This is a genomic window from Cellulosilyticum ruminicola JCM 14822, assembly GCF_001311925.1.
Taxonomy (GTDB): Bacteria; Bacillota; Clostridia; order Lachnospirales; family Cellulosilyticaceae; genus Cellulosilyticum; species Cellulosilyticum ruminicola.
Window position 1 is genome coordinate 1 of the sequence record NZ_BBCG01000005.1, and the last position, 114,358, is coordinate 114,358.

The 114,358-nt window shown below is 32.0% G+C and carries 82 protein-coding genes and 7 pseudogenes; 7 read left to right on the forward strand and 82 right to left on the reverse strand.

Features of this window, described 5'->3' with window-relative positions:
- From JCM14822_RS02745 to JCM14822_RS02815, 15 genes and pseudogenes are all read right to left on the reverse strand, one after another.
- Positions 1-227, reverse strand: a pseudogene (locus JCM14822_RS02745) (S41 family peptidase); the annotation flags it as partial.
- Positions 228-317: 90 nt separating this feature from the next.
- On the reverse strand, positions 318-1,481 hold the full coding sequence (locus JCM14822_RS02750) for a S41 family peptidase (RefSeq protein WP_054739433.1): 1,164 nt from the start codon (positions 1,479-1,481) through the stop codon (positions 318-320).
- Positions 1,482-1,597: 116 nt separating this feature from the next.
- Positions 1,598-2,767, reverse strand: a complete 1,170-nt coding sequence (locus JCM14822_RS02755) for a murein hydrolase activator EnvC family protein (protein ID WP_054739435.1) — start codon at positions 2,765-2,767, stop codon at positions 1,598-1,600.
- 13 nt (positions 2,768-2,780) lie between these two features.
- The gene (gene ftsX, locus JCM14822_RS02760) at positions 2,781-3,674 is read right to left on the reverse strand and encodes a permease-like cell division protein FtsX (RefSeq protein WP_054739437.1); all 894 of its coding nucleotides are present in this window, start codon (positions 3,672-3,674) and stop codon (positions 2,781-2,783) included.
- Complete coding sequence (gene ftsE, locus JCM14822_RS02765; protein WP_054739439.1) at positions 3,643-4,350, reverse strand: cell division ATP-binding protein FtsE; 708 nt, start codon at positions 4,348-4,350, stop codon at positions 3,643-3,645. The genes ftsX and ftsE overlap by 32 nt, the downstream gene beginning before the upstream one ends.
- A 24-nt stretch (positions 4,351-4,374) precedes the next feature.
- Positions 4,375-5,475 carry a PucR family transcriptional regulator gene (locus JCM14822_RS02770; protein ID WP_054739441.1) on the reverse strand — a complete coding sequence of 367 codons (1,101 nt, stop codon included), beginning with the start codon at positions 5,473-5,475 and terminating at the stop codon, positions 4,375-4,377.
- Positions 5,476-5,743: 268 nt separating this feature from the next.
- The gene (locus JCM14822_RS02775) at positions 5,744-6,862 is read right to left on the reverse strand and encodes an ABC transporter ATP-binding protein (protein WP_054739443.1); all 1,119 of its coding nucleotides are present in this window, start codon (positions 6,860-6,862) and stop codon (positions 5,744-5,746) included.
- Between the two features lie 294 nt (positions 6,863-7,156).
- Positions 7,157-7,903, reverse strand: a complete 747-nt coding sequence (locus JCM14822_RS02780) for a WecB/TagA/CpsF family glycosyltransferase (protein WP_054739445.1) — start codon at positions 7,901-7,903, stop codon at positions 7,157-7,159.
- A 227-nt stretch (positions 7,904-8,130) separates the two neighbouring features.
- Positions 8,131-9,237, reverse strand: a complete 1,107-nt coding sequence (csaB, locus tag JCM14822_RS02785) for a polysaccharide pyruvyl transferase CsaB (RefSeq protein ID WP_054739447.1) — start codon at positions 9,235-9,237, stop codon at positions 8,131-8,133.
- Complete coding sequence (locus JCM14822_RS02790) at positions 9,216-11,156, reverse strand: DUF5693 family protein (RefSeq protein WP_054739449.1); 1,941 nt, start codon at positions 11,154-11,156, stop codon at positions 9,216-9,218. Before JCM14822_RS02790 ends, csaB begins: the two co-directional genes overlap by 22 nt.
- Before the next feature lie 26 nt (positions 11,157-11,182).
- Positions 11,183-11,698 (reverse strand): hypothetical protein, encoded by a 516-nt coding sequence (locus tag JCM14822_RS02795; RefSeq protein WP_054739450.1) that lies wholly within the window; start codon positions 11,696-11,698, stop codon positions 11,183-11,185.
- Positions 11,699-11,759: 61 nt separating this feature from the next.
- Positions 11,760-12,143, reverse strand: coding sequence for a hypothetical protein (locus JCM14822_RS02800; protein WP_172674753.1), 384 nt, complete (start codon positions 12,141-12,143; stop codon positions 11,760-11,762).
- Entirely contained in the window at positions 12,140-13,828 is a 1,689-nt protein-coding gene (locus JCM14822_RS02805; protein ID WP_306307282.1) for a phosphodiester glycosidase family protein, read from the reverse strand. The genes JCM14822_RS02800 and JCM14822_RS02805 overlap by 4 nt, the downstream gene beginning before the upstream one ends.
- Complete coding sequence (locus tag JCM14822_RS02810; RefSeq protein ID WP_054739453.1) at positions 13,807-14,592, reverse strand: hypothetical protein; 786 nt, start codon at positions 14,590-14,592, stop codon at positions 13,807-13,809. The genes JCM14822_RS02805 and JCM14822_RS02810 overlap by 22 nt, the downstream gene beginning before the upstream one ends.
- Positions 14,593-14,605: 13 nt before the next feature.
- Positions 14,606-15,886 carry an LCP family protein gene (locus JCM14822_RS02815; protein WP_054739455.1) on the reverse strand — a complete coding sequence of 427 codons (1,281 nt, stop codon included), beginning with the start codon at positions 15,884-15,886 and terminating at the stop codon, positions 14,606-14,608.
- Between the two features lie 373 nt (positions 15,887-16,259).
- Between JCM14822_RS02815 and JCM14822_RS02820 the strand changes: the two genes are divergently transcribed.
- The 3 genes from JCM14822_RS02820 to JCM14822_RS22410 are packed head-to-tail and all read left to right on the forward strand — an operon-like array spanning position 16,260 to position 17,868.
- Entirely contained in the window at positions 16,260-17,120 is an 861-nt protein-coding gene (locus JCM14822_RS02820; RefSeq protein ID WP_242861379.1) for a deoxyribonuclease IV, read from the forward strand.
- A 5-nt stretch (positions 17,121-17,125) separates the two neighbouring features.
- Positions 17,126-17,386: an SDR family NAD(P)-dependent oxidoreductase gene (locus JCM14822_RS22405; RefSeq protein WP_278287163.1), complete on the forward strand. Its 261-nt coding sequence runs from the start codon at positions 17,126-17,128 to the stop codon at positions 17,384-17,386.
- 17 nt (positions 17,387-17,403) lie between these two features.
- Positions 17,404-17,868 (forward strand): SDR family oxidoreductase, encoded by a 465-nt coding sequence (locus JCM14822_RS22410; protein ID WP_278287165.1) that lies wholly within the window; start codon positions 17,404-17,406, stop codon positions 17,866-17,868.
- 172 nt (positions 17,869-18,040) lie between these two features.
- On the opposite strand, the gene JCM14822_RS02830 is transcribed toward JCM14822_RS22410, so the two are convergent.
- The 39 genes and pseudogenes from JCM14822_RS02830 to rpsJ all read right to left on the reverse strand — a co-directional run bounded on the left by JCM14822_RS02830 (position 18,041) and on the right by rpsJ (position 40,239).
- Entirely contained in the window at positions 18,041-19,411 is a 1,371-nt protein-coding gene (locus JCM14822_RS02830) for an LCP family protein (protein ID WP_054739459.1), read from the reverse strand.
- Between the two features lie 230 nt (positions 19,412-19,641).
- Entirely contained in the window at positions 19,642-20,034 is a 393-nt protein-coding gene (gene rpsI / locus JCM14822_RS02835) for a 30S ribosomal protein S9 (protein WP_054739461.1), read from the reverse strand.
- A gap of 24 nt (positions 20,035-20,058) precedes the next feature.
- Positions 20,059-20,490 (reverse strand): 50S ribosomal protein L13, encoded by a 432-nt coding sequence (gene rplM, locus JCM14822_RS02840; RefSeq protein ID WP_054739463.1) that lies wholly within the window; start codon positions 20,488-20,490, stop codon positions 20,059-20,061.
- 160 nt (positions 20,491-20,650) lie between these two features.
- Complete coding sequence (gene truA / locus JCM14822_RS02845) at positions 20,651-21,388, reverse strand: tRNA pseudouridine(38-40) synthase TruA (protein ID WP_054739465.1); 738 nt, start codon at positions 21,386-21,388, stop codon at positions 20,651-20,653.
- Positions 21,389-21,761: 373 nt separating this feature from the next.
- On the reverse strand, positions 21,762-22,553 hold the full coding sequence (locus tag JCM14822_RS02850) for an energy-coupling factor transporter transmembrane component T family protein (protein WP_054739467.1): 792 nt from the start codon (positions 22,551-22,553) through the stop codon (positions 21,762-21,764).
- Positions 22,553-23,412, reverse strand: a pseudogene (locus JCM14822_RS02855) (energy-coupling factor transporter ATPase). Before JCM14822_RS02855 ends, JCM14822_RS02850 begins: the two are co-directional and overlap by 1 nt.
- The gene (locus JCM14822_RS02860) at positions 23,397-24,275 is read right to left on the reverse strand and encodes an energy-coupling factor transporter ATPase (RefSeq protein WP_054739469.1); all 879 of its coding nucleotides are present in this window, start codon (positions 24,273-24,275) and stop codon (positions 23,397-23,399) included. Before JCM14822_RS02860 ends, JCM14822_RS02855 begins: the two are co-directional and overlap by 16 nt.
- A gap of 169 nt (positions 24,276-24,444) precedes the next feature.
- Entirely contained in the window at positions 24,445-24,972 is a 528-nt protein-coding gene (locus JCM14822_RS02865) for a bL17 family ribosomal protein (RefSeq protein WP_054739470.1), read from the reverse strand.
- 25 nt (positions 24,973-24,997) lie between these two features.
- The gene (locus JCM14822_RS02870) at positions 24,998-25,957 is read right to left on the reverse strand and encodes a DNA-directed RNA polymerase subunit alpha (protein WP_054739472.1); all 960 of its coding nucleotides are present in this window, start codon (positions 25,955-25,957) and stop codon (positions 24,998-25,000) included.
- A 51-nt stretch (positions 25,958-26,008) separates the two neighbouring features.
- A complete protein-coding gene (rpsD, locus tag JCM14822_RS02875) occupies positions 26,009-26,635 on the reverse strand; it encodes a 30S ribosomal protein S4 (RefSeq protein ID WP_054739475.1) in 627 nt (208 codons plus the stop codon).
- Positions 26,636-26,648: 13 nt separating this feature from the next.
- Positions 26,649-27,056 carry a 30S ribosomal protein S11 gene (gene rpsK / locus JCM14822_RS02880; RefSeq protein ID WP_054739476.1) on the reverse strand — a complete coding sequence of 136 codons (408 nt, stop codon included), beginning with the start codon at positions 27,054-27,056 and terminating at the stop codon, positions 26,649-26,651.
- Positions 27,057-27,079: 23 nt separating this feature from the next.
- Positions 27,080-27,448 (reverse strand): 30S ribosomal protein S13, encoded by a 369-nt coding sequence (rpsM, locus tag JCM14822_RS02885; RefSeq protein WP_054739479.1) that lies wholly within the window; start codon positions 27,446-27,448, stop codon positions 27,080-27,082.
- A 158-nt stretch (positions 27,449-27,606) separates the two neighbouring features.
- The gene (gene rpmJ, locus JCM14822_RS02890) at positions 27,607-27,720 is read right to left on the reverse strand and encodes a 50S ribosomal protein L36 (RefSeq protein WP_010167328.1); all 114 of its coding nucleotides are present in this window, start codon (positions 27,718-27,720) and stop codon (positions 27,607-27,609) included.
- A gap of 27 nt (positions 27,721-27,747) precedes the next feature.
- Positions 27,748-27,966 carry a translation initiation factor IF-1 gene (infA, locus tag JCM14822_RS02895; RefSeq protein WP_054739480.1) on the reverse strand — a complete coding sequence of 73 codons (219 nt, stop codon included), beginning with the start codon at positions 27,964-27,966 and terminating at the stop codon, positions 27,748-27,750.
- Between the two features lie 15 nt (positions 27,967-27,981).
- Complete coding sequence (locus JCM14822_RS02900) at positions 27,982-28,260, reverse strand: KOW domain-containing RNA-binding protein (RefSeq protein WP_054739482.1); 279 nt, start codon at positions 28,258-28,260, stop codon at positions 27,982-27,984.
- 11 nt (positions 28,261-28,271) lie between these two features.
- Positions 28,272-29,024 (reverse strand): type I methionyl aminopeptidase, encoded by a 753-nt coding sequence (map, locus tag JCM14822_RS02905; protein WP_054739483.1) that lies wholly within the window; start codon positions 29,022-29,024, stop codon positions 28,272-28,274.
- A gap of 2 nt (positions 29,025-29,026) precedes the next feature.
- Positions 29,027-29,674 carry an adenylate kinase gene (locus JCM14822_RS02910; protein WP_054739486.1) on the reverse strand — a complete coding sequence of 216 codons (648 nt, stop codon included), beginning with the start codon at positions 29,672-29,674 and terminating at the stop codon, positions 29,027-29,029.
- A gap of 21 nt (positions 29,675-29,695) precedes the next feature.
- Positions 29,696-30,946: a preprotein translocase subunit SecY gene (gene secY, locus JCM14822_RS02915; protein WP_054739488.1), complete on the reverse strand. Its 1,251-nt coding sequence runs from the start codon at positions 30,944-30,946 to the stop codon at positions 29,696-29,698.
- Positions 30,947-31,390 (reverse strand): 50S ribosomal protein L15, encoded by a 444-nt coding sequence (rplO, locus tag JCM14822_RS02920; RefSeq protein ID WP_054739490.1) that lies wholly within the window; start codon positions 31,388-31,390, stop codon positions 30,947-30,949.
- 35 nt (positions 31,391-31,425) lie between these two features.
- The gene (gene rpmD, locus JCM14822_RS02925) at positions 31,426-31,611 is read right to left on the reverse strand and encodes a 50S ribosomal protein L30 (protein WP_054739492.1); all 186 of its coding nucleotides are present in this window, start codon (positions 31,609-31,611) and stop codon (positions 31,426-31,428) included.
- Between the two features lie 15 nt (positions 31,612-31,626).
- A complete protein-coding gene (gene rpsE, locus JCM14822_RS02930; RefSeq protein WP_054739494.1) occupies positions 31,627-32,139 on the reverse strand; it encodes a 30S ribosomal protein S5 in 513 nt (170 codons plus the stop codon).
- Between the two features lie 20 nt (positions 32,140-32,159).
- Positions 32,160-32,528, reverse strand: a complete 369-nt coding sequence (gene rplR, locus JCM14822_RS02935) for a 50S ribosomal protein L18 (protein ID WP_054739496.1) — start codon at positions 32,526-32,528, stop codon at positions 32,160-32,162.
- Positions 32,529-32,550: 22 nt separating this feature from the next.
- The gene (rplF, locus tag JCM14822_RS02940) at positions 32,551-33,090 is read right to left on the reverse strand and encodes a 50S ribosomal protein L6 (protein ID WP_054739498.1); all 540 of its coding nucleotides are present in this window, start codon (positions 33,088-33,090) and stop codon (positions 32,551-32,553) included.
- A 30-nt stretch (positions 33,091-33,120) separates the two neighbouring features.
- Positions 33,121-33,522, reverse strand: a complete 402-nt coding sequence (gene rpsH / locus JCM14822_RS02945) for a 30S ribosomal protein S8 (protein ID WP_054739500.1) — start codon at positions 33,520-33,522, stop codon at positions 33,121-33,123.
- A gap of 23 nt (positions 33,523-33,545) precedes the next feature.
- Positions 33,546-33,731, reverse strand: coding sequence for a type Z 30S ribosomal protein S14 (locus JCM14822_RS02950; protein ID WP_054739502.1), 186 nt, complete (start codon positions 33,729-33,731; stop codon positions 33,546-33,548).
- 14 nt (positions 33,732-33,745) lie between these two features.
- Complete coding sequence (rplE, locus tag JCM14822_RS02955) at positions 33,746-34,285, reverse strand: 50S ribosomal protein L5 (RefSeq protein ID WP_054739503.1); 540 nt, start codon at positions 34,283-34,285, stop codon at positions 33,746-33,748.
- A 23-nt stretch (positions 34,286-34,308) separates the two neighbouring features.
- Positions 34,309-34,620, reverse strand: coding sequence for a 50S ribosomal protein L24 (gene rplX / locus JCM14822_RS02960; protein WP_054739505.1), 312 nt, complete (start codon positions 34,618-34,620; stop codon positions 34,309-34,311).
- Between the two features lie 13 nt (positions 34,621-34,633).
- Entirely contained in the window at positions 34,634-35,002 is a 369-nt protein-coding gene (rplN, locus tag JCM14822_RS02965) for a 50S ribosomal protein L14 (RefSeq protein WP_054739507.1), read from the reverse strand.
- A gap of 31 nt (positions 35,003-35,033) precedes the next feature.
- Positions 35,034-35,291: a 30S ribosomal protein S17 gene (rpsQ, locus tag JCM14822_RS02970; protein WP_054739508.1), complete on the reverse strand. Its 258-nt coding sequence runs from the start codon at positions 35,289-35,291 to the stop codon at positions 35,034-35,036.
- An 18-nt stretch (positions 35,292-35,309) separates the two neighbouring features.
- Positions 35,310-35,513: a 50S ribosomal protein L29 gene (rpmC, locus tag JCM14822_RS02975; RefSeq protein WP_054739511.1), complete on the reverse strand. Its 204-nt coding sequence runs from the start codon at positions 35,511-35,513 to the stop codon at positions 35,310-35,312.
- On the reverse strand, positions 35,503-35,943 hold the full coding sequence (gene rplP, locus JCM14822_RS02980; protein ID WP_054739513.1) for a 50S ribosomal protein L16: 441 nt from the start codon (positions 35,941-35,943) through the stop codon (positions 35,503-35,505). Before rplP ends, rpmC begins: the two co-directional genes overlap by 11 nt.
- Positions 35,943-36,602, reverse strand: a complete 660-nt coding sequence (rpsC, locus tag JCM14822_RS02985; RefSeq protein ID WP_054739515.1) for a 30S ribosomal protein S3 — start codon at positions 36,600-36,602, stop codon at positions 35,943-35,945. The genes rplP and rpsC overlap by 1 nt, the downstream gene beginning before the upstream one ends.
- Before the next feature lie 11 nt (positions 36,603-36,613).
- Positions 36,614-37,000: a 50S ribosomal protein L22 gene (rplV, locus tag JCM14822_RS02990; RefSeq protein WP_054739517.1), complete on the reverse strand. Its 387-nt coding sequence runs from the start codon at positions 36,998-37,000 to the stop codon at positions 36,614-36,616.
- 30 nt (positions 37,001-37,030) lie between these two features.
- Positions 37,031-37,315 carry a 30S ribosomal protein S19 gene (gene rpsS / locus JCM14822_RS02995; protein ID WP_054739519.1) on the reverse strand — a complete coding sequence of 95 codons (285 nt, stop codon included), beginning with the start codon at positions 37,313-37,315 and terminating at the stop codon, positions 37,031-37,033.
- Positions 37,316-37,345: 30 nt separating this feature from the next.
- Positions 37,346-38,176 (reverse strand): 50S ribosomal protein L2, encoded by an 831-nt coding sequence (gene rplB / locus JCM14822_RS03000; protein WP_054739521.1) that lies wholly within the window; start codon positions 38,174-38,176, stop codon positions 37,346-37,348.
- Between the two features lie 81 nt (positions 38,177-38,257).
- On the reverse strand, positions 38,258-38,557 hold the full coding sequence (rplW, locus tag JCM14822_RS03005) for a 50S ribosomal protein L23 (protein ID WP_054739522.1): 300 nt from the start codon (positions 38,555-38,557) through the stop codon (positions 38,258-38,260).
- Positions 38,557-39,177, reverse strand: a complete 621-nt coding sequence (gene rplD / locus JCM14822_RS03010) for a 50S ribosomal protein L4 (RefSeq protein WP_054739524.1) — start codon at positions 39,175-39,177, stop codon at positions 38,557-38,559. The genes rplW and rplD overlap by 1 nt, the downstream gene beginning before the upstream one ends.
- A 26-nt stretch (positions 39,178-39,203) precedes the next feature.
- The gene (rplC, locus tag JCM14822_RS03015) at positions 39,204-39,833 is read right to left on the reverse strand and encodes a 50S ribosomal protein L3 (RefSeq protein WP_054739526.1); all 630 of its coding nucleotides are present in this window, start codon (positions 39,831-39,833) and stop codon (positions 39,204-39,206) included.
- 97 nt (positions 39,834-39,930) lie between these two features.
- Positions 39,931-40,239: a 30S ribosomal protein S10 gene (rpsJ, locus tag JCM14822_RS03020; protein WP_054739529.1), complete on the reverse strand. Its 309-nt coding sequence runs from the start codon at positions 40,237-40,239 to the stop codon at positions 39,931-39,933.
- A gap of 798 nt (positions 40,240-41,037) precedes the next feature.
- Between rpsJ and tnpA the strand changes: the two genes are divergently transcribed.
- A complete protein-coding gene (tnpA, locus tag JCM14822_RS19905) occupies positions 41,038-41,403 on the forward strand; it encodes an IS66 family insertion sequence element accessory protein TnpA (protein ID WP_054739531.1) in 366 nt (121 codons plus the stop codon).
- A gap of 17 nt (positions 41,404-41,420) precedes the next feature.
- Positions 41,421-42,863 (forward strand): IS66 family transposase, encoded by a 1,443-nt coding sequence (gene tnpC, locus JCM14822_RS03030; protein ID WP_242861380.1) that lies wholly within the window; start codon positions 41,421-41,423, stop codon positions 42,861-42,863.
- A 68-nt stretch (positions 42,864-42,931) separates the two neighbouring features.
- Here the strand turns inward: tnpC and JCM14822_RS03035 are convergent, their stop codons facing one another.
- The 28 genes and pseudogenes from JCM14822_RS03035 to JCM14822_RS03165 all read right to left on the reverse strand — a co-directional run bounded on the left by JCM14822_RS03035 (position 42,932) and on the right by JCM14822_RS03165 (position 113,457).
- Positions 42,932-43,633, reverse strand: coding sequence for an ABC transporter ATP-binding protein (locus JCM14822_RS03035; RefSeq protein ID WP_054739535.1), 702 nt, complete (start codon positions 43,631-43,633; stop codon positions 42,932-42,934).
- Positions 43,634-43,676: 43 nt separating this feature from the next.
- Positions 43,677-46,103 (reverse strand): ABC transporter permease, encoded by a 2,427-nt coding sequence (locus JCM14822_RS03040; protein ID WP_172674754.1) that lies wholly within the window; start codon positions 46,101-46,103, stop codon positions 43,677-43,679.
- Positions 46,104-46,178: 75 nt separating this feature from the next.
- On the reverse strand, positions 46,179-47,354 hold the full coding sequence (locus JCM14822_RS03045) for an HlyD family secretion protein (RefSeq protein WP_054739540.1): 1,176 nt from the start codon (positions 47,352-47,354) through the stop codon (positions 46,179-46,181).
- 62 nt (positions 47,355-47,416) lie between these two features.
- Positions 47,417-48,688, reverse strand: a complete 1,272-nt coding sequence (locus JCM14822_RS03050; protein WP_054739542.1) for a beta-ketoacyl synthase N-terminal-like domain-containing protein — start codon at positions 48,686-48,688, stop codon at positions 47,417-47,419.
- 32 nt (positions 48,689-48,720) lie between these two features.
- A complete protein-coding gene (locus JCM14822_RS03055; protein ID WP_054739544.1) occupies positions 48,721-48,960 on the reverse strand; it encodes a phosphopantetheine-binding protein in 240 nt (79 codons plus the stop codon).
- Positions 48,961-49,103: 143 nt separating this feature from the next.
- Positions 49,104-50,753: a condensation domain-containing protein gene (locus JCM14822_RS03060; protein WP_054739546.1), complete on the reverse strand. Its 1,650-nt coding sequence runs from the start codon at positions 50,751-50,753 to the stop codon at positions 49,104-49,106.
- Between the two features lie 6 nt (positions 50,754-50,759).
- Positions 50,760-50,825, reverse strand: a pseudogene (locus tag JCM14822_RS24765) (hypothetical protein); the annotation flags it as partial.
- An 8-nt stretch (positions 50,826-50,833) separates the two neighbouring features.
- On the reverse strand, positions 50,834-52,786 hold the full coding sequence (locus JCM14822_RS03065) for an amino acid adenylation domain-containing protein (RefSeq protein WP_054739548.1): 1,953 nt from the start codon (positions 52,784-52,786) through the stop codon (positions 50,834-50,836).
- Positions 52,787-52,842: 56 nt separating this feature from the next.
- Entirely contained in the window at positions 52,843-54,177 is a 1,335-nt protein-coding gene (locus tag JCM14822_RS03070; protein ID WP_054739550.1) for a glycoside hydrolase family 1 protein, read from the reverse strand.
- 35 nt (positions 54,178-54,212) lie between these two features.
- Positions 54,213-54,671, reverse strand: coding sequence for a YbhB/YbcL family Raf kinase inhibitor-like protein (locus JCM14822_RS03075; RefSeq protein ID WP_054739552.1), 459 nt, complete (start codon positions 54,669-54,671; stop codon positions 54,213-54,215).
- A gap of 14 nt (positions 54,672-54,685) precedes the next feature.
- On the reverse strand, positions 54,686-56,434 hold the full coding sequence (locus JCM14822_RS18960) for a polyketide synthase (RefSeq protein WP_083461233.1): 1,749 nt from the start codon (positions 56,432-56,434) through the stop codon (positions 54,686-54,688).
- A 63-nt stretch (positions 56,435-56,497) separates the two neighbouring features.
- Positions 56,498-57,265, reverse strand: coding sequence for an enoyl-CoA hydratase/isomerase (locus tag JCM14822_RS03085; RefSeq protein WP_054739554.1), 768 nt, complete (start codon positions 57,263-57,265; stop codon positions 56,498-56,500).
- Between the two features lies 1 nt (position 57,266).
- Positions 57,267-58,517, reverse strand: a complete 1,251-nt coding sequence (locus JCM14822_RS03090) for a hydroxymethylglutaryl-CoA synthase family protein (protein WP_054739556.1) — start codon at positions 58,515-58,517, stop codon at positions 57,267-57,269.
- Positions 58,518-58,546: 29 nt separating this feature from the next.
- Positions 58,547-69,589 (reverse strand): SDR family NAD(P)-dependent oxidoreductase, encoded by an 11,043-nt coding sequence (locus JCM14822_RS19910; RefSeq protein WP_054739557.1) that lies wholly within the window; start codon positions 69,587-69,589, stop codon positions 58,547-58,549.
- Between the two features lie 34 nt (positions 69,590-69,623).
- Complete coding sequence (locus JCM14822_RS03100; RefSeq protein WP_172674755.1) at positions 69,624-70,250, reverse strand: SDR family oxidoreductase; 627 nt, start codon at positions 70,248-70,250, stop codon at positions 69,624-69,626.
- The gene (locus JCM14822_RS03105; RefSeq protein WP_083461235.1) at positions 70,247-71,830 is read right to left on the reverse strand and encodes a polyketide synthase dehydratase domain-containing protein; all 1,584 of its coding nucleotides are present in this window, start codon (positions 71,828-71,830) and stop codon (positions 70,247-70,249) included. The genes JCM14822_RS03100 and JCM14822_RS03105 overlap by 4 nt, the downstream gene beginning before the upstream one ends.
- Positions 71,773-75,189, reverse strand: a complete 3,417-nt coding sequence (locus JCM14822_RS03110; protein WP_054739561.1) for a beta-ketoacyl synthase N-terminal-like domain-containing protein — start codon at positions 75,187-75,189, stop codon at positions 71,773-71,775. Before JCM14822_RS03110 ends, JCM14822_RS03105 begins: the two co-directional genes overlap by 58 nt.
- A gap of 113 nt (positions 75,190-75,302) precedes the next feature.
- Entirely contained in the window at positions 75,303-76,439 is a 1,137-nt protein-coding gene (locus JCM14822_RS24770; protein WP_408606174.1) for a polyketide synthase dehydratase domain-containing protein, read from the reverse strand.
- 11 nt (positions 76,440-76,450) lie between these two features.
- Positions 76,451-83,647: pseudogene (locus JCM14822_RS03120) on the reverse strand (beta-ketoacyl synthase N-terminal-like domain-containing protein); the annotation flags it as partial.
- A gap of 8 nt (positions 83,648-83,655) precedes the next feature.
- Complete coding sequence (locus tag JCM14822_RS03125; RefSeq protein WP_083461236.1) at positions 83,656-95,064, reverse strand: SDR family NAD(P)-dependent oxidoreductase; 11,409 nt, start codon at positions 95,062-95,064, stop codon at positions 83,656-83,658.
- Positions 95,046-99,395, reverse strand: a complete 4,350-nt coding sequence (locus JCM14822_RS03130; protein WP_054739568.1) for a type I polyketide synthase — start codon at positions 99,393-99,395, stop codon at positions 95,046-95,048. Before JCM14822_RS03130 ends, JCM14822_RS03125 begins: the two co-directional genes overlap by 19 nt.
- Positions 99,359-101,935 carry an SDR family NAD(P)-dependent oxidoreductase gene (locus JCM14822_RS03135; RefSeq protein WP_054739570.1) on the reverse strand — a complete coding sequence of 859 codons (2,577 nt, stop codon included), beginning with the start codon at positions 101,933-101,935 and terminating at the stop codon, positions 99,359-99,361. Before JCM14822_RS03135 ends, JCM14822_RS03130 begins: the two co-directional genes overlap by 37 nt.
- Positions 101,936-101,965: 30 nt before the next feature.
- Entirely contained in the window at positions 101,966-103,537 is a 1,572-nt protein-coding gene (locus JCM14822_RS03140) for a beta-ketoacyl synthase N-terminal-like domain-containing protein (RefSeq protein WP_207643250.1), read from the reverse strand.
- Positions 103,538-103,653: 116 nt separating this feature from the next.
- Positions 103,654-105,366: a type I polyketide synthase gene (locus JCM14822_RS03145; RefSeq protein ID WP_306307283.1), complete on the reverse strand. Its 1,713-nt coding sequence runs from the start codon at positions 105,364-105,366 to the stop codon at positions 103,654-103,656.
- Complete coding sequence (locus JCM14822_RS24775) at positions 105,363-105,773, reverse strand: acyl carrier protein (RefSeq protein WP_408606175.1); 411 nt, start codon at positions 105,771-105,773, stop codon at positions 105,363-105,365. The genes JCM14822_RS03145 and JCM14822_RS24775 overlap by 4 nt, the downstream gene beginning before the upstream one ends.
- Positions 105,774-105,784: 11 nt before the next feature.
- Positions 105,785-110,257: pseudogene (locus tag JCM14822_RS03155) on the reverse strand (beta-ketoacyl reductase); the annotation flags it as partial.
- Positions 110,258-110,300: 43 nt separating this feature from the next.
- Positions 110,301-112,613 (reverse strand): ACP S-malonyltransferase, encoded by a 2,313-nt coding sequence (fabD, locus tag JCM14822_RS03160; RefSeq protein WP_054739581.1) that lies wholly within the window; start codon positions 112,611-112,613, stop codon positions 110,301-110,303.
- 82 nt (positions 112,614-112,695) lie between these two features.
- Positions 112,696-113,457, reverse strand: coding sequence for a metallophosphoesterase family protein (locus JCM14822_RS03165; protein ID WP_054739583.1), 762 nt, complete (start codon positions 113,455-113,457; stop codon positions 112,696-112,698).
- Between the two features lie 206 nt (positions 113,458-113,663).
- On the opposite strand from JCM14822_RS03165, the pseudogene JCM14822_RS24780 reads away from it, so the two are divergent.
- Both JCM14822_RS24780 and JCM14822_RS24785 read left to right on the forward strand, forming a co-directional pair.
- Positions 113,664-113,897 (forward strand): annotated as a pseudogene (locus JCM14822_RS24780) (transposase zinc-binding domain-containing protein); the annotation flags it as partial.
- A gap of 116 nt (positions 113,898-114,013) precedes the next feature.
- A pseudogene (locus tag JCM14822_RS24785) lies at positions 114,014-114,103 on the forward strand (transposase); the annotation flags it as partial.
- Positions 114,104-114,358: the final 255 nt, after the last annotated feature.

Sequence of the window (114,358 nt, forward strand, 5' to 3'; positions counted from 1 at the left end):
TCATATACCCTATCCCCTACACCGTTTACAAATCCTTTATAAATTCCTTCGCGAAGTTTTTCAGTATTTACATCCCCTACGTAATAGTTATTAATAACTGATTCTATAGCTAGTAGTTTTTTATCTACATAATAGTATTTATCCACAAATGCTGTAGTTGTTACAAATACTAATATTAAGAACATTAAACTTATAGCCTTTCTTCGAAAACACCTTATCTTTTTCATCTATAAGATCTCCTTCTTCTGAAGTATACTAATGTTATTTTGTGTTATTTATATTTTATTATCCTTATTGACACTATTTCTTTCCATAAATTAAAATTTCTCTAAAAGCTTCATTGCTTCTTGAAGCTGTGTATCACATTCATAACTCATTTTTCCTTTACTCATTAACTGAATAATAGCTTCTTTAGTTTGTGCGACTTCTTTATCTGCTGTAATGTCGCCTTCTTTAACTTCTTTATCTTCTTTAGTACAGAGAATACCTGTAGCTAAACGAAGACCACTGCCATCATCTAAGGCGAATAACTTACTTACATATCCTGAACCCGCTGAATGACTACCAACTAAAGGAATATTGCCTTTAACTGCTATTGGTAGTGCTTCTATAATGCCCATTGTTCTATTATTAATTAATATAACAACTTTATTATCCACTTTGCCATCAGTTGTATAATAATCTTTCATTTTTCCTTCTTTATCTTTTATTTTAAAAGCTAAGGTTTTATCCATGAAAATATCACACAACTTAAATGTTTCTTCTAAATTGTTACTATATAAATCTCTAATGTCTAATATAACTTTATTCTGACCAGATTTCTTAAACTGATCTAATGCCGCCTTAACCTGATTACTTGTACCTGATGTAATATTTTTTAATTTAATGTAACCTATCTCACCTATCTGATCTGATTTTAAACTGGGCTTTTCAATAAGTGCTTTAGTAAGTTTAATCTTTCTTTCACTACTAGTAGCATCTTTACGGATGATATAGGTATTGCTACTGCCTTCTTCTGCATTGCTTAATATTTTAGCTAAAGCTGCTTCATTAGAATAAATAACCTTAACATTATCTACTTTAACAATTTGCTCACCTATTTTTATGCCTGCCTTATCTGCTGGCGAATTGGCCACTACATCTGTAATAACAAGATGATTGCCATCAAGTCCCCAAGTATATGCGAGCCCAGTGCTAATAGCTTTTCCTTCTTCATAGGCTAAATTTGCCTTATATTCTATTTCATCTAAATAGTAACTTGTAGGATTTTCTAGGCCTTCTACATATCCTGTATATATCCCATCATTTAATTTTTGCTGATTAAGTTCCCCTATATAAAGCTTGTTAATTTGACGACTTAAAAATTTAAGCTTAGAAAAAGTAGCACCTTCACTACCTTGTATTAGACTACAACCAGCTAGTATTGTTACAATACCCATTATGACGACTATTTTCTTGCCTTTTATTTTTTTATGTCTCACTTGCTCTCGCTCCTTTTTATCTAAAGTATTCATCTTGCAAAAAATCCTTAAAACTATTGTCCTAAGGATTTTTGTTTTTATTATCAATTATATGCTACATAGTATTATTTCATCCATTATTTGCTTAAATATTCCCAAGGCGATGTATGTGATCCATTGACACGTACTTCAAAGTGACAGTGGTTACCCGTTGAGTAACCTGTACTTCCAATCTTAGCTACTGTTTGTCCTTTAGTAACTGTTTGTCCTGTACTCACCGTTAAAGATGAATTATGACCATATAAAGTCACAAGGCCACCGCCATGATTAATCATAACTGTATTACCATATCCATTTACCCAACCTGCCACAATGACAACTCCATCAGCTGCAGCTACAACATTTTCACCATATCCTGCTGGAATATCAATACCTGTATGGAATTCATTTTTTCCTGAAATGGGACTTGTTCTAGGATTATATTCTGAACTTATATTGTAGTAACCTGGCACTGGCCAAGCAAATGTCCCACCACTATATTTATGAGCGCTACTATAATTGCCACTACCACTGTTACTGCTGCTATTTACTCTTTCACTTTCAGCTACAAGACGATTAATCTCTGCTTGAAGTGCATCTGATTCTTCTTGCATTTGTTCTATTTTAGATTTAATCTTACTTTGCTCTTTTTTAAGATTTGCTAGTGAATCATGTTTTTTATTTCGAGCTTTTTCTAATTCAGTTTTCTTGGCAACTTGTGTGTTTTTAATATCTTCTAAATCTGCCTTTTCAGTTTCTATAATTTGTTTTGCTGACTCTATATCAGCAATAGTGGCTTTATAATCATCAAGTGTCTGATTATCCTTATCTGAAATACGTTTAATATATTCTATTTTATTAATTGCATCCCAGAAGTTATTTGATGAAAAGATTACTTGTATATAACCACTTCTTTTATTTTTATACATTTGCACCATACGTTCTTTAGTATCTTCGTATTGTGCATCCTTTTTGGCATTCATATCATCTAGTTCAACTTGTTTTGTTTCAATAGCCTTTTTCTTTGTTGAAATCTGATTATTTAGCTCATAAATCTTATCTTGTATATCTACCATTTGTAAGTCTACTTTTTTAATAGCCGCTTGCATGGCTTCTATTTTTTCATTATTGGCTGCCAAATCCTGCTTGCTACTTTCTATATTTTGCTTTTTGTCATTTAACTGGTTCTTCTTATTTGTAATAGAAGAACCATATACAGGGGTAAGTAGTAATAGAAAGGCAAGTACAATACTTATCTTTTTCTTCATCTTCATCCCCCATTTATACTTGAAGGTGCTTACGAATCGCAAAAGCACTTCCTACAAGCCCAATAGATATACCAAGTCCAAGACAAATTGGGATCATACCATTTATAATTATTGTTGTTGAAACTAAACTGATGCCTTCTAAACTATTCATAAGTTGAATGGCAATCTTCTTATTTATGAAATCATATGAAAATGCAATAGCTGTAATAGCTATAAGTGCACTAACAAGCCCTATGGTTGTCCCTTCAATTAAAAAAGGAAGACGTATAAACCAGTCTGTTGCACCAATATATTTCATAATATTGATTTCCTTACGTCTTACATAAACTGTTAATTTAATTGTATTAGACATGAGTAGTAAACCTACTATAATTAAACAAATAATAATACCTATACAAATATAATCAATTGTTTTATTAAGATTAATAAACATTTGTGTTTCTTGTTTCAAGTACTGTGCTTCAATACCTTTTAATTGCTTGAGCGCAGCTACTACCGCTTCTTGCTGCTCAATATCATAAACAGTAATTTCAAAGGATGCTGGAAGTGGATTATCTTCTTTAAAGTCTTCAAAGATTGACACATCATCACTTTCTTCACTAAATGACTTCAGTGCTTCTTCTTTTGAAACATACTTCACTTCTTTTACACTGCTAATTCCTTCTATTTGCTTTTTAATCTGTTGAATCTGACCTTCATTTATGTCCTCATCAACGTAACATGTAATACCAAATTTATTTTCCACTTGTTTAAGTAGTGAATCAATATTCATGCCTATGGCATATGACATTCCTAGTATTAAAAGACACAAAACAATGGTACCTGCCGAAGCAAGTGCCATCGTTTTATTTTTCCATAGGCCTATGATACCCTCTTTAAATAAATATCTGAGAGTATTCCAACTCATCGTCATAGCCCCCTTCATATACATCTTTACTAATTTGACCGTCAGAGATTTCAATAACACGCTTTTTGAGAGCATTAACGATTTCTCTTTCATGAGTTGCCATAATAATTGTGACACCTCGTTTATTAATATCCTGTAAGCAATTCATAATTTCCCATGAAGTTGCTGGATCTAAATTACCTGTTGGTTCATCAGCAATGAGAATAGGGTTATTATTGACAATGGCACGTGCAAGTGCTGTTCTTTGTTGTTCTCCTCCTGACAACTCATTTGGATAGCATCTTGCTTTTCTAGCTAGCCCTACAAGCCCTAATACTATTGGTACATTTTTACGAATTTCTCTAGATGATGCACCTACGATTTGCATTGCAAAAGCTACGTTTTCATAAACAGTTTTATTTGGAAGTAATCTAAAGTCCTGGAATACTATACCTAAATCTCTTCTAAGATAAGGTACCTGTTTGCGTTTAAGTTTAGTAATTTCTTTGTTATTAATAATAATCTTCCCATGCTCTGGCTCAATTTCTTTAAGTAATAACTTTAAGAAAGTAGATTTCCCTGAGCCACTATTTCCTGTTATGAATACAAATTCCCCTTTTTCAATGGATAAACTTACATCTTTAAGTCCCACTGCCCCATTAGAATAAACTTTTGATACGTTTTGTAAATGAATCATTTTTTAATCACCGGTTTCTTTTTTCTATAATCTATTTTGACTTTGCTTTTCCATATAGTCCATGTATTGGCTTACCATGATTGTAATTTTAAACACAATAGCGTCATCAAATTCACGTAAATCTAAACCAGTTGTTTTTAATAATTTATCAAGTCTATACACAAGTGTATTTCTATGAATATAGAGTTGTCTAGATGTTTCTGATACATTTAAACTATTTTCAAAGAACTTATTAACTGTCATAAGTGTTTCTTCATCAAAGCTATCTACACGTTTGTCTTTAAGTACTTCTTTAATAAATAACTTACAAAGTGAAAGTGGTAATTGATAAATAATTCTACCAATACCTAATTTAGAATAATGTGAAATATGTCCTTCACAGTTGAAAATCTTACCAACTTCAAGAGCCATATTTGCTTCTTTATATGAGTTAGATACATCTTTAAGGTCATTTACAACAGCACCAACTGCTACATATACTTTGCTCATTGCTTCTGCACTTAATGTATCATAAATCATTTTTGCATAGCCTTCGATTTCAGCTGGGTCATCTGAATTAACTTCCTTAACTAAAATCATATTTTTTTCATCTACAGCTGTAACGAAATCTTTAGTTTTGTCTGGGAAAATATTTCTTAAAATATCTGACGTACTACTATCTTTTTTCTCGTTACACTCGATAAGATATACAACACGTTGTACATTATTTTTAATATGTAACTTTTTAGCTCTTGTATAAATATCTACTAAAAGAAGATTATCTAATAATAAATTTTTAATAAAGTTATCTCTATCAAAACGTTCTTTATATGCTACAAGTAAGCTTTTTACTTGAAATGCTACGATTTTACCTAATTTATAAGCTTCATCATCTGCACCTGTTACTGAAAGAACATACTCTACAAGATATTCATCATAAATTTTAAAGTAATGTGACCCTTGCATTTCTTGACTATCTGCTTGTGAATTAATGAAGGCTTCAACTTGGGGTACATATTCACCTGCCACTCGGTCACTGTCTGTTGTTACTACAATTTTTGCTTCTGCATCTAAAATGCAGTATTCTCTTCTTGTAATGGCTTTGATGCCATCGATTGTATTTTGTAAAATTTGATTAGATATCATATGTGTATCAGCTCCCAAATATTAAATAATTTGTATTCGCAGTATCTTTAATACTATTTTATCCTATTTATATGTAAAAAAAAAGTGGCTACTAAAAAAAAGTGTGTAGTACATGCTAGGAAAAACTAAGAAAATATCACAGAATATCATAATTTCTCATATCACAATGTTTTATATTAGTTAAACATTTCTTAAATAAAGTTATACACAAAAAAGCTGCTATATTAACAAGCTTAGTCGTTAATATAGCAGCTTTGATATGTATTAACTAGTTTGTAATTGTTTTTTGTGTTTCTAAGTCAAATACGTGAATTTTTCTCATATCGAATGCAAGTTGAACTGTATCATCTGGACCAGCTTGGCATGATGTATCAAAACGACCTGTGATGTTATTTCCTTCACAAATCATGTAGAAGTTTTTCTCTGCTCCAAGCATTTCTACTACTTCTACTGTAGCTGTACCAAGTGTGAAGTGTTCTTTTTCTTCTTCGAATAATGTTGATGGTTCGCAGATATGTTCTGGACGAATACCCATCATTACTTCTTTACCAATATAACCACCAGCAACAAGTTTTTGTGCTTTTTCTTTTAATAATGGAATTTCGATTTTACCGAATGAAAGAACTACATCGTCACCTTTTTTAATTGCTTTAGCTTCAATCATGTTCATTTGTGGTGAACCAATGAATCCAGCAACGAATAAGTTTTGTGGTTTAGAGTAAAGATTTGATGGTGAGTCAACTTGTTGAATAACACCATCTTTAAGTACTACGATTCTTGTACCAAGTGTCATAGCTTCTACTTGGTCATGAGTTACATAGATGAATGTTGTGTTTAATCTATGATGTAATTTAGAGATTTCTGTTCTCATTTGTACACGAAGTTTAGCATCAAGGTTTGATAAAGGTTCATCCATAAGGAATACTTTTGGTTCACGAACGATAGCACGTCCCATAGCAACACGTTGACGTTGACCACCAGAAAGAGCTTTTGGTTTACGATCTAAGCATTGATCAATATCAAGGATTTTAGCTGCTTCACGTACACGTTTATCAATTTCTTCTTTTGGTGTTTTACGAAGTTTTAAACCGAATGCCATGTTATCATACACTGTCATATGAGGGTATAACGCATAGTTTTGGAATACCATTGCGATGTCACGATCTTTTGGAGCTACTTCATTACAAAGTTTATCACCGATCCATAATTCTCCTGATGAAATTTCTTCAAGACCAGCAATCATACGTAATGTAGTTGATTTACCACATCCTGATGGTCCTACGAAAATGATAAATTCTTTATCTTCGATATCTAAGTTAAAGTTTTTAACTGCTACGAATCCATTTGAATATCTTTTTTCAATATTTTTTAATTTTAAACCTGCCATGAGATATTTCCCCCTTAGTTTAGATAAATTCATATGTCTTTGGACTTACTTTACTATACTATATTTTTCCTTATATACGCTATTGACTATTTTTATAAAATCAATTTTGCCATTTTGTTTAATAGTCATAAACATATAAAATTTATTAACTAATTCAATATAAATCGCCCACAATGCAATAAAAATCAACTTATCATGTTATATAGTTTTTGTAGCATTTACATAAAGCAAGTACTTTCCTGTATTATGTTTACTATCAATTCACAAAAAACTAGTATTTTTACCTGTATTTTTTTACTTTTTACGGTCACCTTTGTACAACAATACCTCAATTAGGAATTGTGGAAGCACTAACATTCTTACAAAACGTGATGGCTGCTTCATTAATCTATAGAACCATTCAAGTCCTAACTTTTGATAAATGAGTGGTGCACGTTTCACAATACCAGCCATACCATCTAAACTTCCACCTACACCAATTGCTACTCTTACATTAGGAAGTAAGTGTTGATGCTCTTCAATCCATGTCTCTTGTTTAGGTGCGCCCAAAGCTACAAGTAAAATATTTGCACCTGATTCATTGATATCTTTAATAATTGCTGGTTCATCTTCTAGCTTAAAGTATCCATCTCTTGTTCCTACAATTTGAATGCCTGGGTAAGTTTCTCTCATTTTTTCTGCTGCCTGCTCTGCTACACCTGGTTTACTTCCAAAGAAATAATATTTATAACCTTCTTTAACAGCTTGTTTCATTGTATTTTGTACTAAATCATAACCTGGTACACGTTCTGGGAGCTTATCTCCTTTTTGAAGTCTAGAACCAATAACGACTCCTATACCATCTGGTACAACGAGATCTGCTTTTTTAATAACTTCCATAAATTTAGGATTGTTTCTAGCTAGCATAACGATTTCTGGATTTGGTGTATAAACTTTGTGCATTTTATCTGATTTAACAAATCCATCTACAATATCAACAGCTTCTTTCATTGTGACATTAGAAATAGGTACTTCTAATATTTTGATTATTTTAGTATTCATTATATCCTCCTGTAATTGGGGTACTTTTCGTATCTCCCCTTTAGTCTTATTTTCTTGTCTTTAAAAATTATATATGTTTATGCTTATAAATCTACTTATAAGCTACATACTCACATAAAGGTGTCACAAGCCCCTTGTAACACCTTTATCAAACTATTTCTATCTATTATACAATATCAATCCTATAAAAGTATTTGTTTACTCTTTCATCTTACGTCTCAACGTAATTACTTAAGTAATTCTTTTACCTTGTTGAGTGGTAAGTAAATTTTATCTTTTTTAGCTTCAAATACTTTAATGAGCTCTTCTTTTTGCTGAGCTTTATTATCTATAAGTTTTTCTAATTTTTCTCTAAACATTGCTGCTGTTACTTTATCTGAATCTATGCAATAATCAGCTTGTTCTATTTCTTTCATGAAACCTGTTACTTTAGGGTCGTATGATAAAGCCATCATTGGTACCTTTTCTGCTGCTGCCATAATTAAACTATGTAGGCGCATACCAATAATCATATCAAAGCTTGCTGTGTAGTCTAATACTTCTTCTATTGAAAGCATTTTGTCTACTACTTCTATATCACTAGCTTTACCTAAACCGCTTTGTACAAGTTTATCTTGAAGCTTCTTAGATATTTCTCTATCTTGATTATAATGCATTGGAATAAAGTAAAGTTTATAACCTTTTGCAATGAGTTCACCAAGGCCTTCTTTCATTGATTCAAGCAGGTTCTCATCATGTACTTCATTTTGCCATGGCCTGAGATAGATTCCTACTGCTGGCTTCTGAACTGCTCCCTTAGTTTCTTTTACTTCTCTGCCTAAGTTAATTCCAATAACAGGGTCAATAGAAACTTCTACAGGTTTCTTAATACCTATTTCTTGTAATAATGCTTTTGAGCCTGGTTCTCTTACATAGATGCCATCTACTTTATTAATAATCATCTTCATAAGTGTTTTGCTAAAGCTCTTATTAACTGGACCTATTCCTTGAGAATAAAATACAACTTTTTTCTTGTAGAACTGTGCAATCTTTACGATTGCTAAGTAATATGGAATTGTTTTGCTACTTGTTACATCTTGTAATAAACTTCCTCCCCCACTAATGAGAATGTCACTTTGTTTAATTACTTTTGCTACTGTTTTAATATCCCAACGATTAACACTTTCTACACCATAAGTTATCTTTGTTTTTTCTGGATTGTTAGAAAGTACTACGATTTTTGTATTTGGTATCTCTTTTTTTAAGAGAGACAGAATTGAAAAAAGTACTGCTTCATCACCAATATTATCAAATCCATAATAACCTGATAAAACTATTTGCTTTGTAGTTGCCATTTTCTAATCACCTTACCTATATATTTAATTACCCAGATTGCAATTAACCCAATAAGAAGTCCAAAGATAATACCATATGCACTTCTAGTCATTGAAATTAAAAGTGGTGTATGAATATGTGCATAAGTATTAACTAATGAAATTGGCCCTACTGCTGCAAATATTACAAATGGTAAATATGCTTCTTTATAACCATAATATAGTAAGCACATTAAAATTGGATAACCGATTAAGAATTCTTTTGTACGTGGACGTACACCTAAAATGTTAGTTAAAATTTGTCTAAACTGAAGTTCTAATGTTGAAGCACTACCTGAATTACCTGTTCTTGTTGTATAAATGAGTAATGCTGCCCCAATGATTCCAATTACAATTAAAGCACCATAGCTAATTTTTCTATTTAAAATTCCCACATAGAAGTTATAGTCAAATTTATGCTTTCTATACACTAAAACTACGATTACTGCTGCAATAGGAATAATATGTGAGAGTTTTACTCCTGCAAATAAGTTAATGCCTAGTGCAAAACCTGTACGTGATAATGCACCTACAATGGCAAATACACCACCGTATGAAATTGCACAAATTTTTAAAAAAGCTATAATTGTTCCTTTCATATTGCGAGGCTTTTCTCTAAGTCCCATAAGAATCCCGTAAGTAGGAAATACTATAGCCCCAAATAACGCCATTAAACGATATGCATTTAATGGTGATACTTTTAATAATCCTACGTACCCTAGTGTTCCTAACACACCTAAAATATAACCTAGTTTTGTAGCTCCTAATTCACTTAATAAGAATACAAATACTACCATAGAAGCAAGGCCTACTAAAATAGCTACAAAAATTGGGATTTGTGGAAAGTTAAAATCAGTTGTTGTCTCGCTAAGTGTATAGCCATCTTTTGTAGCAATCTCTTCAAATCTTGTAATTGCTTCTAATAAATAAGCTTTATCTTCTTCTGGATTTGATGTATTTGGCATCTTAAATAAGAATGTACGATTGTTTCGTTCATTAAGTGCTAATTGATAACGATCCATAAGTTCTGTCATTGTAAATGTTTTAACTTGTGCATCACCTAATGTGTGAAGACGTGTTACTTTATAATTTATACCACTTTCGCTTGCATGTTTTGCAAGTGTTTCAAAACCTTTTTGTTTATTTGATGTAAATTCAATGAAACCAAGTTGATGATTTCTAATAAGCTCTGCCATTACTTCAGTGTCTGCACCTGGAATTGTAACATCTGCGAAGTAAATTGTTCCTATATTATCAATAGCATCAATTTCTTCTGCTAAATTCACAAGTGACTCTTCTGATGGTTCTTCCCAGCTTTTAATCTGTGGCGCAATCATATAGCCTAAGCTTGCTGCTAAGTTTAAATCAGCTGTATTAAACCCAACCCCAACTGCCCCTAAACTGCTCATTACATCCGTTACATCAATGAAATAAACTGGTTCATTTGTTTCTTCTGATGTACCTACAAGTGTTTCTACTTCTAAATTTTTAAGGCAATAGTTGCTGTAAATGCTTTCTGCAATACCTTCATTTGAAGTTACTACATATGTGCGTTCTGGTATTAAATTTTCTACATTTGGATAATAGAATTTAAGAATATAACCATCTACGATAGTCACTTCACCTTGAGCCTTAAAGTTATAATAATCATCATTAGGACCACTTACAGTATTTTCACGAACAAATAATGTGGTTGCACCTAACTGCTTAAATTCTTTAAGAATATTTTCTATAGGTACATCTGTTTGTTTTGCTAAACTTAATACATCATTATATCTAATTGCAATTTGTATACTCTTGTCTGCTCTTTCTGTTTGAATTCTTTCAAATCCAACCCAGCCACTTGCTACTAATGATATGGCTAAGATGACATAGAGTAACACTTTGATTTGTTTTTTCATTTTTTCCTCCACTGGCTATTAGCCTACTATATTATTGTATAGCCACCTCTCACCATGACTGTAAGTTTCGTATCTGCAAGCAAACCTCTTCCATCTTCTCTCGGGATAATTAATAAGTGGTTTTTAGGAATCTCCATGCCACTGCTTAAGTCTTCTCCACTTGTAATATCTTGAAGTCCTCCTGCTGCTACTGCTACTGCTTGCGCTTTTCCTGAACGCATAATCATTTCTGTACTTTGTTTTCCATAGATGACTTGCCCTGGTTGAACTACAACTACCTCAAATACATTATTATTAGGAGTTTCTGCATTCTTTAACCCACTAATCTCCTCCATTATATTCTCAATAAGTGCTTGTTGTGTAGCAACTTGTTTAGCAAGACTACTGCTATCCATATTGCCACTTATCTCTGTGATTTTTTGATCCACATAACTTTTTGTAACAAGTGGATCACTTGATGAACCAAGGCCATTATCAGCCGCATAAAGTGTTATTGCTGTAATACTTATTACAGCTAATACTACTTTTACTTTTTTATTCATTAGTATACCTCCTTATTGTTTGGAATATTTATTAAACCTGTACATAATGACAAAATCTCCATTAAACTAAAAAGTTTTCAAAAGTATAATATACCTTATCGTCCACCATTTTTATTTTCAAGAACGAAGCATCTTTTACTTGATCAGTATTGGTATTTAACCCACTTGTTTTTATGTATCTAATACCATCTTCTATTCTTACTTCATTACCTTGTGTTCCTGTTGTAATCACTAATATGTTTTTCCCTGTTTTTTCTCTTGCTTCTTTTAAATGCTTATGGAGGGCTTTACCTTCCTCTGCATCACTAAATTGTGTTAATGGATTTTTACTCATTACTAAAACAATATTTTTAGCACTTGTACTTTCTATTGCTTTTTTAATATTAATCCATGCTGAAGTCTGCGTCGCTCTTAAGCCACCATTGTCTGTACCTGCCATAATCACACGGTATTTGCATAATCTGTTATTTCATAAGTATTTTTATAACTTATGCTTTTTGTGTTTAATGGCAAACTCATATTATTTTTAGCTGCCATAACCACTAAGCTCGTTTGATTTGATAGCTGATTACCTATTTTCTGCACTGCCTCTTTATTAAGTGACATACTACTTACTTTTGTGCTACCAACTACATTAATCATATATTGGCCATCTTTGGGACCTTGTAATGTTTTTTTGTACCATGGATCAAATCTGAAATCATCTCTTGTATTAAGCCCCGATTTACCTCTAAATCCTCTTGTTATAGAAACATGGTCTAGATAGATAGCCGTAGTTTTCTTTTCATTAACTGAATTTGCATAGGTATAGAACTTTGTAACCTTTGCCGGCAGTACCATTTCTTCTGGAAGGGTTGCACTAACATACTTCCAACCATTGAAATCAATACTGTCTGTGAGTTTTAAATAAAATTTCTTATTATTGCTATCTACAACCTCTATTTTAGCTACATCCCCTTGCTTTTTACCATAGAGCCACATATTTACGCTCATAGCATCGCCTGGAATGGCTATTGGTGTATTAAATAAAGTATAAGCCACTTGCTTATCTTGTGATTTTTCAAAGGTATAAGTCATTTTAACTGACTTATTTCCATGATATTTATATTTCTCATCATTGCAGATGATAACATTTCCTTTAACTGTAGACGTATCGCCACCCCAACTTGCTTTATTAGTTTCAAAGGATTCAATAGCATTTGTTATATTTCCTACAATAACGCCTAGGTTAGCCTTAACCCCTTTATACTCTGCTCTTAATAGCGCTGTGGTCTTGCCTTTAGTAACTACTGTATTATTAGTAGCACCTACAGTATTATTACTACTTGTCCATTTAATGGCTCCTTCACTAAGTGGCATACTATATCCATCAGTATCTATACCATAGACTTTTACTATCTTTGTGCTATTTTCGCTTACTTGTAAATTAGAAGGTTCAACGCGAATACCTACTGGAGTAGACACTTGTATTTCATAGCCTACATCAATCCCCTCATAACTTGCTACAATAAGTGCTTTACCGATACTTGTTGGTATAAATTTACTTCCTTCAAAATTACCTGTTACCCCTGATACTGAGTAAGTCACTTTACTTTTATCTATTGAAACAGGGTTCTCATTTTCATCTACTGCTCTTAGATTTAAGCTCATACTTTCCCCTAGGAAAGTTCGATTAAATGCAGTACTTAAATACAATTTATAAGCAGGTCCTGGCTGCGAGGTTGTAAAGACACCTACACCATTAATAACTTTTCTTTGGTTGCCATCTGAAGGATAATTTTGTACTGTAACTTTAGTTTCACCCTCATTACGTGCTACCATTGTTGTTGAGCCTCCGCCATCAAAATACATAGCATCTTTTACATTGTAACTCTTCAGAAAGCTTACTAAATCCTTATGGGTCATTCCTTTATATTCACCACGTCCATCGATAGTTATTAACAGAACTTCTTTGGAATTTTTAACTGTTGCGATAACTGTTCTTGGATCTTTAGAGTTCGGTGTAATCTTATGGGCAGTTCCTGTATACTCAGCCCCATCTTTGATGATTAAACCACCACCACCAATGCCCATTTGAATATCACTGACAGCTTGGGTTATTTGATTATTTAAATATAAAACTGCTGTAATTCTACAGGTGTTCCTTCTTTTAACTTATTATAATAATTACTTGCATCTTGTTCCCCTATTAGGATAACATAGCCATCTTTAGGAATATCTACACTTTCATTAGACTTAGAACGGTATGTTACTATATCATCTTCTACCACAATTGTATATGTATTAGGTATCTTACTAATAATGCTGCTTGTATTGGCATAATATGTACGATCTACTACTACAGGTCTGTAGAGCTTAGAAGGAATATTGTTATACCCCCCCATGGCTCCTACAAATGTTCCTGCTGCATTTAATTTTAGAGAAACTCCATAATAGTCCATATCTATACTATTGTTAGTATCTATTATAAAGGTTCCCATATATTTATTAGGTCCTAACGAGGAATAATTACTATTATAGGCGTGCTTAAGTTCTCCCTCCGAAATCACTGGGCCAAAGCTTGGTGTATTACTTGTTGAAATATCAAAGAAATCTGAGTTAACCCCAGCTACTGCACCTGTGTTATTCAACATTTGCAAAACTGTTTGTCTAGATGTGCCATTAGCGGCTTCAATAGGTCCTAGCTTCACATTAGGTTCTTTTAAGTTAATCCTTAATACATTAATGTTTCGCCATCCAATTTCACTTAAAATCTTTTCATGTGTAAGTGTTGCACCTTTTGTAATTGTCTGCGTTGTAGTCTCTTGATGTAATATAGCTCCATAAGTTACATTAGCAATTATAAGAACTGAAGATAATACTACTAATCTGAGCTTAAACTTAGCAAGCCTCATTATTTATTCCTCCCTACTGAATATCATTCCCCAATACTATTTGTATATCATAATCAAGTGTTGTGTCTTCTTCTAGCTTCGCATTTGGATAATATGCCTTAAACTGCTTAGCCTTTTCCAAATCACCTGCATAAATAACTGTTGTTTCTAATATATCTGGCGTGTAATTACCAATATTCGAAACTGTATATCCAGCATTTTCTAATTTTTCCTTTTCACTAGCCGCCAGTCCTGATGTAGCTGTAGAATTTAAAACTTCTATACTTACACTTTGGTCAATTACAGGTGCTGCTTCTTCCCCTGCTGGTATTTCATCATGGAATACTTCATTTCTAAATGCTGGTAAGGCACTATCATCAATTATATAGTACCATTTCCCATTAGTATACTCAGAGTCACCTGGCACAATATAGAAAGCAATGTTTTCACGATTAAAGTTTTTAAAGTATTTTAAGTATCCTGTCATCTGCGTTAAACTCATATCAGTTGTTACTGTATCAAAAACAACTGAAGCAATTTGAGGAAGTTTTATAAATGTAGAAGGGCTAAGAAGTTTATCTGCTAATGCATCTAAGAAAACTTGTTGCGTTTTAATACGCCCCACATCACCTTCTGCATATCCTTTACGGAAACGTACAAGTCCTTCTGCATCTTTACCATATAAGGTTTGTATGCCTGGCTCTAAGTGAATATGAAGGTCTTGATAATTATCATCATAATGAAGTCCGCTTCCATCACTAAGTGCTGGAACTTCTACTTCTACACCGCCAATAGCATCTACAAGTTCTCTAAAAGCATCTGTTGTTACAATGACATAATTATCAATATTAATGTCTAAGATATCTTCCATCTCTTCGATAGTAAAATCTCTAATGTACTCAATACCTGAATAACTAGACATCTCATTAATTTTAGTTGTGTATGCATATTTTCCTGTGTATTCTCGGAGCTTATCCCTTTGTGCTTCATCCCAATTAACCATAGTATCCCTTGGAATAGAAACAATTTTAACCTTATTCGTTACACTATTAAAGTTCATCACCATAATAACATCTGTACGATATCCATCCTTATCTACACCAAATACTGCTACATTTTTATTGATTGGATCAAGTGGTTTGTTAAATCCCCATTCTTTAGCACCATTATCTACTCTAATGCGATTATATAATACTGCACCAACAGCTATTACAGCTGCACATACAAGCAGTGTAATCATAATGGCTCTTATAAATAGTTTCCTCAGCTTTTTTTTCTGGGCCTTTTTTAACTTACTACTATTGCTCTTTTTCATAATACGAGTCTCCTATATTACATTAATATTTAGTTGTTCTATTTCTTAATTTATACTCACAGACTTTAACTTATGATTAGCATTCGCATTTGTGTTTATATTAATTCTTGTTTTATTCCTCTCTACTTTTATGATTATATTTTTTGACATTTACTCGTGTGATACCTACTATATTGTAGTAAAATCTATCTTATCTGTCCATGATAATACACCAAATTTATGGAAAAATAGGGTTTTTTCTTGCTATCATACTTGTATTTTTGAGTAAAATACTATATGTTTAGTATATACTATTTAATAGTCATTATTACCTTGTAAATAACATCGCAAAATGTCTTATAATATCAAGGAAAAATTAACAAAAAGGAAAGTTATGAATATGTTAAAAATCGGTTCTCATGTTTCTATTAGTGGTGGTCTTATTGCCGCTGCTAAAGAAGCTTACTCTTATGGTGCAAATACCTTTATGATTTATACAGGTGCACCACAAAATACAAAGCGTTCACCTATTGAAAACTTAAAGATTAAAGAAGGTCAAGCTTTTATGGATGTCTACGGCTTATCTGACATCGTAGTACACGCACCTTATATTATTAATTTAGCCTCTCACAAGGAAGAAACTTACACTATCGCCAAAGAATTCCTAGTACTTGAAATCGAACGTACTGCTGCTATCGGTGCTAAATATCTCGTACTCCACCCAGGTTCTTTCACAGATAAAACATATGAATATGGTGTACAACGTATCGCAAATGCACTTAATGAAATTCTCTCGCCAGATACACCTGTCACTATTTGTCTCGAAACCATGGCTGGCAAAGGCAACGAGATTGGCCGCAGCTTCGAAGAAATTCAGGATATCATGAGCCGTGTCACATTAAAAGACAAATTAGGCGTTTGCTTTGATACTTGTCATGTTCATGATAGTGGCTATGATATCGTCAATGACTTCGATGGAGTCCTTAAACAATTTGATGAAATCATTGGCCTTGATAAACTCAAAGTTTTCCACATTAATGGTTCTCTTAATGTACGTGGCGCAAAGAAAGACCGCCATGCAAACTTAGGTGCTGATGAAACTAATCCAAAAGGTGCTGATCAAATCGGAAAAGAAGCCATCTATCGCATTGTGCATCATCCAATTGCAGAAGGTAAGCCACTGATTTTAGAAACACCATGGCTTGATCAGAAAACGAATTTATATAAAGAAGAAATTGCTTACTTAAGGGGGTAATCAAATTGAATTTTACAAATGATATTGTACTTGTAACAGGTTCTTCAAGAGGTATAGGCAAAGCAATTGCCTATGCCTTTGCTAAAGCTGGTGCCAAAGTAATCTTAAACGGTGCCACTAGTGAAGAGCGTTTACTTGCTACTTATAATGAATTTATTAATAAAGGTCTTACCGCTACTTACTTTCATGGTGATGTTTCTTCTTATGAAACAACGACTAAACTTTTTGAACATATTCAAATGACCTTCGGCGCAAAGCATCCATAGTTATCAACAATGCAGGCATTAGTTATACCGGGTTATTCACAGATACTACACCTGATATGTGGAATAAAATTCTGTCTATTAACCTAAACTCAGCTTATAACTGCATTCAACATGCAATTCCAACAATGCTTCACAATCATCAAGGTACGATTATTAACATTTCTTCTATTTGGGGAAATGTAGGTGCCTCTTGTGAAGTAGCTTACTCTACAAGCAAAAGTGCCCTTAATGGCCTTACACGTTCATTAGCCAAAGAACTTGGTCCATCAAACATCCGTGTTAATGCTGTTGCTTGTGGTTGGGTAGATACAGACATGACTAAAGAATATACAGAAGAAGATAAAGCAGCCTTCATAGAAGATATTCCACTTTGCCGTACAGCACAGCCAGAAGATATCGCTAAAACATGTCTTTACCTTGCTTCTCCACTTTCAAGTTATATGACTGGACAAATCCTCACACTAGATGGTGGTCTTCTATAAATTGTAGGACTAATTTTGACGATACGCTTTAGTAACTTACTCCTCTTTATAATCCTTAATTAAAAATAGGCGATATAGTGAATTTACTTGTTATTTCACCATATCGCCTATTTTATTAATAATTAGCTCAATATAAAACTATTTATGCAAACATTATTTATAATAATCTACATTACTGAACTGAATCTAATCCTAATATAATTTGAATATCAGAATCTATATCTATTTTTTGTGTAATTACTGTCCCTTTTGGTAAATACTCTAAGAATTGTTTTGCTTTATTCTCATCTTTTGCATAAACTACTGTTCCCGCAAACACTTCTTTTTTATAGTTATCAATCTTAGGTACTGTATAGCCTAGTTTCTCTAACTTATCCTTCATTCCCCCTGCAAGACCATTTTTACCTGAAGCATTATAAACTTCTACAATTACTGTTCTATCTACTACATTTTCACTGCTTGCTCCATCATTTACCCAATCATCCGTTCCTATACTTCCAGCAACGGCTGTATCATGGAACACTTCTTGAATCTTTTCATCTAAAGTATCATAGTCAATAAAGAAGTAAGATACACCATTCTCCATTCTTCCTTCACCACCAACAGTGTCAAAAGTTATATTCTCTGTACTAAAATCACTTATATAAGATAAATATTGAGGTATCTCAGTAAGTTTTATGTCTGTACTTACATTAGAAAATACTGCTGAAATAATACTGTATAACTTAGGAATAACAGTTGGTGCTAAAATTTTATCTGCAAAAGCCCCTAAAAATTGTTGTTGTACCTTTATTCTATCTGTATCCCCATTAGTATAACTATTACCATAATTATCTTTACGGAAACGAATAAGACCTTCCGCTTGTGAACCATCTAATAACTGCATACCTGGATCTAAATGTATGTGTAAATCTTGTTCATAATCATCATAATGTAGGCCACTTCCTCTAAACTCAGGCACATCTATCTCAATGCCCCCTACTGCATCTACAATATCCCTAAAAGACTGTAACCCAACCAATACATAATTATCAATCTTAATTCCTAAAATGTTTTCGATTTCATTAATTGTAAAATCTCTTACATTATCAACACCACCATAAGCAGACATCTCATTAAGTTTAGAAACTGAACGTGTATACCCTTTTAAATCTAAAAGCCTCTCCTTTTGACTTTCTGACCAATTTACCTTTGTATCACGAGGAATTGAAAGAACCTTTATCTTTTTAGTTTCACTATTAAGATTAACTACAAACATAATATCTGTTCTTGTACCATCTTCATCTACACCAAATACAACAACATTTTTATTTATCTCTTTACGTTTTTCTTCTTTTGATTCTTCCTTTTTTTCTTCATTTATAGAAACTTCATCAGAAACTGATGCTACACTCTGACCATCATATAAAAAGCCATAATATACTCCTGCAAATCCCCCCACTAATATTGCACCTGATAATAGCGTAATACCTACTGACTTTAAGAATAGACTAAGTAATGTCTTCTCTTTCTTTTCCCTAAACCCTTTGTTATTTTGCACCATTATAGTCCTCCTAGCTTTTGTTTAAGTCTCTTGTCTTATTTTATTCTAATTTATTCAAATACAACTTACAATATTATCTCACTACAAACTCTAGATATATCCAAGAATTTTACAAGTTATACATTTTTTCTATAAAATTTTATTTAAATCTTATATTAAGTGAGCACAAAAAAGCCAATCCAAAAGGATTGGCTTTTGAAATACAGTTGTATTCGAACTGCAAGACACAATTAACGTTTTGAGAATTGTGGTGCACGACGAGCTGCTTTGAGACCGTATTTTTTTCTTTCTTTCATTCTTGGGTCCCTTGTTAAGAAACCTGCTTTTTTAAGAGCTGGACGGTATTCTCCATCAGCTTGAAGTAAAGCACGGCTGATTCCGTGACGGATAGCTCCAGCTTGTCCAGTTGTTCCACCACCGTATACATTTACAAGTACATCAAATTTAGAAGCTGTATTTGTAAGTTCTAATGGTTGACGAGTGATAACTTTTAAAGTTTCTAAACCGAAGTATTCTTCGATATCTCTTTTGTTGATTGTAATTTTACCTGTTCCTGGTACAAGGTATACTCTAGCTACTGAGCTTTTACGTCTACCTGTTCCGTAATATCTAACTGTTGCCATTTAAAACTTCCTCCTCTCGGTTAATTAGAATTTTAATTCTACTGGTTTTTGTGCTTCATGATTATGTTCTGTTCCAGCATAAACACGAAGTTTTGTAAGCATTTGTCTTCCTAAAGAATTTTTTGGAAGCATACCTTTTACAGCGTTCATGATAACTCTTTCTGGATGTGTATCAAGCATTTCACGAGCTGTTATTTCTTTTAATCCACCAGCGTAACCTGTATGTCTTCTATATAATTTTTGATCTAATTTTTTACCTGTGAATACAACTTTCTCAGCGTTAATTACGATAACGTGATCTCCACAATCCACGTGTGGTGTGTAAGTTGGTTTATTTTTTCCTCTTAATATTGCTGCGATTTGGCTTGCTAATCTACCTACTGTTTGTCCTTCAGCGTCGATAACATACCATTGTCTTTCAACATTTTGAGCGTTTGCCATGTATGTTGTTCTCATTGAAATTTACCTCCTTTGGATCTTATAAAACATAGTTAATATTCTTCTATTATCATATAAAATCCGGGGCTAATGGATTTTATAAGTGGCCTTATTAACACAACTTATATTATATTATCATCAGATATCACTGTCAAGCTTTTTCCTGTGGATTATTTTACTATTCGTAAATTATTTTTAACATTGTGAGTCCTTGTGGTGGTGCTGTAGGACCTGCTAAATTTCTATCCTTACTTTCTATAATCCTAGTAATATCTTGGACTAAAAGCTTTCCTTCGTTTACTTTTAACAATGTACCTATGATAATACGTACCATATTATATAAAAACCCATTACCACAAATATCCACAGATATTAAGTCATCCTGTTGATAAATTTGAATATCGTAAATTGTTCTGACAGTATCTTTCACATCAGTTTTTGCAGCACAAAAACATTTAAAGTCATGTGTACCCACCATTTTTTCTGCTGCTGCTTTCATTTTTTCTAAATCCACCTCATATGGATAGGCTAATGCATACTTATATGAAAACGGATCTCTTTGTTTACTATTCATAATTTGATAACGATACGTTTTTCTCTTGGCTCCAAAACGTGGATGAAAATCACCACTTACCTTCTCTACAGATTGCACAGCAATATCCATAGGTAATTTACTATTAATTGCTTTTGCCAATCTTTCTACTGGTACCTTTGTATCTGAATCAAAAATACAACATTGCCCCTTTGCATGTACTCCTGTATCAGTTCTACCCGCACCTAAAATATATACTTTATGTTGTACAATTTTTTCCACAGCTTCTTCTAATGTCTCCACAATTGTTGTCCCATTAGGCTGTCTTGCAAAACCATTATAATTTGTTCCATCATATGCAATAATGAGTTTATATCTAGCCATTATTTACATCCTCCTGCCCAGCTTCTTATCTTATTTTACTTATGAAACTTCATCTAAAATATTTTATTTATAACTTTTATCTATAAGGCTTAAAATACATATCATATAAAATACATTATCAAATATTGCTTTTCTCCATTTTAAAGTTTCTATTCTTATTATGACCTTATTCTTCACTTGATTTTCACCTATGTAGTCAATATTTAAATTATATATACATCTATTACACTCTGCAACAATTCACTCATACTTATTTTTATTCATTCATACAAAAATAAGGGATATATATAGTTTATTTCTACATATATCCCTTATTTCCCCATTTCTTAAAACCTATATCATATCTATATCTATTATTATATATAGTTTCTTCTTATAAGAGTATACAAACTATTATGAACACTGTTGCTATTACAAAAGCATAACCATCTTTTTTCTTATAACAAAGTTTATTCATTCTTGTTCTTCCATTTCCACCCCTATAGCATCTAGCTTCCATAGCCATAGCTAACTCTTCTGCTCTTCTAAATGCTGAGATAAAGAGTGGTACCATAATTGGAATCATAGCTTTTGCTCTTTGAATAATGTTCCCTGATTCAAAGTCAGCCCCTCTTGCCATTTGTGCTTTCATAATCTTATCAGTTTCCTCTAATAAGATAGGAATGAAACGAAGTGAAATACTCATCATCATGGCAATTTCATGTGCTGGTACACCTATTTTGGTAAATGGGTTTAATAAACTTTCAATCCCATCAGTCAATTCAATTGGTGATGTTGTAAGTGTTAATAATGATGACCCCACAATAAGGAGGATTAATCTAATTCCCATTTTTGCTGCAATCATAAGCCCTTCATCTGTTATTGAAATAAATCCAATTGCAAATAAAGTATTTCCTGTACGTGTAAAGAACATATTTAATGCTACTGTAAATAATAAAATAAACATAATACTCTTAAGACCTCTTAAGATAAACTTAAGTGGTACTTTGCTTAACTTTACTGCACCAAAGAAAGAAAGTGCTACAAAGGTATAGCCGATAAATGAGTTAACAAAGAATAGACCAAATATATATATAAATGTAATTAAAATCTTTGTTCTAGGATCTAGCTCATGTACACTTGAAGAAGTTGGGTAATATTGTCCAATTGTAATATTTCTAATCACTATTCCTTACCTCCACTTCTTAAATATGCTGTAATTTGAGCTGCTGCTTCTTCTACTGTTAATACATCCGTATCAATATCCATACCTTTTGCTTTAAGTTCATTCATAATATATCTAATCTGTGGCATAGCAAGCCTATTTTCTCAAGTTCTATACCATGAGCAAATACCTCTCTCGGTGTCCCTTCATATGCCTTCTTACCTTTATATAATACAAGTAAACGATCTACGTATCTTGCTACATCTTCCATACTATGTGAAATAAGAACAATTGTAAGCCCAAGTTCTTCATGCATCTTCTTAAGCTGGACAAATAACTCATTACGTCCTTTAGGATCAAGTCCAGCCGTTGGTTCATCTAAAATAAGAATATTAGGATTCATTGCTAAAACACCTGCAATAGCTACACGGCGTTTTTGCCCACCTGAAAGTTCAAATGGTGATTTTGCATAATAGCTTTCATCCAATCCTACTGCTTTACAGCCATATTCTACACGTGCTTTAATTTCTTCTTCAGATAATCCTAAATTTTTAGGGCCAAAAGCAACATCTTCATAAACTGTCATTTCGAAAAGCTGATATTCTGGATATTGAAATACTAATCCTACTTGTTGACGTACTTCCTTTTTATTTACACCATTACCATGAATATCTCTTCCATTAATAATAACATTCCCACTTGTAGGTTTTAAAAGACCATTAAACATTTGAATTAATGTACTTTTCCCTGAACCTGTATGCCCTATAATTCCAATGAATTCACCTTTTGCAACGTCAATATTAATATCATCTAATGCCTTTTTTTCAAACGGCATTCCTTCATTATATATGTGTGTTAAATGTTCTATCTTGATTGCCATATTGCCTCTGCCACCTCTTCTACAGTTAATAAATCAGACTCAAAGTTAAATCCTTCTTGATTTAATAAATACATCAGATAAGTTGTATCTGGTACATCTAAACCAATTCTTTTAAGAAGCTCCACTTCTTTAAATACCTCTTTAGGTGTTCCTTGCAATAATACCTCACCTTTCTCAATGACTACAATACGATCAGCAAGTATTGCTTCTTGCATATAATGTGTAATATGAATAATTGTAATACCATACTCTTTGTTGAGTTTTTGCATAGTTTCCATTACTTGTCTACGTCCAATAGGATCAAGCATAGCAGTTGATTCATCAAATACAATACATTTAGGTTTCATCGCAATAACACCTGCGATAGCTATTCTTTGTTTTTGTCCACCTGATAATTGATTTGGAGATAATCTCTTATACTCAGACATCCCTACTGTTTCTAGAGCTTCATCCACGCGTTTTCTAATCTCCGCTGGTTCTACTCCTAAATTCTCAGGTCCAAAAGCAACATCCTCTTCAATAATAGTAGCAACTATTTGGTTATCTGGATTTTGAAATACCATTCCAATTTCTTTACGCACATCCCATACATTCTCTTCTTTTGTTGCATCAATGCCTCTTACAAAAAGGGTTCCTTCCTTAGGTGTTAAAATTGCATTTAAATGTTTTGCAAAAGTCGATTTACCCGAACCATTATGTCCTAATATAACTACAAACTCACCTTCTTCAATAGATAAATTAATATGATTAAGTGCTTTTATAGTATCTTTTTTTTCTCCGTTTTCATCATAATTATAATACTCAAATACAATATTTTTAGCTTCTATTAAATTATTGTTTTTAAGACTATCTTTCTTTTCCACAGGTTTCACCTCTTTAGTTTATATATATATCTAAACATTTTATAGATTTATCCTAACTCTAAACTAGAGTTTATATTACTTTATATAATTATAAAATACTTAAATTTATACATAAATTAATTTATATATTAAGAAAAGGGATTAAGAACAAATCCTTAATCCCTAGATATTATACTAATTCGATAATAACTTCTTCTGCACCGTCACCTTTACGTGGTCCGATTTTGATGATTCTTGTGTAACCACCATTACGGTCTGTGTATTTTGGTGCGATTTCGCTAAATAATTTGTCACACATGTCAACTTTTTTAGCTTGTCTTCTTTTGCCTGCTTGAACTTCTGTTACAGGATATAATACCTTTAACATTTGTCTTCTTGCATGTAAACGAGTAGCACTATCTTTTTTGATAGTTTTTTCTACTTCATCATATACAGTTACTTTTTTACCATCTACAACTTCTTTAATGCGTTTACCGTTAGCGTCTACTTTAGGTTGTCTAGTTTTAATTGTAACTTCTTCAAAATTGTTTTGTTCGCGAACTGCCATAGCAATTAAGCCTTCTGCGATTTTACGAATCTCTTTAGCTTTAGGTGTAGTTGTTTTAATCTTACCGTGGTATAAGAGATTTGTAACTTGGTTACGAAGTAACGCTTTACGACCTGCAGCGTCACGTCCGAGCTTTCTTTGTCCAGCCATGCCCTAACCTCCTTAGTTGTTGTTCTTAATCTTCACTTGGTTTAAGTGCAAAACCAAGCTCTTCGAGTTTTTGGAATACCTCTTCTAATGATTTACGTCCAAGGTTACGAACTTTCATCATTTCCTCTTCAGTTTTATTAGTTAAGTCTTCAACTGTATTAATTCCCGCACGTTTTAAGCAGTTGAATGATCTAACAGAGAGGTCTAACTCTTCTATTGTCATTTCTAAAGTTTTTTCTTTAGAATCATCTTCTTTTGTTACCATGATTTCTGTAGTACGTGCATTTTCAGATAAATCAATGAATAAGTTTAAATGTTCACTTAAAACTTTTGCAGCTAAAGATACAGCTTCATCTGGTTTAAGTGTTCCATTTGTCCAAACCTCTAATGTAAGTTTATCATAATCTGTTTGTTGACCAACACGTGTATCTTCAACGATGAAGTTAACACGTTCTACTGGTGTATAGTTAGCATCAACAGGGATAACTCCAATTGGAAGGTCTGTTTTCTTAAGTTTGTCAACACCTTCATATCCACGACCAGTTGTTACTGTCATTTCAATGCAAAGGCTTGAATTAGCTCCACCGCTTAATGTAGCAATATGATGTTCTGGATTAAGGATTTCAATTTCTGGACCACATTTAATGTCAGCTCCAGTAACTGCACCTTCACCAGTTTTTTCGATATAGATTACTTTTTTCTCCATATTTTGGCTTGAATCTTTGATTGCAAGGCCTTTTAAATTAAGCATAATTTCAATAACGTCTTCTTTAACGCCTGGAATTGAGCTAAACTCATGAAGAACTCCATCAATTTTGATGCTACTGATAGCAGAACCAGGAAGAGAAGATGAAAGGATACGACGTAAGCTATTGCCAAGTGTAATCCCATATCCTCTTTCTAAAGGTTCAACTACAAAGCACCCATATTTACCATCGGCAGATAATTCTTTAATCTCAATTTGTGGTTTTTCAAATTCCAACACCGGATAAACCCTCCTTTGGTTTTAAAATAAAATATTGAGGGTGACGAACTATTACTTAGAGTAAAGCTCAACGATAAGTGTTTCTTCTACATCTGTATCGATTTGTTCTCTAGTTGGAAGAGCTTTAACTGTACCTCTAAGGTTTTCGATATCCCCTTCTAACCATTCTGGAACAATACGAGATCCTGTTACTTCTGCAGTAAGTTTGAAGCGGTTGAATGATTTAGCATCTTCTTTAACTTCAATTACATCGCCAACTTTAACTTGATAAGATGGGATGTTAACTCTTTTACCGTTTACTGTAATAAGATTGTGTCTTACAACTTGTCTTGCCTCTGTTCTTGAACGACCAAGACCAAGACGGAATACTACGTTATCTAAACGAAGTTCAAGGAGACGAAGTAAGTTTTCACCTGTGATTCCTTGTTTACGATCTGCTTCCTCGAAGTATGTTCTGAATTTACCTTCAAGAACACCATAGATTCTTTTTGCTTTTTGTTTTTCTCTTAATTGTGTGCCGTAGCCAGAAAGTTTTGTTTTGTTTTGACCGTGTTGCCCTGGAGCATATGGTCTTTTTTCTACTGAACATGCAGCAGAATAGCATCTTTCACCTTTAAGGAATAATTTTTTTCCTTCACGACGACATTGTTTACATTTAGAACCAATATATCTAGCCATTTTTACCCTCCTATTAGACTCTTCTACGTTTTGGTGGACGGCATCCGTTGTGTGGAACTGGAGTAACGTCTTTAATTAATGTTACTTCAAGTCCAGCTGCTTGAAGCGCACGAATAGCTGCTTCTCTACCAGATCCTGGTCCTTTTACCATAACTTCTACTGCTTTTAAACCGTGTTCCATAGCTGCTTTAGCTGCAGTTTCTGCTGCCATTTGAGCTGCGTATGGTGTAGATTTTCTTGAACCTCTGAATCCAAGTCCACCTGCACTTGCCCATGAAAGAGCATTTCCGTTTGTATCTGTTAATGTTACCATTGTATTATTGAAAGTTGATTGGATGTGAGCAACACCACGTTCAACGTTTTTTCTGTCACGGCGTTTACGTGTAACAACTTTTTTTCCGCCTTTTTTTGCAACTGCCATTGTGTCTTAACCTCCTTTATTTACTATTTTTTCTTGTTAGCTACAGTCTTTTTAGGACCTTTACGTGTACGAGCATTTGTTTTAGTTTTTTGTCCTCTTACTGGAAGACCACGTCTATGACGGATTCCTCTATAACAACCGATTTCCATTAATCTCTTAATGTTTAAAGCGATTTCTCTACGAAGATCACCTTCTACTAAAGTTGTTTTGTCAATAAGTTCACGAATTTTAGCTACTTGTTCTTCAGTTAAGTCCACAACGCGTGTATCGAAATCAATACCAGCTTCTGTTAAAATTTGACGAGAAGTTGGACGGCCAATACCATAGATATAAGTAAGACCGATTTCAACACGTTTATTTCTTGGTAAGTCTACACCTGCAATACGTGCCATACGTGTTTCGCACCTCCTATAGGTTTTAAAATTAAATATATATATAACAGCATAAATGACTCTATGCCGCAGCCGCTTCTAGCTTAAATCACCACACAACATTATATACCATAAACCATCATAAAGCAATGATTGTTTACTGTATATGACTGGGATTATTAGCCTTGTTTTTGTTTGTGTTTTGGATTTTCACAGATAACGCAAACACGACCTTTTCTTTTAATTACTTTACATTTTTCGCAAATCTTTTTTACTGATGGGCGTACTTTCATTTTCTGTTCTCCTTTCTTTTATACCATTTATTTAGAACGCCAGATAATGCGTCCCTTGGTTAAATCATATGGAGAAAGTTCAATTGTTACCTTATCACCCGGTAATACGCGGATGAAGTTCATACGAAGTTTACCTGAGATATGACCAAGAACAATATGTCCACCTTCAATCTCAACTTTAAACATTGCATTTGGTAACTTTTCTATCACTGTTCCCTCTACTTCAATAACATCACTTTTAGCCAAGTTACAAACCTCCTCTTACACAGAAGATTGCCCTAGATACTCTTCAAGAGCTCGCCTAACATCACTGTTTGTAATGCGATTTTCTTCTATGATTTTTTGTTTAATCCATTCAACAGTTGTTAGTGTACGTTGAATATGCTTTTTCTTCTTTAATTTAGGACTATCTACTTTGCGCAGAGCGCCATCAACTAAGTAAACATATTCTTCTTCAATACTTACAATTATGAATGGTCTCCCTTGATCACGCCCGCACTTTGAGAAAACAATCTGCCCTAGTGAATACTCGTTATTCATTTAATCACCTCTTACTTACGTAACGTAAGTATTTCTGGAATATCATCTGTAATAACCACCGTGTTCTCATAGTGAGCCGATGCCATTCCATCTCGTGTTACGAACGTCCAATCATCATCTAGTACTCTTACCTGCCATGTTCCCATGTTAATCATAGGTTCAATTGCTAGCACCATACCTTTTTGGAGTTTGGGTCCTCTTCCAGGTGTTTTGTAGTTTGGAACTTGTGGTTCTTCATGCAATTCTTTTCCTATCCCATGCCCAACAAGGTCTCGTACTACACCATAACCAAAGCTTTCAGCATACTTCTGAATGGCTTCTGATATCTGGCTTAAATGATTCCCAGGTTTGGCATATTTTAAACCTTCGAAGAAAGATTGCTCTGTTACTTCTATAAGTTTTAACTTATCGGCAGATACTTCGCCAACAGGATAGGTCCTTGCAGCATCTGAGTGATATCCCTTATAGTATACCCCAAGGTCAACACTTACTATGTCTCCTTGCTGTAGCTTTCTCTTACCAGGAATCCCATGAACAACTTCATCATTAATCGAGATACAAGCTGATCCTGGATAACCATGATAATTTAAAAAGGAAGGATATGCATTTTTACTTCTAATGAATTTCTCAGCAATCTGATCTAATTCTTTAGTAGTGATGCCCTCTCTTAGATGAGATTCTACTAATTCATGGGCTTCTATTAGAATTTGTGCTGCCTCTCTCATCAAGCTAATTTCATCAGCTGACTTAATATGAATTGGCATTCTTACTTCACTCCTAATGCTTGTTTTACCCTGTCACGTACTTCTTCAACTGCGCCTACACCATCGATGTCAAGTACTTTGCCTTGTTCTTTATAGTAAGCTATTAAAGGTTCTGTTTGATCATGGTAAACATTTAATCTTTTCATAACAGTTTCTGCTTTATCGTCTTCTCTCTGAATTAGGTCTGCCCCACAAAGATCACACTTACCAGCAACTGCTTCTGGTTTATTTATTTTATGGTAAGAAGCGCCGCAACTAGGGCAAACTGTTCTACCAGCCATACGATCAACGATCATTTCGTCTGGTACATCTACATTGACAACATAGTCAATTGGTATATTTAACTCTTTAAGCATTACATCTAATGCCTCAGCTTGAGGAATAGTTCTTGGGAAACCGTCGAAGATCATCCCATTTTTACAATCATCTTGTGTAATTCTACTTTTAACAAGCTCAATAACAAGAGAATCTGGTACCAATTTTCCTTCATCCATGTATGCTTTCGCTTTTTGTCCTAGCTCAGTATTATTAGAGATATGTTCTCTAAAAATATTTCCTGTAGAGATACATGGAATATCATATAGTTTTGTTAGCATTTCTGCTTGTGTACCTTTACCTGCGCCAGGTGCACCTAATAATATTAATCTCATAGCGGCAACCCCCGTTTTATTTTATAAAAATCCTTTATAATGTCTCATTAACATTTGTGACTCTATTTGTTTAAGTGTTTCAAGTACAACACCTACTACGATGAGAAGTGAAGTTCCTGAGAACGCAACTTGAACTCCAAAGACATATTGGAAAAGTAATGGCGCTAATGCTAACACTGCTAAGAAGATAGCTCCTAAAAGTGTAATACGATTCGCTACGTCTGTTAAGTAATCTGAAGTTGGTTTACCTGGTCTAATACCAGGAATAAAGCCACCGCCTTTTTTCATATTTGACGCAATTTCCATAGGATTGAAGGCAATTGTTGAATAGAAGAAGGCAAATGCAAAGATGAGTACAATATAAATTACTGTACCAACTGGTCTAGTCCAGTTGAGCCATAATAATATTTTTGCCCAAATACCTGTCGCTTGAGCTCCAACTAAATTTGTTACAATTTGTGGAAAATTCATAATAGACATTGCAAAGATAATAGGCATTACACCTGCTAAATTTACTTTAATAGGTATATGTTGTGATTGACCACCGTATACCTTACGCCCTGCTGTTCGCTTAGCATATTGTACCGCTACACGTCTCTCACCTTGAGCCATAAATACTGCAAACCCAATTAAAAGTACAAATATTATTAATACAATCGTTGGGATAAGATAACCGTTTGTTTCATACAAGCCTTTTAAATTAGTAGGTAATGAGTAAATAATACTGATAAAGATGTATAATGATATACCATTTCCAACACCTTTAGCTGTAATTTGCTCACCAATCCACATTACAAGCATTGAACCTGCAATGAATGAAAGCATTACAAGTAAAAATGTTGACATTGAATTATTTACTAACACGCCACTTCTAGAAGCCATAAATGTAGTTGCCCAAGATTGAAGTATTGCTAAACCTAATGTTACATATCGTGTATATTGGTTTATTTTCTTTCTACCTTGTTCCCCTTCTTTTGCTAATTCTTCTAGCTTAGTAATTGCAATTTGAAGAAGCTGCATGATAATACTAGCGGTGATATATGGTCCTACTCCTAAAGCAAATATCGCTAATTCTTTATGAGCACCACCTGTGATCATGTTCATAAAATCTGATGCAGTACTGGTGCTCGCTACGATAGCATCACGGTTTACACCAGGAGCTGTTATAGCTACACCAATTCTGATAAAAAGAAACATCCAAAGTGTGAATAAAATTTTCTTACGTAGTTCTGGCACCCTCCAAGCATTCTTAAGAGTTTTGAATAGATCCACCTACATCACCTCTTCTGTTTTTCCACCCACTGCTTCAATTTTTTCTTTCGCACTAGCACTGAAAGCGTTAGCTTGAACTGTTAATTTTTTAGTGATTTCACCTTTACCAAGGATTTTAACACCATCTCTTGGATTTTTGATGATACCAGCTTGAATCATAGATTCAACTGTAACAACAGCACCATCTTCGAAACGGTTTAATAAATCTACGTTGATACCAACGATTTCTACGCTGTTACGGTTTGTAAATCCACGTTTAGGAAGTCTTCTGTATAATGGCATTTGTCCACCTTCGAAACCAGGTCTAACTCCACCACCACTTCTAGCTTTTTGCCCTTTGTGTCCTTTACCAGCTTGTTTACCGTTACCTGAACCATGTCCTCTACCTACACGGAAAGATGATCTTTTTGAACCTTCGTTTGGTCTTAATGTACTTAAGTTCATGTCTTTGGCACCTCCTTCTTTAAATATCTTATCTATTACTCGTTGATTTCTTCAACTTTTACTAAGTGACTAACTTGTTTAACCATTCCACGGATAGCTGCATTATCTTCGTGAATATTTGAGCTGTTTGTTTTTCTTAATCCGAGCGCTTCTACAGTTTTTTTGTGTTTTGGAATCGCCCCGATTGTAGATCTAACTAATGTTACTTTGATCTTAGCCATTGACTCTTCCTCCTATTAACCTAAAAGCTCTTCTACTGATTTTCCACGTAATCTAGCTACTTCTGAAGGTGTTTTTAATCCTGCAAGACCTTCGATTGTAGCATGAACAACGTTTTTCTTGTTGTTTGATCCTAAAGATTTAGTTCTGATGTTACGGATACCTGCAAGTTCAAGTACAGCACGAGCTGGACCACCTGCGATAACTCCAGTACCTTCTTTAGCTGGTTTAAGAAGTACTCTAGCACTTCCGAATTCACCCATCCACTCGTGGTGAATACTATCTACATCGTTTCTTTCAATGAAGATAAGGTTTTTCTTAGCATCGTCGATAGCTTTTTGGATAGCGTTTGGAATTTCCATAGCTTTACCTAAACCTACACCAACATGACCGTTTCCGTCACCAACTACTACTAAAGCAGAGAAACGGAAAGTACGACCACCTTTAACTACTTTTGTTACACGTTTGATTGTAACAACTTTTTCTTGAAGATCCATTGTGCTTGGATCAATGCTTAATCTTTTAGCCATTTTCTTATTTCCCTCCTTTACTAGAATTGTAACCCAGCTTCACGAGCTGCGTCAGCTAATGCTTTTACTCTACCATGATATAAGAAACCACCACGGTCGAATACTACATTTTCAATTCCTTTAGCTGCTGCTTTTTTAGCGATTGCTGTACCAACAGCTTCTGCTGCTGCAACGTTAGATGTTGCTTCTAAAGCAGATGCGATTTCTTTTTCAACTGTTGAAGCTGCAACTAAAGTTGTTCCTGTCATATCATCTATAATTTGAGCATAGATGTGTTTTTCACTTCTGAATACAGCAAGTCTTGGTCTTTGAGCAGTACCTTGAATCTTGTTACGCATTCTGTTGTGTTTTTTAACACGAATCTTGCTACGAGATTGTTTTCTGATCATCCGGATGTCACTCCTTTACTTATTATTTTTTACCTGTTTTACCTTCTTTACGACGGATAACTTCATCAATATATTTAATACCTTTACCTTTGTATGGTTCTGGTCTACGTTTATCTCTAATTTCTGCTGCGAATTGACCTACAGCTGCTTTATCGATACCTGCTACTGTAATTTTGTTTCCATCTACTGCTGTTGAAAGACCTTCTGGATCTTCCATTTCAACTGGGTGAGAGTACCCTAAAGAAAGAACTAATTTTTTACCTTGTTTTTGTGCTCTGTAACCAACACCATTGATTTCTAACACTTTTGTGAAACCATTAGTAACACCTTCGATCATGTTAGCAATAAGTGTTCTTGTTAAACCATGAAGAGATCTATTTCTTTTTAAATCGTTTGGTCTTGTTACCACAACTTGATTTTCTTCTAAAGCAATATTCATTGCTGTATCAAATGTTTGAGTAAGAGTTCCTTTTGGACCTTTTACAACAACTTCATTAGCAGCGCTAATTGTCACTGTAACACCTGCTGGAACCGCGATTGGTTGTTTACCAATACGTGACATAAATGGCACCTCCTTAACTTATTTTGCTTATTACCAGATAAATGCGATTACTTCGCCACCAACACCTAATCTTCTAGCTTCTTTGTCAGTGATTACACCTTTGTTTGTAGAGATAATCGCTGTACCAAGACCACCAAGAACTTTTGGTAAGTTGTCTGTGTCTGCGTATACACGAAGACCTGGTTTAGAAATCTTTTTAATACCTGAAATTACTTTTTCATTTTTGTCTTTACCATATTTTAAAGTCATACGAATAGTAGATTTAACACCATCTTCTTTTACTTCGTATCCTTTGATATAACCCTCATTTACAAGGATTTCAGAAATCGCTTTTTTCATTTTTGAAGCAGGAACCTCAACTACATCATGTTTCGCAATGTTCGCGTTTCTGATTCTTGTTAACATATCTGCAATAGGATCGCTCATTGTCATAATATTTGCCTCCTTTCCTTCTCTTACCAGCTAGCTTTTTTAACGCCAGGGATTTGACCTTTGTATGCTAATTCTCTGAAACAAATACGGCAGATACCGAATTTTCTAATGTATGCATGTGGACGTCCACAGATACGGCATCTTGTATAAGCTTGAGTTGAAAATTTAGCTGGTCTTTGTTGCTTAACTTTCATAGATTTCTTTGCCATTCTATTTACCCTCCTTATTTTTGAAAAGGCATACCGAATTGTGTTAACAGTTCACGAGCTTCTTCATCTGTGTGAGCTGTTGTTACAATAATTACGTCCATACCACGAACTTTATCAATTTTATCATACTCAATTTCTGGGAAAATAAGTTGTTCTTTGATACCTAAAGCGTAGTTACCACGACCATCGAAAGCTGTAGCGCTAACACCACGGAAGTCACGTACACGTGGAAGAGCTAAGTTTACTAAACGATCTAAGAACTCGTACATTTTTTCACCACGAAGTGTTACTTTACATCCGATTGGCATTCCTTCACGAAGTTTGAATGCAGCAACAGAGTTTTTAGCTTTAGTAATAACTGGTTTTTGACCAGAAATCATTTGCATATCGCCAACAGCATTTTCTAATACTTTAGCGTTATCTCTAGCTTCACCAACACCCATGTTGATTACGATTTTTTCAATTTTTGGTACTTGCATTTGGTTTTTGTAACCAAATTTAGTTGTCATAGCACCCATGATTTCATTTTTGTATGTTTCTCTTAATCTACTCATCGTCATTGTCCTCCTTCCGCTAATTATTCAATAACGATACGTTCTTTGTTTACGATAGCAACACGAACTTTTTTACCGTCTTTAATTTCTGCACCTAAACGTGCTGGTTTACCATTGTGCACGTACATTACATTTGACATGTGAATAGGTGCTTCTTTTTCGATTAAACCACCTTGGTTTACAGCGTTAGCTTTTTGATGTTTTGTAATCATGTTACAACCTTCAACAACTACGCGGCCGTTTTTACGATCGATGAAAGTGATGTTACCTTCTTTACCTTTGTCTTTACCAGCGATGATTACTACTCTATCGCCTTTTCTAAGTTTAGTTTTCACTATTCACACCTCCTTATAGTACTTCTGGAGCAAGTGATAAGATTTTTGTATATTTTTTCTCTCTTAACTCTCTTGCTACTGGTCCAAAGATACGTGTACCTCTTGGATTTTTATCTTCTTTAATGATTACTGCTGCATTTTCATCGAATTTGATGTAAGAACCATCTTGACGTCTAACACCTTTTTTAGTACGAACGATAACAGCTTTAACTACGTCACCTTTTTTAACAACGCCGCCTGGTGTTGCGTCTTTAACTGTAGCTACGATAACATCACCAATGTTACCATATCTTCTTGTTGAGCCACCAAGAACACGGATACAAAGAATTTCTTTAGCTCCTGTGTTATCAGCTACTCTTAATCTACTCTCTTGTTGTATCATGAGAAGTGACCTCCTTTCAAGATTTCTATTATTATTTCGCTCTTTCTACTATTTCAACAAGTCTAAAACGTTTTGATTTAGATAAAGGCCTTGTTTCCATAACTTTAACTCTATCACCAATTTGGCACTCATTATTTTCATCATGAGCGTGTAATTTGTAAGTTCTTTTTACGATTTTTCCGTAAAGAGGATGCTTAACATTGTTTACTACCGCTACAGTAATAGTTTTGTCCATTTTATTGCTAACTACATTACCAATTAATGTTTTACGTAAATTTCTTTCTGACACGAGCTTGCCTCCTCTCTATTACACAGTTGCTTTTTGTGTAATAATAGTTTGAATACGTGCGATATTCTTTCTTACTTCTTTGATTCTTGCTGTATTATCTAATTGATTGGTAGCGTTTTGGAATCTTAAGTTAAAAAGTTCTTTTTTCGCATTTACCAATTCAACGTGTAATTCTTCAGCTGATTTAGTTCTTATATCTTCTAAGAATGCTCTACTCTTCACTACCATCACCTGCCATTTCTTGTTCAGCACGAGAAACGATTTTGCATTTCATTGGTAATTTGTGAACTGCAAGTCTTAAAGCTTCTCTAGCTGTTTCTTCTGCTACACCTGCTAACTCAAACATAACTCTGCCTGGTTTAACAACTGCTACCCAATATTCTAATGAACCTTTACCAGAACCCATTCGTGTTTCAGCTGGTTTAGCTGTTACTGGTTTGTCTGGGAAGATTTTGATCCATACTTTACCACCACGTTTAATGTAACGTGTCATAGCAATACGAGCTGCTTCGATTTGTCTTGATGTAATCCAAGCTGGCTCCATTGCAACAATACCGTATTCACCATAAGTGATTTTGTTACCACGGGTAGCTTTACCTGTCATACGCCCACGGAATTGTTTACGACGTTTTACTCTTTTAGGCATTAACATTAGTTATCGCTCCCTTCCTTTTTAGCTTTAGTTGGAAGTACTTCTCCTTTGTAGATCCATACTTTAACACCGATTTTACCGTATGTTGTATCTGCTTCAGCAAATCCATACTCAATATCAGCTCTTAATGTTTGAAGTGGAATGTTACCTTCTGAATAAGATTCAGTACGAGCCATTTCAGCACCGCCTAAACGACCTGAACATGCAACTTTAATACCTTTTCCACCAGCTTTGAAAGATTTACCCATTGCTTGTTTCATAGCACGACGGAAAGAAACACGGTTTTCTAATTGAAGTGCAATGTTTTCTGCTACTAATTGAGCACAAGCTTCTGGTCTTTTAACTTCTACAATGTTGATTGCAACTTTATTAGCTGTTAATTTTTCTACTTCTTTACGAAGTGCATCGATAGATGCTCCACCTTTACCGATTACGATACCTGGTTTAGATGTGTGAACGTGTACTTTAACGCGTTTTGACATTCTTTCGATTTCTACTTTATCGATACCAGCGGCATATAATTTTTTCTTGATGAATTTTCTGATTTTATCATCTTCTACAAGGTTGTTAGCAAAGTCTTTTTTATCAGCATACCATTTAGCATCCCATTCTTTGATAACACCAACTCTTAATCCATGTGGATTTACCTTTTGGCCCATGAGTACCCTCCTTATCTCGCATTTAATACCACTGTAATGTGGCTAGTTTGTTTTTGAATTTGATATGCACGACCTTGAGCACGAGGACGAATTCTCTTCATTGTTGGTCCTTTTGTTGAGAATGCTTCTTCAACATATAATGTTGACACGTCCATACCCATGTTGTGTTCAGCATTTGCGATTGCTGATTTTAATACTTTCTCAATTACACGTGCGCCCCATCTTGGTGTGTATGCTAAAATAGCTAATGCTGTATTAACATCTTTACCTTTGATTTGATCTAACACGATGTTTGCTTTTGTACTTGATAAACGTACGAATGTTACTCTAGCTTTTGGTCTTGAGTCTTTTTGAGCGTTTCTCTCTTTTTTAATCTGACTTCTATGTCCTTTTGCCATGATTAAAGACCTCCTTCCGTTAATTACTTATTAGCGAACTCTTGATTTTTTCTCTGCATCTTTACCATGTCCACGGTATGTTCTTGTTAATGCAAATTCACCTAATTTGTGTCCTACCATATCTTCTGTTACAAATACTGGTACATGTTTTCTACCATCATGTACAGCGATAGTGTGACCTACCATTGAAGGGAAGATTGTTGAACGACGTGACCATGTTTTAATTACTTTCTTTTCATTTGCTGCATTCATAGCATCAACTTTTTTAAGTAAGTGAGCGTCAGCAAATGGTCCTTTTTTGATGGAACGAGCCATTATGATGCCTCCTTTCACGCAACCACGTTACTATTTGTTACGTGGACGTACAATATATTTATTAGAATGTTTATTTTTCTTTCTTGTTTTGTATCCAAGAGCTGGTTTACCCCATGGTGTACATGGATTTGGTCTACCGATTGGTGATCTACCTTCACCACCACCGTGTGGGTGATCGTTAGGGTTCATTACAGAACCACGAACTGTAGGACGGATACCCATGTGACGTTTACGTCCAGCTTTACCAATGTTGATAAGTTCGTGATCAATGTTACCAACTTGACCGATTGTAGCACGGCAGTTGATTGGTAATAATCTCATTTCACCTGATGGCAATTTAACTGTTGCGTATTTGCCTTCTTTAGCCATTAATTGAGCTGACATACCAGCAGAACGAACAAGTTGTCCACCTTTACCAGGTTTCATTTCAATGTTGTGAATTGTAGCACCAACTGGCATATCTTTCATTTCAAGACAGTTACCAACTTTGATTTCTGCTGTTTCTCCACTCATAAGTTTTTCACCAACTTTTAATCCAAGTGGTGCGATGATATAACGTTTTTCACCATCTGCATATGCTAATAAAGCAATGTTAGCTGATCTGTTTGGATCATATTCGATACCTACAACTGTTGCTGGAACACCATCTTTATTACGTTTGAAGTCGATGATTCTGTATTTGATTGTTGCGCCGCCGCCACGGTGACGAACTGTGATTTTCCCTTGATTGTTTCTACCTGAATTTTTCTTTAAAGTTACGATTAAAGATTTCTCAGGAGTTGTTTTTGTGATTTCTTCAAATGTAGAAGAAGTCATATGTCTTCTTGAAGGGGTATATGGTCTATATTTTCTGATACCCATCGTATTCACTCCTTTCAATCGATTAATAACACGATTCTTTTGTTATACACTTAGCCGTGTGTTTCATCTTTTACTATTTAACTACATTCCTTGGAAAAAGTCAATATCTTTGCTTTCTTGGTTAAGTTTAACAATTGCTTTTTTGAAAGCGTTTGTTTTACCAACTGTTCTTCCACGACGTTTTGTTTTTCCATCGTAGTTTACTGTGTTAACTTTTTCTACTTTTGTTCCTTCGAACATTTTTTCTACTGCATCTTTAATTTGAGCTTTAGTAGCAGTTTTAGCAACTAGGAATGTGTATTTTTTTTCTGCCATAGCGTTCATAGATTTCTCTGTAACAACTGGCTTTAAAATGACGTCATAAAATTTTAAATCTGCCATTATGCGTACACCTCCTCGATTTTTGTAAGAGCATCTTTAGTTACTACGAATGTATCGTATTTTAAGATGTCATATACGTTGATGTTGTTTACAGCTGCTGTTTTAACACCTTGGATGTTGTTTGCTGCTAACATAACGTTTTTGCTTGCTTCGCCTTCTGTAACGATTAAAGCTTTGTTTAATTTAAGTGCGTCTAAAACTTTAGCCATTTCTTTAGTTTTAGCAGCTACTTCTAAAGATTCAAGAACGATGAATTTAGATTCGTTAACTCTGCTTGTTAAAACAGATTTAAGAGCGATTCTTCTTTCTTTAACGTTCATTTTGAATGAGTAATTTCTTGGTTTTGGTGCGAATGCAACTCCACCACCTACCCATTGTACTGCACGAATAGAACCTTGTCTTGCTCTACCTGTACCTTTTTGTTTCCATGGTTTTCTACCACCACCACGTACTTCTGCACGTGTTTTAGCACTTTGTGTACCTTGACGTCTATTAGCAAGGTGTGCTACTACTGCTTGGTGTACTAAGTTTTCTTTGATTTCTACAGCAAAGATTGAGTCGTTTAATTCAACTTCTCCAACTTGTGCGCCTGTCATATTTAATACAGCTACTTTTGCCATTCTAATTTCCTCCTTTCCCGGTATCCTTAAGCTTTGCAACTATCTTTGATAGTGATTACTGTACCTTTAGGACCTGGTACTGCACCTTTTACTAAGATTAAGTTTTTGTCTGCATCTACGCGAGCAACTTCAAGATTCTGTACTGTAACTTGTACGCATCCCATGTGTGATGGAAGGCCTTTACCTTTCATAACGCGTCCTGGGCTTGTTGCAGCACCCATAGAACCAGCTACTCTGTGTGATTTAGAACCGTGACCCATTGGTCCACGAGATTGGTTGTATTTTTTAATTGCACCTTGATAACCTTTACCTTTTGAAGTACCAGTAACATCTACTTTTTCTCCAGCAGCAAAGATATCAGCTTTAATTTCTGTACCTACTTCGTAAGCAGCGATGTCTTCTAATCTAAATTCTTTAACGAATTTTTTAGCTTCAACACCAGCTTTAGCGAAGTGACCAGCCATAGGTTTGATTACGTGTTTAGATTTAACTTCACCGAAACCAACTTGGATAGCTTCGTATCCATCGTTTTCAATAGTTTTCTTTTGAGTAACAACACAAGGACCTGCTTCTAAAACTGTTACAGGAATTAAGTTAGCGTGTTCATCAAAAATTTGAGTCATACCAATTTTTTTAGCCATAATAGCTTTTTTCATGCTCTTGCACCTCCTAATATCTACAGCGGATTACCAACTAAGGCAATCATCCTAGACGATTATTAACCGTCCATTTTATGGAGTTGTTCAAAATTAATTATTTAGCATCAACTTTGATATCAACACCAGCTGGTAAATCAATTCTCATTAAAGCCTCGCCAGTTTTTGGTGTAGCTTCAACATCGATAAGTCTTTTGTGAGTTCTTTGTTCGAATTGCTCACGAGAATCTTTGTATTTGTGTACAGCACGTAGAATAGTGATAACTTCCTTTTTAGTTGGAAGTGGAATTGGTCCACTAACTTGAGCACCAGTTTTTTTAGCGATTTCTACGATTTGTGCAGCTGTTTGATCGATCAATTTGTGATCATAAGCTTTTAATGTAATACGGATTTTTTGACTTGCCATAAAAAAAGTCCCCTCCTTTTCGTACTTTTTGTAAACCTAGTACGACTAGTGGTGACTGTACACGCGATTGATGTTTTAGGCATAAACTCGCAACAAAATTGCCAAGCCGTTTCGTACTTTTACGAATACACCTACATCTATTCAATATAGTACAGTGACCTGCCGTCTGGTTTCATGAACCTGACATTCGCTCCCCGGAAATTCACTTTTCAGCGGTAACCTTCCGGATCTTAGTTCCCAATGTCACAACATAATTGAGTATACACTATAAACTTCTTTTTTTCAAGGTTTTTTTTTAGTTTTTTTTTGCTTAATGTTGGAAAAGGCAAATATACTATAAAACCCTTACTTTTATTATCAATTTATAGTCATAATATTAAAGGGCTTAGCCCTTTTTATGTTTGCAATACTTCGTTTGCTGAACATGTTCTTATTAAACTATATTTATAAATTTAAATCAATATGAAAATCTTGTCATTAAATTATTATCTCATTTGCTAATATACCAAACAGCAGATTAAACTAAACATGCATTACTGATTTACTCTATACATAGCTCTTGCTTTTATAACCTTTGAATAATTACTTATCTCAGATCTAAGGCTTTTATTTTTTAATAAGCATTTTCTATTCTTAGGTATCCTGCCTCGTAAGCAATCAATAATTAGGGCGGATTTACAGGTCATATATTTGTCTGCATAATTGAAGTAATCAAATGTTAGAGCATTTTACTCCGGTCTTAATTTTGAAATTTTTCAAAGGTGGAACATTTTACTACAATTATGAGGAGGCATTTTTATGGCAAATAGGAGAATCAATCTCCAGGAAAAACTGAAATTAATTAATGAATGTCGTCAAAGTGGTCTTTCAGACTACCGTTGGTGCAAGGAAAATAACATTAATCCTAGTACTTTTTACAGTTGGATTAGTAAATTAAGAACTGAGGCATGTACGATTACTCCTAAATCTCAAACCTCATCCTATCCTACAGCCACATCTCAAGATGTAGTGCAAGTGGATATTGTTTCTGATACACAAACGGTTATCAAAAGAAGTTCGAAATCTATCAAACAACCTCTTGTACAAGATATGGAGGCTTCCATTGAAATCTTACTAGATGACATCAACATCAGGGTCAATAATGACGTGAAAAATCTGTTTTAAAAGAACAAATAGATTATCTGACCAAAAAACTATTCGGCACATCTAGTGAACGTCGACATAGTGAAGTGGATGGGCAGATTAACTTATTTAATGAAGCTGAACATGAAGTAGCTCAGGAAACTAAAGAAACTCCAGAAGAGATCAGTGTAAAGAGTCATAAACGTAAATCCAAAACGACTTTAGAAGAAAAGTTAAAAGGCATACCTGTTGAAGAGGTACCTATTGTATTACAAGATGAAGAACAGTTTTGTCCAGAATGTGGGACAAAACTTGAAGTAATCGGAAAGGAATTTATCCGTCACGAACTAGAATATATTCCTGCTCAAGTAAAAGTAAAGAAATACTATAGTGTGCATTATGCATGTCCAGCATGTAAAGAAGAAGACATACCTGTCATCATCAAAGCACCTAAGGAACAAGCACTCATTAAACATAGTCTTGCATCCTCTACAGCTGTGGCATGGACCATGTATCAAAAATATGCTAATGGGTTACCATTATATCGTCAAGAAAAGGACTGGAAACAGTATGGCATAGAGCTTACCCGCAATACGCTTGCACACTGGGTTATTTATTGTGCCATGCACTACTTTAAACCCATGTATGATTATTTCCATCGCAAGCTATTACAACGAAAGTTCATTATGGCCGATGAAACAAGAATCCAAGTTTTAAACGAAAAAGACCGCAAAGCAGAAACGGATTCTTTTATGTGGTTATATCGTTCAGGCGAAGATGGACTTGAGAAGATTATCTTGTATGAGTATAGTCAAACAAGATCTGGTGAGCATGCGGCAACATTTCTAAAAGGTTTTCAAGGCTATTTAGCTTGTGATGGTTATCAGGGATATAATAAAGTACCTGATATAAAACGTTGCTGTTGTTGGGCACATGTGCGCCGATATATGATTGATGCAGTGCCTAAAGGCCATCAATACGATTATAGTAATCCCGCTGTTCAAGGGGTTGAGTTTTGTAATAGGCTTTTTCAGTATGAGGATTCTTTTAAAAAGAAAGGATACTCACATGAAAAAATTAAAGAAATGCGTCTCCAGAAAGAAAAACCGATTCTAGAGGCTTTTTGGTCATGGATAGAAAATCAGCATCCAGTACGTAATAGTCGGATGGATAAAGCTGTACAGTATGTAGTGAATCGAAGACCCTATCTGGAAACATATCTTGAGGATGGTCGTTGTAGCTTTTCTAATAATTTAAGTGAAAATGCAATCCGCCCATTTACCGTAGGGCGTAAAAACTGGTTATTTAGTGATTCAACAGCTGGAGCTGAGGCAAGTGCCATAGTGTATAGCATGGTTGAAATAGCAAAAGCTAACAATTTAAACATCTATAAATACCTAGAATATCTTCTGAGAAAAAGACCCTCTGAAGAAATGTCAGATTTAGAGCTTGAAAATTTAGCACCATGGAATAAAGAGACAATGGAACAATGCAGTCAATAAATATAAAGTAAAATACTCCATTTTACAACCCAAGGTGTAAACTGGAGTATTTTGTTTTTTAATATTCTTTATAATCTAATTGACTCTTTTACTACTTCTTCTCTTAAGATAACTCCATCCTTTAATCTAATAATCTTATTTCCATAGTAAGCTGATTCTTCAGAGTGAGTTACTTGTACAATTGTTGTTTTAAATTCTTTATTAATTTCTTTAAATAACTTCATAATTTCTGTACCAGTTTTTGAATCTAGATTTCCTATTGGCTCATCGGCTAATATGATTTCCGGCTCAAAAACCAATGCTCTTGCTATTGCCACCCTTTGTTGTTGACCACCAGATAGTTCTCTTGGTGTATTTTTTCTTTTATTATTTAGTTCAATAATATCTAGTATATCATCTAATTTCTTTTTATACTTTTTAAGTCCTTTTTTATCCAGTATTATAGGTAAGAGAATATTATCTTCCACAGATAAATTAGGTACCAAATTATAAAATTGGAACACAAACCCCATTTCTCTTCTTTTCATAATACTCTTTTGTTTTTCACTTAGCTTATTTAAGTCTTTACCATTAACTTTTATTACACCATCTGTTGGCTTATCTAGTCCACCTAAAATATATAATAATGTAGATTTTCCACATCCTGATGGCCCCATTATAGAAACAAAATCTTCTTTTTGGATATTAAAACTAATTTCTTTTAAAACACTAATAGATTCTTTGCCTATACTAAAGTCTTTCTTTAAATTGATTACTTCTATAGTATTCATTTTTCCCTCCTATATAAGCCACAATCTCTATGCATATCGAATTTTATTCAAATTTTAGTTCTTCTACTATCTTAAATCTTCTATTCCTAATAAGTACAGGAATCGTTGCAATTGCTACAACTATTCCAGAAACAACTGCCATTTGTGGTAGTATACCTTCATTTAATCTTATATCCATTTCAAATCCTGCAATCCACATAAATCTTGAAAGCAATAGTAAGGCTAACTTAGCATACAGCAATATAAACATCATTGGCCAAATAACAGTAAATATTGATTCTATTAACAGCATCTTATTTCTCTGCTGCATCGTCATTCCTAACGAACTTAATACAACCATACTTTTCTTACGTTGAATAAAACTAATCCCAATATTATTAACTACACCCAAAGCACTGATTATTATTCCCATGAAAGCAAATATATTCATGATTGTTACTAATTGCTTTGTTTGTTCGATACTTAGTTCTACACTCTCTTGATATGTATTTACTACTGCACCTTCTTTACTAATATCTTTACTAACCTCTTCTTGTACTTTTTTAGGATCATCTTTTATTCTTACATATATTTGACTTGGTATCTTTACATTAAATTTTCTCTCTAGTGTATCATTCTTAGCCATTATAAACACACCATTTTGAAAAAGTTTTCCCTCAATTATACCTACAATTGTAAAATTACCCTTTTCTTCATTTATCTCAGTTTCAATAGTATCTCCAATTTGTGTTCCTAATAGGTCAGCTGCCCTTGTTGAGATAATAACAGCTTTGCTATTTCCTGTTTTAAATGCTTCAAAAGCATCAGCATAATCTTTTTCCTTCCAAGGGAAGTACTCGTTAAAATCTAAATATTTCTTCTCATCTATTCCTACTACACTAACTACATTGCCATCAACTTTTCCTTCTTGAATATATAATTCTTGTAAAGAACTTCGAACTATATCTCTTTCATTTTTTAGTATACTTCTAACCGTTTCCATTGAATAAACTGAGTTTACAGCAGTTGTATCAATACATAAATCATAATTAAGCTTCTGATATCCTTCACGTATTGCCACTGCCATACTTGCGCCCAATGAGCTTATAGAAATAACAGTTAACATTGCTATAAACATTAATGTAATATTACCTAATAATATTTTTGAAGTACTTACATTATTAAATGCAATACTTGCTATCGGAATCATTCCTTTTGTCCTTTTGAATACTAAATTCGATATAGTGCTAATCACTTTAGGCATCAGCATAATAACTCCTGCTGTTGCTAATATTATAAATATAGGGCTTAAACTTTTTATTCCTGGATCATTGCTCATATTTACTACAGCAATGCCACCTACAATAATTATCCCAATTATACTTTTTAACCATTTTATATCTTTGGTGTCTGATACATTATTCAGTATTAATTCTTTAATTTGTAGTTTATTTATATTAAGTATTGGTATAAAAGAAGAAGCTACAGATAATACAACTGCAAATATTAATCCTGCAATATAATATTCCTCATTAAAATTTAATTCTTCTATAATACCATATTCTCTTAATGGTGACATCATATAATTAGCTACTTGTACTATTAATCTTCCTATTGCATCTCCTACTATTGTAGCAATTATTGCATAAAGAATACTTTCTATATAAAGTATCCTCTTAATCATAGATTTTGTAGCACCTTGACTTAAAAAGGTTCCTATTACAGTTAAACGTTCTGTAATTATCAACTTAAATGAACTATATATGATAATAGCACTTATTAATACGATTATTACTAGCATTGCATAGAATACAGAAGTTAACTGTCCTACATATGATGCAATACTTTCTTCATTATATAAGGCTGTAGCTTTAAACCTTCGATTTTGGTCATTAAATATTTCTACAGTATCGCTTATTTTACCTTTTACACTATTAGCAGTTAAGTAATTATAACCACCTTGCATTCCTATCTTGCTAGCAATCCATTTATACGGTGTAATTACTGTAAAATTATTTTTTTGATCAGAATAGAATATACCTTCATTACTTGTAATAGCATACACTTCTACTTCAAATTTTTTGTTGTTAGATAATTTTAATTCAAATGTATCCCCTATATTCCATCCGTATACTTCACTAATTCTTTTAGAAATAATAACTTTTTTACCTACAAAATGAGTTAAATCTACTTGATTTATTATTCTATCCGTATTAATATATTCATTTTCACGCCCATATATAGTAATGCTTAATTCATCATCTTTACCACTTGTAGCTTTGGTATATATTTGAGGATTTAAACTCTCTATTGTATCCTGTTTTATACTACTCAATTTAAAGGTTGGATTCTCAGTGTCCGAGATTATACTAACTTCCTTACCATCCGCTGTTTCTAGTGCTGTTTTAGTTACTGTATATGTAGCTACATCTGTGACACCTAAACTTCCTACAAACAATCCAGTACTTAAAGCAATTGCTATTAAAAGCAAGAAAAACCTTCCTTTTTTTTCTATCATACTTTTTAGTATGTACTTAAAAAATATTGACATATCTTCACCCCTGATCTATTTCATAATTTGAACAGTGGCATCCAGTTTAGATCCTACTTTTAATAAATCTTTTCCTTCTAATACTTCTACTTCAACCTCTACAATAGTATCCCCATCTTTTTCTTTAGCATTATTAGAAATTCGTTTTACTTTTCCATTAATATTAGCATTCTTTTCTGAGTAGACATCTAGGATTACATTATCGCCTTCTTTAACATCAGCAATATCTTCAGATGGTACCTCTGCTGTTACAACTAAATCTTCAACTTTCATACATTTTGCTAAAGTATTTTCTGATGTCACTTTTTGTTCTTTTAAGCAATCAATATCATATATAATACTATTATCATTTACTGCAATAATTGTATTATCTTTAATACCTAGTTGTTTTAACTTTTCTTCCATTAACTTAAGCTCTAATTGTGCTGTCTTTAACTTAACCTTTTGTGCCTTAATTCCATAAGCAGTTGTACTATCATCTTGAGAAACTTGCATTCTCTTTCCTTCTATTTGTTTCTGTAAATTACTTATTTCTAAGCTTTCACTTTCTTCAAGTTTATGTATATTAGTTTTTATTTTACTTATACCTTCATTTTTAGAACTTATTTGATCCTCTAATGCATTTATTTCTTCCTGACTTGTTCCACCGACTTCTAATATATTTTTCTGCATAGCCAACTTATCTTCTAATGCTTTTAAATCTACTTTTTGAACTGCTAATTCATTTTCCAACATTTTTATATCAGGATTTGTACCATTAGCTTTATAACTCTGCTTTAAGCCTAATTCATCTTCTAATTCTGCAATCTCTAATACACTAGGATTAGTTACTGATTCTAATCTCTCAATTTCTACTTGTATTTCTTCTATTGTATTTTTCTGTTTTTCTATCTCTGCTTTATACTCAGAATCATCGAATACAAATAACACATCGCCTTTGTTTACTTTTTGCCCCTCTTTAACTTTTATATCTGTGATTGTAACAGGAAAATCAACATATATCTGTTGACTTTTAGGAATTGTTACATATGCATCAACTTCTATTTCTTTTGCTACAGTCTCTTTATTACTTTCTACTTTTTCCGCAGATACATTAGCTGTTTCACTATCTGCTGCCGTATTTGTTGTATTGCTGCATCCAACTACTATACTGGCACACATCAAGCCTAATAAAAAATAGCGTGCTTTCATTCCATTTCCTCCCTAATCTTTATTACTTAACTCTATTCTTTGCTTCTTTTATTAAACGAAATTTACAATGCGTCCTTTAAGATTATACTAGTATTTATTCCTCCAAATGCAAAAGAGTTATTCATAGCAAATTTAATCTTATTTTCCACACCTTCTTGTGGGGAAAATCTTATTTTGTTACTTATAGGTTCTACTATATTATTATTTCCATGTATAAAATCGTAATTTAATTGTATAACTGTTGCAATAGTTTCTACCAAGCCTGCTGATTGTAAACAATGTCCACTTATTCCCTTTGTTGAATTGACATATATATGTGCTAAAAAGTCTTCAAACACTTTTTCTATCGCTTGTGCCTCTATTTCATCTCCCAGTTTAGAAGATGAACCATGAGCATTTATGTAATCAATCTCTTCTTTATTTATACCCGCATTATTCAAAGCTTTTTCCATTACATTGATTTCTGCATCTAAACTTGGCTCACTTAATTTGCTAGGATTTAAACATATTGCACTTCCCATTATCTGAGCTAATGCCTTAGCCTTTCTATCTTCTACAGATTTTTTTGATTCTATAATTACACAAGCCGTCGCCTGTCCATAGATAAATCCTTCATGATTAATATCAAAAGGCCTTGAAGCTAATGATGGGCTAGCCCCAAAACTTCTTCCCCCTAATGCACCAATACTTAAAAATGCTTGAATTTCAAATGGTGACAACTCTGTTACAGGTGCAATTATCATACACTTATCTAATCTACCTAATTCTATTGCATCACATGCCTTTATAAGCCCCATATTCCCTGTAGCTGATGCTCCTCCTACAGTCATACTTTCACCTTTAATTCTAAATATATCACTTATAACTCCAATTAAATTAGTATCCATATATTGAAGTGCATATCGTGGGTTAAGGTACGCTAGTTGGTCATTATATTTTTTATAGTTATTATAGCTATATAGTTGGCTCATATTATGTCCTGCTATAACTATTCCTATTCTTTCTAAATCGACCTTATTTTCTTCGAAACCAGCTTGTTTCCAAGCTTCCATACAAGCTAATATAGAAGACTGAACGAGCATTGACTCTCTCTTACCAGATTTAAGCGCATAGTCTTTATATCTAGTAAGGCTTCTAGTTTCATCTACAAGCATCTCTCCATAAGTATCTAATGCTATCTTTGCACTAACTATATCCTTATTTAACGTTTTACTCATTTCTTTATCATACTGTATATTATTTTTTCCATTCAGTAATGCTTCTTTGAAAGTTGCAACATTATTACCTACAGAACTTATTATTCCCATTCCTGTAATGAATATTTCTTCTCTCATTTCAGTCTTCTCCCTATACTTATTAATATCTACTAAAATTTTGAAGCTATTAATTCCACTAAACTACTAATATTGCTGACTTTTCCTAACTCTTGTGGTAATAATTCAACGTTTAATTGTTCTGCAACCATTGTAACAATTTCAACGCGATCAATAGAGTTTGCTCCTAAATCTTTAAGACTTTGTTCCATTGTGACTTCATCAAATTCTACATCACCTAAAACCTCATCTGCATTTTCTAATATTACTTTAAAAATTTCATCTTTACTCATCTTATTTTCCTCCTTTAATTTCTTTAACAAATCATACAGCATTTTTTAAACTAGTTGGTTTTTAATATAATTTATTTTTATTTTAAAATTTTTTATAATTCAATATCTATTTTACAAAAATAAAAAAATATAATCAACATATTTTATACATTATCTAGCATCGTGCTAATGCATTCATTGAATTTTCCAACTAATCCTTCTATGTATTTTTTTGTATAAAGCGTTTCATTATATACAACATCGAATTTAATTTTATCTCCCATATCTAATGCTCTGAAATATATTGGATATACTTCAACTGTCTTATCTAATGCATGAATACTGATCGTTCGTTGATCATATGAAATTTTATTTTTATATAAAATCTCATAATTAAAGAATACATCATATAGTGCACCTTTTTTAAAGTCCTCAAAATCTAGATATCTCATAATATCCCATATAGATGTTTCTTGATATTGTAGAACTTCTGTGAACATCTTACTATTATCGTCTATAAAATCTACTACATTTCTTTCCCTTTGCATATTAATTCTTATTGGCAATGCAGTTGTAAATAATCCTATAAGCTGATTTATTCTACTAGAATTTCGTCCTGGCATATGACTTCCAATAATTATATCCTTTTCTCCTGTTTCATTTTTCAACAATAAACTCAATGCTGATAAGATAAATATGTACTCAGTAAACCTATGTTTATTACATAATTCTCTTAATCTATCGCATACTTCTTCCTTAATTTCAAACTTAACTGTTCCAAATGTATCTTTTTCATAGTTTAATGGTGTTCCCTTTTTCTCTATAAACCTAATACTACGTGGTCTATTCCTTAAATATTTACGCCAAAACTCTTCTAATTCTACGTTTTTTTCTTTAGCTTGCCATACCATATATTCCTTATATGTAATATCTAAAGGTCTTAGTTCTACATCATTGTAACTGGCCATTAAATCATTAATGAAAATATTAAATGACATAAAGTCAAATATTGTATGACTAATATTAAATAATATAGCTTGCTTACCACTTCTATCCTCTATTAAATATAAGTTAAAGAGTGGTAATTGTTCTATATCAAATCCTTTTACATATGTTTTAATTACTTCATCTGATAATTCTTCATCAATCTTTATATATTGATAATAATTTTGTACATCAGGATATACTGTTAAAGCATAGCGCTTCTTATTCTTATTAATAGTTGTTCTTAACATTTCATGTCTTTCAACAACACATGCAATCGCCTTTTGTAATTTCTTATCTTCAATATACTTATCAGAGTATATACTATAAATCATATTAGTTGTAGGATACTCACTTATACCTTTTGTATCTCTCTTCTTATTAAGATTAACTTCTGAATTAATCAAATAACCTTGTAATTTTGATACCCAATATTCTTTTTGATTACTTAACGTCATTTCCGTCTTATCATCTTTAGTATTAATTTTCTCTTTAATAATATTGGAAATATCTCTTATTGTACTCTTCATATATATTTGAGAAGTATTAATTTCCACTCCCCATTTGTTATATATTTGTGTTAATAAAATATATAATGTTAATGAGTTACCACCAACTGTAAAGAAGTCATCTTGCATATTAATAATTGGGAACTCATTTATTTCCTTACACATTTCAATTACTTGAATATCGATTTCATCTTTTCTTTCATCTTCCAAACTATATTCCTGTTTCATTGCATGTAATTTATAATCTGGTAATTGTTTTATATCTGTCTTACCATTTAAATTCCTTGGTAATTTTTCTACCAAAACGAAGTAAGACGGCATCATATATTCTGGAATTTCATTTCTTAAATGATTCTTTAATGTATCTAATGTTAATTTATCTTTATTTTCAATAAAGGCTACTAAAACTTACCGTTATCCCCTTCTTTAACTACTACTACAGCTTCTCTAACTTCATCTAATTTTTCAATCTTCTTTTCAATTTCCCCTAATTCAATTCTAAATCCTCTTATTTTAGTTTGACGATCTATACGTCCAATATAATTGATATTACCATCTGCATCCCATTTTACTAGGTCTCCGGTTTTATACATCATAGCCCCTTTTTCAAAAACATTAGGGATATATGCTTTTTTTGTTATCTCAGGCTCATTAACATATCCTTTTGCTAATCCAGCACCTGCTAAATATAACTCTCCTTCTACACCTATTGGACATAATTTTAAATGTTCATCTAAAACATATGCTTGCATATTATATAAAGGTTTTCCTATAGACATCATGTCCAATCTTTTTACATTTTCTGATGTTAATTCAAAATATGTTGCATATACACAAGCTTCTGTTGGTCCATATCCGTTTACTATAACAACGTCTTTTGTTCCTTCTAATTTATAGAATCTCTCTACTAATACAAGTGGTAATGCTTCCCCTACACAAATTATTCTTCTAGGTAATCTTACCTTCTTTTTATGTACCTCAAGATAATCTACTAAAAATCTAAAATATACAGGTGTTATATCTGATAAATCAATTTTTTCTCTATTGAGTAAAGACGTAAATTCCTCCATAGATTTCTTTGCAGCTTTACTTACGATATGTAATGTTCTTCCTGTTAATAGTGTATAGAAAATTTGCCCTACTGAAACATCAAACACGAACTCCGCTACAACAGTTACATTTAAATCCCTATCTGCAGCTTTAGTAAACATTTGTCCCTTCATATATTCTACTAAGTTAATAACACTCATATGTCTGATAGCAATTCCTTTTGGAGTACCTGTAGAACCAGACGTAAAAATCATATAAGCATTATTTTGTGATGAAATAGCTGAATAATCTGTTTGATATACTGCTACAGGCTGGCTTACAAGCTCTTCATAAACATAAATTTTATTATTTATATCTGCCTTATGTAATTCACTATTTTGGAAAGCTATAATTCCCTTGGCTTCACTTTTTTCCATTATAGCTTTCACACGATTTAAAGGATATGTTGTATCCATAGGTAAATATGTAGCACCAACTTTTAATATTCCAAAGATAGCTATAATATACTCAGCACTTCTATCCATAAATATTCCTACAGTGTCACCAACATTAATTTTGTCTTCTTTAAGCTTTTTGGCAATTGAGTTACTTAATTCATCTAATTCCTTATATGTATATTTCTTTCCTTCATAGTTTAAAGCGACTCTTTTCTTAATATCTTCATTTAAATTATTGTAAAATCTTTGTACAATATTAATTTTATCATCAAACTCACATTTGGAATCATTATATGCAACAATAGCCTTAGTTTGTTCTTCTTCTCCTATATATAGACATTCATCTATTTTCTCCTCAAAGTCTCTAGCAATTGCATATTCTAAAGATGCTGTTATATAGTTTGCCAATATTACAAATGAACGATGTGAAACTTTGTTTCCTCTAAGATCAAAATCTATTTTGATTTGTCCATTATATATTTGTACAGATAAGGCAATTTCATAAGGCACTTTACTAATATTCTCTAATGATCCGTTTGTCAATACCACTGAAATATCTTCAAATGTTTCCTGAGCATCTTGTCCTTTTTCTTTTAAAAGTTTTCCTAATTCTTTTATAGAATCTTTTTGAATCTCATTTGTACATATTCTCTTTTTATCTTCATACATTAAAACATTAAAATCTGAGTTATTATTTAACTTCTTTAATATCCCCACCAAAACAGCTACTACATTATAGTAAGTTTCCTCTTCATTAATATCATGTTTGACATTAAAAAATAACGCATTATCATTTTGTAGAAATGTAGTCTGTAAAAGTTTAAAGTTTTCCTTTAGTTCTTTACTTTCATCATTTGTCTTATTCAAACTATATCCCCCTAACAATTCGCTTTTTCACATTCTAATTTAATTTTAGTTTTAATTTAGTCCTCATTGAATCTCTTTACTTGTTCTGGAGTTAAATATTTATTAATAATTTCTTCTGTAATGCATTTATTTTTACAAATTTCTCCGTACATCTCTCCACTTTTCTTAACTGTACGCTTTTGTGTTTCAAAATCTATATGAACAATACCTAATTTAGCGCTCTCACCTTCATGACACTCAAATATATCAGTTAATGACCATATATAATATCTTTCAACAGGTATACCTTCTTCTATTAACTTATGTACATATTTTAAATTTTTACTAATAATATACGCACGATCTTTATCAACAGGTTCTCTTAGCCCATTTTGTATAATGTAAATAGGTGCTTGATATTTTTCATAAACATCCTTACATACTCTATAAATACCTTCTGGATATATCTCCCATCCACCATCAGTTAAATGTCCGTTAGTATTAATAACTTGTTCGCAAAACAAGCTATCTGGCTTCCATACAAACTTATCAATTTCTCTTGTCCAATAGTTAACACCTATAAAATCATAAAATCTGCCTTTTCCAAAAGGATAATCCCCTTTCCCTATAGGTCTACCCATTTTCCCAGTCATTAAAGCCTGAAATAGCATATCTCCTGTTATATAATTAATTAATCTACTTGATAACTTGTTTAAAATATTCTTCTTATATGGATCGTAGATTTTAAAGTGGTGTGCAATTCCTACTTTTGTTTCTCCTTTAAAATTACGTTCCTTTCTAATCTTATGAATTAACTCATAGCATTTAATATGGGCTTCTACACAACTTCTCATAGCTGCATAAACCTTTTTGTCATCTTTCATTCCAGGTGGAAACCATCCTAATAAATAGCAACAATATAATGTCATACTTAAATCATTAAATGTAATCCATTCTGAAACTAAATCTCCAAATTGCTCAATGACAAATTTTGTATAATCCACAAATAATTGAACTGATTCTGGATTAAGCCACCCTCCCATATCGTCAAACCATTGTGGTTGTGAAAAGTGAAATACTTCTAACACTGGTCTTATATTACATTCTATTAATTTTTCTATTTGCTTCCTATAACATTTAACAGCTTCCATATCATAATGACCACGTGAAGTTTCTACTCTACTCCATTCAATAGTCATACAATGTGTATCATTATATAATTGTTTCATTATATCTATATCTTCTTCGTATCTATTCCAGTGATCTGTACCACGTATAATATGTGAACCATCTCTTATATTTCCGTCTTCACACCATTTATACCAGTTAGTATTTTTATTACCACCTTCAATCATTACTGATGCTACCGATGTTCCCATTAAAAAATCCTTAGAAAATCTCAATTCTTTCATATTATCTCCTCCTAGTTAAAACTCTATTAATTCACTTAATTTTTATCATAATATCCTACAATACTTTGCTCTACAACTACATTGTCTTTATATTTTCCTAAAAATGTCTTACTATCTAAACCTTCTTCACTAATAGTACAATTAAGTCCATATAGCTTTATTTCATATTTATGTTTTCCTCCCATAGGGTTAGGTCCATAATATTCAGTTTGACCTCTCCAATTTTTTCCCTGTTTAATTTGATTACTAATCATTCCTTGTTTATTCATTCCTTCTGGTAATTCTCTTATTACTTCTGGAATGTTGTATAACATCCAATGAATAATTGGGAAAAATGGTATTGCTTTGTCTTCCATAATTATTGAATAGGTTTTAATTCCTGTTGGTACATCTCTCCATGAAAGATGAGGCGATACATTTTCCCCTTTTGGTGTATTACTACAAATATCTGGCATCATTTCATTATTTTTAAATGTGTTACTCTCTAATATCATAGTTACTCCTCCTATTAATATACCTGTTCACAACATGCTACAATTTTTTCTATTACATCCGATTCAAATATAACAGTTGCTTCACTTATTGATTGAGTATCAATCTGATTAAAATGCTTAAATAAACCTTTCCATTCACTCCAATAGTCTATTTCTTTTTTATCACCATCAATTACTGTATTTTTTATATAACAACAAGTAATATGCTCATCATCTTTCAATTTTTTCAAATTAAACTGTGCCTCATTTAAATTATTATTTCCCATTACACCAGATAAAAACATTTCATACATTTGACTAGAATTAATATTCTTATTCAAACCTTTTTGATACCCTAATTCTATAAGTTTCTTCAAATATTCTTCATCAGTTATGTTATTTTGAACATCCTTACTCCTAATAATTACATCACTAAAATTAGTGGTCTTTCCTCTGCTTCTTGCTATCAATGCCATATTAACCCCTAATAGCATTTTTTCTTTAATGCTCAATTCATTATCTTTCAAATACTGTATAGATGGTGTGTCAATCATAAATAATGTTTTTACTTCTTTACCTTCTTGTTGTAATAATCTTACTACTTCATATGCAATAATTCCTCCAGAAGAATACCCACCTATATCATATGGTCCCTCATTTTGTATTTCCTTAATCAGTTCTACATAAAATTGTGCCCTAGTTTCAATTCCCTCAAATTCTTTTTCACTTCTACCTATGTCACTCATTCTTATACCATAAAAAGGTCTTGTACATGTATTAGCTATAGTTTGATAGCCTTCTAATCCTCCACCTTCACCATGAATCCAGAAAATTGGCTTACCTTGTTTTTGATTATTAAGTTTAACTAAATAAGACTTTTTACTATTAACGTTTTTATATTCAGCGAATCTAAAGTTTCCTTTAACTTTACTTATTACCTCATTATTTTTTACAAGTGTTTTCTTTTGTAGTTCCCATTCTTCCTTTATAACCCTATCTAGATTTTTCCTTAAATCACTTGTTATATAATCCTTAAGTAATATTAAGGATTTGCGAGGTTTACTTACCAATTGTTTTGCCAGATTAAGCGCACGATCTATTACCTCTTTTCTTGGCACTACAGGGCATTGTACATTTCTACTTTCTAATTCACTTCCTCGATATCTTCTACCACTAAACAACATCTCTTCACCTAATAGTTTTCCAAATTTCATAGGTAAAATTAACGTAGCTCCTTCACCTGGTGTAAATCCATAGCTCATATGATTACATGAATAGTAACTTTCTTTACTTAATACTACAAAGTCACAAAACAATCCAAAACATAATCCACTTCCTAAAGCATGACCTTGCATAGCAGCTATTACCGGCACATTACATTCCAATGGTAATTTAAATACATTGATATCCGTTAATTCTATCTCACCATCATAGACTGCTTCCATTCCTTCTAGATTACCTCCACAAGCAAAATAACTGCTATATCCTGTAATAATGGCAACCTTTATTTCCTCATTTTTATTAATTAAGTCAAAAGCCTTCATAAGCCCAAATGTCACTTCCATAGTAAATGTATTTTTATTAATGCTATCATTAATAGTTATACACATTACCCCCGGGGTTATTTCTTCTAACTTTATATATGGGCATATCTCTTCTAGGCTAAATCTATCAATAATTACCTCAAAATTTATATTTTCATTCTCATCGAGTAGTTCTTCAACCTTTATAGCTCTTTCTCCTACTCTATTTGCTAACTGTACAAGAAATCTTTCTATGTCCATAATCTTCTCCCCCTTTATTAACTTGACTTCAATAAAGTCAAGTTAATAAAAGTTTTATAGCGTTTATCGCTTTTGTTGCCATGGATATTTTCCTAATTTCACAAAATCAGTTATGGCATCTACTACTTCCAATTGCGTAAACATCTTTTTATTAGCAGTAATTGCTTCTTCTCTAGATTCTAGTAAATCTTTATAGTATGACTGCATATATTGTTTATACGATATAATGCCATACTTAGGTACATACCTTAACCTACTTAAATGTTGATTGAGTCCACTCCTGCTCTTCTCTTCAACACAATCTACTAATCCCCATTCTAATGCTTTAACTGAAGTAACTGCTTGCGTCATTAATGTAAAATAGTTAGCTTTTTTAACACCCACTCTTTTAATTAAAAACGGCAATACGCATGCCGGATATATACCAAATAATAGTTCTGATAAACTAAATCTAGCTTCTTTACTGGCAATAACAATATCACAAGCACTTACAAAGCCTATTCCTCCTGCATTTACCCTTCCTTCTACATAAGCAATTGTAATATATGGTCCCATGCTCATTCGTATCCATAAATCATATAAATCTTCAGAATGATTGTCTTGAACTGCACTTACATCTGTTGCATTAGCTACCTGTCCTAAATCTGCACCATTAGAAAAGTACTCTTTTCCTCCTTCAAATACAATTATAGAAACTTGAGTTTCATATGTATCTAATACTTCATTTATTTCTCGTATCATTTCTTTAGTAATTGTATTTAACTGAGCTTCTCGATTAAATTTTATAAAACATACATTTTGTTTTAGCGTTACCTCTATTGTTGTATACATTTTATATCCACTCATATTCACGATGGAATTCTTTTATTTCTTTAAGTACTAACAATGGTCTATCTGCTTCATATGGGCAATAATTAGTATTTGCTTTTAAATTTCTAGTTCCAAATTTTACTACATTTTCATCTTGAAATAATGGTTCATATTCTTCCATTGATAACTTATAACGTTTATTTAAGTTTTCTTCTATATTCATTTTGGCTAAGATTTCTTTTCCCTCTGCTGTTACCACCCCACTATAAAATTCTGAACAACATCCTGAACCATAAGAAAAACATCCTAGACGTTTAGGTGTCTTAAATTCACCATGATCAATAGTACTTGCTAAGTTTAAGAATACTGTAGCTCCCATAATGTTCGCTACTCTTTGGCAATAATTTAATCCTGGCATAACTCTTTCTTCAAAATCTGCTTCAATTGCATCTGGTTTTGCGCCTACCATCTTACGCATCATTTTACGGTGTGCACCCTTTACCATACCACCAAATGGGGTATGGTAAACTAAATAATCAAATGTATCTTTATAACTTACATCATCTGATACTCTACGTTTATACTCTAAGAATGTTTGCTCACAACAATTTAGATAAGACATTAATGAAACATCCGAATTTCCTGCTTCACTATCTGGCATAGGTCTACATGTATCAAACATTTCATGTCCATAATATCCATTAGCACCTATATCAACTCTAAATACTTTAGGTTTATCACTTACTAATATTGCAACAGCTCCAGCACCTACACTTGGTTCTGCAAACGCCCAGTCTTCTGACAAAACATTGCCACCTTTTTCAATAGCAAATCTAGAAATATCAGAAGAAATTACTAAAGCTTTAGCGCCTGGTGATGCTTGTCCTAAAATGAAATTTATAGCCATTTGAAAACCTGCTGTCCCTGCATAACATGCATTTTTCATCTCAAACAATCTACAGTTCCTATTTAATCCTAAATATTCATGAATATATGTACTAACTGATTTACTAAAATCAATACCAGATTCTGTACATGTAATTAATAATTCTATTCTATTTTTCTCTTCTTCTGTAAGCATATCAATAATAGGTTTCGCTGCATTTACCCCAAAAGTAATAGTATCTTCATAAGGCATTGCTACTGACTTTTCTTTCATTAATAGATTATCAAATCTTTTATTATCAAGATTTCTATATTTAGCTAATTCACTTACGTTTAATACAGCTGTCCCACCAAAAGCATTCATTAATTCGATTCCTACTTGACGCATACTTATCGTCTCCTTTATATATCGTATTATTAATTTAATTGTTCCTCTATATATTGTGCTAATTCTTCTATTGTTGAATAGTGGTAAATCATAGATGCTTCTATATTAAGATTAAAAATATTATTAATGCTTTCTATCCATTCTACACCTACTATTGAATCTACTCCCATATCTATAAATGATGTATCCATATCTAAATCATCATCTATTCCCATAACCTCAGTTAATTTTGTTAAGAGTGTATTCTTTATTTCTTCTATATTTCTACTTGGATCTATACTTGCCTCTTCACTTATTACTACTTGTTCTTCACTAGCTGCTATTTCTTGAGCTGTACTTTCCTCAGTTGAAATCTTTTGAACATCGTGCTCTTCAAGTGTTTTAGATCCTGCACCTAATTCTTGATATATATATTCACCTAACTCATCTATTGTTGAATAGTGATAAATAGTTGATGCTTCTATATTAAGATTAAAGGTATTATTAATACTTTCTATCCATTCTACACCTACTATTGAATCTACTCCCATATCTATAAATGATGTGTCCATATCTAAATCATCTTTTTCGATACCCATTACTTCAACTAACTTAGTTTGTAATACATCTTTTACCTTGCTTAAATCTATATCTGCCTCTTTATCTGTTAACGTATTTTCTGGCTTAACTTCTAATTTTGTTTCTTCTACAACAACTGGCTCTTCTTCAATCGCAATAGTATTTGTTCCTACTATTTCATATATATACTTTCCTAGTTCTTCTAATGTTGAGTAGTGATAAATCATAGATGCTTCTATATTAATATTAAAGGTATTATTAATATTCTCTATCCATTCTACACCTACTATTGAATCTACTCCCATATCTATAAATGAACTTTCTTGTTCTAGCTCATCTAACTCAATTCCTAAAGCTTCACTTAACTTTTTGCCTAATACATCCACAATCTCATCATATGTAACTTGATTAGAAATGGATGTTTCTTTTTTCACTTCCGTAGTTTCTACTGTGTTAACACTAGGTTCTACTTTATTAATCTTTTCTAATTTAACAATATCTACTTTAGATCCTATCACTGTCATATCTATCTCAGGTATATCATCTAATGTAACTAGTGTAACAATATTATTAACAGTAGCAACTGCTTTAGGTTTTTCATCCTTTTTAGAAACCTCTACTTTTCCACTAATCTTTTGGGTAATAGCAGTTTGTTCTTTCTTAACTTCTTTCTTTTCAATTATAGGTTTTTGTACTACTTGTGTTTCTTGAAGAACTTCTTTTTTCTGTGCTATAACTTCTTTTTTCTCATTTACCCAATATAACTTATCATCAAATACATAACCTGGCATATGTAACTTATTGATATTAGAATCAAATACTGAACTCCAATCTAAGTTATAGCCTTCACTATAAAATTCTGCTAACACTTCAAGTGTATCAAGATATTTTTCTCTATCATCCTTAATATTTTTACAATCAGACAATAAGTCCGTAATACAACGTTTAATAGCTTTCTTCTCCATAAAGTGTTTATCTACAACACCTGTATATAGGTTTTCCCCTACCTTAGCTAATTTGATTTGATCTGCAAGTTCATCTAGACTTGTATTATTCTTTATAATATATGCATTTCTATATTTAAAGTGGCGTCTACCTGTATTCATGGTATAGCATATTTCTTCTATACTACCTTGGATTTTTCTATTTTTAATATCTTGAACGAATTGATTTATCGCTGCATCTAATGCAGTTTGTGTTTTAGATGAAAATGTTAATATATAATAAGGATTTGTTCCTTGTTTTTCTTTAACTGTGTTCTCATCATAATCTTCAATTACCGCATGAGCATTTGTTCCACTCATACCAAATGCACTTACTGCCCCTAAACGTTTCTTATGATCACTATTCCATTCCCTGCTTTCTTTATTAATATAGAATGGAGATTTATCTAGTTTAAAGAATTCATTTTCTTCATCACAATTTATACTCATAGGAATTGTCTTATTCTTCATAGCTAATACTAAACTAACTAAACTTACAAGACCAGATGCTGCAAATGCATGTCCTACATTAGGTTTTACTGATGTAATTGCACAGAATTCTTTTTGACTTGTATACTCTGTGAATACATTCTTTAATGCATTAATTTCTATTGGATCACCTAATTTAGTTCCTGTTCCATGAGTTACAATATAATCTATTTCTTGAGGATTAATATTATTATTTTCATATACTGATTTTAATAAATCGGCTTGAGCTGTCATACTCGGAGCAGTAATTCCATTTGTTTTACCATCATAATTTGTACCTGTTCCTTTAATAACTGCATAAATTGGATTCTTATCTCGTTTAGCTTTACTTAATGGTTTAATAACAATTGATACAATAGCTTCTCCTGGAACCATTCCATCTGCCTTATTATCAAAAGCTGCACATTTTCCTGTTGGTGATATCATTCTAGCCTTATCAATTGATTCAAATGTTTCAGCAGCTAAAAGTAAGTTAACACCAGATACTATGGCTGTATCACAATCTCCGTTTTTTAAACTTAAACAAGCTTGATGTAATGCTACTAAACTAGATGAACATGCTGTACTAATTACCATATTAGTACCTTTTAAATTAAGGAAATAAGATAGTCTTGCAGCCATTACACCAAGGTGATTTGCTGTTATAGGAACATCTATTCCACTTACTAATTGATAATCTCCTGACTCTGCTCCAACAAACATTCCAATTACTTCATTATTTATATCAGAATCGCCATATGCTGCATCTTCTAATGCATGCCAAGATTCTTCTAATAATAGTCTTTGTCTAGGATCCATTTCATTTGCTTCTCTAGGTGAAATTTCAAAGAAACTTGGATCAAACGCTTTTACTTGTGGCACAAAACCACCAACCCAGCTTGGTTTAATATTTTCTTTTGAAAATCTATCTTCTGGTAATGTTGTGATCATAGATTTGCCTGATTTGATAATGTCCCAAAGCTCATCAATATTATTAGCTCCAGCAAATTTACCACTCATTCCAATGATTGCAATCGGATCATTTTCTTTTACACTACTTTTTATCTCCTGCATCTCTATCATATCCTCTAATATATTATTTTTTTCTAACCCTTCTTCCTGGGTTACTTCCCCTTGTAGTGAACTTTCTTCTACTTTATCTTCCTCATCTTCACAGTTATATAATAATTGCATTCCTTCTTTTTCATTAGTAATCAAGTGTTCTACTAATTGATTAACTGTAGAATATCCATAAAAGATAGCTGGTGTTACTTCTACATTAAAGTGCTCTGTCATAACCTCTGCAAGGCTCATAAATGCAATTGAATCATATCCGTAATCTGCAAAATTCTTATTATCATCTAATTTATCTATTGATAAATAAATAACTTCACTTACCAAACGTCGTACATCATTTAATATAAGTTTCTTTAGTTTACTTTCATTCCCTGCTTTTAAGTTCTTATCTATAACTTTAATACTTACTTTTTCCTTAACTTTTGTTTCCTCTTTGACTCTTATATTTCTAGATGGAGTTGTTCCAGTAATATTTAAAAATTGTCTAATTTTATTTGGCTCACCTAAAAATACTATTTGTTCACCACTTTCTTGAGAAAGTACTTTATCTAACGTTTCAAGCCCATTAACTGTATCTAATAGCACTTGACTACTTGATTTAAGGTACATCTGAGTTCTTTCTTTATCCATTACATTCATTTTTCCATCTTGCCAAATTGGCCAACATATAACAAATGTCTTTCCATTGTTAATATATTGCATTCTATATTTGGCATAACTCATAAGGAATCTATTTGCAATAGCATAATCACAAGAACCAAAATCACCTAATACAGCCGCTGTTGAAGAGAAATAACATACAAAATCAAGACTTTCATCTTTAAATGCCTTATCAATATTAATTGCTCCACTAATCTTTGGTTCAATAATACACTTAAAGTCATTTAACTCTTTTTCAAATACCATCCTATAATTTTCAATACCTGCACAATGTACTACACCATTTACACTGCCAAAACACTTTTTAGCATGATAAGCGACATTTTGCATCTCTTCTAAATCTCCTACATTAGCCTGTACATAAAGAACATTCGTTCCAAGTTCTTCTATCTGCGCAATTTCTTTTCGTTTTTCTTCATTTAATTCACTTCTACCAACTAATACTAGATTAATTTTATGTTGCTTAGCAAAGTGTTTTGCAACAATCAAACCTAGTCCTCCACAACCACCAGTGATTACATATGTACCATTCTCTTTAACTTCATACTTTGTATTTTCTATTTGTATTTCTTTAGCTTTCATAATCATTCTTAACTCATCTTTATATAAAACTGTTTGTACATTATCCTGACATAATTCTTCATAAACATGAGTTAAGACTTTATTTAAATCATACTCCCTATTATTTGTTATTTCGTTAAATACTACTGCAAATTTTGTATTTGTGATAAGCCCTAAAGATCTATCAAATCCAATCATAGCTTCTTGATAACATGTTTCTACATTATTACTAAATTCACCTGCTACAATTAATTTATTGACTCTTAAACTTACATTTTTTATAGCTTTTAAAAGTCTTACTATATCTAAATAATTATTTTCATACTGGCTTTCTTCTATTGGATTTAAATAAACTATTGCATCAACCGATTTTTCCTGTTCCTTGATATTAAGTAGTATATTATTCATAGCTTCTTGATTCATACTTGATTTAACAAATACTACTTTACAATCTGGATTAGCATCTTTCACTACAGCTAAAAAGGTGTTTTTAGTTTCTTCTTCACCTGCAAAGCAAACAATATTATTTATGTTCTTTCTCTTATCGTTTTCCCTTAATGCTTCAACCCATTCTTCCTTAAACACTACTAATTTATTCTCTTGCTCAGCTATGTTATCAATACTCTCCTTTTCTTGTTTTACATCTACTACTTGCTCACCTTTCAAAAAGTCTTGACTTGCTGCAATCCAATAATGTTCTTTTTCAAATGAGTAGGTTGGTAAACTTAATTTGTTTGGTTTACCTTCTGTATAAATTAAATTCCAGTCAACATTGATGCCATTAACCCATAATTTTAAAATCCTATCATACTGTCTAGTTTCATATAAGTTAATAATGGCTTCTTTAGTTAATTCTTCCACAGCCTCATCATTTGTATAATATAAATTAGCTATTTCTTTATTACCAGCTACATACTCTTCTAATTTAGCTTCTAATGACTGTATACTATCAGCTACAATTCCAATTCTCTTTTCCATTGCTTCTCGACCTACTTGAAGTGTATAAGCAATATCAGAAATATTCATATCTTCATGTTGCTTAATGCAACCTAATAATTCTTTTGCATTTCTACTTAAAGCTTCTTCTGTCTTTGCAGATAAAATAACTAATTGTTTGCCTTCTCCATTTTGCTGTTTGCTCTTATTACACATATCATACTCCTCAACGATAATGTGTGCATTTGCTCCACCTGCTCCAAATGCTGAGATACCTGCTCTTCTTGGGTATTCTTTACCTGCTATAATAGGTTTGTCCCATGTTTCTGTGTTTTCTTGTACTTTGAAAGGTGTAGCTTTAAAGTTAATATTAGGATTTAAAGTTTCACCATGCATTACATTTTTAACTAGTGCCTTATTCTTCATTTGTAACAATACTTTTGTAAGTTGCGCAATACCCGCAGCAGCTTCTGCATGTCCTATATTGGATTTAATAGAAGATATTGCACAGAATTGTTTTTCATCTGTATACTTTTTAAATACATCTGTTAATCCTGTAATTTCAATTGGATCTCCTAATGCAGTACCTGTTCCATGAGCCTCTATGCATGTAATAGTTCTTGGATTTATACCACTTCTTTCTACAGCAGACTCAATTGCTAAATATTGTCCTTTTGTACTTGGTACAGTATAACCATTTGTTTTTCCTGCATGACTCACACCATTTCCCTTAATAACGCCATATATCATATCTCCATCTCTAACAGCATCTTTTAATGGTTTTAATAATACAGCACCTACAGCTTCAGATGGCACATATCCTGTTCCTCCTTCACAGAAGGCATGGCATCTTCCATCTTCAGCACCAAATTGTCCTGCTGATAATGTAATATATTTGCTAGGATGTAGTGATAAATTAACACCACCAGCAATAGCCATCGTTGATTGTTTACTTCTAATGCTATCACACGCTAAGCTTATAGCATATAAAGATGATGAACAAGCCGTATCTACAGTTAAACTTGGCCCATTGAGATTCATAACAAATGATACTCTATTAGCGATAGAATAAATTGTACTATTAGCCACATACATTCTTTGATTTTTTTCAATAGCTGCTTCTGCCATATTAAGTTGATAATTATTATGAGTAACTCCTACAAAAACACCAACTTTATTTCCTTCTTTATTGCCTTTTAATCCTTGTCTTGTATAACCAGCATCTTCAAAACATTTCCAAGCTGTTTCAAGGAAAATCCTTTCTTGAGGATCCATAAACGCTGCATCTCTTGGTGATATGTTAAAGAATAATGGATCAAAGCAATCAATGTCTTTTAAGAATCCACCCCATTTGCTATAACTTAAACCATTTAATACTGCTTTTGTTCGCTGTGCCTCAAAAAAGCCATCTAACTTCCATCGTTCTTTTGGAATTTCTGTAATGCAGTCCTTACCTTCTTTTAAATTCTGCCATAACTCATCTAAATTTTCTGCCATTGGGTAACTACCAGCAAGTCCAATAATAGCGATATCATCTTCTAAAGTATCTTTTTTTACTTCCTGATTTTTATCTTCTATTATTTCAGTTATATCTTTTTCATCAACTGTAGTATAAAGATCTCCAGCCTCTTCAAAGTAGTCTGCAAGTTCTTCTATACTTTTGTACTTAAAGTATAATGTTACATCTGAAATTCCAAATTCTTTTTCTATTTTTTGATTCATTTGTTCTACCATAATTGAATCAATACCATACTCATCGAACTCTGTGTCTTCTTTAATCTTTTGTACTGGTAATTTCGTAATATCTTTTAATATCTCTTTTAATTTACCTACTATTTCTTCCCTTGAAACTTTATTTCTAACTACCTTAGATTCCTTTTTAACAGACACTGCTATCGGTGTTTCATTCATTACCTTAACATTATTATGAGGTTCTTCACCTAATTTACCTGTAGCCCAATAATGTTCTTTAGCAAATGGATATGTTGGTAATTTTGTTCTGCCGTAATCTGAACCTTCAAACAGTTCCTTGTATCTTAAATTATATCCTTGAGCATATAATTCAGCTATATTTTCTAGAAGTCTTATATATGTTTGTGAGTCTATTACTCTTAAAGTTTGTTCAATGTATTCATTTCCTTCTTCTCTTACAGCTGCTTTCTCTCTAAATTTCTTTTCATTAACTTCGTTACTATATACAGCTACTTGTTTATTTGAGAGCCATCCCTCAAGAATTCTAATCAATTCTTCCTTATCTCTATATACAAATGCTAATCTATTAGCAAAATGTTTTCGTCCTATTAATAATGTAAAACTAATATCTGCTGCTTCTAACTCATCATGTTCTTCTACATATTTCACCATTGTCTCAGCATATTGTTTTAACTGTTCATCAGTTTTTGCTGATAGCATAAATATGTATGCTGGTTTTACCTGAGTATATTTAGCTTTTAATGGTGCTTCTTTTACAACTGTATGAACATTAGTTCCACTAAATCCAAATGAACTAATTGCTGCATAACGTTTCTTATTTGGTTCTTGTCTCCAATCTTTCAACTCTGTATTAACATAAAATGGACTTGCTTCAAAGTTAATATTTTCATTGCCACTTTCATAACAAAGTGATGGTACAAGTTTTTTATTTTTTACTGATAAAATTGCTTTAATTAAACTTGTAACACCTGCTGCTGCACCTGTATGTCCTAAATTAGTTTTTATTGAACCAATTGCACAACTTTGTTTTTTATCAGTATATTTTCTAAAACTTTTAGTAATAGCATTATATTCAATAGGATCTCCTAATTTTGTTCCTGTTCCATGAGCTTCTACGAGTCCTATATTCTCAGCATTAATATTGAATTTTTCATATACTGAAGTAATTAATTTTTCTTGTGCTGTAGCACTTGGCGCTGTAATACCATTTGTACTGCCATCTTGATTCATGCCTGAACCAGTAATTACACCATAAATTTGGTCATGATCCGCAATTGCATCTTTTAAACGTTTTAAAATAACAACGCCTACGCCTTCACCTGGCACAAATCCATTCGCTCTATTATCAAATGCATAACAATGACCTGTTACAGAAAGCATATTAGCCTTTTCTGAAAGTCTATGGAAACTAGGAGTTGCTTCTACAAATACACCACCCGCAACTGCCATATTTATTTCATTTGACCAAAGTGCTTGACATGCTAGATGTATAGCAACTAACGAACTAGAACAAGCAGTATCTATTGCTATCGCTGGTCCATGAAGATTTAAGTAATAGGCAATTCGAGCTGGTACAATAGAACTACAATTTCCCCAATAAGATTGTGGTGGTGTGTCATCTCCGAATAATCCCTGATAATCTCCACTTATGCATCCTACATATACACCGCATTTTTCTGCATCATGTATATTATTGGTATATCCAGCATCTTCTAATGCACTCCATGATTCTTGTAAAAATAAACGTTGTTGAGGATCCATATATGTTGCTTCTAATGGGCTTATATTAAAGAAACCTGGTTCAAATTCATCTATACCTTCAATAAAGCTTCCATAATTACAGAACTTTTCCTTTTGAGTATATTTTGTTAAATCCCATCTTGTAACTTTACTAACAAGATCATCTCCATGCTCAAGGTGTTTCCACAATTCATCAATATTATTAGATTGAGCAAATTTACCACTCATTCCTATTACAGCTATGTCTGTATCTGCTACCTCATCTAACATTCTATAAGTTTCCTCAGGTTCATAACTTCTCTTAATCTCATCATTAAATGATTCCATAGATTGAGTAATTTTTATAGGAGTATATATGGTTTCATCTTCTATACTAACGTAATCTTCTTTTTCTTGAATTATATCTTTTACTTCTTCTTCAAAGTCTAATGAATCTTTGAATTCATCTAAGATATATTCTGTTAATGTTTCAATAGTAGAATACGCAAATATATCTGTTGTCTGTAATTCAATATGTAACTCATCATTGATTGATTGAATTACATGCACACCTGAAATAGAATCTATGCCATAGTCTGAAAAATGTTCTTGCATTCCAATCTCATCAATTTCTACATTTAATACTTGTGAGAGCTTCTCTGATATAAGTTTTTCTACTTTACTTTGTATCATTTCACTATCCACCACTTTATGTGTATTAGTGTTATGACTTACTACTTCTTTATTAAAGCTAAATGTCTGTGTAATTTCTTCTTCACTACTTATATCTCCAGGCTCTATTGTCTCATATATTACTTCAATGCTATTATCTTCTACTTGATTATCTTTTAGAATATCTTCACTATATTGTTCTAGAATAAAATCTTTCAACTTATTAAGAGAACTATGTTCAAATATATCTGTTGTATCTAACTGTATGTTTAATTCATCGTTAATGCTCTGGATAACATGTACACCAGATATTGAATCAATTCCATAATCCGAAAAGGCTTCATTGTACCCAATATCATCTTTATCTACTTGTAAGGTAGTTGCTAAATTAGTGATAATCGTATCAATAACTATTTGTTCTACATCTACTTGTTTTTCTGCCTTCTGAACTTGAGTAGTTTTTTGAGTTGGAGCAGCTTTTACTATTTTCTGTGTTGTTTTTGGTTTTACTACTTCTCTTTGTGTCGTTTGATTATTTCTTCTAATTGCACCATTACTCTCTGCTACAATGATTTGTTGACCCCAACTATGTGCTTCTTTACAAGGGAAAATCACTTCATTAAATCCTTCAGTTTGTAATAACATTTCCCATGCTTCTGGTGTTAACGCTGGAGTATTAGGTAATCTAATAGCTTTATCTTCATAAAGCCACCATCCTTCTAGCATTCCAAAAATCAAATGGTTAAATAATGTGAAACTACTAATTTCATTTAAAAATAATAAACCATTCTTTTTCATAGCATATTTTGCGTTTTTTATGGTTTCTGCCATATTCTTAGTAGCATGTAATACATTAGTAGCTATAACAATATCGTATTTTCCTGCTTCAATTCCTTGTTTTTCTAAGTCTTCTTCTATATTTACTACCTTATAGTCTAAATAAGCTATATTCTTTCCAAATGTACGTTTTGCATTAATTAAAAATGACTTTGATAAATCGGTGTAGCAGTATTCTTCTATATACCCGTTATATCTTTTTAACATTTCTAATACAAGCTTACTTGTACTACCAGTTCCAGCTCCAATCTCAAGAATACTAATAGATGAGTGTGCATCTTGATTCACTCTATTTTTTACATATGTTTCTAATACCTTAACTAAAACTTCATTGTAATAATCTACAATCTTATTCCCACTATATATTTTTTCAACCAAATTAAATGATGAGTTATTGAAGATAACATCTGTAGCTATAGCTTTACCTACTAATATATCTGGAACCGCTCTTAACACAACATCTATTGCATCACCTGTTGCACTAAACTCATCTTTTCTTTCTCGTGATTTTTCCCATTCACGCCATAGGCTTTGTAAATTTTCATTTTCTTTAAGTATAATGCTTTGTGATATAGCATCATAGCTTAATAGATTGTAATCACTACAATCTATTAAGCTTCCCTTCAACCATTTTTTATACTCTGCTTTAATATGAGCTTTACTCATGAATGTTTCAAGGGTCATATTATTTTCTAATCCCATATTGCAAAACATAGCAACTAGTATTCTTCTTATTAGTAAATCACTTTTGTCTTTTTCTGTTTTAACACTACTTGCAACATCAATCTTGTCTATCCTACATTTTTTTAGACTTTCTATCATAGAAGGTATTTTTTCAGGAATTACTTCTATAACTTCGTTTTTTATATGCTGTGCAAAATTAAACATCCTTTTCCCCCTATTCCTTAGGTTTTACTAATTCTTACAATAACTTGAGCATTGTTAATTGATTAAATGAACCTGCTAATAAATTTTCTAATACATTCATTGCTTCTTCTGTTTCAATTGATGCCATACCCATCTTATTCATTCTTTCATGATATTCTTGAGATGAAACTACTCCTGTGTTACCCCAATAACTCCAGTTAATTACTTTAGCTAATGTGGTGTTCTCTGAATTCATCCTCATTGCATAGTGATCTTCAAATACACATCCAGCTGCATAATTACTTTGTCCTGGTGCTTTCATAAAAGATTGTATTGATGAAAAATACATCATAAAATCTAGTTCTTGCATATTAAATACTTGACTAAGCCTTACACTGAGATTTACTTTTGTCTTTAATCCTAATCTGAAATTTTCTTCTATCATATTGGCTAAACTCTTATCCAACAACACAATTGCAGAATGTACTATTCCATTTACATGACCCCATTTATCTATAATCTTATTATAGGCATTTTTTAATTGATTTTGATCAGTAGCATCTGCACTAATATACATAGGTGCTTGTCCATATTTTGCCACTTTATCTATATTACTTTGTATCTCTTCTGTTAATTGTCTTCTGCCAATCCAAACTATTTTAGCGTTATAATTTTGGATCATATATTGCTCCATTCTACGCCTATACCACCAGCACCACCTATAACAACATATACACCATCTTTTTTATACTTACTTTGAATATTTTGGCGTGTTAATTTTGTAGGTACTAATTGGCTTGTATATGTAACACCTTTTCGTATGGCTATACCATCTCCATCTATATTAAATGGTAAACTAAATATCTTATTTACATCCCAATTATTTACATCTTCTATATCTACTATCCTCATTTTCCATATTGGATATTCTTTAGCCAAGGAACCTATAAATCCATGTATACTTGCATGTACTGGATTAACTATATCATTATGTAAAACTCCCTCTGACTTTTCTGTGAGTATTGTCCAACTTAAATGTTTTACCCCATATCCTAGTTCAATTAATGCTTTAATCATCCTAAATAAATAAATGATACCTACTTCTTGTTCATCAATTATTCTTTCATCACTTACGGCGCTAATTTCAGGTGTTTTGAGTGCCCATAAAATATGCTTTATCTGCCCTACCTCTTCCAACTTACGCCTTATAGACTCTTCTGATTCATTAGGTTGAACTAATATCTTACTTATATGGCTATACTTTTCTTGTATATGTGTTATATCAACTTGCTCATTACAAATAACTAATAAATTTTCATCCACTGAAGGAGTTATTTCATTATTATCTACATGAGAAATCTCCCATTGCGGTGTAAGTATAAGGGTTTTTTCTTTTGTTTCATCCTGTTTTATTTCTGTATTTTGTGTTTTTACTTTTTCTTTAGTGCTTGTCCCATTTTGTCCTTTTCCTATTTGCTTAAATGTAACACCATCTAGTATTGCACCAATCTGCCCCATTTGATTAACTATAGTTATTCTCATCTTTTTTAGATTGCCTTGTTCTTGGACTTCCACTAACGCCCAACCGTCATCATTACATTTATTATATATATCAACAGTTTCTACTGCATATGGTAAAGCAATTGCTTGATTTCCATCCTTACTTATTTCTATCCCTACATATGCTTGCATCGCTGAATCTAAAATAGATGGATGTAATACAAATTGTTCTTTATTACTACGTACACAGCTTGGTAATTTTAATTTAACTAGAGCACAATTATCACCTAAATACATCTCTTCAATTCCTTGGTGACTTTCTCCATATTTAATACCTACTTTTTCATATGTATCATATATTACTTTGGCATCTAATGTATTGTTCCCTATTTCATTTCTAATACTATTAATGTCTACTCTCATTTGTTTAGAGTCATTTATAATAGTAATGAGACCTTTACAAAATACTGTATTTTTATTTTTTTCATAGACTTTAAAACTATAATCTCCTGCAGCTTCACTATTAATATCAACTTTTATATCAACTGCTTGCTTATCTACTATAATTGGTTTCATCCAAATTAGCTCTTTAATTTGAATTCTCTTATTAGTTATTTCAGCCATAGAATTTTCAACTGCAGTCCTTACCATTTCAATATAAGCTACACCTGGTAATATCTTTTTACCCTCTACCTGATGATCTGTTAAGAAATGTTCTTTTCCTGTAAAAGTACTACTAAACTTTGTTGATTTATAATAGATACGTTTTCATGTAGTAATGGATGAATTTGTCCTTTTTTCTTTTCTTCTGGTAAATCATCATATCTTACCCAATATGAATCTTTTGCAAAAGGATATGTTGGAAGTGAAATTCTTAAGTAGGTATCTTTTGCAAATAGTTCATTATATTCAAGTTCATAACCTTGTACAAACAACTCACTAATCAACTGTAGCTTTTCAATGTAATCTAATTCATCAATATCTACTTCACTACATTGTTCAATACATTTAATACCATACTTTCTTAATGAAGGCTGTTCTCTTAAAGTTGTAGTATTTACTGTTCCTATACTTACTCTATTACTCTTTCCTTTTTCAAGCCATTCATTACTTACTTCAATAAAATCTTCTATACTTTCAACTACTGTTGCAAAACGATTATTTAAATATTTTCTTCCTACAGTTAATGTAAAGCACATGTTTCCTAAATCAGTTTCTTTATGATTCATGCAATATTCATTTAACTGCATAACTTGTTGCTTAAGTTGTTCCTTATTTCTAGCTGATAATAAAACTAAATAACCATTTCTTTCAATATGATTTCTTTTCTCTTCTGGCGCTTCTTCTATAACTATGTGTGCATTAGTTCCACTAAATCCAAAACCACTAATTGCAGCACATCTCTTTGCCTTATCTTTTACTTCCCATTCTTTAAGACTATGATTAAGATAGAATGGGCTATCATCAAATTTTATGTTTTCGTTACCTTTTTCAAAATGAACAATTGGTGGTATCTGTTTATTTTTCATTGATAACAATATTTTAATTACTCCTGCTATACCTGCTGAAGTTACACCATGTCCTAAATTAGTTTTTATAGAACCTATTACACAGAAATCTCTCTTATCAGTAAACTCTTTAAATGCTTGTGATAAAGCCTCATATTCGATAGGATCTCCTAACTTAGTTCCTGTACCATGTGCTTCTATCATTTGAATATTTTCAGGATTAATATTATATCTCTTGTATGTTTCAATTTCCAATCGCTTTTGAGAAACTAAACTAGGTGCTGTAATACCATTTGTCGTACCATCTTGGTTAACACCTGAAGCCTTAATTACACCATAAATATGATCTCGATCTTTAATTGCTTCACTTAAACGTTTGAGTAAAACACCACCAACACCTTCACCTAATACAATGCCATCTGCCCTATCATCAAATGTATAGCATCTTCCTTTTTTAGAAAGCATATTGGCTCTATCACAAGAAATATGGAATCGTGGTTCACACTGAACAAAGACTCCTCCTGCTATAGCCATATCACACTCTTTAGTTCTTAAACTTTGACAGGCTAAATGCATAGCTACTAACGAACTGGAACAAGCTGTATCTATAGCAATTGCAGGCCCCTTAAGATTTAAATAATAAGATATTCTTGCTGGTACAATGGAATCTGTATTTCCCCAGAAAGATTGTGGTGGTGCTACTTTTTTAAATAATGCTTGATAGTCTCCTGCACCACATCCTACATACACACCACACTTTTTACCCTTAATCATATCTCCTGCATATCCTGCATCTTCAAGTATCTTCCATGATTCTTGTAAAAATAATCTTTGATCTGGATCCATGTATGTAGCTTCTTGTCCTGAAATATTAAAGAATAAAGGATCAAACTTATCAATATCTTCTAGATAACTACCATAGTTACAAACCGTTTCTCCTTCTTCTAGATATTTACTAATATCCCATCTATCAATTGCTTGAACTAAATCTCTTCCTTGAGCTAAGTTATCCCATAACTCATCTACATTACCAGACTTTGGAAATCTTCCACTCATTCCGATAATAGCAATATCTTCTTCCTCTATAGTATTACCCTTTATATTAATTCCAACTTCTTTTTTGAAATTTAAACTAATCCTTTTTGCTTCTCTATTATGAACTACTTCAGCAATTTTCTCTTTCACAGGTTCTATGTATTCTTCTTTAACCTGTTTAAGTTTATCTTTATAATTTTCTACAATATACTTAGTCAAATCTTTAATACAGCCATAATCAAATATATCTGTTGTTTGTAAATCAATACCTAAAGAGTCATTAATTTCATTGACCAAGCTTACTCCAATAATCGAATCGACACCATAATTTGAAAATGCTTCTGTTACTTCAATCCTATCTTTAGAAATCTTCAAGGCATTTGAAACATTATCTAATAAGTTATCTCTTACCTCACTAAATAAATCTCCGCCTCTACTCCTACTTATTATACTTACCTTTTTCTCTGGCTTAGGAAGTTCTACTTCTTCACGCTTAGCAATTGCCGCTTGAGCTTGTGCTGATGCATTCCCATCACTTATAGCTACAATAACTCCTTGATCCCAGTTTTTTTCTAATCCCATTGGATAACTAACTTCTTGGTAGCCTTCTTGTTGTAAAACATTTTTCCAACGTTCTACTGATAAACATGGAGATCCTTGAATTCTTACTTCTGGATCATCAAATCTCCACCATCCATCTAACAAACCAAAAGTAAGATGTGTGAAAAGTAATTTTTTTACTACTTCATTAATAACAATGATGCCACCTTTATTTAATAATGTCTTAATATTAGCCATGGTTGTATGTATATTTTTTGTTGCATGTAATACATTAGTTGCAAGTACGATATCATATTCACCATATTTAATATCTTTATTATAATCTGGTTCTTCAACGTTATATAATTGACAATTTAAATACTCGTTATTAGCTTTAAACTTATTTTCAGCTTCAACTAAAAAGGCTCTTGAAATATCTGTATAACAATATTCACTTATATACTTCTTATAAGCTTGTAATTTTTTAAATACAGCTTGGCTAGTTCCTCCGGTTCCAGCTCCAACTTCAAATATATTAATCTTTCTACTACTATTATCCTCTATTAGTTCTTTAATCTTTTTCTCTACAACTTCTGTTACAACGTTATTGCAATAATCAGCCATTTCATTTTCTTTGTAGATTCCCTCTACAAGTTCAAAAGAAGAATTCGGGAACATAATATCTGTTGCCAATACTCGTTGTACTAAGATATCACTTAAATTCTCTACCATAATTCTAACAAGATTCTTTTGTGACTCTGTTTCAATTGTTGCAATAGCTTCTTCCCATTGATACCATAATATTTCTGAATCCCCATCATTTAAACCTGATTTATCAATAGGTAATCCATTTTCCATAGATATAAGATTATATCCTTCTAAAACTCTTAAAGTTTCCTCTAACCAACGGTCATATTTACTATCAAATCCTATTTTACTTTTAATATCATTTAATGTAGGACCTTCTCCACTTAATATACCAGTCTTCCTTAATTCTATTAAAAGTAGCTCACAAAGAATTTTTTCGCTATCTTCCATGACTTACCTCCCATTATTTCAATAATGTTTAGTAGATATACTATATAACACATATATAGTATATCTACTAGGTATTTATCTAGTTTTTAATCATCCTGATTTATCAACTGTTTTTAACCCCTACTTTTCACTGTAACATTATCCATTGTTATAATAGCTTTACCATCAGTATCATAAACTTCTATGTTATAAGATTGTGTACTACCATCATTATCTTCTGGGTTATTCACCTCTATAGAAGCCCACATTTCATCTGTACATCTAGACGCAATTGCTATCTTATCTACTTTAAATAATATTGCACCCTTTGGAGAAGCTGTTGATATCTCATTTTCTTGTGCTAATTTTAATGCTAATTGAGCATGGATAGCTGCATCTATCATACTAGGATGTACTACATAATTTCCAATTGTATTTCTATATTCCTCTTTTAAAACTAGCTTAGCTAAAATTCTTTGTTCACCAATATATACTTTTTCTACAACTTTAAAGGCTTCTCCATATTCTATTCCAACACCTTTATACGCTTCATATATTGGTTCCTGTACTACTTCGCCTAGACAACATTGTTTACGAACTTTCTGAATATCAACTATTTCTTTTTCTTCTGCCATAGTGATTAATACACTACCTTTACAATATACCCTACGACCACCATTAATTACTTTTGTCTCTTCACCTATTTCAAATTTTATTTCATTATCACTAATAGGATTTAAACTAATACAAATCTTATCTTTTCCTGTACAAATAAATGGTGTAATCCATAACATATCTTCTATAGTAATTTGATACTCATCTTCAAGAATATCTTGAATAGACATTTCTACAGCTGCATGTACCATTTCAATATATGCAGAACCTGGTAAAAGCTTTTGATGATTAATGATATGTTCTGCTAGGAAGAATTCTTCACCCGTAAATACACTAGAATATTTATTTTCGATTAAGTTAGATGTATTAGTTTGTACTAATGGATGTAATCCTCTTACTTCTTCTAGTGTTTCACTGCTATTATTATCTATTGCCCAACATCTAATTTCTTCAAATGGATATGTTGGTAAACTCATCTTAACTGGTTTATCTCCTTGATATAAAATCTTCCAATCAATGTCTACACCTTTTACCCATAAATCTAGGAATCTATCATATTCTCGAGCTTTAATCCATCCATTTAATACATTTCTCATCTCTTCATACTTAATAAATGCTAAAACTTCCTTATTATCCTTATAGTTACCTGTGTACATATCTGAATTTATTTCACTCTTATCCATATATGCTTTTAATTTATTTTTCAAGTCATCAATACTATTTACAACTATTGCCAACCTTTCATCCATCATATCTCTACCAACTTGAAGTGTATAAGCTACACGATAAAGATTTGCATCATTTATACTTTGCTCTATTACTGCTTTATATAATAATTCAACTTGCTTGAATAGTGTTTGTTTATTTTTGCCTGATAAAACAATAGCATATGATTTTTGTGTAGTTTGTTTTACTTCTTTAATACTTTCATTATATTCTTCAATAATAACATGTGCATTAGATCCGCCTGCACCAAAACTACTAATTCCTGCCACTAATGCTTGTTCTTTTCCATCAATAATTGGACGTTTCCACTCTTCTAAACTTCTTTGTACTTTAAAAGGTGTATTTTCAAAATCAATATTTGGATTTAATACTTCAGAATGTAATGATGGTACTAATGTTTTGTACTTCATTTGTAATAATACCTTAATAATTCCAGCTACACCTGATGCACTTTCTGTATGTCCAATATTAGATTTAATTGAACCTATTGCACAATACTGTTTATCTGCTGTGTACTGTGTATATACTTGTCTTAAACTTTCTACTTCTATAGGATCACCTAAAGAAGTTCCTGTTCCATGCGCTTCTATATAGCTAATAGCTCTTGGGTTAATGCCAGAAGTCTTAATTGCTCTTTCAATAACATTCTTTTGAGCTACTGGATTTGGTACTGTATAACCATTTGTTTTACCACCATGATTAATAGCTACGCTCTTAATAACGCCATAAACTTGATCTCCATCTGCAATAGCTTTCTTTAATGGTTTGATTAAAATTGCACCGATTCCTTCACCTGGTACATAACCATCTCCATCTTTTCCGAAGCTTTCACACTTACCTTTACTAGATACAAAGTTTCCTTGTCCTAATAAAATATATTTATTTGGATGAACTGATAAGTTTACACCACCTACTAAAGCCATTTCACAATCATTTGCTTTAATACTTCTACAAGCTAATTGAAGTGCTGTTAATGATGATGAACACATTGTATCTAATGATAAACTTGGTCCATGTAAATTAAATACATATGAAACTCTATTTGCAATAGAAGATGGATTAGCTGTAAAAGCTATATTTCTACCTTTTAGCTGTTCTTGTGCGCCATATAATTGATATTCTTCATACATAACACCTACAAAGACACCTATATTTCCTTCTAATCCGTTTGAATTATAGTGACTTAATTCTTCTTTTGTATATCCTGCATCTTGCATTGTTTCATAAGCACACTGTAAGAATAATCTTTCTTGTGGTCCATGATTTCTGCTTCACGTGGAGATATATTAAAGAATAATGGATCAAACATATCTACATCATCTATAAATCCTCCCCATTTAGTGCAGACTTTTCCTGGTACATTTCTGTTCTTATCATAATACTTACGATAATCCCAACGTTCTTTTGGTATTTCTGTAACACAATCTTTTCCTGCTTTTAATGCTTCCCAAAGTTCATTAACATTTCTTGCACTTGGATAACGACCAGATATACCTATGATAGCCATGTCTAAGCTCTCTTCATCCTGACTTGTAGAAGTTGCTTTTATTAATCTAGAGTTTAATCCTATTCTATAATCATCAGCTTCCTCAACTTCATCAGCTCTAACTTCTTCACTTACTGCTACTTCTTCTATTACCTCATTAATACTTAGGATTTCATATAATTGATCTCTGTAGTTTTGTAAAAAGTACTCTGTAAGTGCATCTATTGTTTGATATTCGAAGAATAATGTTTTTGGAAGTTCTCCAAATACTTTTTCTAATTGACTTGTTAAATCCATAATCATAACTGAATCTATACCATAGTCTTCAAGTGGTGCACTTGCATCGATTTTTGAAGCTGCTAACTTAAGTACATCTGAAACTAATTCTTTAATATAATTAACTGCTTTACGTTTTAATTTTTCATTACGTTCTATTCTGATTTCTTGAACCTTAGGTTTGCTTATTGTTTCTTTAGTAATATTAGATGCTACTTGATTTAATTGAGCTATTAATTTTTCTTCTACTTTTGTATCATTTCCTTCTATTACTAAAGCTTGAGGAATCTTAGCAGCTATAACATCATAAAATGCTTTAATTCCTGATTTATTTGTTAAAGGTGCCATACCATAGCTATCTTTTAATGTTGTTACAATAGCATCTGGTATTTGCATACCACCATCTTTCCATAATGGCCAATTAAATACATATGTTTGTCCAGATCTCTTTTGAGCCTTAACAAGGTTATTTCTATATGTTCCATATGCATCCATAAAGCCATTGGCTGTAGCATAATCACTTTGTCCCATATTACCATTGATACTAGCAATTGAAGAAAATACAGCTAAGAAATCTAAGTTACATTCTTTAGTTACTTCATCTATATTTACAAGACCTGTAACTTTTGGTGTTAATACTGCTTTTAAATCTTCTGCTTGTTTCTTAAGAATTACATTATCTCTTACTAAACCTGCACTATGAATTACACCATTTATATCGCCATATTGATTAATAACATCTTCAATAACTGTTTTTAATTTTGCTCCTTGGGTTAAGTCTACTTGTTTGTATGCTACTTGAACTTTTCCTCTATTTAAGCTCTTAAGCTGTTCTTCTTTATTAGCATTTAATGCTGAACGTCCTAATAAGATTACTTGGCCTGATTGTATACTTGATACAATTTCTTTTGCAAATGTTATTCCAAGTCCGCCCATTCCTCCAGTGATTACATATGTGCCTTTTTCTTTCCATGGTTTTTGTATGCTTGAAGTAACATTTTCTTCTTTCCATTCATATGTATAGCATCTATTTGCTTTATAAAGAAGTTTTCCTACTTCTACATTCAATGCACTTTGTTTAATATCTTCTACTATTTCACGTTCTGATACATCACCTTCTATAGTAATAAGCTGTGCATGAACTTTTGAGTTTTCACTTTGAGCTGTTTTAATCATACCTAATAAGCCTTCATACATTGCTAATGCTGGTGTAGTTTTTAATACAACAACCTGAACTAATAAATCAGCTTTTAGGTGTGATGCTAATTTAGTTTTAACTATATTAAATAGTTGAATACTACTTTCTTCATATGATTTAGCAATCTCATTTTCATCTACTTTATAATAGGTTACCTTGCCGTCTAAATTGGTTAAATCATATTTATCTTTTGTGCCATATATGAATACTAGATGCTCTGTAAACTGTTTTGTCATACTTTGCTTTTGTTCATATGGTACAAGACTTGGTGTGTAAATAAATGTACCATTACCAGCAATTTTGATTTCTGGCATTTCTTTTAATACTAATCCTTGGATTTGTACACTTACTTCACCGACTTCATTGCATACAGTAATGTCATACTTATTATTATCAAGTATTACTGTATGTACCCACATTTCTTTACTTAATGCTTGATATACTTTTATACAATCTAAAGCATATGGAATGTCTAACTTACTGTACTCTTCATCTGTAAATCCAATACTTGCATGAATTGCACCATCTATTAAACTAGGATGTAATGCATATTCTTCAAATGTATCTTCCAAGCATTCTGGTAATTTAATCTTAGCTAATAATTGTTTATTACCTACTTGGATATTTTCTACTACTTGATGTGCTTTTCCATAATTAATGCCATTTGCACTAAACATGCTATAACATACTTGTTTAGACATTTCTCTTTGCTTACAATTAGCTTTTATTGCTTCAATATCTATTAAAGTACTTGATTGTTTAGCACCTAATACAACTTTACCTTCACAGTATACTTTTTGTATGTCTTCTCTTACTACACTGTATATCTTGAAACTCAATTCCGTTTCGCTAAGTAGGCTGAAACCAATATTAATTTCATGATTTTCTTCAGCAATAAATGGATTCCTCCATCTTACCTCTTCTATCTTAATGCTATATTTACCTTTTACGGCTTCTTTAACGGCTAATTTTACAGCTTCATATACCATTTCTAAGTAAACTGCACCTGGTAATACACTATTTTCACCGATTTGGTGATCTGCTAGGAAGAATTCATTACCATTAAAACTGGTCATGTATTTTTGCTCTAATACATTAGATGTATTTCTATGTACTACTGGATGTAGCATTTGATAGCTGCCTACTGAATTATTTACTTGATCTCCTACAATCCAGAAACGTTCCTTTTCAAAAGGATATGTTGGTAAGCTAATTTTGACTGGCTTAATAGATGTATATAATTGTTCCCAGTTTACAGTTCCACCTTGAACCCAGAATTCTAATACTTTGCTATAAGCCCCTGCTGCTATCCATTTACCAATAAGCTCTTTTGCTTCAGAATCTTTAATAAATTTAGTAACTTCACTATCATGTTTTATATGGCCTCTATATAAAGTTACTTCGTTCACTTCATCTACGATAAATTGATCTAACTTATTACTTAAATCCTTAATGCTATTTACTGTAAATGCAACTCTTTCTTCTTTTGCTTCACGTCCAACTTGTAATGTATAAGCTATACTGCTTAAATCATTATTTGTTAATTGACGTTCACTAATTGCTTGTTTTAACTCACTAGCAACTACTTTTAATTTTTCTTCTGTCTTAGCAGATAATACAATCAATTTTTCATTTGCTTTAGTATCTGTAGTAATTGCATGTTCTGGTATATATTCTTCTAAAATCATATATGCATTTGAACCACCAGCTCCAAAACTACTTATACTTGCAATAAGTTTTGCTTCTTTTTGATCAATAATTGGTCTCTTCCATTCTTGTACTTCTCTTTGTACTTTAAATGGTGTTTGTGCAAATTCAATATTAGGATTAAGTACTTCTGAATGTAATGATGGTACTAGCTTCTTATGCTTCATTTGAAGTAAAACTTTTGTAATACCAGCTATACCAGATGCACTTTCTGTATGACCAATATTAGACTTAATTGAACCTATTGCGCAATATTGTCTTTCACTAGTATAAGCTTCAAAACTTCTCTTTAATCCTTCTATTTCTATAGGGTCACCTAATGCTGTTCCTGTTCCATGAGCCTCTACATAACTAATTGCTCTTGGATTAATACCAGATGCTTTAATTGCTCTATCTATTACATTCTTTTGAGCTTTTAAATTAGGTACAGTATAGCCATTAGTTTTTCCACCATGATTAATTGCTATTGATTTGATAACACCATAAATTTGATCATTATCTTCAATGGCTCTCTCTAATGGTTTCAATAAAACTGCTCCTACACCTTCTCCTGGTACATATCCGTCTCCACCTTCACCAAATGTTCTGCAACGTCCATCAGATGCCACAAAATTAGTTATTGATAAATACTTATTTGGATGAATTGATAAGTTCACACCACCTGCTATTGCCATTTCACATCCATTTGTTCTAATGCTTTGACAAGCTAATTGGATAGCTGTTAATGATGATGAACACATTGTGTCTAATGCAATACTTGGTCCGTGTAAATTAAATACATAAGATACCCTATTAGCAATAGAAGAAATATTACCTGAAACAGTTACATTATTGCCTTTTGCCTGTTGTTGTGCACCATATAATTGATATTCTTCATACATTACTCCTACAAAGACACCAACATTTCCTTCTAATCCATTCTTACTGTATTTACTTAATGAACTTCTTGTATAACCTGCATCTTCAATTGTTTCGTAAGCACATTGTAAGAATAATCGTTCTTGAGGGTCCATGATTCCTGCGTCACGTGGTGAAATATTAAAGAATAATGGATCAAATTTATCTACATCTTCTAAGAATCCGCCCCACTTACTGCTTGTCTTACCTGGAGTATTCTTATTAGCATCATAGTAATTTGTATAATCCCAACGTTCTTTAGGTATTTCAGTAATGCAATCTTTTCCATCTAATAATTCTTTCCAAAGCTCTTCAATGTTATTAGCGCCTGGATATTTTCCTGATATACCAATAATAGCTATATCATACGCTTCATCATTTCTATTAATTGTTCTATTAGCTGCTTGTGTTCTCTTTCTTACCTTAATATTAGAAGTATTTTGTGCTGCAGTTTCTTTTGGTTTAATTGTATTTTCTACTACTTTTACAACTTCTTCTGTAACTTCTTTAGGACCTACTATTTCATTAAGTCTTTCTTTATGATTTTCTACAAAGTATGTTACTAATTCATTTACTGTTTGGTATTCAAAGAACAATGTCTTTGGTAAATCACCAAATGTTTTTTCTAATTCCTGAGTTAAATCCATAATTATTACTGAATCAATACCATACTCTTCAAATTGTGCAGTATCATTTATTTTTTCTACTGGCATCTTAAGAACACCAGCTATAATTTCCTTAATATACTTGCTAGATTCTTCTTTAATATCTACAGGTTTAACTACTTTTTGTACAACAGGTGTTTCTTTTATTACTGTATTTACTACTTTTTCTTGTTGCATACTTGTTATTTCTTTTGTCACAAGTCCACTTAAGTACACCTTAACATTTCCTGTTCCATCACATAACTTAATGCAACATCTATTAGCAGTATCCTTCGTAATATATGCCCACATACTTGTACTTAAATCACCATATATCTCTACTGCTTCTACTGATACTGGAATAGCTATTTGTTGTTTTCCTTCATAAATATTAAATCCAATGCATGCATGAATTGCACCATCTATTAAGCTTGGATGTAATGTGTATTCTGTAAAATCATTCATACATTCTTCTGCTAATTCAACTCTAGCAAGTATGCATTCTTCACCCACATACATTTGTTGAATTACCTTAAACGTATTACCATAAGCAATACCGTTTTGTTTAAAGAACTCATAACATTGACTAGCTGAAATTTCTTCTAGTTTATGTAATTCTTTGATTTGTTGAATTGATACTTTTTCAACTTCTTTAAGAGGAACAACTATACCTTTTCCATCACAATATACTCTAAGCTCTTCTTTATTGCTATCTTCATACATCTCAAAGTATAGTACATCATTACTTTCTAATCCTATAGCAATATTTAATCGTTGTGCTTCCTTACATGTAAATGGATATCTCCAATTAATACCTTGTAATCTTATATCTAATTCTTTTCCAACAATATTTTGAGCTCCTGCTTTTATTGCTGTATATGCCATTTCTAAATATGCCGCACCTGGTAATACTTCTTTACCTTTTATCACATGATCTCTTAAGAAAAATTCACTTCCATCAAACTACTACCATAACGTTGCTCTGTTACATCAGAAATATTGTATTGAACAAGTGGATGCATCATATTTCCAATGAGCTTATTAGTTTGTTCTACTAATTGATAATTAGGTGTAATATCTATCCAATATTTCTCTTCTTCAAATGGATAAGTTGGTAAACTCATCTTACTTGGTTTGCTGTTACCATACATTAAGTTCCAATCAATATCTATTCCCTTAACCCATAAGTCTAGGAATTTATCATATTGTTTGTCTTTAATCCATTCATTAATAACATACTTGATGTCCTCATATTGAATAACATCTAATACTTCTTTAGCACTACTTGCTTGTGTTCGATAGCATCCTGGAATATAATCTTTTCCTTCTATAAATGATGTAAGTTTTTCTTGTAGCTCTTTAAGATTATTTACTATAAATGCTATTCTTATATTTAATCCTTCACGTCCAACTTGAAGTGTATATGCAATATTTAATAAATCTGCATCACTAAATTGTTGTTGTTCTAATTTATGTTTAAATCTCTCTGCTACAACCATTAATCTTTCTTCTGTTTTTGCAGATAATACTATAACTTTAGCTTCTTGTTCTTTTACATTTACATTATTTTTTGGTTGCATATATTCTTCAATAATGAGATGTGCATTTGAACCTCCAGCTCCAAAGCTACTAATACCAGCTCTTAATGGTTGTTCTTTATCTTGAACCACTGGACGTTTCCAATCTGCTAGCTCTTGTTGTACCTTAAATGGTGTTTCTGCAAAATTAATATTAGGATTTAACTGTGCAGAATGTAATGATGGTACTAACTTCTTATGTTTTAATTGTAATAAGATTTTCGTAATACCAGCTATACCTGATGCACTTTCTGTATGTCCTATATTAGATTTAATTGATCCAATTGCACAGTATTGTTTTTCTGCTCCATAATTTCCAAATGCTTTGTTTAAACTATCTATTTCTATTGGATCTCCTAATGCAGTTCCAGTACCATGTGCTTCTATATAGCTAATTGTACGAGGATTAATACCTGATTCATTAATAGCTTTTTCAATGACATTTTTTTGAGCTTTTACATTAGGTACTGTATATCCATTTGTTTTGCCACCATGATTGATAGCTATACCTTTAATTACACCATAAATATGGTCACCATCTTGAATTGCTCTATCTAATGGTTTAAGTAAGATTGCTCCAACACCTTCACCTGGAACATAGCCATCGCCATCTTTTCCAAATGTTCTACAACGTCCATCACTAGATACAAATTTACCTTGGCCTAATGCAACATATTTATTAGGATGTACTGATAAATTCACACCACCCGCAATAGCTAACTCACACTCATTAGTTCTTATACTTTGACAAGCTAGATAAATAGCTGTTAGTGATGATGAACACATTGTATCTAATGCAATACTTGGTCCATGTAAATTAAATGTATATGATACTCTATTAGCAATAGACGATGGATTGCCACCTAATGCTACATTAATACCTTTTTGTTGCTCTTGAGCACCATAAAGTTGATACTCTTCATACATTACACCTACGAAGACTCCCACATTTCCTTCAAGGCCATTAGTCTTGTATTGACTTAAGGATTCTTTTGTATAACCTGCATCTTCAATTGTTTCATATGCACATTGTAAGAATAATCTTTCCTGTGGATCAATTTTCTCTACTGCACTTGGAGAAATATTAAAGAATAATGGATCAAACTTATCTATACCGTCTATAAAGCCGCCCCATTTACTGCAAGCTTTACCTTTCGCATTTCTATCTGGATCATAATATTTACTATAATCCCATCTATCTTTTGGAATCTCTGTAATACAATCTTGACCATTTGCTAAAACATTCCATAACTCTTCTACATTATTAGCACCTGGATATTTTCCTGCTAAACCTATAATAGCAATGTCTTGTTGTTTAGCTAATACTGAACCTTTTACATTCATTCTTGAATGTTTTTTCATCTTAATTGGTGCTGCATCTGTTAATTCTAAGCTAATTTCTTCTGTAGTTTCTTCTGTGGTTTCATTTGCAACTGCTTGTGTTTTAGGCATCAATAACTCATTAATTACGTTTGCAAAGTTTTCAATAAAGTACTTAGTAACTTCTGCTATTGTTTGGCATTCAAAGAAAATAGTTTTAGATATTTCTCCAAATGTTTTCTCTAATTCACTTGTAAGTTGCATAATCATTACAGAGTCAATACCATAATCTTCAAATTGCTTATTAATATCCACTTTATTTGGTGATAATTTAATGATATCTGCTACAACCTTCTTAATATAATTCTGTGTTCTTATTCTGATATCTTCATCCACTCTAGCAGTCTTAGTTTGAGCATTATTTAATTTGCTTAATTTTGAATTTTGCTGTGTTTCAAATAATGTTCTTCTAAGCTTAGATGCTTTACCCTGTACAACTAATACTTGATTTTCCTCTGTATTTAATACTTCATAGAATGCTTGTAATCCTACCGTTGTTTCTAATGTAGACATTCCCAACTTTTCTTGTAATGCTGTAACAATACGCTTATCAATATTCATTCCACCATTATTCCATAATGGCCAGTTAATAGAGTAAGCACGACCTTGACGTTTACCTAATTTGGTTAGTTGGTTACGATATGCACAATATGCATCCATGAAACCATTTGCTGCTGCATAATCACTTTGTCCTATATTTCCTTTGATGCCTGTAATTGAAGAAAATGCTATAAATAAGTCAAGTTTTAAGTCTTTTGTTGCCTTATCTAAATTAACAATTCCTTTTACCTTTGGTCCTAAGACTTTCTTATACTCATCTTCTGTCTTCTTAATTATTAAATGATCTTTAATTATGCCTGCACTATGAATAATTCCATTAATATTACCATATTCATTAACAACTTCTTGAATAGTTTGTGTAACTTCTCTTTCACTTGTTACATCTACTTGTTTGTATGTTACTTCTATACCTTTTCTTTCTAAATCAGCAAGTTTTTCTTGATATTGTTGGCTTAAACGTGAACGACCTAATAATATAACTTTTCCACTACTAATATGCTTTGTAATTTCTTTAGCAAAGATATAGCCTAAGCCTCCCATACCTCCTGTGATAAGATAAATGCCATTTTCTTTCCAAGGTATTCCATTTTCTTTTATTATTCCTTTAAATTCTTTCCAGCTTTGTACATAAGACTCATTGTTTATATAAATTAGTTTATTATATCTAGACTCTAAACTAGCGTTATATACGTTATGAGCTATTTTGTCTTTATTATCTATTTCTCTTATTCCTACAAACTGAACACTTACATTAGGATTTTCTAAGCTTGCTGTTTCAATAAGTCCGAGAAGACCTTCATATGTTTGAAGTGCTTCTACTTCTTCTAATACTAAAATTTGAATTAATACTTTCTTAGTTACCTTTGTATTTAAACATTCTTTAAGATTATTAAAGATTTCAAGGCAAGCTTCCTCATAACTATGTGCCAAGTCTTCTACATCTACTTTTTGATATGTAAAATGGCATTTTGTAAATAGCTTATTAAGTTCTGCACTTAAGTCATAGTTATTAGTTAAACCATATGCAAACACATAATGTTCTTCAGCTGAGATCTCATTTATTGCAGCTGCTGTATGCTTAATCCACTCTGATTTCCAAAGCATTACAGAAGTATTGTTTACTTTATAATCTGTAATTGATTTAGTTACTAAACTACCAAGTTCTACTTTTAAAGCTCCTTGTGAATCATATAATTTAATGTTACATTCATTAGCTCTGACTTCCACTATATGTGCCCACATATTTTCTTCTAATGCGCCATATACTTTTACTTTATTTACTGTAAATGGTATGCCTACATTTTCTAAATTATTGTGGATTGATAATCCCACACTTCCATGAATAGCACCATCTATTAAACTTGGATGTAATGTATATTGTTTAAAGCTTCCTTTTAATTGATCTGGTAATTGTAACTGAACTAAAAGACTGTTTTGTCCACAATAAATATTCTTAACTACTTTATGAGATAATCCATAATTAATGCCATTCTTACTTAATACTTTATAACAATCTTCTGCACTAATCTCTTCTTCATTACATTCTTGCTTAATGCTTTCAATATCTACAATTTTTTCACTGTCTTTTCTATCTATTGTTGCTATTCCCTCACAGTAAATCTTTTGTCCATTGTTTTCTACTCTTGCATCATATACTTCAAATCTTAATTCTGTATCACTTACTAATTCTAGTGAAATATTTACTTCTTGACTCTCATCACAAACTAAAGGATATCTCCAAATAATTTCCTCTAAGTTGATGCTATATTCACTTTCAATAGTATTATTAATTGCTTCTTTAATAGCAATATAAGCCATTTCTAGATAGGCAGCTCCAGGTAATATTTTTCTTCCGCCAACTTTATGATCTGCTAAGAAGAATTCTTGTCCTGTAAATGCTGTTGTATATCTTTGTTCAAATACATCTGATGTATTCTTTTGAACAAGTGGATGAATCTGAGTTACATGTCCTAAACTATTAAAGTTCTTATCTGTTTCTATCCAATAATGTTCTTGTTCAAATGGATATGTTGGTAAACTTATCTTCTTAGGAAGTTTTTTATTGTATAATAACTTCCACTCTACTTCTATTCCTTTTACCCATAACTCAATAAATTTTGTATATCGTTTTTGACTAATCCAAGACTTAATAACTTGTTTAATGTCTTCACTTTGAATAAATTTATTTATTTCTTCATATTGATTAATGCTACCTCTATAACATTCTCCAATATAAGATTCATTATTAAGGAATAGTTGTAGTTTTTCTTTTAACTCTTCTATACTCTTAACTACAAATGCTATTCTTTCTTCCATTGCTTCACGACCAGTTTGAAGTGTATAAGCAATGTTTACTAAGTCATTATTATCAAACTTAGACTTCTCTATTACTTCTTTTAAATTAGCTACTTGTAATTTTAAACGTTCTTCTGTTTTTGCTGATAAGACGATTATATATTCTTTAAACTCGCCTACTTCATTATGACTATATGTATCTGTGTACTCTTGTAAGATCAGATGCGCATTAGAACCACCTGCGCCAAAGCTACTTATACCTGCTGTGAGCTTCTCTGTTTTTCCTTCTATAACAGGTCGCTTCCAATCTGTTAAGCTTCTTTGTACTTTAAATGGTGTATTGGCAAAATCTATATTAGTATTAAGTACTTCTGAATGTAATGATGGCACTAACTTACCATATTTCATTTGTAAAAGTACTTTTGTAATGCCTGCAATACCTGATGCACTTTCTGTATGTCCTATATTAGATTTAATAGAACCAATTGCACAATATTGTTTATCACTTGTGTATTGTTTAAAGCTCTTATTTAATGCATCTATTTCAATAGGATCACCTAATGCAGTTCCTGTTCCATGTGCTTCAATATAACTCATTTCACGTGGATTAATACCTGAAACTTTAATTGCTCTATTAATTACATTTTCCTGTGCTTTTAAGTTTGGCACTGTGAAACCATTAGTTTTTCCACCATGATTGATTTCTAATGCCTTAATTACACCATATATTTGATCGCCATCTGCAATAGCTTGTTCTAATGGTTTTAATAAAACAGCTCCAACGCCTTCACCTGGTACATAGCCATCTCCGCCTTCACCAAATGTTTCACAGCGACCTTTACTTGATACAAAATTACCCTGGCCTAGACCAATATACTTATTAGGATGAATAGATACATTAACACCACCAGCAATAGCCATTTCACACTGTTCATTTCTAATGCTTTGACAAGCTAAACTAATTGCTGTTAATGATGATGAACACATTGTATCAACAGTCATACTTGGTCCATGTAAATTAAATGTATAAGAAACACGGTTTGCTATAGATGATGGATTACCTGCTAAACAAATATTGTTACCTCTTAATTGTTCTTGAGCCCCATAAAGTTGGTACTCTTCATACATTGCCCCAACAAAGACACCAATATTTCCTTCTAATCCATTTTTGTTATACTCACTCAATTCTTTTCTTGTGTATCCAGCATCTTGTATTGTTTGATAAGCACATTCCAAGAATAATCTTTCTTGTGGATCCATGCGTTCTGCTTCTCTTGGAGAAATATTGAAGAATAGTGGATCAAATTCATCTACACCTTCTATAAATCCTCCCCATTTACTACGCACTTTACCTTCCTTGCCATTTGGATCGTAGTATTCTTCGAAGTTCCATCTTTCTTTTGGTATTTCAGTAATACAATCTTTACCTTCTGTTAGACTTCTCCATAATTCATCTAAATTATTAGCACCTGGATACTTACCAGCCAAACCAATAATAGCAATATCTAATGGTTGATCTGCACTTCTTAGTGTTACATTTCTACCAACTTTATTTTTCCTTTTTACTTTAAAGCCTTGGTTACTGCTTTCTAACACATTAGTTGCTTTTTCTTCTACTACTTCTCCTGCATTTACTACTATATCTAAGGCTTTAGCAAATTGTGCTTCATAGTTCTCTAATAAGTATTTGGTTAACTCTGCTATTGTCTGATATTCAAAGAATAATGTCTTTGGTAATTGACCAAATGTTAATTCTAATTGATCAGTCAATTGCATAACCATTACAGAGTCAATACCATATTTCTCTAATTGTGCTGACTCATCAATTTTATTTGGTGTTAACTTAATAATCTTAGAAACTATTTCTTTAATATAATTAACTGCTTTATCCTGTAAATCATCATGAGTACTTATGCTTACTTGAGTATTAACTACTACCTCTTCAGATTCTTTTATCTCTCCATTAATTTGAGCAAGCAGTGTTCTTCTTAACTTAGAAGCCTCTCCTTCTACTACCATTACTTGTGTATATGGTAATTCTAAGACATCATAAAATGCTTTAATACCTGTCTCAGTTTGCATTGGATGCATACCAAATTGTTTCTTAATGTCCTTACTTATGGCTTCACTTACCTGCATACCACCTTCTGCCCAAAGTGGCCAATTAATTACATATGTTTGCCCTTTTCTTTGACCATTCTCAACTAATCTATTTCTATAACTTGCATACATGTCCATAAAGCCATTTGCAACTGCATAATCACTTTGTCCTATATTTCCATTTATGCTTGTAATAGATGAGAATAACATGATAAAGTCTACATCTATGTTCTTAGTTGCTTTATCTAAGTTTTCAACACCTCGTACCTTAGGTGCTAATACTTGTTTAAACTCTTGTACTGATTTCTTAATGATTAATTGATCTTTAATAACACCTGCACTATGTAAAATACCATTAATCTTACCGTATTCATTTACAATTTGATTTACTACCTTGGTCACACTATCTTCTTTAGATAAATCAGCTTGCTTATAAACTACTTGTCCATTTATTTCATCTAATACTGCTTTCTTAGCATTATCTAATTCAGAGCGACCTATTAAAATAACACGTGCTTTTTGATTTTTATTTACAATCTCTTTAGCAAATAAAATACCAAGACCGCCCATTCCTCCTGTAATAACATATACACCATTTTCTCTCCATATTATGTTTTCAGATGTCTTCACATTTTGTATTTCTTGCCATTTTACAGTATATCGTTTATCTCCACTATAAAGAATTTTAGCTTCACTAATGTTCTTACTACTTTCTTCTAATTTAGAAGCTAATACATTTGTATCTATATCATCTTCTACAACTAGAAGTTGTGTATAAATATTAGGATTTTCTCCTTGTACAGTTTTGATGAGTCCTAAAAGCCCCTCATATACACTCATTTCAGCTTTTTGCTTAAGTACCACAACTTGTAATAATACTTTGCCTTGTATATGCGCTGCTTGCTTTTCCTTTATGAAATTGAATAATTCAATTGCATCTTTTTCATAAGCATTAGCTAAATCATTTACATTTACCTTTGTATAACGAGCAACATCATATCCTAAACCTTTTATTAAATTAGATTTTTCATCGTCGCCATAAACTAATACGTATTTTTCATCAAATTGTTTTGTTTGGTTTTCTATTTCAGAAGCTGCTACCCAACTTGGTACATACATCACAGTATCTGTAGCTTGTAATCTCATTTTCTTAGTTGCTAAGCCTTTTAATCTAACTGCAACCTTACCACTTTCATCACATAATTCAATATTACATTTATCCATTTGATTACTTGTAACATATACCCACATATTATCACTTAATGCATCATACACTTCTACGCTATCTAAGCTATATGGTACTTCAACTTTTTCTTCTTTTTCTTGAAGTCCCATACCTATACAACTTTGAATTGCACCATCAATTAAGCTTGGATGTAACATATATTCATTAAATGTTTCTTGTAATTGTTCTGGTAAATGAATATTGGTTAATACGCTTTGACTACCTGCATACATTTTTTCTATAACTTGATGTGCTACGCCATATGTAATATTGCCTTTCTTAAATACTTTATAGCACTCTTCTTTAGAAATTTCTTGTGATTTAAGGCTATTTTGAAGTGATTTAATATCTATACTTGGTGATTTTTCTTTATCAATTAAGCAAGCTTTTCCTTCACAATATCCCTTTTGAATATCATCTTCTACACTATATATATTGAATCTTAATTCTGTATCACTTAATGATTCAAGTGATATATTTATGCTATTTGCTTCACTATTTACAAAAGGCATTCTCCAACAAATATCTTGTAACTTAATACTATAATTACCTTCTACTACATCTTTAACAGCTATTTTAACTGCTTGATATGCCATTTCTAAATATGCTGCACCTGGTAAAACTTTTTCACCATTTATTACATGATCTGTTAAATAGAATTCTTCACCAGTAAATACAGTTGAATATTTTTGTTCAAATACATCAGATGTATTTATCTGTACAAGTGGGTGCATCTTATTACCTGCTATTCCCATTAGCATTGATTGATTTATGCTACTTTGTTCTATCCAATAATGTTCTTTTTCAAATGGATATGTTGGTAAGCTTATTTTTTGTGGTTTACCAGCTTTGTATAATTCATTCCAATCTAATGCAATACCATTTATCCAAGCTTCTAAGAATTTTTCAGCTACTCTATTATTAAGCCAGCTTCTTACCATTTGCTTCATCTCTTCATATTGAGTAAATTTAAACATGTTGTTTTGATTGTTACTACTTCCTCTATAACAATCTTTGATATAGCTTTCCTTATTAATAAACTGATTGAGTCTTTCTTTAAGTTCCGCCATATTATTTACTATAAAGGCAACTCTTTCTGCCATTTCTTCGCGTCCAACTTGAAGTGTATAAGCTATACTGCTAAGTTCTTTATCTGTAAAGTTTTTCTTGATTATGTGTTCTAATAATTGCTTAGCTTCTATTTCTAAACCTTCTTCATTTCTAGCAGATAATACGATAAATTGAGTTTCGTTTGCTGTACTATCTGTTACCACATTTGGAATATATTCTTCTACAATAACATGTGCATTAGATCCGCCTGCTCCAAAGCTACTTACACTTGCTGCAAGTGGTTTTCCATCAACTCTTTCCCAATTGCTTAATTCTCTTTGTACTACAAATGGTGTGCTTTCAAAATCAATATTAGGATTTAATTCTTGTGCATGTAAGGATGGTACCAGTTTTTTGTGCTTCATTTGTAGTAATACTTTAATAATGCCAGCTATACCTGATGCACTTTCTGTATGACCAATATTAGATTTTACTGAACCAATTGCACAATATTGTTTATCACTTGTATATGCTGCAAATGATTTTGTTAATCCTTCTATTTCAATAGGATCTCCTAATGATGTTCCTGTACCATGTGCTTCAATATAAGTAATTTGTCTTGGATTAATTCCAGATGCCTTAATTGCACTATCAATTACATTCTTTTGAGCCTTTAAATTAGGTACAGTATAACCATTTGTTTTGCCACCATGATTGATAGCAATACCTTTTACTACACCATAAATATGATCGCCATCTGCTATTGCTTTTTCTAATGGTTTTAATAAAACTGCTCCTATTCCTTCGCCTGGTACATAACCATCTCCATATTTTCCAAAGCTTTCACAACGTCCCCTACTAGATACAAAGTTTCCAGCTCCTAATGTAATATATTTATTTGGATGAATAGAAACATTAACTCCACCAGCAATGGCCATTTCACAAGCATTTGTTCTAATACTTTGACAAGCTAAATATAACGCTGTTAATGATGATGAACACATTGTATCTACAGAAAGGCTAGGTCCATGTAAATTAAATGTATAAGATACTCTATTGGCAATAGATGATGGGTTACCAGCTAAGGCTATGTTGCTTCCTTTAACTTGCTCTTGTGCACCATAAAGTTGATATTCTTCATACATTACACCTACGAATACACCTACATTGCCTTCTAAACCATTTGCTCTATACTTACTTAAAGCATCTCTTGTATAACCTGCATCTTGTATTGTTTCATATGCACATTGTAAGAATAATCTTTCTTGTGGGTCCATCTTTTCTGCTTCACGAGGTGAAATATTGAAAAATAGTGGATCAAATTCATCTACGCCATCAATAAATCCTCCCCATTTACTACGTACTTTACCTTCAATATTTGGTCTAGGGTCATAATACTTTGTATAATCCCAACGTTCTTTTGGAATTTCTGTAATACAGTCTTTACCGTTAACTAAATTATCCCATAATTCGTTAGCATTATTAGCTCCTGGATATCTACCTGAAATACCTACAATTGCAATATCAAAATTGTTATTTGTAACATCATTTCCTTGTTTATCAACAATATCTTTAAATGATAGTCTACCTTTTTGTCTAGATTTTTTCTCAATCTTTTCTTCATTAAGTGACTTAGTACTTGCTTCTGATTTTGTAATATCTAATAGTTCACTTAAACGGCTGCTATGCTCTTTAATAAAGTAATCTGTAAGTTCTGCTACTGTTTGATATTCATAGAATATTGTAGTTGATAATTTACCAAATTGTTCTTCTAATACCTTTGTAAGTTTAGTTACCATAATAGAATCTATACCATATGACTCAAAAGGTGTATTTTCTTTCAATGCCTCTGTTTTTAGTCTAATACCATTAGAAATAACTGCCTTAATATATGCTATAGCTTTTAATCTTAAAATTTCATCAAATACTACAGCTTTCTTAGAAAGACTCTCTACTACTTCTTTTCCGTTAAGTACATCAATATACTTTTCTTTTAATACTTTAGTATATCCTTCAACTACTAATAATTGAGGTTCTTTAGATATTACACCATAATTAAACGCATTAATGCCTACTTGAGTTTGCATTGCCACCATACCAGTTTCTTTTTCAAACTCGTTCTCGACATCTGAATCAACACTCATACCACCTTCTGCCATAATGGCCAGTTAAATGTACATGTTATTCCTTTTCTTTCACCTTGTGCCACTAAACTATTTCTATATTGTACATATGCATCCATAAAGCCATTAGCTGTAGCATAATCACTTTGTCCTATATTACCATTTAAACTTGCAAGAGATGAAAAGACTGCAAAGAAATCTAAATTCATTTGTTTAGTTACTTCATCTAAATTAACAATTCCTGTTACTTTAGGTGCCATAACTTCTAAGAATTCTTCTTCTGTCTTTTTACCTATTAAATGGTCTTTTAACGTTCCTGCACAATGTAATATACCATTTATTGATCCATACGCTTCTTTTATTTCTATTATAGATTTTTCTAGATTTTGTCTTTCAATCAAATCAACTGATTTGTAAATGACGTTTACTTTCTCATTTTTAAGTTGATCTAATTTTTCTTGTTTTTGAGGTGTTAATGAAGACCTACCAAGTAAAATGATATTACCTTCACCTATTTGATGAGCTATTTCTTTAGCAAAAATATAGCCTAGTCCACCCATTCCTCCTGTAATAACATATGTTCCATTTTGCTTCCATAAAAGTGTTTCATTCTTATCGTTATTCTTCACTTCATTCCATTGAAGTTTATAGTACTTATTATTTTTATACATTAACTTACTAATATTTAAGTTCTTACTAGCTTTTTCTACTGCCTCAATAATGTTCTTATTATCTTCTAAAATAATAAGTTGTGTTATAATATTAGGATTTTCAGCTTCTGCACTCTTTACTAAACTTAATAATCCTTCATAAACACCCATTTCTTCTCTATCTTTTACTACAACTAATTGAACAAGTAATTTATTTGAAATACCGTTTTTAAAATATGTCTTAATTCCATCTAATAATTGTACAGCATGCATACTATATGATTGATTTAACGCATTATTTTCTACCACATAACATGTACACTCACTATCTTTAATATTATTTTCAACTAAAGTTTTAACTTCTTCATTTTCTTTAGATCCATAAATAAAGATAGCTTTCTTGCTAACTGCTGTTTGAGTCATGTTTTTAGGTATAAATTCTACCCAGCTTGGTTTACAAATAAGTTGTCCTACTTGTTTTTTGCCGCCCATGCTCTTCATTTCTCTAGATGAAAGTTTCTCTAATTTAACTTTAATCTCACCTGATTCATTGCAAATAACTATATTACATCTTCCATCTTCTTCTTTTGTAACATACGCCCATACAATTTGTTCTAAAGCGTCATATACTTTTACATTCTCTAACGCAAATGGTACTTTTACAGCCTTTTCTTTATCATTAATTGAGAAACCAATGCTTGAATGAATAGCACCATCTACTAAACTAGGGTGTAATGTATATTTTTTAAAGTCTCCTACTAAATGTAGTGGAAGTTGTAACTTTGTTAGTATTACATTTTCACCTAAATAGATTTGCTTCATCACTTTATGAGATGGACCATAATTTATATCTCCATCACTTAATTTTTGATAACAAGCTTCTGTTGATACTTCTCCTAGCGTACATTGAAGTTTAATATCTTCAAGATTAATTTGACCTGGATTTACTTTCTTATCTAAATTAATCTTTCCTTCACAATATACAACTTCATCTTCCAATCTTGTTGTACCATATACTTCAAAACTTAACTCTGTTTTGCTTAGTAAATGAATGGCAATATTTACTGTTGTAGGTTCTGTTACAATTATTGGTTGCATCCATACAACATCTTTTAGGCTAATCATGTATTCTTCATTCATAACATCTTTAACAGATAAATCAACTGCTGTATGAACCATTTCTAAATATGCTGCACCTGGTAATACTTTATTGCCACCAACAACATGGTCTTTTAAGAATGTCTCTTCGCCAGTAAATACGGTTGTATATCTTTGTTCAAAGATATCAGATGTATTTTGCTGTACAAGTGGATGAATCATTCCTTGTATATTTACTTCTTTATTATCCTTCTCTGGGATAATATCTGTAATCCAATAATGTTCTTTCTTGAATGGATATGTTGGTAAACTTATTCTTCTATTTACATTATTTCCATGTAGCTCTTGCCATTGTATGTTTTCACCTGCTACCCATAATGCTGCGATCTCATCCATATTATGAGAAGCCATTGCTACTGATACTTCTATATTTTTATTTTGTTTAATTTCAGAAGAATAAATTTCTTTTGCATCTTCTCCGCTTATAAACTTCTTCATTTGCTCTTTAAGTTCTTGTATAGATGAACATAAAAAGGCTACTCTAGATGCCATACTCTCTCTAGCTACTTGAAGAGTATATGCCACATCTCTTAATGAATTATCCTTAATATCTACATTAGTATTTTTAATTTGCTTAGCAATTTCTGTTGCTAACTCTTGAATACTATTGATTTCTGATAATCCTTCTTTAGTATCTATATCAAATTCTTCTATTAATTGCTCTTTCAACATATTAATTTGGCAATAATCTGTTGTTAATTCACTTAAAGAGTCTACTTGCATTACTTCATCTTTTTCTAATTGAAGGACTTTTACAATGCAGTTAACTACACTATCCTTAACGTCATTAACAACCTCTTCACTTACTATTACTTCTTGCTCAAAATACGTAATAAACTTCTTCACATACTCTATAAGTACTTCTTTATTTTCTGCTGAAATTGGGATAATCTTTAATCCTGTATCTTTATCAGTATGCGCTTCCTTGATTCCCTTATATTCTTCAATAATTACATGCGCATTGCTACCATTTGCTCCAAATGCACTAATTCCAGCTCTTCTAGGTACCTCTTGATTATCTATATATAATGGCGCCCATTTTTCTAATTCTGTTTCTACATAAAATGGTGTCTTATCAAATGGTATATATTTATTTAACTCTTCTGCATGTAATGATGGGAAGATTTCATGGTGCTTAAGTTGTAATAATACTTTTGTAATACCAACAATTCCAGCTGCCCCTTCTAAGTGACCAAAGTTAGATTTAACTGAACCAATAGCACAGAATTTTCCATCTTTCTCATTAGCATTAAAGGCCTTAGTAAGTCCTGTAATTTCTATTGGATCTCCTAATGCTGTTCCAGTTCCATGTGCTTCTATGTACCTAATTGATCTTGCATCTATATTTTCTTTTTCTAGTGCACACCTAATAACTTCTGCTTCTGCATTAGGATCTGGCACTGATAATCCAGATGTTTTTCCTGTATGATTAATTGCCGTTGCTTTTACTATACCGTATATAGGATAACCTTTTTCTTCTGCTTCTTTTACAGTAGTTAAAAGTATGGCGCCAACACCTTCACCTGGTACATAACCTGTAGCATTTTCCCCAAAGCTTCTGCATCTTCCATCCTCTGATACCATTGTTGCATCATTTAAGAAAATATATTTATGTGGATGTGTTACAACATTTACACCACCTACTAACGCATAACTACATTCACCTCTTTTAATACTTTCAGACGCTAAATGTAATGCTGTTAAAGAAGATGAACACATTGTATCCACTGACATAGATGGACCATTAAAGTTAAAGTAATGAGATACAGCATTTGCAACTTGGGCAGATGCAACTCCTAAAGAAGTTTTATAACCATCCTTGGTCATCTCTGCTGCAAATAATTCATAGTGATTCCAAAATACACCTGCAAATACGCCTACATTTTTCTCTTTAAGAATACGTTTATCTCTTCTTGGAATTTTAAAACCTGCATCTTCACATGCTTCCCAAGCTACTTCTAAGAAAAGTCTTACTTGAGGATCCATCATTTCAGCCTGACTTGGAGAAATATTAAAGAATAATGGATCAAACTTATCTATATCTTGAATAAATCCGCCAAAATTATAAACTTCTTCTGGATTATAACTAAACTTATAATCTTTCCATCTTTCTACTGGCATTTGTGTAATGCAATCTTTACCACTTCTTAAAACTTCATATAATTCTTCTTTTGTATTTGCATTCGGATATCTTCCTGCAATACCAATAATAGCTATATCTTCATTTACAATTGCATTTTCTTTAACAACTGGTTTAGTAACTGATTTTTCCTTGCCTAAAATATCAATAATATCTTTTGCATAATGTACAACTTTTTGCGTATCGCCATATAATACACTTATTTGTGCAAATTTATTTGCTAATATACTATCTAATATATTCATACCTTCTATTATTGGCAATGCTTCAGAACCCGTTCTCTCTTTTAACATCTCAACAATGTCTTTATCTATAGACATGCCATCTGAATTCCAAAGTGGCCAGTTAATCGCAACTGATTGACCTCTTCTTACATTCTTTTCTACTTTGACATTTCTAGCTTTAATAAAACTATCCATAAAGCATTACCAAATCCATAAATTGCTTGCCCCATATTTCCTAAAATTGCCGCTATAGAAGAAAAGGCTACAAAGAAATCTAATGCATCATCTTTAGTTGCTTGATCTAAATTATATATTCCTTTAACCTTTGGAAGTAATACGCTATCAATCTGTTTGTCATTTTGTTTTAAGATAACTTGGTCATTTAATACACCTGCACAGTGAAATACGCCATTAATCTTGCCATAATGTTTTCTTATAGCACCTATACACTTTTTAACACTAGATGCATCACTTACATCTATGCTCTTATAGCTAATTTCTGATTTATGATCTGATAAACCTAATAATATGTTTTTCTTCTTTTCATTAAGTTTAGAACGGCCTAATAAAACAATATTAGCCTTCACTGTTTCTGCAATGTGTTTCGTAAGAGCTAGGCCTAATCCACCTAAACCACCAGTAATGACATATACACCATTCTCTTTATAAACTATTTTCTTTTCTTTTCCTTCTACTTCAGTAAAACATCTGCTGAAACGTTCTGTAGCTTTATAAGTAATTAAAGTATCTAAGCTATTCACATGAGTTTTTTCATTGTTTAAGCATTCTAAAACTTGTTCTTTAGACATCTCATTCATATTTTCAAATACTACTATTTGGCCATATACTCTTGAGTTCTCCATTGATGCTGTTTTTAAAATCCCATTAATAGCTTCCACTGACTCACTTAATTTATTAGCTACTACTTGTATTAAAATATTTCCCTGCTTAACTTCTTTAATTTGCTTTTGTAATTGCTTAATTATTTCATGACATGTATCAAATGTTGTCTGAAGCATATCATTACTTTTTTCTTGTAGATTTATAACCTCAGCATCACCAAAGAATATTTGAGCTTGTCCTGATAAATGACTACATCCATTTAGGATAATCACCTGTTTACTAATATCTATACCCTTTTCAGATAAAGCTTTTTTATTCCATACTGGTTGTAACATTACAGAATTAGCTTGTATACTTACATTACTTTCTTTAACACTTTCTTTCACACTTTCTTTAACACTCTCTATCTTAATGTTCTCTTTGTAATTCTCACAAAGGTACACTGTTAATTCATTAATTGTAGTGTATTCGAATAATAAAGTTGGATATACTTTGATATTAAATTTATTTTCAAGACATTTTACAATATGGAGTAAATCCGCAGAGTCTAACCCTAAGTCATAAAAACCAACTTCATTTTCATGATTTGTTATATCTCTATCTAATAATTCTCCAACTTCAGCTTGTAAATATGTTTTTATAAAGTCTGCTGAATTTTCTACCGAACTTATAACTTCCACTTTTGCTGGTTGTATAGTTTCCGTTTTATTAAAGACATCCTTATAATTTTCTTCTAAATACTCACTAAGTTGCTTTATATCTGTATACTCAAATAATAAAGTTGGATATAAGGTTGTACCGACTTTACCTTCTAATAATTTCACTAATTGAACAAGCTCTACAGAATCTAGACCTAATTCATAGAATCCTACCTCATTATCTTGAGCACTTACTTGTCTATTTAACATTTTTCCAACTTGCTCTTGTAAATACACTAAAATGTTACTAGCATTACTATCATTGCTTATATTAATAATCTTATTTGGAGCAATTTCTTCTGTAACTTTTTCTTTTTCTGTAAGTCCTGAAATTAATCTAGGATCTCTAATTCTCTTTAAAACGAGTCCTTTAAAATATGCAATTAATTCACCATTTTCATCATATATACTAATGTCTTTTTTATTAATATCTGGTATAGTGTTATCTTTTCTTACTTCTACACTTTTACTTGTATATACAAAAATCTCTTTTGGAAAATGTTTATATACTGCAAAGTTTTCTATAGAAAAAGGAATATAAGCTATATGTTCATTTCCATCTCTAGCAATCATATCTTCTGTAAATTTAAATGTACCTGAAAAAGTGGCTGCATCTAAAAATGCTGGATGTGCATAAAATGCTTTTCTATATTTTTCTCCTTCTTCTCCTAATGTAAGTGCCATTAACTCTTGGCCCTTATAATAATAAATAGTCCCTCTTGCTTTCATAAAATCATAGTGTCGAATATCGATTTTTCTAGCTAATCCATATTCTTCTTCCATATCCCATTTCTCTTGGGCATGATCTTTAAAAGCTTTAATATTAAGGATTTTGCTATTAGGAACATCTTCTAAATATAATAAACATTCCATGTTAGCATCTATTTCATCACTTAAATATTTATCATCTTTAATTCTTCTACTTGAAACATTAACCTGCCAATGATCTTCTATCGGTATAAATGTTACATAAACTTCTTTATCAAATTCTTCTGTAACTACAATAGGATGCTTAAATAAAATATTTTTTAATGAAACTGCTTGAGTTAACATATAGTCTTCAACTAATCTATAAATCATATCTAAATATGTGATTCCTGGTACAGTTCTTACACTATGTACATGATGATCTCTAGGAATTTTGTTATTATAAGTTATCTTCTGGATATATGTCTTTTCACCAGTCTTATGCATTTTCTTAGCACCTTCTTTACTTATATTTTATTAATTACGTACTATAAAGAAATCTAAAAAGTCATCATCATCTTCATCTTGACTTTCATTTTGTTCTTTCGCTTGACTGCTTGCTTTGCCTATTTCCCACATTCTTTCTGAATCTTTATCCAATGCTTGGTAATAAGATTTCTTACGATTAAAATGAACTTCTCCACCTTTTGGTTCTAATGTAGCTCTATTACCATTTGGAATACCTTCATCACTTATAATAATGTGTGCATTATTACCGCCTAATCCAAATGCACTAATACCGGCTCTTCTTAAATTATCTTCACCTTGCCATTTTGTTAATTCTTGTACTAAATATAATGGTGATTGTTCAAAATTAAATCTTGGATTAACTTCTTTACAGTTAATTGTTGGTGGTAGCTGTTGTTTTGTAATTGAAAGTAAAACTTTTATAACACTAGCTACACCTGCCGCACATAGTAAATGACCTATATTACTCTTTACACTACCTATTCCACAATATTGTTTCTTATCTGTGTCTTTAGTTAATATTCTTGTTAACGCTCTTAATTCAATTGGGTCTCCTATCATTGTGCCTGTTCCATGTGCTTCTACATAACTAATAGAATTAGCTTTAATTTCTGCATCTGCTATAGCTTTTTCAATTAACGCTTCTTGAGCTTGTGGATTTGGAGTTGTAATACCCATTGTATTACCATCACAATTAAGTGCAGAACCATCAATAACGCCATAAATCTTATCATTATCTTTAATTGCATCTTCTAATGATTTTAATAAAAGCACACCACATCCTTCTCCAATGCCTATGCCATCGGCGTCATCTGAAAAGGTTTTACATCTGCCATCTGGTGATAAAATTTTGCCACCACTTAACATATGGTATGTTCTTCTTTCTAATAATTCTACTCCTCCAACAAATGCCATATCAGATTCACCTTGTTGAATACTTTTAGCCGCTAAATGTAATGCTGTTAGTGAACTTGCACAAGCTGCGTCAATTACCATATTAGGTCCTTTTAAGTTTAAGAAATGGGCAAGTTGTATAGAAATAAAGTTCTCACCAAATCCTACTGGTGTTTCTGCATTATACTCTTGAATCTTACCTAAAAAGCATGCTGCTCTAGCACCTACAAACATACCCACATTTTTGCCCCATACATCTTCCTTCGTATATCCTGCATCACTTAAGGCTTCTACACCTACTTCTAATATTTGCTTTTGTAATGGGTCCATTTGTTCTGCCATTATATCCGAAATTTTAAAGTACTCTGGATCAAATTCATATATATCATTCTTCATAAAGGCACCTAAATTTGTAATGCTCTTTTTCTTTTCTCCTTTAGATATATAGTAATCCTCTGTACAATCCCATCTATCTTTTGGAATTTCTCTCATACTATCTATTCCATTTATGAGATTTTCCCAGTACTCTTTAATATTGGCTGCATCTGGGAAATGACATGCCATTCCTATAACAGCTACTTTTCTATCTTTTTTTGCTTTACCTGTATTTTGTAACTCATTATGTGCTTCTTTTATAACATTTTCATTGCTACTTATATCTTGTTTACCTTTAATGAGTTTATTCACAATAACATCTATTAAATCTTGTTTTGAATTAATACCCATATCTAAAAGAGATTTATTAAAATCTAGCTCTAGTTTTGATAAATTTTGTGTTACTGTAGCTTTTACTTTATCTATACTTAATTCTTCCTCTTGATATTATCTCCAAAGGCAGCTAACAATTGTGTATTATACGTTTCTACCATATATTTAGCCAAGCTATCTAAAGTTGAATATTCCAAGAAGACTATTGGATCCATTGTATCTATGTTTAGTTCTTTATCCATTCTCTTAATAATTTCAGCTATAAATATAGAATCCACTCCATAAATCTGTAAGTTTTTATTTAAATCAATGTCTGAAATATGAAGTTCTTCTGAAACAGTATTCTTTAACCATTCTTGTATACTCTTTAAAGTATCTACTTTACTAATTGTTTCTTCATGTTTATTATGGCTACTACTACTATTTAATGGATGCTTAATAGCATGATTATTGTTCCATAAAACCTTACGATTAAATTGTACTTTTTCTCCTTTTGGTGTTAACTCAGCTTTGCAGCTTTCAGGTACACTATCATTACTTATAATAATATGCGCATTACTTCCGCCTAAACCAAATGCACTAACGCCAGCTCTTAATACGCCATCTTGTGGCTGCCAATTTGTTAACGATTTTACTACATATAATGGTGAACCCTCAAATTTAAATCTTGTAGTAAGTGGTTCACAATTAATACTTGCTGGTAACTGCTTCTTAGTAATACATAACAATACTTTAATAACGCTAGCAACCGCTGATGCACATAAGAGGTGTCCAATATTACATTTTACACTTCCTATACCACAGTAATTATTTTTACCAGAATATCTTCTCAAGACTTTTGTTAAAGATTTCAATTCAATAGGATCACCTATCATAGTTCCTGTACCATGTGCTTCAATATAGCTAATCGTACTTCCATCAATATCAGAATTCTTTATTGCTTGGAGAACTAAATCTTCTTGAGCTTTAGGATCAGGTGTCTTAATACCCATTGTATTGCCATCATTGTTTAGTGCACCACCATCTATAACACCATAAATTTTATCTCCATCAGCAATAGCTTTATCTAAAGCTTTTAATAAAATTACACCGCAGCCTTCTCCGATAGCTATACCATTTGCATTGTTAGAAAATGTTTTACATTTTCCATCAGGACATATGATTTTAGAAGGACTTAATACTTCATATGTAGTTGGTTCTAGAATCTCTACACCACCTGCAAATGCCATCTCTGATTCACCACTATTAATGCTATTTATAGCTAAATTAATAGCCGTTAATGAACTTGCACAAGCTGCATCTATAACCATATTAGGTCCTTTTAAATTTAAGAAATGTGATAAGTGTACAGATATAAAGTTTTGACCATATCCATTAATCGTTTCACTATCTATTTCCTCTAATGTATGATAAAACTGACCTACACGTGCTCCAACAAATACCCCAACTGATTTTCCCCAAACATCATCTTTGGTATATCCTGCATCTGCAAGAGCTTCTACACTCACCTCTAACCATTGTCTTTGTAATGGATCCATTTGGATTGCTTGTTTGTCACTTACTCTAAAATATTCTGGATCAAATTTATCAATATCTTTAATAAATCCGCCTCTATTACTTGTACTTCTAAAAAGTTCCCCATTCATTCTATAGTAGTCATCTCGCCAATCCCATCTTTCTATTGGGATTTCTTCAATACTATCAACTTCATTACATAAGTTATTCCAGTACTCACTAATATTTTGTGCTCCTGGGAAATGACATGCCATACCAATAACTGCTATTTTTTTATTCTTAGAAGAAGTTATCTTACTTCTTCTTTAACATTTTCTATACGATCTTGCTTTTGAACTTCCTTAACACTTTCTATTGTTTTAACAGGAGTTATATTTTCACTAATGTACTCAGTTAATTTACCGATTGTATTAAATTCAATTAAGTCTGTTGCATCAATTTTGACTCCTTGAATACTTTTTTCAATATGTTTTATAATATCTACCATAAAAATTGAATCTACGCCAAATTCCTGGAAAGATAAATTACTATCAATAGTATCTGTGTCTAATGATAATTCTTCTTTAAATATAGCTACTAGTATTTCCTCAATTGTATTATTGTTCTCTTCAGTTGTATTATTACTTTCCTCAACTGTGTTATTTACTTCACTATCTCCACCTAAATTTTGCTTAATCTCATTAGCATATTCATCTAACATATAGTCTGCTAGTTGACTAATACTTGGATACTCTAGAAAGGCAAGTGCATCTAATTTTATTCCTTTTATTCTGCCTTCAATCCTTGTGATAAGTTCAGCGATAAAAATCGAATCTACGCCATAGCTTTGGAAGTTTTTATTTAAATCATCTATATTACATCTAAGTTCTTTTTCAAAAACATCTACTAGTATATTACTTAATGTATCTTTAAGAGATGGACTTGCAACTACAGTGTTATTTACTGTTTCGGCTATCTTCATATCTTCTTCTTTCATCCTTTCCTTAAACATTAATTGTCTTATATCAAATCTATCCTCTTCAACAATTGCAGGTAAAACAGTTGTAATTTCTTCATTCTTAGATCCTAATACTTCATCTAGCATTGCAATTCCTTGCTTATTTGTGATACTTATTAGACCCGATTCTAAGTAAGCTTTACTAGTTACCTCACCCATTCCGATTTCTTTCCAGCTAGGCCACATAATAGCTATCATTGGCAATTGCTTCTTGTAGTATTCTACACAATAATTCATGTAATCATTAGCTAATGCATAGTCTCCTTGACCTACACCTAATACTGGAATAATAGATGATACAGAAGAAAATACAATGAAAAATTCTAATGCTTGTCCTTTTATAGTATTAATCAAATAATCCAATCCTTTAATTTTAGGTAATAATACAGCATCAATATCTTCTGTTGCTTTCTTAATAAATACAGGATTGTTTAAATCTGCAACACCTGCCCCATGAATGATTCCTGCAATAGTCCCCATGCTTTCAGTAATAAACTTAATGCATGTTTTACATTATCTAAATCATTAAAATCAATAGATAAAACTTCCACCTGAGCGCCTTTACTCTCAAGATATTTAACATTATTAATTTTTTCTGTCAGTCCCTTTCCATGCTCATTATCCCATTCATTTCTAGGTGGTAATACTTCCCGTCCTATTAATGCTATTTTTCTTACACCATAATTATCTACTAAATGTTTTGCACATAATGCACCTATTCCTCTAGTACCACCAGTAATAACTACAACCTGATCCTTATTAAAATTAATCTTATTGCCTTTTGCTTGTAAATCGATTTCATCTAAATAACTTCTGTAGCGTTTATTTTCTCTATAAGATACTTCTGGTGTTGTTGATTTAGTTTGAAACTCTTCAACAACTTGTTTTGCGATTTGATTAGCCGTTAAATCTGGACTAACGTCCATATGTCTAGTCTCTAATGATTTATATTCACTTTGTAACATGCGATAAAGCCCAACACGTTTGGCACCATACATTGTTAGTGAATCATTCATGAAACTTTCTAATCCTTTAGTAACACATAGGAGTTTTAACTGTGTACGATTTCCAAATGTAAGTAATAATTGAAGCCACTTAATCCAAGTAAACTCATAGCTTTCATCTTTACCACATCCAACTAAGTCAATAACTCCTCTAAACTTCTTCCAGTATGTATCTGGATTATTAAAATCATCTTTTAATTCATTATTCCTTATTATTACATAGTCTTTAAAATATGTTGTTACATGTTGTGCTAATGCTTCTACTTCTTCAGATACTATAATAGCAATTACGCCTTTAATACTCTCTTTCTCGCTAGCATCTTCCTGCTTCCAATGTTTACTTAAAAAATATCTATTATCAACTTTCTCCATCATTACATTTTCTCCCCCATTATCTTCAGCACATTCTTGATATTGGATTACATTAGCTTTATGCCCTGTTTTATACGGTACATTAAATGTGTTCTTTTCAAATTCATATACAGGTAAATGCAATTTATGGTATACTTCATTTTCATGTAATTGTTTCCAGTTAAATTTAACGCCTTGTTGCCATAACATATTAAGTTGATTATTAAATTGTCTTAATGCATTACACTCATTCTGTTTAAGGCTTACTTTTATAACATTAAATTGACTTGATTCTATATTAGATGGCTGCGTCATTCTAAGTGATAACCATTCCTTGAAATTATTAATTTCCTTAGATAACTCCTCATCTTCAACATTAACTTCTCTTCTTTCAAAATTCTCTATATCACATGAATTGATTCTATTGACAATCTGATTTTGTGCATTATGCAATGCATTAAAATCTCCTAATAATATTTGTAATATTTCTTGCTTTGTAATTACACCTGAGGTTACTAAATCCAATAATATATAGAATTCTTTATTATCGATTCTTTCCTTTTCTGATAAATTCCATTTTTGTTTAACCCGTTTAATAGACATCAAACAAATAATTAATACAAGTATTTTCTTCTTTACTTCCCCTGTAACATTCCACTTATAATATTCTTCTACATTTATAAGTTGTTCAATTTCTAATTCATAATCCTTAAGAATATTATTCCACTCATTCATATACTTTCTAAAAGTAAATTGATTACTATATAGAACACCTGATTTATTTAAGTAATATAACAACAAGTCTTCTTCTACGTTAATATTCTTAAGCAGTTCTTCTATAAAGTCTTCTCTAACCTGATGTGGTGATATAATCTTTCCTTCTAAGTGATCATAAAATGGTATTTGTGGTCTCTTATATGTCAAATCTTCAATGGAAATTTGATTGAATAAATATCTTAATACTTCTTCCCACTGTAATATGCCACTAAGTACTAAAGCTACCCATACTCCAGCATCATCCCCACTTATCATATAAATCTGATCTTCATCAATTAATGCTTTAAGTGTTTTCTGAATAGCAAATGATATAATAAATCTAAATCCTTTTACATAATTTTGTTTCCATGCAGTGCTCAAAAACTGCTGCTTAAAATCAGGAATAATGTGTAACTTATCAGCTTGTTTTACAATGTCTAATAGATTCTTCTTGAGTATTGGATAACTCTTAAATAATTCATCATATTCTCCTAAGCTTAAGTTATAATTCACAACACTTAAGACATATTTATTATCCTTTTTAGAATCATAAACTTTATAACTGGCTAGTTTTTCTTTTAATTGTTCAAAGTCATTTACAACACAACTATATCTATATCTATATTGTTCTCTACCCAATAGAAGCGTGTTACATACATCTTTAAATTTATACTCTGACAATGTATTTATCTGTTCCTTCCAATTACTCACCATTTTCTCTAGACTTTTACTAGTCTTAGCTGATAATGTAAATATCTGCTCTCCTTTTGATTTTCCCGTATCTTTATACATATATTCTTCTACTATAACATGTGTATTTACACCGCCATAACCAATAGAGTTAACAGCTGCACGATATGGTTTATCTACCTCTTCTTTTATCCAATCTCTTAATTTATCTTCTATCTTAAAACAAGTGTCTTGAAGTTCTATGATAGGATTTAATACTCTATAATTAAGTGAAGGTGGGATTTTCTTATATTTCATCATTAGTAAAACCTTAATCATACTTGCCATTCCTGCTCCAGCTGCTAAATGACCAATATTCGTTTTTACAGAACCTATAGTGCAAAATCCTTTATCCTCAGTAAATTGACTAAAGGCTTGCTTTAACGCTTCTACCTCTATAGGATCTCCTAATGAAGTTCCTGTCCCATGAGTTTCAACATAAGATATTGTTCTAGGATTTATTCCGCCTTGTTCATAGCATTTTATCATAGCATCTCTTTGTGCTTCCATTTTTGGAGCAGATACTGCATTTCCATGTCCACAATGATTTATATGACAACCTTTTATTACACCATAAATACTACTCTTATTTTGTATAGCCTTATCTAATGGTTGTAACAAAAGAACTCCTACGCCCTCGCCAGCCACAAATCCATCAGCTTCTTTATCAAAAGTATTACATTGTCCTCTTGGGCTTAGCATTCTATTTTTGGACCAAATCCAATATTTTAGTTCTGAATAATGAATATTAGTTCCCGCTACTATAGCATATTCACTATCTCCTCTTTGAATTGATCGGCATCCCTCTATTACACTTGCAAGTCCTGATGCGCACCCCCAATCAGCCACTTGACTTTCACCTGTTAAATCCAATGCATATGAAATTCTATTTGCTAACATAAAGAAATAGTTTCCTGCACCTGTAAATACATCTATCTCTTCTTCTGTAGGGTCTCCAAAATATGTATCCATTGACATTGCTCCCACAAATACAGATGTATTTGATTTTTGAAGCTCTGATAATGAAATCCCCGAATCTTCTATACAGCGCCACGTCTCTTGCAATAACAATCTTTGTTGGGGTTCCATATGCATAGCTTCCCTAGGCGATATATTAAAAAATTGATTATCGAACTCATTAATATTTTCTATTCTTCCTAATTTATTAGTAATAAGCAAGTTACTTTGCCATTCTTCTACCGAAGTTATACTATTCTTGCCGTTTATTAAGTTATTCCAAAACTCATTATAATTATTAGCTTCTGGAAATCTACATGCTAACCCAACTATAGCAATATCTTTTGTGCCACTTATTTTCCCTTCTTTATTAGTAGATTTATTTATCATATTCTCAACCCTTCTTAAGATTTTTTAATACACTTTCCCCTTTCTAAAATGCATTGATATATTCCTTAAATCTTTTAGCAGCTTCCTCCATTAACATAACTGCTATCTTATCTACATATCTATTTTTCCAATCCTCTAAATTTGTACCTTTAACCATCTGATTAAACGCTCCTAAGGCTGGTCCACAATGAATTTGGAAATCTACTTTATTCTCTTTCTTTCCTTCAACAGCATATTTATTAGTCAATGCAAAGTATTGTCTAAAGATAATGCTCATTTTATACTTTTCATCTCTTTCTGCACGTTCTCTATTAATACTCTTATGTTCTCTTAAACTTCTTTCATATATTTCCTCAAAACTCGCTTTAAAATATCTTTCTTGAATTTGTTCTGCTACTGCTGGTTCAATTTCTCTTAAAGAATTATAGTGGGTATAAATGTCATACAATTTATTTGCTCTCGCTGGGAAAAATACTCCCTTCTTCACTACTTGAACTTTTGCACCTATTTCAAACATATCTCCTGCAGGTACATATTCTGTATCTTGCACATTAATAGTTTGTAAGATATCTTTAACTGCATCACTTGTTCCAGCTTCTACTGTACATTGATTTATTGATCCAGTCATTACAAAGTCTGCACGCATTGCAAACGCTGCCATAATGGCTTCAGGTGTTCCTATTCCACCTGCTAGTCCAACATGAATATAATGTTGGTATTTAAATTTTTCCATCATTCTATTTCTTAATTCTTGTATTGCTGTTAAAACAACTATTGCTACACCATGATTTGAATGTCCACCTGAATCAGCTTCTGCACAGATATCATCTACAACACTCATCTCTTCTGCCATTTTAACTTGATAATCACTAACTGCTCCATCACTTATTAACTTTTTCATTATTCTCTCAGGTACTGGACTCATAAATGCTTCCGCTACTTCTGGTCTAGAAATTTTACCTATAATTTTAATTTTAGAACATACTTTATTATTCTCATCACGATATAAACTTTTTACTCTTAATTTAGCTAACGCATATGTAACATTCATATATCCAGAAGCTTCTACTACCTTTACATTATTATCCAAATAGAAATCTACTATCTTTTCTTCTAATGTAGGATTATTCATTAAATGTAATAAATTCATTCCAAAAATATTATCTTTACACACTTCTTTAATTGCTCTAAAATTTTTCTCTATCTCTTCTAAAGACATACCACCTGTTCCTAAAAATCCTAGACATCCTATATTAGCTATTTTTTCTATCATTCTAGGAGAAGCAATTCCTCTATACATTGAACCAGTTAAATAAGCATATTTTAATCCATATCTTTCTTTAAAACTCTTACTACCTAACTGCTGTCCTACTATATCAAAATTTCCTCTTTCCGTTTTTATATCCACATTTTCTTGTTTAGTTTGTGTATTAATTACTTCTTGCTTTACTTTTGCCTCTATTTCTTCTCCTACTTCTTCTCTTACTTCTTCCTCATAAATAGGTTTCCCTTCACGTTTAATATTTCTAATCATACTAACTAATACACGTCCAGGTCCCATTTGTTTAAATTCCATCTCTTCATCTTTTCCCATTAAATAACACACTGTTTCAGTCCATTTTACAGAAGATTTCATCTGTTGTACTAAATAAGACTTAATATCACTACCTCTATATTCTCTTGCTGTATAGTTTGCTATAACAGGTATTTTAGGTTGTTTTAATACAAAGTTTTGTAAAAATAGATCAAATTCTTTTGCTGCTCCAGCCATATATCTAGAATGGAACGCACCACTTACATTAAGTGCTACATATCTTGTTGCTCCGCCATCAATAAAATATTTTTCTGCTTCTGCGATATCCTTTTTAGGTCCAGATATAACAATCTGTGAAGGTGTATTAAAATTAGCTACATCTATACTATTTAAATTATTATCGCTTATTACCTTTTCTAATGCTTCTCTAGATAACCCTAATACAGCTGCCATTCCCCCCTCAGGAGCATTAGCCATTAATTCCCCTCTCTTTTTTACAATCTTAAGTCCTGTTGCAAAATCAAATACACCAGCTGCTAACAAGGCATTGTATTCCCCTAAACTGTGTCCTGCCACATAATCTGGAATAGTTCCAGTTTGTTCTCTTTCTTCATAATAACTTAATGCACTTACAATATATAAAGCAGGTTGTGTATATTGAGTAAAATTCAACTTATCCTCAGGATCTTCCAAACATAATTCCTCAATTGAATACCCCAATATCTCATCACTTATTTCAATTAAATCTCTATACTTATCAAATAATTCCTTACCCATTCCTTTTTGTTGTGAGCCTTGCCCTGGAAAAACATATGTCTTCATAATAATCATCCTCTCAATATATATTTTATTAACAATCTTAAGTATTAAGTTTTCCCTTTCTTTTTTCCTCCCTTGTTATGAATCATCCTTCATAAATACATTGCAATTTCTTTTTATTAAAATATGTTTCATATGTATATCCAAAACTATTATTAATAAATCTAGTTTTTCCTTGAGTTTTATTACAATTAACGTGTAAATGTCCGAAAACATGTATATCTGATTGTAGATTTGAAATCACTTCCAAAAGCCTTTTACTTCCCATAACCGGAAATAAATAACTAATTGAATTAGTGAAAAATCTAGGCACTAATTTTATGTCCGGTAAAAAATGCGAAAAAGATATTATTTTTTTGTTTTTAATATTAAAATCCTCTGTTTTATTTATGGAAAAAAAACATTCAGCTATCATTTGCTGGGAAAAATTTTGCGGCCACTTACATCTTCTAAAGTCTGCCCATGTATTGATTAATTCTTGATTTAATTTACCAAAAGAATAATCATACCAACTATATAGAGGTACTATTATTGCCCCTGATAGTTCTACTACTGACATACTAATATCATACTTATCAGCAATTTTTCTTATTATCTCTAATTTTTCTATGGAATTAATATTCATTTCCTCATTTACCCACAAGTCATGATTTCCAGGTACATATACTACTTTAAAGAAAATTCCACTCAAAAACTTAAATACCTCTTCTATTAGATTCAAATCTGCTGCAACATCTCCTGCAATAATTAAAGTATCCTGCTTATAGTCTATCCTACTTAAATTATTAACCCAGTTTCTATTTTGTTTGTATTCTACATGTAAATCTGAAATTACATATATTCTCATTTTTCCCCTTCCTTAAAAGAATATTTTTATTTATTTATTTTTTTAAAATTTTCATTCTTATATTAATTTTACATCGTATACTACATATATTTCAATAATAAAACGTTTTTTACTAAGATATTTAAATATTTTTACAATATTGTCTTTGTTTTTTACAATTTATTACTTTTATGCCGCTCCAAGCCAAGACAAAACAAGATAACTATATGACAAAATATCCTACTTTTACTATTAGACAGCTTCTTCAAGATTATTGGTTTAACTTTATTAAATCTAATCTAAACTTTCATATTCATCCCGTTGTCTTCAAGGAAGTCAGCAAAATTATCTCTTGCGGTGACTTTTCTCAAGGCCATGCACTTTATCAGTGCTCTCACTATGGCTCTGTTCTACATGTTCCTTTTCGTTGCAAAAATCATTTTTGCAATACTTGTGATATGCAGTATGTCAACGATCGTACTTTACTTAACATTCTTTTTCAAGCTGTTTCTCAAACCCTTCTTTCTTGGTTTGCTTCTCAAAATAAAAAGAATGTTTTACTCCTGGTTTTGTCTCTACTTTACATACTTTCGGTCGTGATCTTAAATGGAATCCTCATATCCATACCCTTATCACTGAAGGAGCTTCTGGTAATCTTACTATTTGAAAGCATTTCAAACATTTTCCTTACCCTATGCTTCGTCGCCGCTTTCAAGCTACTTTGCTTAACCTTATGGAAAAAGCATAAATTTAGTCATCTCCTTTTCAAGATATTACCTCAAAGCAAACGACTCTTCCACGAGTGTTATGTACATTGGCGTGAACGCATCTTACTATCTTTTAGCTATCTCCTACTAGTCCCAGAATTTATTGTTCATTCATAGGTTTATTTAGCATACCAATGATTAAAAGTTGGCATAAC

Excerpts from the sequence above, each read along its gene's own strand:
- JCM14822_RS03135 (WP_054739570.1), bottom strand. The coding sequence starts at position 101,935 with ATGCATAAGACTGGTGAAAAGACATATATCCAGAAGATAACTTATAAT.
- rplB (WP_054739521.1), bottom strand. The coding sequence starts at position 38,176 with ATGGGTATCAGAAAATATAGACCATATACCCCTTCAAGAAGACATATG.
- rpmD (WP_054739492.1), bottom strand. The coding sequence starts at position 31,611 with ATGGCTAAGATCAAAGTAACATTAGTTAGATCTACAATCGGGGCGATT.
- JCM14822_RS18960 (WP_083461233.1), bottom strand. The coding sequence starts at position 56,434 with ATGGACATAGAAAGATTTCTTGTACAGTTAGCAAATAGAGTAGGAGAA.
- JCM14822_RS02770 (WP_054739441.1), bottom strand. The coding sequence starts at position 5,475 with ATGATATCTAATCAAATTTTACAAAATACAATCGATGGCATCAAAGCC.
- JCM14822_RS02950 (WP_054739502.1), bottom strand. The coding sequence starts at position 33,731 with ATGGCAAAGAAATCTATGAAAGTTAAGCAACAAAGACCAGCTAAATTT.
- JCM14822_RS03055 (WP_054739544.1), bottom strand. The coding sequence starts at position 48,960 with ATGAGTAAAGATGAAATTTTTAAAGTAATATTAGAAAATGCAGATGAG.
- JCM14822_RS24775 (WP_408606175.1), bottom strand. The coding sequence starts at position 105,773 with ATGTTAGATGAATATGCTAATGAGATTAAGCAAAATTTAGGTGGAGAT.
- ftsX (WP_054739437.1), bottom strand. The coding sequence starts at position 3,674 with ATGAGTTGGAATACTCTCAGATATTTATTTAAAGAGGGTATCATAGGC.
- JCM14822_RS03090 (WP_054739556.1), bottom strand. The coding sequence starts at position 58,517 with ATGCGTCAAGTAGGAATCGAATTAATGAATGCTTTTGGTGGGACAGCT.
- rpsJ (WP_054739529.1), bottom strand. The coding sequence starts at position 40,239 with ATGGCAAGTCAAAAAATCCGTATTACATTAAAAGCTTATGATCACAAA.
- rplO (WP_054739490.1), bottom strand. The coding sequence starts at position 31,390 with ATGAACTTAAGTACATTAAGACCAAACGAAGGTTCAAAAAGATCATCT.
- rpsK (WP_054739476.1), bottom strand. The coding sequence starts at position 27,056 with ATGGCAGTTGCAAAAAAAGGCGGAAAAAAAGTTGTTACACGTAAACGC.
- rpsH (WP_054739500.1), bottom strand. The coding sequence starts at position 33,522 with ATGACAATGAGCGATCCTATTGCAGATATGTTAACAAGAATCAGAAAC.
- JCM14822_RS03085 (WP_054739554.1), bottom strand. The coding sequence starts at position 57,265 with ATGTATACAACAATAGAGGTAACGCTAAAACAAAATGTATGTTTTATA.
- JCM14822_RS02815 (WP_054739455.1), bottom strand. The coding sequence starts at position 15,886 with ATGAAAAAGAGCAATAGTAGTAAGTTAAAAAAGGCCCAGAAAAAAAAG.
- JCM14822_RS02755 (WP_054739435.1), bottom strand. The coding sequence starts at position 2,767 with ATGAAGAAAAAGATAAGTATTGTACTTGCCTTTCTATTACTACTTACC.
- JCM14822_RS03110 (WP_054739561.1), bottom strand. The coding sequence starts at position 75,189 with ATGGAAGATAGCGAAAAAATTCTTTGTGAGCTACTTTTAATAGAATTA.
- JCM14822_RS03130 (WP_054739568.1), bottom strand. The coding sequence starts at position 99,395 with ATGGATAGTTTTATTAAAGCTAGAAATGTCAAAGTAGAAAAGAATGTA.
- rpsD (WP_054739475.1), bottom strand. The coding sequence starts at position 26,635 with ATGGCTAGATATATTGGTTCTAAATGTAAACAATGTCGTCGTGAAGGA.
- tnpA (WP_054739531.1), top strand. The coding sequence starts at position 41,038 with ATGGCAAATAGGAGAATCAATCTCCAGGAAAAACTGAAATTAATTAAT.
- JCM14822_RS03045 (WP_054739540.1), bottom strand. The coding sequence starts at position 47,354 with ATGAAAGCACGCTATTTTTTATTAGGCTTGATGTGTGCCAGTATAGTA.
- rpsC (WP_054739515.1), bottom strand. The coding sequence starts at position 36,602 with ATGGGCCAAAAGGTAAATCCACATGGATTAAGAGTTGGTGTTATCAAA.
- truA (WP_054739465.1), bottom strand. The coding sequence starts at position 21,388 with ATGGCTAGATATAAACTCATTATTGCATATGATGGAACAAATTATAAT.
- rpsI (WP_054739461.1), bottom strand. The coding sequence starts at position 20,034 with ATGGCAACAGTTAGATATTACGGAACAGGTAGACGTAAAAGCTCAGTA.
- fabD (WP_054739581.1), bottom strand. The coding sequence starts at position 112,613 with ATGAAGACATATGTTTTTCCAGGGCAAGGCTCACAACAAAAAGGAATG.
- rplN (WP_054739507.1), bottom strand. The coding sequence starts at position 35,002 with ATGATACAACAAGAGAGTAGATTAAGAGTAGCTGATAACACAGGAGCT.
- JCM14822_RS03075 (WP_054739552.1), bottom strand. The coding sequence starts at position 54,671 with ATGATATTAGAGAGTAACACATTTAAAAATAATGAAATGATGCCAGAT.
- rplP (WP_054739513.1), bottom strand. The coding sequence starts at position 35,943 with ATGTTAATGCCTAAAAGAGTAAAACGTCGTAAACAATTCCGTGGGCGT.
- rplR (WP_054739496.1), bottom strand. The coding sequence starts at position 32,528 with ATGATCAGAAAACAATCTCGTAGCAAGATTCGTGTTAAAAAACACAAC.
- JCM14822_RS02910 (WP_054739486.1), bottom strand. The coding sequence starts at position 29,674 with ATGAGATTAATATTATTAGGTGCACCTGGCGCAGGTAAAGGTACACAA.
- JCM14822_RS02820 (WP_242861379.1), top strand. The coding sequence starts at position 16,260 with ATGAATATGTTAAAAATCGGTTCTCATGTTTCTATTAGTGGTGGTCTT.
- rplC (WP_054739526.1), bottom strand. The coding sequence starts at position 39,833 with ATGAAAAAAGCTATTATGGCTAAAAAAATTGGTATGACTCAAATTTTT.
- csaB (WP_054739447.1), bottom strand. The coding sequence starts at position 9,237 with ATGGCAACTACAAAGCAAATAGTTTTATCAGGTTATTATGGATTTGAT.
- rplD (WP_054739524.1), bottom strand. The coding sequence starts at position 39,177 with ATGGCAAAAGTAGCTGTATTAAATATGACAGGCGCACAAGTTGGAGAA.
- rpmJ (WP_010167328.1), bottom strand. The coding sequence starts at position 27,720 with ATGAAAGTACGCCCATCAGTAAAAAAGATTTGCGAAAAATGTAAAGTA.
- JCM14822_RS02865 (WP_054739470.1), bottom strand. The coding sequence starts at position 24,972 with ATGGCTGGACAAAGAAAGCTCGGACGTGACGCTGCAGGTCGTAAAGCG.
- JCM14822_RS03125 (WP_083461236.1), bottom strand. The coding sequence starts at position 95,064 with ATGGCAGAAGGTGGTATGAGTGTTGATTCAGATGTCGAGAACGAGTTT.
- JCM14822_RS03165 (WP_054739583.1), bottom strand. The coding sequence starts at position 113,457 with ATGAGAATATATGTAATTTCAGATTTACATGTAGAATACAAACAAAAT.
- rpsE (WP_054739494.1), bottom strand. The coding sequence starts at position 32,139 with ATGGCTAAAAGATTAAGCATTGATCCAAGCACAATGGATCTTCAAGAA.
- rplV (WP_054739517.1), bottom strand. The coding sequence starts at position 37,000 with ATGGCAAAAGGACATAGAAGTCAGATTAAAAAAGAGAGAAACGCTCAA.
- JCM14822_RS03060 (WP_054739546.1), bottom strand. The coding sequence starts at position 50,753 with ATGCCGTCTTACTTCGTTTTGGTAGAAAAATTACCAAGGAATTTAAAT.
- JCM14822_RS02790 (WP_054739449.1), bottom strand. The coding sequence starts at position 11,156 with ATGAAAAAACAAATCAAAGTGTTACTCTATGTCATCTTAGCCATATCA.
- JCM14822_RS02900 (WP_054739482.1), bottom strand. The coding sequence starts at position 28,260 with ATGAATAACGAGTATTCACTAGGGCAGATTGTTTTCTCAAAGTGCGGG.
- JCM14822_RS03100 (WP_172674755.1), bottom strand. The coding sequence starts at position 70,250 with ATGATCCAAAATTATAACGCTAAAATAGTTTGGATTGGCAGAAGACAA.
- JCM14822_RS03035 (WP_054739535.1), bottom strand. The coding sequence starts at position 43,633 with ATGAATACTATAGAAGTAATCAATTTAAAGAAAGACTTTAGTATAGGC.
- rplW (WP_054739522.1), bottom strand. The coding sequence starts at position 38,557 with ATGGCAGATTTAAAATTTTATGACGTCATTTTAAAGCCAGTTGTTACA.
- JCM14822_RS03070 (WP_054739550.1), bottom strand. The coding sequence starts at position 54,177 with ATGAAAGAATTGAGATTTTCTAAGGATTTTTTAATGGGAACATCGGTA.
- rplM (WP_054739463.1), bottom strand. The coding sequence starts at position 20,490 with ATGAGAACAACATACATGGCAAACGCTCAAAATGTTGAAAGACAATGG.
- rpsS (WP_054739519.1), bottom strand. The coding sequence starts at position 37,315 with ATGGCTCGTTCCATCAAAAAAGGACCATTTGCTGACGCTCACTTACTT.
- ftsE (WP_054739439.1), bottom strand. The coding sequence starts at position 4,350 with ATGATTCATTTACAAAACGTATCAAAAGTTTATTCTAATGGGGCAGTG.
- map (WP_054739483.1), bottom strand. The coding sequence starts at position 29,024 with ATGCCAATTCATATTAAGTCAGCTGATGAAATTAGCTTGATGAGAGAG.
- rplF (WP_054739498.1), bottom strand. The coding sequence starts at position 33,090 with ATGTCACGTATTGGTAAACAACCAATCGCGGTTCCAGCAGGTGTTACA.
- JCM14822_RS19910 (WP_054739557.1), bottom strand. The coding sequence starts at position 69,589 with ATGTTTAATTTTGCACAGCATATAAAAAACGAAGTTATAGAAGTAATT.
- rpsM (WP_054739479.1), bottom strand. The coding sequence starts at position 27,448 with ATGGCACGTATTGCAGGTGTAGACTTACCAAGAAATAAACGTGTTGAA.
- JCM14822_RS02795 (WP_054739450.1), bottom strand. The coding sequence starts at position 11,698 with ATGAATAAAAAAGTAAAAGTAGTATTAGCTGTAATAAGTATTACAGCA.
- JCM14822_RS02810 (WP_054739453.1), bottom strand. The coding sequence starts at position 14,592 with ATGAGGCTTGCTAAGTTTAAGCTCAGATTAGTAGTATTATCTTCAGTT.
- JCM14822_RS03050 (WP_054739542.1), bottom strand. The coding sequence starts at position 48,688 with ATGAGAGAAGAAATATTCATTACAGGAATGGGAATAATAAGTTCTGTA.
- JCM14822_RS02830 (WP_054739459.1), bottom strand. The coding sequence starts at position 19,411 with ATGGTGCAAAATAACAAAGGGTTTAGGGAAAAGAAAGAGAAGACATTA.
- JCM14822_RS02775 (WP_054739443.1), bottom strand. The coding sequence starts at position 6,862 with ATGGCAGGTTTAAAATTAAAAAATATTGAAAAAAGATATTCAAATGGA.
- JCM14822_RS24770 (WP_408606174.1), bottom strand. The coding sequence starts at position 76,439 with ATGTACACAGGTAACTATAAGGATAATAAGGAAGTTTTAGCATTTATT.
- rplE (WP_054739503.1), bottom strand. The coding sequence starts at position 34,285 with ATGAGTAGATTAAGAGAAACATACAAAAATGAAATCATGGGTGCTATG.
- JCM14822_RS02780 (WP_054739445.1), bottom strand. The coding sequence starts at position 7,903 with ATGAATACTAAAATAATCAAAATATTAGAAGTACCTATTTCTAATGTC.